Source organism: Flavobacterium terrisoli, from assembly GCF_030167905.1.
GTDB lineage: Bacteria > Bacteroidota > Bacteroidia > Flavobacteriales > Flavobacteriaceae > Flavobacterium > Flavobacterium terrisoli.
Genome location: NZ_JARGNA010000007.1, coordinates 136,202 through 251,544, shown reverse-complemented (window position 1 = coordinate 251,544; position 115,343 = coordinate 136,202). Strand labels below are relative to the sequence as shown.

114 protein-coding genes, 1 tRNA gene and 2 pseudogenes (2 of these 117 running past the window's edge) are annotated in these 115,343 nt (G+C 38.2%); 38 read left to right on the top strand and 79 right to left on the bottom strand.

Translation table 11 applies throughout. The features are described 5' to 3' along the window. The 3 genes in view from P1K33_RS11665 to P1K33_RS11655 are tightly spaced (at most 17 nt apart) and all read left to right on the top strand, a layout consistent with a single transcriptional unit that may run on beyond the window. Nucleotides 1-180, top strand: partial view of a SusC/RagA family TonB-linked outer membrane protein gene (locus tag P1K33_RS11665; protein WP_284653154.1) — the 3' end only. Its footprint begins 3,006 nt before the window's first position; the window shows 180 of its 3,186 coding nt (coding positions 3,007-3,186); its start codon lies beyond the left edge, outside the window; it ends in the stop codon at nucleotides 178-180. A gap of 17 nt (nucleotides 181-197) precedes the next feature. Next, nucleotides 198-1,592: a RagB/SusD family nutrient uptake outer membrane protein gene (locus P1K33_RS11660; RefSeq protein WP_284653153.1), complete on the top strand. Its 1,395-nt coding sequence runs from the start codon at nucleotides 198-200 to the stop codon at nucleotides 1,590-1,592. Between the two features lie 3 nt (nucleotides 1,593-1,595). Continuing rightward, a complete protein-coding gene (locus P1K33_RS11655) occupies nucleotides 1,596-4,229 on the top strand; it encodes an alpha/beta hydrolase family protein (protein ID WP_284653152.1) in 2,634 nt (877 codons plus the stop codon). A gap of 65 nt (nucleotides 4,230-4,294) precedes the next feature. On the opposite strand, the gene P1K33_RS11650 is transcribed toward P1K33_RS11655, so the two are convergent. From P1K33_RS11650 to P1K33_RS11620, 7 genes and pseudogenes are all read right to left on the bottom strand, one after another. Continuing rightward, nucleotides 4,295-4,561 (bottom strand): DUF6520 family protein, encoded by a 267-nt coding sequence (locus tag P1K33_RS11650; protein ID WP_284653151.1) that lies wholly within the window; start codon nucleotides 4,559-4,561, stop codon nucleotides 4,295-4,297. A gap of 93 nt (nucleotides 4,562-4,654) precedes the next feature. Then, nucleotides 4,655-6,142, bottom strand: coding sequence for a MauE/DoxX family redox-associated membrane protein (locus P1K33_RS11645; protein ID WP_284653150.1), 1,488 nt, complete (start codon nucleotides 6,140-6,142; stop codon nucleotides 4,655-4,657). 92 nt (nucleotides 6,143-6,234) lie between these two features. Further along, on the bottom strand, nucleotides 6,235-6,783 hold the full coding sequence (locus tag P1K33_RS11640; protein WP_284653149.1) for a helix-turn-helix domain-containing protein: 549 nt from the start codon (nucleotides 6,781-6,783) through the stop codon (nucleotides 6,235-6,237). A 196-nt stretch (nucleotides 6,784-6,979) separates the two neighbouring features. Then, nucleotides 6,980-8,239 (bottom strand): site-specific integrase, encoded by a 1,260-nt coding sequence (locus tag P1K33_RS11635; protein WP_284653148.1) that lies wholly within the window; start codon nucleotides 8,237-8,239, stop codon nucleotides 6,980-6,982. 250 nt (nucleotides 8,240-8,489) lie between these two features. Then, nucleotides 8,490-8,574 (bottom strand) — tRNA-Ser (locus P1K33_RS11630). Between the two features lie 238 nt (nucleotides 8,575-8,812). Then, nucleotides 8,813-9,055, bottom strand: a pseudogene (locus tag P1K33_RS11625) (GTP cyclohydrolase II); the annotation flags it as partial. A 93-nt stretch (nucleotides 9,056-9,148) separates the two neighbouring features. Further along, nucleotides 9,149-10,870 (bottom strand): RemA C-terminal-like gliding motility protein, encoded by a 1,722-nt coding sequence (locus P1K33_RS11620; RefSeq protein WP_284653147.1) that lies wholly within the window; start codon nucleotides 10,868-10,870, stop codon nucleotides 9,149-9,151. 447 nt (nucleotides 10,871-11,317) lie between these two features. Between P1K33_RS11620 and P1K33_RS11615 the strand changes: the two genes are divergently transcribed. From P1K33_RS11615 to P1K33_RS11575, 9 genes are all read left to right on the top strand, one after another. Beyond that, nucleotides 11,318-14,077: a PAS domain S-box protein gene (locus P1K33_RS11615; RefSeq protein WP_284653146.1), complete on the top strand. Its 2,760-nt coding sequence runs from the start codon at nucleotides 11,318-11,320 to the stop codon at nucleotides 14,075-14,077. Next, on the top strand, nucleotides 14,028-15,887 hold the full coding sequence (locus P1K33_RS11610; RefSeq protein WP_284653145.1) for a PAS domain-containing sensor histidine kinase: 1,860 nt from the start codon (nucleotides 14,028-14,030) through the stop codon (nucleotides 15,885-15,887). The genes P1K33_RS11615 and P1K33_RS11610 overlap by 50 nt, the downstream gene beginning before the upstream one ends. A gap of 11 nt (nucleotides 15,888-15,898) precedes the next feature. Further along, nucleotides 15,899-16,321, top strand: a complete 423-nt coding sequence (locus P1K33_RS11605) for a response regulator (RefSeq protein WP_284653144.1) — start codon at nucleotides 15,899-15,901, stop codon at nucleotides 16,319-16,321. A gap of 11 nt (nucleotides 16,322-16,332) precedes the next feature. Next, a complete protein-coding gene (locus P1K33_RS11600) occupies nucleotides 16,333-17,355 on the top strand; it encodes a PAS domain S-box protein (protein WP_284653143.1) in 1,023 nt (340 codons plus the stop codon). Between the two features lie 65 nt (nucleotides 17,356-17,420). Next, nucleotides 17,421-17,834, top strand: a complete 414-nt coding sequence (locus P1K33_RS11595; RefSeq protein WP_284653142.1) for a response regulator — start codon at nucleotides 17,421-17,423, stop codon at nucleotides 17,832-17,834. Between the two features lie 118 nt (nucleotides 17,835-17,952). Next, entirely contained in the window at nucleotides 17,953-20,655 is a 2,703-nt protein-coding gene (locus P1K33_RS11590; protein WP_284653141.1) for a PAS domain-containing protein, read from the top strand. Next, the gene (locus P1K33_RS11585; RefSeq protein WP_284653140.1) at nucleotides 20,642-20,959 is read left to right on the top strand and encodes an Hpt domain-containing protein; all 318 of its coding nucleotides are present in this window, start codon (nucleotides 20,642-20,644) and stop codon (nucleotides 20,957-20,959) included. Before P1K33_RS11590 ends, P1K33_RS11585 begins: the two co-directional genes overlap by 14 nt. Nucleotides 20,960-20,969: 10 nt before the next feature. Further along, a complete protein-coding gene (locus P1K33_RS11580) occupies nucleotides 20,970-21,680 on the top strand; it encodes a LytR/AlgR family response regulator transcription factor (RefSeq protein WP_284653139.1) in 711 nt (236 codons plus the stop codon). Between the two features lie 227 nt (nucleotides 21,681-21,907). Further along, a complete protein-coding gene (locus tag P1K33_RS11575; protein ID WP_284653138.1) occupies nucleotides 21,908-22,744 on the top strand; it encodes a DUF8693 domain-containing protein in 837 nt (278 codons plus the stop codon). 174 nt (nucleotides 22,745-22,918) lie between these two features. Here the strand turns inward: P1K33_RS11575 and ribB are convergent, their stop codons facing one another. From ribB to tpx, 6 genes and pseudogenes are all read right to left on the bottom strand, one after another. Continuing rightward, nucleotides 22,919-24,061 carry a 3,4-dihydroxy-2-butanone-4-phosphate synthase gene (ribB, locus tag P1K33_RS11570; RefSeq protein WP_284653136.1) on the bottom strand — a complete coding sequence of 381 codons (1,143 nt, stop codon included), beginning with the start codon at nucleotides 24,059-24,061 and terminating at the stop codon, nucleotides 22,919-22,921. A gap of 482 nt (nucleotides 24,062-24,543) precedes the next feature. Continuing rightward, a pseudogene (locus P1K33_RS11565) lies at nucleotides 24,544-25,950 on the bottom strand (LptF/LptG family permease); the annotation flags it as partial. Nucleotides 25,951-25,957: 7 nt separating this feature from the next. Then, on the bottom strand, nucleotides 25,958-26,599 hold the full coding sequence (lolA1, locus tag P1K33_RS11560; protein WP_284653135.1) for an outer membrane lipoprotein periplasmic chaperone LolA1: 642 nt from the start codon (nucleotides 26,597-26,599) through the stop codon (nucleotides 25,958-25,960). Between the two features lies 1 nt (nucleotide 26,600). Then, nucleotides 26,601-29,075, bottom strand: a complete 2,475-nt coding sequence (locus tag P1K33_RS11555) for a DNA translocase FtsK (RefSeq protein WP_284653134.1) — start codon at nucleotides 29,073-29,075, stop codon at nucleotides 26,601-26,603. 43 nt (nucleotides 29,076-29,118) lie between these two features. After that, nucleotides 29,119-29,493, bottom strand: a complete 375-nt coding sequence (locus P1K33_RS11550) for a diacylglycerol kinase (RefSeq protein WP_284653133.1) — start codon at nucleotides 29,491-29,493, stop codon at nucleotides 29,119-29,121. Between the two features lie 8 nt (nucleotides 29,494-29,501). Beyond that, on the bottom strand, nucleotides 29,502-29,999 hold the full coding sequence (gene tpx, locus P1K33_RS11545; RefSeq protein ID WP_284653132.1) for a thiol peroxidase: 498 nt from the start codon (nucleotides 29,997-29,999) through the stop codon (nucleotides 29,502-29,504). A 159-nt stretch (nucleotides 30,000-30,158) separates the two neighbouring features. Here tpx and P1K33_RS11540 point away from each other — a divergent pair, with 159 nt between their 5' ends. From P1K33_RS11540 to P1K33_RS11525, 4 genes are all read left to right on the top strand, one after another. Further along, nucleotides 30,159-30,482: an ArsR/SmtB family transcription factor gene (locus P1K33_RS11540; protein ID WP_284653131.1), complete on the top strand. Its 324-nt coding sequence runs from the start codon at nucleotides 30,159-30,161 to the stop codon at nucleotides 30,480-30,482. A 49-nt stretch (nucleotides 30,483-30,531) separates the two neighbouring features. Continuing rightward, nucleotides 30,532-30,993: a DUF6428 family protein gene (locus P1K33_RS11535; RefSeq protein WP_284653130.1), complete on the top strand. Its 462-nt coding sequence runs from the start codon at nucleotides 30,532-30,534 to the stop codon at nucleotides 30,991-30,993. A 131-nt stretch (nucleotides 30,994-31,124) separates the two neighbouring features. Beyond that, complete coding sequence (locus tag P1K33_RS11530) at nucleotides 31,125-31,736, top strand: class I SAM-dependent methyltransferase (protein WP_284653129.1); 612 nt, start codon at nucleotides 31,125-31,127, stop codon at nucleotides 31,734-31,736. A gap of 2 nt (nucleotides 31,737-31,738) precedes the next feature. Further along, nucleotides 31,739-32,161: an arsenate reductase ArsC gene (locus tag P1K33_RS11525; RefSeq protein WP_284653128.1), complete on the top strand. Its 423-nt coding sequence runs from the start codon at nucleotides 31,739-31,741 to the stop codon at nucleotides 32,159-32,161. Between the two features lie 36 nt (nucleotides 32,162-32,197). Here P1K33_RS11525 and P1K33_RS11520 read toward each other — a convergent pair whose 3' ends face one another. The 3 genes from P1K33_RS11520 to P1K33_RS11510 form a co-directional block, all read right to left on the bottom strand. Then, nucleotides 32,198-32,665, bottom strand: coding sequence for a PEGA domain-containing protein (locus P1K33_RS11520; protein ID WP_284653127.1), 468 nt, complete (start codon nucleotides 32,663-32,665; stop codon nucleotides 32,198-32,200). A gap of 20 nt (nucleotides 32,666-32,685) precedes the next feature. Beyond that, the gene (gene lpdA / locus P1K33_RS11515) at nucleotides 32,686-34,089 is read right to left on the bottom strand and encodes a dihydrolipoyl dehydrogenase (RefSeq protein ID WP_284653126.1); all 1,404 of its coding nucleotides are present in this window, start codon (nucleotides 34,087-34,089) and stop codon (nucleotides 32,686-32,688) included. A 109-nt stretch (nucleotides 34,090-34,198) separates the two neighbouring features. Further along, nucleotides 34,199-34,651 (bottom strand): Lrp/AsnC family transcriptional regulator, encoded by a 453-nt coding sequence (locus P1K33_RS11510; RefSeq protein WP_372508235.1) that lies wholly within the window; start codon nucleotides 34,649-34,651, stop codon nucleotides 34,199-34,201. A gap of 160 nt (nucleotides 34,652-34,811) precedes the next feature. Here P1K33_RS11510 and P1K33_RS11505 point away from each other — a divergent pair, with 160 nt between their 5' ends. Beyond that, nucleotides 34,812-36,035 carry an aminotransferase class I/II-fold pyridoxal phosphate-dependent enzyme gene (locus P1K33_RS11505; protein WP_284653125.1) on the top strand — a complete coding sequence of 408 codons (1,224 nt, stop codon included), beginning with the start codon at nucleotides 34,812-34,814 and terminating at the stop codon, nucleotides 36,033-36,035. Between the two features lie 60 nt (nucleotides 36,036-36,095). Here P1K33_RS11505 and P1K33_RS11500 read toward each other — a convergent pair whose 3' ends face one another. From P1K33_RS11500 to P1K33_RS11485, 4 genes are read right to left on the bottom strand one after another with little or no spacing between them, the layout of a single operon-like run. Beyond that, on the bottom strand, nucleotides 36,096-36,539 hold the full coding sequence (locus tag P1K33_RS11500; RefSeq protein ID WP_284653124.1) for an SRPBCC family protein: 444 nt from the start codon (nucleotides 36,537-36,539) through the stop codon (nucleotides 36,096-36,098). A gap of 18 nt (nucleotides 36,540-36,557) precedes the next feature. Further along, the gene (locus P1K33_RS11495; RefSeq protein ID WP_284653123.1) at nucleotides 36,558-37,007 is read right to left on the bottom strand and encodes an SRPBCC family protein; all 450 of its coding nucleotides are present in this window, start codon (nucleotides 37,005-37,007) and stop codon (nucleotides 36,558-36,560) included. A 6-nt stretch (nucleotides 37,008-37,013) separates the two neighbouring features. Further along, the gene (locus tag P1K33_RS11490; RefSeq protein ID WP_284653122.1) at nucleotides 37,014-37,472 is read right to left on the bottom strand and encodes an SRPBCC domain-containing protein; all 459 of its coding nucleotides are present in this window, start codon (nucleotides 37,470-37,472) and stop codon (nucleotides 37,014-37,016) included. Next, nucleotides 37,456-37,791, bottom strand: a complete 336-nt coding sequence (locus P1K33_RS11485) for an ArsR/SmtB family transcription factor (RefSeq protein ID WP_284653121.1) — start codon at nucleotides 37,789-37,791, stop codon at nucleotides 37,456-37,458. Before P1K33_RS11485 ends, P1K33_RS11490 begins: the two co-directional genes overlap by 17 nt. A gap of 166 nt (nucleotides 37,792-37,957) precedes the next feature. On the opposite strand from P1K33_RS11485, the gene P1K33_RS11480 reads away from it, so the two are divergent. Together P1K33_RS11480 and P1K33_RS11475 are read left to right on the top strand one after the other, a co-directional pair. Then, on the top strand, nucleotides 37,958-40,261 hold the full coding sequence (locus P1K33_RS11480) for a DUF7619 domain-containing protein (protein WP_284653120.1): 2,304 nt from the start codon (nucleotides 37,958-37,960) through the stop codon (nucleotides 40,259-40,261). An 11-nt stretch (nucleotides 40,262-40,272) separates the two neighbouring features. Continuing rightward, the gene (locus P1K33_RS11475; RefSeq protein ID WP_284653119.1) at nucleotides 40,273-42,312 is read left to right on the top strand and encodes a DUF7619 domain-containing protein; all 2,040 of its coding nucleotides are present in this window, start codon (nucleotides 40,273-40,275) and stop codon (nucleotides 42,310-42,312) included. Here P1K33_RS11475 and P1K33_RS11470 read toward each other — a convergent pair. Continuing rightward, nucleotides 42,307-43,344 carry a hypothetical protein gene (locus tag P1K33_RS11470; RefSeq protein ID WP_284653118.1) on the bottom strand — a complete coding sequence of 346 codons (1,038 nt, stop codon included), beginning with the start codon at nucleotides 43,342-43,344 and terminating at the stop codon, nucleotides 42,307-42,309. The genes P1K33_RS11475 and P1K33_RS11470 overlap by 6 nt on opposite strands. Nucleotides 43,345-43,554: 210 nt before the next feature. On the opposite strand from P1K33_RS11470, the gene P1K33_RS11465 reads away from it, so the two are divergent. From P1K33_RS11465 to P1K33_RS11450, 4 genes are all read left to right on the top strand, one after another. Further along, complete coding sequence (locus tag P1K33_RS11465; protein ID WP_284653116.1) at nucleotides 43,555-44,400, top strand: class I SAM-dependent methyltransferase; 846 nt, start codon at nucleotides 43,555-43,557, stop codon at nucleotides 44,398-44,400. Between the two features lie 86 nt (nucleotides 44,401-44,486). Then, entirely contained in the window at nucleotides 44,487-44,759 is a 273-nt protein-coding gene (locus P1K33_RS11460) for a DUF4242 domain-containing protein (protein ID WP_284653115.1), read from the top strand. 206 nt (nucleotides 44,760-44,965) lie between these two features. Then, nucleotides 44,966-46,018, top strand: coding sequence for a hypothetical protein (locus tag P1K33_RS11455; RefSeq protein ID WP_284653114.1), 1,053 nt, complete (start codon nucleotides 44,966-44,968; stop codon nucleotides 46,016-46,018). Nucleotides 46,019-46,030: 12 nt separating this feature from the next. Next, nucleotides 46,031-47,458: an MBOAT family O-acyltransferase gene (locus tag P1K33_RS11450; RefSeq protein ID WP_284653113.1), complete on the top strand. Its 1,428-nt coding sequence runs from the start codon at nucleotides 46,031-46,033 to the stop codon at nucleotides 47,456-47,458. A gap of 46 nt (nucleotides 47,459-47,504) precedes the next feature. Here P1K33_RS11450 and P1K33_RS11445 read toward each other — a convergent pair whose 3' ends face one another. The 4 genes from P1K33_RS11445 to P1K33_RS11430 all read right to left on the bottom strand — a co-directional run bounded on the left by P1K33_RS11445 (nucleotide 47,505) and on the right by P1K33_RS11430 (nucleotide 50,981). Further along, nucleotides 47,505-48,020 carry an SRPBCC family protein gene (locus P1K33_RS11445; RefSeq protein WP_284653112.1) on the bottom strand — a complete coding sequence of 172 codons (516 nt, stop codon included), beginning with the start codon at nucleotides 48,018-48,020 and terminating at the stop codon, nucleotides 47,505-47,507. Further along, nucleotides 48,010-48,336 (bottom strand): ArsR/SmtB family transcription factor, encoded by a 327-nt coding sequence (locus P1K33_RS11440; RefSeq protein WP_284653111.1) that lies wholly within the window; start codon nucleotides 48,334-48,336, stop codon nucleotides 48,010-48,012. Before P1K33_RS11440 ends, P1K33_RS11445 begins: the two co-directional genes overlap by 11 nt. 154 nt (nucleotides 48,337-48,490) lie before the next feature. Then, entirely contained in the window at nucleotides 48,491-50,212 is a 1,722-nt protein-coding gene (locus P1K33_RS11435; RefSeq protein ID WP_284653110.1) for a tetratricopeptide repeat protein, read from the bottom strand. A gap of 139 nt (nucleotides 50,213-50,351) precedes the next feature. Next, complete coding sequence (locus P1K33_RS11430; RefSeq protein WP_284653109.1) at nucleotides 50,352-50,981, bottom strand: hypothetical protein; 630 nt, start codon at nucleotides 50,979-50,981, stop codon at nucleotides 50,352-50,354. Nucleotides 50,982-51,107: 126 nt separating this feature from the next. On the opposite strand from P1K33_RS11430, the gene ygiD reads away from it, so the two are divergent. Then, nucleotides 51,108-51,938 (top strand): 4,5-DOPA-extradiol-dioxygenase, encoded by an 831-nt coding sequence (gene ygiD, locus P1K33_RS11425; RefSeq protein ID WP_284653108.1) that lies wholly within the window; start codon nucleotides 51,108-51,110, stop codon nucleotides 51,936-51,938. A 485-nt stretch (nucleotides 51,939-52,423) separates the two neighbouring features. On the opposite strand, the gene P1K33_RS11420 is transcribed toward ygiD, so the two are convergent. The 17 genes from P1K33_RS11420 to P1K33_RS11340 all read right to left on the bottom strand — a co-directional run bounded on the left by P1K33_RS11420 (nucleotide 52,424) and on the right by P1K33_RS11340 (nucleotide 67,157). Then, entirely contained in the window at nucleotides 52,424-52,834 is a 411-nt protein-coding gene (locus P1K33_RS11420; protein WP_284653107.1) for an OsmC family protein, read from the bottom strand. Between the two features lie 328 nt (nucleotides 52,835-53,162). After that, nucleotides 53,163-53,393: a 4a-hydroxytetrahydrobiopterin dehydratase gene (locus P1K33_RS11415; RefSeq protein WP_284653105.1), complete on the bottom strand. Its 231-nt coding sequence runs from the start codon at nucleotides 53,391-53,393 to the stop codon at nucleotides 53,163-53,165. An 89-nt stretch (nucleotides 53,394-53,482) separates the two neighbouring features. Continuing rightward, a complete protein-coding gene (locus P1K33_RS11410) occupies nucleotides 53,483-54,232 on the bottom strand; it encodes a maleate cis-trans isomerase family protein (RefSeq protein WP_284653104.1) in 750 nt (249 codons plus the stop codon). A gap of 37 nt (nucleotides 54,233-54,269) precedes the next feature. Further along, nucleotides 54,270-54,896 (bottom strand): class I SAM-dependent DNA methyltransferase, encoded by a 627-nt coding sequence (locus P1K33_RS11405; RefSeq protein ID WP_284653103.1) that lies wholly within the window; start codon nucleotides 54,894-54,896, stop codon nucleotides 54,270-54,272. Between the two features lie 3 nt (nucleotides 54,897-54,899). Beyond that, nucleotides 54,900-55,814 (bottom strand): fumarylacetoacetate hydrolase family protein, encoded by a 915-nt coding sequence (locus P1K33_RS11400; RefSeq protein ID WP_284653102.1) that lies wholly within the window; start codon nucleotides 55,812-55,814, stop codon nucleotides 54,900-54,902. Between the two features lie 46 nt (nucleotides 55,815-55,860). Then, nucleotides 55,861-56,973 (bottom strand): cupin domain-containing protein, encoded by a 1,113-nt coding sequence (locus P1K33_RS11395; RefSeq protein WP_284653101.1) that lies wholly within the window; start codon nucleotides 56,971-56,973, stop codon nucleotides 55,861-55,863. A 1-nt stretch (nucleotide 56,974) separates the two neighbouring features. Then, a complete protein-coding gene (locus P1K33_RS11390; protein WP_284653100.1) occupies nucleotides 56,975-57,955 on the bottom strand; it encodes a carbon-nitrogen hydrolase family protein in 981 nt (326 codons plus the stop codon). Further along, nucleotides 57,955-58,608 (bottom strand): hypothetical protein, encoded by a 654-nt coding sequence (locus P1K33_RS11385; protein WP_284653098.1) that lies wholly within the window; start codon nucleotides 58,606-58,608, stop codon nucleotides 57,955-57,957. Before P1K33_RS11385 ends, P1K33_RS11390 begins: the two co-directional genes overlap by 1 nt. A 2-nt stretch (nucleotides 58,609-58,610) precedes the next feature. Further along, nucleotides 58,611-59,036 (bottom strand): acyl-CoA thioesterase, encoded by a 426-nt coding sequence (locus P1K33_RS11380; RefSeq protein WP_284653097.1) that lies wholly within the window; start codon nucleotides 59,034-59,036, stop codon nucleotides 58,611-58,613. 2 nt (nucleotides 59,037-59,038) lie between these two features. Next, on the bottom strand, nucleotides 59,039-60,628 hold the full coding sequence (locus P1K33_RS11375; RefSeq protein ID WP_284653096.1) for an AMP-binding protein: 1,590 nt from the start codon (nucleotides 60,626-60,628) through the stop codon (nucleotides 59,039-59,041). A gap of 4 nt (nucleotides 60,629-60,632) precedes the next feature. Further along, the gene (locus P1K33_RS11370) at nucleotides 60,633-61,382 is read right to left on the bottom strand and encodes a TonB C-terminal domain-containing protein (protein ID WP_284653095.1); all 750 of its coding nucleotides are present in this window, start codon (nucleotides 61,380-61,382) and stop codon (nucleotides 60,633-60,635) included. A 120-nt stretch (nucleotides 61,383-61,502) separates the two neighbouring features. Next, nucleotides 61,503-62,408, bottom strand: a complete 906-nt coding sequence (locus tag P1K33_RS11365) for an alpha/beta fold hydrolase (RefSeq protein ID WP_284653094.1) — start codon at nucleotides 62,406-62,408, stop codon at nucleotides 61,503-61,505. Then, complete coding sequence (locus P1K33_RS11360; RefSeq protein WP_284653093.1) at nucleotides 62,409-64,697, bottom strand: oxidoreductase; 2,289 nt, start codon at nucleotides 64,695-64,697, stop codon at nucleotides 62,409-62,411. 4 nt (nucleotides 64,698-64,701) lie between these two features. Further along, the gene (locus P1K33_RS11355; protein WP_284653092.1) at nucleotides 64,702-65,307 is read right to left on the bottom strand and encodes a flavin reductase family protein; all 606 of its coding nucleotides are present in this window, start codon (nucleotides 65,305-65,307) and stop codon (nucleotides 64,702-64,704) included. Nucleotides 65,308-65,407: 100 nt separating this feature from the next. Then, nucleotides 65,408-65,905: a DUF1905 domain-containing protein gene (locus tag P1K33_RS11350; RefSeq protein ID WP_284653091.1), complete on the bottom strand. Its 498-nt coding sequence runs from the start codon at nucleotides 65,903-65,905 to the stop codon at nucleotides 65,408-65,410. Then, entirely contained in the window at nucleotides 65,892-66,542 is a 651-nt protein-coding gene (locus P1K33_RS11345; protein ID WP_284653090.1) for a DUF2238 domain-containing protein, read from the bottom strand. The genes P1K33_RS11350 and P1K33_RS11345 overlap by 14 nt, the downstream gene beginning before the upstream one ends. 51 nt (nucleotides 66,543-66,593) lie before the next feature. Beyond that, nucleotides 66,594-67,157: a DUF4256 domain-containing protein gene (locus P1K33_RS11340; protein WP_284653089.1), complete on the bottom strand. Its 564-nt coding sequence runs from the start codon at nucleotides 67,155-67,157 to the stop codon at nucleotides 66,594-66,596. A gap of 257 nt (nucleotides 67,158-67,414) precedes the next feature. Between P1K33_RS11340 and P1K33_RS11335 the strand changes: the two genes are divergently transcribed. The 9 genes from P1K33_RS11335 (at nucleotide 67,415) to acs (ending at nucleotide 78,371) form a co-directional block, all read left to right on the top strand. Further along, a complete protein-coding gene (locus P1K33_RS11335) occupies nucleotides 67,415-67,834 on the top strand; it encodes an IS1/IS1595 family N-terminal zinc-binding domain-containing protein (protein WP_284653088.1) in 420 nt (139 codons plus the stop codon). A 97-nt stretch (nucleotides 67,835-67,931) separates the two neighbouring features. Beyond that, the gene (locus P1K33_RS11330; RefSeq protein ID WP_284653087.1) at nucleotides 67,932-69,203 is read left to right on the top strand and encodes a DcaP family trimeric outer membrane transporter; all 1,272 of its coding nucleotides are present in this window, start codon (nucleotides 67,932-67,934) and stop codon (nucleotides 69,201-69,203) included. Between the two features lie 21 nt (nucleotides 69,204-69,224). Next, nucleotides 69,225-70,763: an MFS transporter gene (locus tag P1K33_RS11325; RefSeq protein WP_284653086.1), complete on the top strand. Its 1,539-nt coding sequence runs from the start codon at nucleotides 69,225-69,227 to the stop codon at nucleotides 70,761-70,763. Between the two features lie 10 nt (nucleotides 70,764-70,773). Then, entirely contained in the window at nucleotides 70,774-70,989 is a 216-nt protein-coding gene (locus P1K33_RS11320; RefSeq protein WP_284653085.1) for a DUF6814 family protein, read from the top strand. 77 nt (nucleotides 70,990-71,066) lie between these two features. Then, entirely contained in the window at nucleotides 71,067-71,261 is a 195-nt protein-coding gene (locus tag P1K33_RS11315) for a hypothetical protein (protein ID WP_284653084.1), read from the top strand. Further along, a complete protein-coding gene (locus tag P1K33_RS11310; protein WP_284653083.1) occupies nucleotides 71,254-73,947 on the top strand; it encodes an ATP-binding protein in 2,694 nt (897 codons plus the stop codon). Before P1K33_RS11315 ends, P1K33_RS11310 begins: the two co-directional genes overlap by 8 nt. Next, nucleotides 73,944-74,309, top strand: a complete 366-nt coding sequence (locus P1K33_RS11305) for a response regulator transcription factor (protein ID WP_284653082.1) — start codon at nucleotides 73,944-73,946, stop codon at nucleotides 74,307-74,309. The genes P1K33_RS11310 and P1K33_RS11305 overlap by 4 nt, the downstream gene beginning before the upstream one ends. An 80-nt stretch (nucleotides 74,310-74,389) precedes the next feature. Further along, nucleotides 74,390-76,285, top strand: a complete 1,896-nt coding sequence (locus P1K33_RS11300; protein WP_284653081.1) for an acetate--CoA ligase — start codon at nucleotides 74,390-74,392, stop codon at nucleotides 76,283-76,285. A gap of 178 nt (nucleotides 76,286-76,463) precedes the next feature. Then, nucleotides 76,464-78,371, top strand: coding sequence for an acetate--CoA ligase (acs, locus tag P1K33_RS11295; RefSeq protein WP_284653080.1), 1,908 nt, complete (start codon nucleotides 76,464-76,466; stop codon nucleotides 78,369-78,371). 37 nt (nucleotides 78,372-78,408) lie between these two features. Here acs and P1K33_RS11290 read toward each other — a convergent pair whose 3' ends face one another. From P1K33_RS11290 to P1K33_RS11210, 17 genes are all read right to left on the bottom strand, one after another. Further along, on the bottom strand, nucleotides 78,409-78,789 hold the full coding sequence (locus tag P1K33_RS11290) for a DUF1801 domain-containing protein (protein WP_284653079.1): 381 nt from the start codon (nucleotides 78,787-78,789) through the stop codon (nucleotides 78,409-78,411). Nucleotides 78,790-78,794: 5 nt separating this feature from the next. Further along, entirely contained in the window at nucleotides 78,795-79,202 is a 408-nt protein-coding gene (locus P1K33_RS11285; protein WP_284653078.1) for a VOC family protein, read from the bottom strand. Nucleotides 79,203-79,241: 39 nt separating this feature from the next. Then, the gene (locus P1K33_RS11280; RefSeq protein WP_284653077.1) at nucleotides 79,242-79,703 is read right to left on the bottom strand and encodes a DinB family protein; all 462 of its coding nucleotides are present in this window, start codon (nucleotides 79,701-79,703) and stop codon (nucleotides 79,242-79,244) included. A 2-nt stretch (nucleotides 79,704-79,705) separates the two neighbouring features. Then, the gene (locus tag P1K33_RS11275; RefSeq protein ID WP_284653076.1) at nucleotides 79,706-79,924 is read right to left on the bottom strand and encodes a DUF4287 domain-containing protein; all 219 of its coding nucleotides are present in this window, start codon (nucleotides 79,922-79,924) and stop codon (nucleotides 79,706-79,708) included. Nucleotides 79,925-79,927: 3 nt separating this feature from the next. After that, entirely contained in the window at nucleotides 79,928-80,308 is a 381-nt protein-coding gene (locus P1K33_RS11270; RefSeq protein WP_284653075.1) for a DoxX family protein, read from the bottom strand. A gap of 30 nt (nucleotides 80,309-80,338) precedes the next feature. Then, on the bottom strand, nucleotides 80,339-80,863 hold the full coding sequence (locus tag P1K33_RS11265; RefSeq protein ID WP_284653074.1) for a DUF4199 domain-containing protein: 525 nt from the start codon (nucleotides 80,861-80,863) through the stop codon (nucleotides 80,339-80,341). 81 nt (nucleotides 80,864-80,944) lie between these two features. After that, a complete protein-coding gene (locus P1K33_RS11260) occupies nucleotides 80,945-81,421 on the bottom strand; it encodes a response regulator transcription factor (protein WP_284653073.1) in 477 nt (158 codons plus the stop codon). A gap of 128 nt (nucleotides 81,422-81,549) precedes the next feature. Beyond that, a complete protein-coding gene (locus tag P1K33_RS11255) occupies nucleotides 81,550-82,398 on the bottom strand; it encodes a L,D-transpeptidase (RefSeq protein WP_284653072.1) in 849 nt (282 codons plus the stop codon). Between the two features lie 83 nt (nucleotides 82,399-82,481). Beyond that, entirely contained in the window at nucleotides 82,482-82,898 is a 417-nt protein-coding gene (locus P1K33_RS11250; RefSeq protein ID WP_284653071.1) for a DUF5004 domain-containing protein, read from the bottom strand. 128 nt (nucleotides 82,899-83,026) lie between these two features. After that, nucleotides 83,027-83,410: a hypothetical protein gene (locus tag P1K33_RS11245; protein WP_284653070.1), complete on the bottom strand. Its 384-nt coding sequence runs from the start codon at nucleotides 83,408-83,410 to the stop codon at nucleotides 83,027-83,029. Between the two features lie 42 nt (nucleotides 83,411-83,452). Continuing rightward, nucleotides 83,453-83,785, bottom strand: a complete 333-nt coding sequence (locus P1K33_RS11240; protein WP_284653069.1) for a DUF4870 domain-containing protein — start codon at nucleotides 83,783-83,785, stop codon at nucleotides 83,453-83,455. A gap of 309 nt (nucleotides 83,786-84,094) precedes the next feature. Next, the gene (locus P1K33_RS11235; protein ID WP_284653067.1) at nucleotides 84,095-84,733 is read right to left on the bottom strand and encodes a response regulator transcription factor; all 639 of its coding nucleotides are present in this window, start codon (nucleotides 84,731-84,733) and stop codon (nucleotides 84,095-84,097) included. Between the two features lie 43 nt (nucleotides 84,734-84,776). Continuing rightward, on the bottom strand, nucleotides 84,777-86,507 hold the full coding sequence (locus P1K33_RS11230; RefSeq protein ID WP_284653066.1) for a sensor histidine kinase: 1,731 nt from the start codon (nucleotides 86,505-86,507) through the stop codon (nucleotides 84,777-84,779). Between the two features lie 416 nt (nucleotides 86,508-86,923). Beyond that, nucleotides 86,924-87,208, bottom strand: a complete 285-nt coding sequence (locus tag P1K33_RS11225; protein ID WP_284653065.1) for a hypothetical protein — start codon at nucleotides 87,206-87,208, stop codon at nucleotides 86,924-86,926. Between the two features lie 196 nt (nucleotides 87,209-87,404). Further along, complete coding sequence (locus P1K33_RS11220) at nucleotides 87,405-87,980, bottom strand: hypothetical protein (protein ID WP_284653064.1); 576 nt, start codon at nucleotides 87,978-87,980, stop codon at nucleotides 87,405-87,407. 90 nt (nucleotides 87,981-88,070) lie between these two features. Further along, on the bottom strand, nucleotides 88,071-88,481 hold the full coding sequence (locus P1K33_RS11215) for a VOC family protein (protein ID WP_284653062.1): 411 nt from the start codon (nucleotides 88,479-88,481) through the stop codon (nucleotides 88,071-88,073). Nucleotides 88,482-88,514: 33 nt separating this feature from the next. Next, nucleotides 88,515-88,994, bottom strand: coding sequence for an SRPBCC family protein (locus P1K33_RS11210; protein WP_284653061.1), 480 nt, complete (start codon nucleotides 88,992-88,994; stop codon nucleotides 88,515-88,517). Nucleotides 88,995-89,293: 299 nt separating this feature from the next. Between P1K33_RS11210 and P1K33_RS11205 the strand changes: the two genes are divergently transcribed. Together P1K33_RS11205 and P1K33_RS11200 are read left to right on the top strand one after the other, a co-directional pair. Then, complete coding sequence (locus P1K33_RS11205; RefSeq protein ID WP_284653060.1) at nucleotides 89,294-91,063, top strand: ABC transporter ATP-binding protein; 1,770 nt, start codon at nucleotides 89,294-89,296, stop codon at nucleotides 91,061-91,063. Between the two features lie 505 nt (nucleotides 91,064-91,568). Further along, on the top strand, nucleotides 91,569-92,015 hold the full coding sequence (locus P1K33_RS11200) for a hypothetical protein (RefSeq protein ID WP_284653059.1): 447 nt from the start codon (nucleotides 91,569-91,571) through the stop codon (nucleotides 92,013-92,015). Nucleotides 92,016-92,165: 150 nt separating this feature from the next. Here P1K33_RS11200 and P1K33_RS11195 read toward each other — a convergent pair whose 3' ends face one another. The 13 genes from P1K33_RS11195 to clpB form a co-directional block, all read right to left on the bottom strand. Beyond that, nucleotides 92,166-93,032, bottom strand: a complete 867-nt coding sequence (locus tag P1K33_RS11195; protein ID WP_284653058.1) for a DUF2971 domain-containing protein — start codon at nucleotides 93,030-93,032, stop codon at nucleotides 92,166-92,168. Between the two features lie 168 nt (nucleotides 93,033-93,200). Then, entirely contained in the window at nucleotides 93,201-93,788 is a 588-nt protein-coding gene (locus P1K33_RS11190; protein ID WP_284653057.1) for a hypothetical protein, read from the bottom strand. A 174-nt stretch (nucleotides 93,789-93,962) separates the two neighbouring features. Next, entirely contained in the window at nucleotides 93,963-94,814 is an 852-nt protein-coding gene (locus tag P1K33_RS11185) for a hypothetical protein (RefSeq protein ID WP_284653056.1), read from the bottom strand. A 524-nt stretch (nucleotides 94,815-95,338) separates the two neighbouring features. Then, entirely contained in the window at nucleotides 95,339-96,910 is a 1,572-nt protein-coding gene (locus P1K33_RS11180; RefSeq protein WP_284653055.1) for a Na+/H+ antiporter, read from the bottom strand. Nucleotides 96,911-97,162: 252 nt separating this feature from the next. Beyond that, nucleotides 97,163-98,077 (bottom strand): YihY/virulence factor BrkB family protein, encoded by a 915-nt coding sequence (locus tag P1K33_RS11175; protein WP_284653054.1) that lies wholly within the window; start codon nucleotides 98,075-98,077, stop codon nucleotides 97,163-97,165. A gap of 24 nt (nucleotides 98,078-98,101) precedes the next feature. Continuing rightward, nucleotides 98,102-98,485 carry a hypothetical protein gene (locus P1K33_RS11170; protein WP_284653053.1) on the bottom strand — a complete coding sequence of 128 codons (384 nt, stop codon included), beginning with the start codon at nucleotides 98,483-98,485 and terminating at the stop codon, nucleotides 98,102-98,104. Continuing rightward, nucleotides 98,482-98,835 (bottom strand): hypothetical protein, encoded by a 354-nt coding sequence (locus tag P1K33_RS11165; RefSeq protein WP_284653052.1) that lies wholly within the window; start codon nucleotides 98,833-98,835, stop codon nucleotides 98,482-98,484. Before P1K33_RS11165 ends, P1K33_RS11170 begins: the two co-directional genes overlap by 4 nt. Nucleotides 98,836-98,846: 11 nt before the next feature. Then, the gene (locus tag P1K33_RS11160) at nucleotides 98,847-99,137 is read right to left on the bottom strand and encodes a YtxH domain-containing protein (protein WP_284653051.1); all 291 of its coding nucleotides are present in this window, start codon (nucleotides 99,135-99,137) and stop codon (nucleotides 98,847-98,849) included. Nucleotides 99,138-99,318: 181 nt separating this feature from the next. Further along, nucleotides 99,319-99,510, bottom strand: a complete 192-nt coding sequence (locus P1K33_RS11155) for a hypothetical protein (protein WP_284653050.1) — start codon at nucleotides 99,508-99,510, stop codon at nucleotides 99,319-99,321. A 205-nt stretch (nucleotides 99,511-99,715) separates the two neighbouring features. Then, the gene (locus P1K33_RS11150; RefSeq protein ID WP_284653049.1) at nucleotides 99,716-100,216 is read right to left on the bottom strand and encodes a YciE/YciF ferroxidase family protein; all 501 of its coding nucleotides are present in this window, start codon (nucleotides 100,214-100,216) and stop codon (nucleotides 99,716-99,718) included. Between the two features lie 168 nt (nucleotides 100,217-100,384). After that, nucleotides 100,385-100,591, bottom strand: coding sequence for a hypothetical protein (locus tag P1K33_RS11145; protein ID WP_284653048.1), 207 nt, complete (start codon nucleotides 100,589-100,591; stop codon nucleotides 100,385-100,387). Nucleotides 100,592-100,908: 317 nt separating this feature from the next. Continuing rightward, nucleotides 100,909-101,391 carry a hypothetical protein gene (locus P1K33_RS11140; protein WP_284653047.1) on the bottom strand — a complete coding sequence of 161 codons (483 nt, stop codon included), beginning with the start codon at nucleotides 101,389-101,391 and terminating at the stop codon, nucleotides 100,909-100,911. Nucleotides 101,392-101,631: 240 nt separating this feature from the next. After that, nucleotides 101,632-104,229, bottom strand: coding sequence for an ATP-dependent chaperone ClpB (gene clpB, locus P1K33_RS11135; protein ID WP_284653046.1), 2,598 nt, complete (start codon nucleotides 104,227-104,229; stop codon nucleotides 101,632-101,634). Nucleotides 104,230-104,609: 380 nt separating this feature from the next. Between clpB and P1K33_RS11130 the strand changes: the two genes are divergently transcribed. Continuing rightward, nucleotides 104,610-105,494, top strand: a complete 885-nt coding sequence (locus P1K33_RS11130) for an archaemetzincin (protein ID WP_284653045.1) — start codon at nucleotides 104,610-104,612, stop codon at nucleotides 105,492-105,494. 25 nt (nucleotides 105,495-105,519) lie between these two features. After that, the gene (ytxJ, locus tag P1K33_RS11125) at nucleotides 105,520-105,900 is read left to right on the top strand and encodes a bacillithiol system redox-active protein YtxJ (RefSeq protein ID WP_284653044.1); all 381 of its coding nucleotides are present in this window, start codon (nucleotides 105,520-105,522) and stop codon (nucleotides 105,898-105,900) included. Nucleotides 105,901-105,931: 31 nt separating this feature from the next. Here the strand turns inward: ytxJ and P1K33_RS11120 are convergent, their stop codons facing one another. From P1K33_RS11120 to thrA, 5 genes are all read right to left on the bottom strand, one after another. After that, on the bottom strand, nucleotides 105,932-107,116 hold the full coding sequence (locus P1K33_RS11120) for a hypothetical protein (protein ID WP_284653043.1): 1,185 nt from the start codon (nucleotides 107,114-107,116) through the stop codon (nucleotides 105,932-105,934). Between the two features lie 71 nt (nucleotides 107,117-107,187). After that, the gene (locus P1K33_RS11115; RefSeq protein WP_284653042.1) at nucleotides 107,188-107,952 is read right to left on the bottom strand and encodes a hypothetical protein; all 765 of its coding nucleotides are present in this window, start codon (nucleotides 107,950-107,952) and stop codon (nucleotides 107,188-107,190) included. A gap of 8 nt (nucleotides 107,953-107,960) precedes the next feature. Continuing rightward, the gene (gene thrC, locus P1K33_RS11110; RefSeq protein ID WP_284653041.1) at nucleotides 107,961-109,247 is read right to left on the bottom strand and encodes a threonine synthase; all 1,287 of its coding nucleotides are present in this window, start codon (nucleotides 109,245-109,247) and stop codon (nucleotides 107,961-107,963) included. A 1-nt stretch (nucleotide 109,248) separates the two neighbouring features. Then, on the bottom strand, nucleotides 109,249-110,172 hold the full coding sequence (locus tag P1K33_RS11105; protein WP_284653040.1) for a homoserine kinase: 924 nt from the start codon (nucleotides 110,170-110,172) through the stop codon (nucleotides 109,249-109,251). A gap of 3 nt (nucleotides 110,173-110,175) precedes the next feature. Then, the gene (gene thrA, locus P1K33_RS11100; protein ID WP_284653039.1) at nucleotides 110,176-112,623 is read right to left on the bottom strand and encodes a bifunctional aspartate kinase/homoserine dehydrogenase I; all 2,448 of its coding nucleotides are present in this window, start codon (nucleotides 112,621-112,623) and stop codon (nucleotides 110,176-110,178) included. Nucleotides 112,624-113,032: 409 nt separating this feature from the next. Here thrA and hutH point away from each other — a divergent pair, with 409 nt between their 5' ends. Next, nucleotides 113,033-114,535, top strand: coding sequence for a histidine ammonia-lyase (gene hutH, locus P1K33_RS11095; protein ID WP_284653038.1), 1,503 nt, complete (start codon nucleotides 113,033-113,035; stop codon nucleotides 114,533-114,535). A gap of 3 nt (nucleotides 114,536-114,538) precedes the next feature. Here hutH and P1K33_RS11090 read toward each other — a convergent pair whose 3' ends face one another. Next, the gene (locus P1K33_RS11090) at nucleotides 114,539-114,904 is read right to left on the bottom strand and encodes a DUF1573 domain-containing protein (protein WP_284653037.1); all 366 of its coding nucleotides are present in this window, start codon (nucleotides 114,902-114,904) and stop codon (nucleotides 114,539-114,541) included. 8 nt (nucleotides 114,905-114,912) lie between these two features. Continuing rightward, nucleotides 114,913-115,343 carry the 3' portion of a hypothetical protein gene (locus P1K33_RS11085; RefSeq protein WP_284653036.1) on the bottom strand. 868 nt of this gene lie beyond the right edge of the window, so only the last 431 of its 1,299 coding nucleotides appear in the window; its start codon lies beyond the right edge, outside the window — the gene reads right to left on this strand; it ends in the stop codon at nucleotides 114,913-114,915.

The following is a 115,343-nucleotide window of genomic DNA, read 5'->3' as shown; positions in this document are numbered from 1 at the left end:
ATTGCTTTGAGTTATGACATTCCTGAGAAGTGGCTGAACAAGGTGCGATGCCGAATCTCTATTACCGGACAAAACCTTTTGACGTTTACGAAATTTAACGGTGCCGATCCGGAATTTCAAATGTATGACCGCCTGCCGCCACTTAAAGTAATCACGGCAGGAATGCAACTATCCTTTTAATCTTTAATCATCAAATTATGAAAAATATTATTGAATATATAGCCGCTAAACTTTTGTTACCGGTTTGCTTGGTTTTCCTGCTTTTTGGCTGTGATAATTTTGTGGACGTGGAACTGCCGAATTCACAGCTTACTGCGCCAGCCGTTTTTGAGGATATGGCTACTGCGAATGCAGCCATGACGAGCATTTACTCAAAAATGCGCGATACCGGTTTACTTAGTGGTTCTCCGGCAGGGTTGTCGCATCAATTGGGAAATTACAGTGATGAGCTTGACTATTACAGCTATCCGCAAAGCAGCACTGATTATTTTTATATGAACGCTTTGACACCATCCTTGACCGACATGAAAAGTTTATGGACAGATACCTTTAACCAAATATATGCTGCCAATGCCGTGATTTATGGTGCTGAAAATTCAACTCTTCTTTCTATAGAGAACCGCAATCAGTTAAAAGGCGAAGCTTTGTTTGTTAGGGCACTTTTACATTTTTATCTGGTTAACCTTTATGGTGATGTGCCGTATATCACCACCACTGATTACACATTAAACAGCACCGTTTCGCGGATGCCGGTTTCAGCGGTTTATGATGCTGTTAAAACAGATTTATTGACTGCACTTGACTTGTTACCGGAAAGTTACTTTAGTGCCAATCGTGTTCGTCCAAATAAATATGCGGTACGTGCTTTGTTGGCAAGGGTTAATCTTTATTTAGGTAATTGGGATGAAGCTTCGAACGATGCTTCGGCAGTTATCAATGCCATTGATTTGTATGGTATAGAAACCAATATAGATTCGGTTTTTTTGAAAGGAAGTCCATCAACGATATGGCAGTTTAGTCCGGCGTTGCCTGATAATAATACGCAAGAGGGAAGCACTTTTCTTTTTACTTCGGGACCTCCGCCACTTTCTGCGCTAACAAACAATTTAGTTAATAGTTTTTCGGCAGGCGACTTGCGAAAAACTCATTGGATAGGTACTATTACCGATGGCACTACTACTTGGTATTATCCTAATAAATACAAAAATATGTTGACGGAAGGTGGCTCGATGGAGCACTCGATTGTACTACGGTTGGAAGAGCAGTATTTGATACGTGCTGAGGCAAGAGCTCACCAAGGCAACTTAACCGGTGCTAAGGATGATTTAGACATTGTTAGGAATCGTGCCGGGCTCACAGGGACAACTGCAATAACATCAACTGATATTATTGCGGCTGTATTGGAAGAGCGACGATTTGAATTGTTTACTGAATTTGGACATCGATTTTTTGACCTAAAACGAACCAATAATCTTAATACAGTTTTGGGTAGTGTAAAACCTGGTTGGAATGATACTGATAAGTTGCTGCCATTACCAGTTTCCGAACTTATATTAAACCCAAATCTCAATCCTCAAAATCCCGGATATTAAGCGATGCGTACTAATTTAATTTACAATCAGAATATCCTAAGAGCTTCATGTTTCCTATTTTTTGTTTTAGTTTCCTGCTCCGTTATGGGGCAGGTTAAACAAAAAAAGCAACTTACTCCGGCAGATTATCATTTGTGGAGTACAATGGAGTCGACAGGCATTTCAAAGACAGGTTTATGGGTAAGTTATGGGTTGCACTACAACTCGGATAGGGATACTTTATTTGTTCGCAAGAATGATGGAAAGATAACATACAGTTATCCGTTTGGTACAAGAGGGAAATTTTGTGGTGACAGTTGGTTTGCCTGTGACAATGGGAAAGCTATGAGCTTAACCAATTTGAAGAATGGTAAACTTGAGGTGTTTACAGCTGCAGGTGATTATGAATTTAGCAGTAATGGCAAGTACCTGTTTGTATTTTCGAGAGCAGTAGATAATCGCAAAATGTTGACCATTCGTAATCTGCTAAATGGTACTACAGAAGTGGTTGAAAATATCAGTTGTTGGCGTTTTAACAGTGATAAAACTATGTTGGTGTATGGCATTCAAAATGAATCAGGTGGCTCGGCTACAGTCATATCCTTTCAAAATACTATTGAGCGTATGGTGCAGTTACCTTTTACAGGCAATGTTGGAACCAATGTGGTGTGGCAAAAAAACAGCGGCTCATTTGTAATGGTATTGCAATCAGTAAGCGAATCGACCAAAATGAATGTTACCAGTGCAAAATTGGCTCACTACCGATTTAGCGACAATAAGGTCAGCTTATTAGATCCATTGGTCACTAATGGATTTTCAAAAGACAAACATATTGAGTCTCCTGATGCTGAAAGCCTAAAAATTTCAGATGATGGTAAAATGGTTTTCTTTCAGGAGGTGCCAAACATGATAAACAACCCTTATAAAAATCCATTGGTTGAAGTTTGGCATGGTGATGACAAATTACTATACAGCGAACGAGCACAGTACGATTCCTTTGATGATTGGGCAAAAGTTGCCGTTTGGTATCCGGATGCTACTGCTGTTTTTGAGTTCATGTCTAAAGAAACCCACTTAAAGTTATCGGGCGACCATCAATTTGCCGTAACCTCTAGTATGGAACCTTGCGAATTGCAGTTTAGGTATTCGCCCGATAGGGACTATTATATCACAAATCTGGTAACCAAAGAGCGTAAACTGTGGATGCAGTGCCATTCACCCGAATTGCATCATACCATTATGTCTCCTAATGGTAAATACATTGCCTATTTTAAGGATGGAAATTGGTATAGTTATGATATTGCTACTGCAGCGCATAAAAACCTAACTAGCACTATGGGAGTTCCTGTATATGATGAAGCTAACGATATTGGTGACAAGCCGGATGCGTATGGTTTTGCCGGATGGACTTTAAATGATAAGGCAATCGTCATTTACGATAAATTTGATGTTTGGGAAGTTAAGACAGATGGAACGGATGCAAAAAGGATTACCAAAGGCAGAGAGAAAAGCATTGTTTGTCGCATCACCAAGACAAAAGCAACTGAAGGGTCATTTAATGGGGTGTATGATAGCGATGTAATCGATTTGAAGAAGCCGTTGGTACTTAAAGCCTTGTCACCTGACGAGAGTATGCAGGGCTATTATGTTTGGGAAAATGGGAAAGAAAAGCCTTTAGAGTTTAGCGCGCATCGAATCTATGACCTGAAAAAGGCGGAAGCTACCAATACTTATATTTGGCTTGAGGAAGATTACGAACATCCGACCAGCCTTCAGTTTAAAAATGGTGCAATCACTAAAACGGTGTATCAATCTAACCCGCAACAGGATAATTACTTTTGGGGAAAGGTCACATCGATAAACTATATGGGTGCAACTGGTAAGCCGATTAAGGGATTACTGTATTATCCTACTGATTATGAAAAAGGGAAAAAATATCCCATGATAGTACGCGTCTATCAAAAGACATCTGATCAACTGAATTATTACAGGAATCCTTCCAATACTGTTTATGATGGATTTAGCATCGTTAATTTTGTGACCATGGGTTATTTTGTCTTATTGCCGGATATTGATTATAGTTTGGGTAATCCTGCTGACTCTGCGGTAGTTTGTACAACTGCGGCAGTCAACAAAGTACTTTCGATGGGCGATGTCGATTCACAAAGAATTGGATTGATTGGACATTCTTTTGGAGGGTATGAAACAAGCTATATTATCACAAAAAGTAATCTGTTTGCGACCGCTGTGGCAGGTGCAGCGTTTACGGACCTATTGAGTGAATATCTAACAGTAAGTGATAATTACAAAAAAGCAGAATTTTGGAGATACGAGTATTTCACTAACCGCATGATAAAACCTCTGTTTGAGGATTTTGATGGGTATATTCATAATTCATCGGTATTTGATGCACCAAACATAAAAACACCATTACTACTTTGGACGGGAGAAAAAGACGGGCATGTTGCTCCAACGCAATCTATGGAATTATATCTTGCTATGAGAAGACTGGGTAAAAAAGTAACAATGTTGAGATATCCTAACGAAGACCATAATCTCGAAAACCCTGCTAAACAAGCAGATTTGATAAATAAAGTAATGGAGTGGTTTGACTATTATCTTAACGATAAACCTAAAAAAGATTGGATGGGAAATTGAGAAGCCTTAATACAAATGAGAATGCAGTTCCGATTGGAACTGCATTACTCTTTTAAATAAAAATACTAAGGAATTTTATTTAATGGATTTGGGCAGCTTGTTGTGCTCACGAAATCGTAAAGCTGATTAGAACCCTGCTTGCAAGGAGGTCCAATTTCGGTTCTACACATAACGTTGGTAAGAACGCAGTTCTCACCATCGATATGAGTGTAACCCCATTTGTTAACCAATTTTGTGGCTTTTTTGTCCATTGCATTAGTATGCATAGCGCCAGCTAAACCAAAAGCGACAACCGCTACTGGTAGAATCAATTTAAAAAATTTGATTTTCATAATAGTAAAATTTAAAAGTTACGATTTACTCTTTTATACAGGTTTTCAATCTTATCCCTGAAACCGGCCAGTATATTTTTATATTAGAATTCTTTACTTGAAATTTTCTGTTACAGACTTTCTAAGTTTGTAAACGACAATTTTTGAACCTATGAGTGCGTATAATTTAGCCCCTTCAATATAGAAGCTGCGCATTTTTTTACCATCAGTATTGTAGATATAAAAGCTCAACAAATAGGAACGATTTTCCAGGTTGTATAAATCGACTATGGCAGCCTTTTTCCACATTTCTAAACTTTCATATTTGCCGGGTAAATTAGACGAAACAAATAAAGTGTTCTTAAAAACTGCACTGGTGTTATTGACGGTTAAAGGTGGTGCCGATAATTTTGTTTCGCCCGAACTTGAAATTGTTACCACTTTTAAATTGGCGTGCGCTGTAGTGTCGATAGTATTTCCACGATATAACAGTTTGAGATTTTTATCCGTAATACTAAATTGGTTTCGATAGGTATAGATATAAACAAGCTTTTCAAATGCTGCATCATATATTACTTGACCATCAGTATCAAAAACGCCATCAATTTGTTTTTCGATTACTTTAGGTTCAAATTTTATAGATGTAGTATCGGTCAAATCAAACAAACCCAGTGTATTTGTTTTAGTCTTTTTTAAAATTGTGCGGAATGCTATTTTAGTTGAATCGACAGGCACGAATTGTGAAAAATAGGGATCACCGCGCATAATGTAAGATGCCTTCCAATCGGTTGTTTTGCCTTTGAAAATACAGGGAACATTACCGTCAACCAGATAAAAATAGGACCCTAGAATTTTTATTTGAATAGTGGTAAACGGCAGGTTCATTTTATTGAGCTTTATTTTGTGAATTGTTTTGTTTTGCAAAGTGCTATCGATTTCCAGAATTTGAAGCGGTGCAGTATAGTTGCCAAGATAAATTTTGCCGCTATTACTTCCGGCAAAGTAGTAGGAATCAGCTTTAAGATTCATTTCTTTATCCAGAACTGCCGGAAAGTGTGGAAATCTGCGAGTGAAATTATTGTGGTGATGAATTAAATTTTCCGACATATAAAATAATGCGAAAATGAGCCCGATGCTCACAAGTCCTCCACAGCCAATCATTATGTACTTTATAGTTTTTAATCCGGGTTCAGACAATAAAACAGCAATGACAGAAAGGATAATAAATGCTATATTGAAAAGCATGTGTTGGTTCCAAGACATATCTTCTAAAATTCCGCCACAAGAACAAGGAATAAAGGAGCTATAATTTAAGATTATGTAGATGTATGCTGTGAACATTACCATTAGACTGTAAGCTGTAAATAATCCAATCATTCTACATCGCGGGATTAAAAGCAGGCAACAAATAACGAGTTCAATTGTTGGGACAGCATAAGAAACACTTTCTGCATAAGCACTTAATAATGGTGACTGACCGAGTTGCACCTGAAAGTTTTCGAAGTCGAGTATCTTGCTTATTGCAGCATAGGTAAATAAAAGGATATACAGCAAACTAATGGAGTAAATGATGTTGGTTTTTAGGTGTAGCGACAGTTTCATTTTATAGGTTTTGGTTGTGTAAAATTCTGTAAATGAAAATCTTGAAAAATGGTGATTTGGGAATTTGAATATGCAAAAAAGATGTTGGCTTGTTAATCGTCATTATTCAAACGGTTGAGGTCACTGGGTGTGTAGTTGTATTTTTTCTTAAATGCCTTAAAGAAATTAGTGTAATCGTTAAATCCACATAAAAAAGAAATTTCCTTTAGCGGAATAGCTGTTTGCTGAATTAGAAAATGCGCTTTTTTCAAACGCTCGTCATTGTAAAATTGATAAATACTTGTCTTAAGAATATTTCTAAAATTTTCCTTCAGGGTAAACTCATTTGTTCCAAACATCTTCGACAGCTCTTTTGTTGTTGGTAATGGTTCTTCTAAATTATTTAAGATGTAGTCCTGTACTTTTTGAATAATGACTGTTGCAGGATCATTTCCAGCTAAGATTGGATTGGTAAAGTTGTGAGGGTTTAAATAGTTTCCCAATTGCATTTTCTCAGCCACTTCATTTAGTGATTTGGCAAGTTCATCAAACTTTAAATCCTGCCCATCTGACTGAATACGATATGACAAGTTACCTGTCGCCATTTCTAAAAGCATCCGGTAAATAGCTTTGATTCGTTGTTGGTTTTGTTCTGTGTCCATGCAATTATATATAGTAAAGAAGTAGCAGGAATGAATGGGTGAAGTGTCGACAAAGCTATATAATGCAATTTTCCGAATCAAGAAGTATAGTGTGTGATTCGGGAATTAAACACCCTAATTTTGAAGTTTTTTTTCAATAAAAAAGCATTGCTGTTTGATTGCAATGCTTTTAATATTTTGAAAATTTATTTTGATTTTAACCGGTGTAGCTTAATAAAACTTTGCCATCTTCGGAGTTCATTATTTCCTGCAATTTATCTCGTAAAACTTGCATATCGGCACTCACTTTAATATCAAGTACTCGTGCATAAACTTGTGTGCTTTTTAAGTTCTTATGTCCAAGCATTTTACTTACGCTTTCGATTGGCACTCCGTTACTAAGTGTTACCGTGGTTGCAAAGGTATGTCGTGCTACGTGGAAGGTTAAGTCTTTGTTTATACCACAGACATCCGCAATTTCTTTTAGGTAACTGTTCATTTTTTGATTGCTTAGAATCGGCAATACGCGATTTTCATTTATACATTTAGGGTTGTTAGAATATCTATCAACGATTTCATTGGCAATTGGAAGCATAGGAATATTTGAAGGGCCATCAGTTTTTTGCCTATTTTTAAATATCCACTTGATTCCATCTATACCAAGAGAAATATGTTCTGGTGATAGTTGTTTAACATCAATATATGCCAGACCTGTATAGCAACTGAAAACAAAAATATCTCTAACCAATCTGAGGCGTTCCGAAACAAATTTTTTCTGGTAAATGGTTCTCAACTCAATTAACGTTAAATAATCTCTTTCGACTTCTCTTACTTTAGCTTCGTATTTAAGAAATGGGTCGCGGACAATCCATTCATTTTTGAGACAGATGTTGATTATCTTCTGAAAATTCTTCACATACTTTACTGCTGTGTTGTGGCAACAGTTTTTTTCTGATTTCAAGTAAAACTCATACTCAGTCACAAACTCGTAGTCAATATCGGCAATGTTCATATCGGCGACTTTATACTTCCATAGTATAAAACTTTCTGTGTGTTTTAAAGATGTATCATATCGTTCGGCAGTTCCTTCGGCATATTCATCTGGAACCAAAGCCCACATTTTTCTGTTATGCTCCTTGAAAATTGGAACTATCATATACTTTGCTTGATCAGTTCCAGTAACTTTTGATTTGACAACCGCTGCAGTAACCGGTTTTTTATCTTTTATCGCCATGTGGTGTGCATCGTAGATTTCCTGTTCAAAGGTTTTCAAATAATTGTTCATCGATTTTACTTCCTGAGTTCTGCCAGTAAGTCTTTGCAGTTTATTGTCCCAAAGTTCCGGTTGGATTGCTCTCTTGCATGAGATTTCTTTTGGAATACCGTCGATTGTGATTCGTGCATAAAGTGGCACTGTTCCGTTGGCTTTTTGTTTGTTCTTTTTGAGAAGAAAAAGAAGGCTGAAAGTTTTGTTCATAATGTGTAAATTTTAGATTTATAAAATTATCTATCAATCACACCTGACACAAGATGTACAATATTTGAACAGGTTGGTAGTCAGGTCGTTCAGCGAATTTTAGTGACCCATTTACGTTGAAATAAATAGGTCACTAAATAGGTCACTGATACGATACCATTTAATGAACTTCTTTGATACAGCTACAAAGCAAAAAACGCCGTAAAACTTTAGTTTTACAGCGTTTTGCTTCAAATTACCTTTCGGTCAGCGGAGAAAGAGGGATTCGAACCCCCGGACCTGTTACAGTCAACAGTTTTCAAGACTGCCGCAATCGACCACTCTGCCATTTCTCCAATAAGTCGGGCATTAATTTCTTAATGCGGTTGCAAATATAGCAACCTTTTTCATTTTGCAAAAAGATTTTGACTAAAATATCTACTTATTTTTCGCGAAAGTCCTATTTGTTTCACTAACTGATAGTTAGTTGCTAAAATAACTACTTCAAGCTTTTAATTTTGTACTTTCAACCTCGTACATCGTACTTCTTGCTTTTAAACTTGTACTTCTTACTTCCAACTTCGTACCTCGTACTTAATAAGGCACGTATTCCGTAATCTCCAATCCGTAGCCAATCATACCGACACGCTTGGTTTGGGTGGTGTTCGAGATGAGTTTAATCTTCGCGATACCAATATCGTGTAGAATTTGGGCACCAATACCAAAGTCTTTGATGTCCATTTTTATTTGTAGCGCTTTCAAAATACCTTCTGATTGTAATTGTTTCAATTCTATCAATCGATTCAATAAATCGGAAGAAAGTCTTTTTAAATTAATCAAAAAAAAATAATACCTTCAAGGAAACTTGAAGGTATTATTTAATAAAAATTCCAAACGTATTAACCTCAAATGATGTTTGAACTTTTTTTGTTAATTCACTATTTTCTTGGTGGCTTTTGCTCCGTCAACAGTAGTGACTTCAACCAGTAATACTTGGTTGGAAACACCCATATTGATTCGGGTTTCTGAAGCATTAATGCCTTTTCTCTCAATCAGCAATCTTCCACTGATATCATATAGGCGTGCTGTTCCCATCATAGTAGTTCCGGTATTGATAACAACATCATGCTCTTGATGATAAACGACCATAGTATTTGAGTTAAAATGGTTATTAGGTGTACCCAGTAGAGTTTGATATACTATTTCAAAGCGATTAGCAAAAGTACCTGCCGCTGAAGCAAAAGTGTAAGGGCCATTGCTTAAATTGTGATAAGCCCCATTTAAATTGTCTTTAATAAAAATAGCCTGAGTGTTTCCGGTAAACAATCCGTCAACATGATCAATAGCAATGGTATAATTGCCTGCGGTTGTTGCTTTAAAATTAAGAGGTACAATGTCACTAGCGTCAAAAGGCAATGCTCTTCCTTGAATGGCATAAGGAATGGTTCCAATTAGCGAAGTCAAGGCAATATCTCCATCATTAATATAACGACCATCAATACCAACATCAGCGCCTTGAGTTGCGTTTGTACAGTAGCCTATTAAAGCCTGAGAAAAAGCACCGGTTGCGCTGGTGGCATTCAACCAGATTCTATTGCTTTCCACAGTATTGGTCACATTAGCATTTCTAAAAAATTGATTGGCATGATTATCAACACGCATGGTATTATTGAAATTAAGAGTGGTTCCGTTGCCGGTTCCTTCTACAAAGAAGCCTTGTCCCGTTTGAATAACGCCATTCAAATCAAAAGCCTCTGCATCTCCGTTACTGGTAAATCCCAGTGAACTCCATGAGCAGTAGCTTGGACTTAAAATGTTATTGGTTTTTCGCCAAAAATAAAGTGTTCCGGTGATGTTAGCACTGTTAGCAGCAACGAAATCGGTTACATTCAAAGGCGATGGATAAGGGTTTCCAACTAGATTGAGTCGGTTGCCGGCTCCTCCATCAACCATGACATAGCTGTAGTCACCATTATTTGGAACTCCTGTAAACTGACCTTCCCAATTGGTAGCTGTAGTTGGATGGTTATTTGGCATTCTGATCAAATATCCTTTGGCAGGAGCAAAGTTGGTAGTAGCTGGGTCAACAAGGGTATATAGATTTGTATTGCTGGAAGTGGCCGGCGGAACTATCGCTTCATAAGTGGTGTAAGTATAAAAACGATTAGTCAAAGTCATCGGTGAAAAATTCAACAGTGTCTGACTTCCGGTAACCGGACTTGACCACAAAGTATAATCCAATCTTTTCAATGCCGAGCTATTGCGTTTCATAGTAATAACACCTGAATTAGAGTTGGTCGTTCCTCCCTGAATCAAATTCGCGTTATTATTAAAAGTAACTGAACTTCCCGTTTCCACCGTCAATGCTCCATTCAGCGTTACAGTGTCTCCCGAAGAAATAATCACAGTAGTATTATTTGTAACTGTCAGCGAATAAGCCGTGATCCCTGTTCCTCCCGAGGTAAAAGGGGCGGCGATAACAGCGGCAGTTGTAGCCGTTGGAACTCCATTATTCCAAGCAGGGGTTGTGGCAGGAGCTGTTATTGTCCATGTAGATGAATCGGTTGCTTGTCCGTAACCTAAAAAAGTGCATCCAAAGCAAATCACTGTAAATAGGGTTTTGATTGCTGTTGTGTGTAATGATTTTTTCATAACTGATATGTTTAAGATTAGGGTTTTGTATTTATTTTGGTTCCAATTACCTATAAATCATAATGGGTTAGTATTTTGATTATTGTTTAGGGTTTAGGATTTACCATAAGCAAACTTATTCTCAATTCGTGATGTTTTTAGAGAATTTAGACGAAATGCAACTTTGGAGTCGACGAATGGTATTTTGCCTTCGGTGAATGGAAATTATTCAGATTAAATGCAGTTGATGCAAGCATTTTTTTTTGGTTTTGAAGTTTTATAGAAAAAAGGTTAACCCTCAAGAAATGAGTGAAAAAGAAATAAATATTGATTTTAAATGATTTTTTAACAAAAAAATCGCATAAAAAATCAAAATAAAAAGTTAAATTTGAAAATAATACCACTAAGAATATTTTTTCCATTCTCTTTTAACCTCTCAAAAAAAGAATTATTTTAATATAGAAAAATATGATTGGAAAAAAGGCCTTATTTGAATTTTTCAAGATTTCACCTACGCCAAGTTTGGTTTTGACGCCAGACTCTCCAAAATTCACTATAGTAGATGTTAATGAAGCCTACCTTAAAGCAACCAATTCAAAACGGACTGATTTAATTGGGAAAGGAATTTTTGAAGCTTTCCCCGATAATGATGCCGACCCAACCGCTGACGGAGTCAAAAATTTATCCCAATCGCTGCATACTGTTATTAAAACCAACAAGAAGCACAAAATGGAGATTCAAAAATATGACATCCCTATTCGAGGTACGTCCAAATTTGAGCCTAAATACTGGGAGCCTGAAAACATTCCGTTGTTTAATGATACAGATGAATTAAAATTCATTATCCACTGTGTAAGAGATATTACTGAAAAAATAACCGCAAAAAAGCAGGCTAAAGAGTTTGAATATTTTTTCAACAACAGTAATGACTTTTCTTGTATTGCCAACACCGAAGGGTATTTCGAGATAACTAATTGCAGCTTTAATAAGGTATTAGGCTATTCCGAAAACGAATTAACTACGAAACCGTTTATTGACTATGTGCATCCTGATGATATAGCGCAAACATTACAAGCGTACAACCAATTAAAAATGGGAGCCTCTGTAATTCATTTTACAAACCGTTACCTAAAAAAAGACGGCAGTTATATCTGGTTGGATTGGAATGCTACTCCTAATCCGGTTACCGGGAAACTCTATTGTATTGCCCGAGATGTTACAGAACGCAAAAAAGCAGAAGAATCCCTTAAATTATTAAATGAAGAATTAGAGCAAAGGGTTTATCAGCGCACGGCAGAAGTTGAAAAAGCCCTTAAAGAGAACACTATTATACTGGAAAGTATTGGTGATGCTTTTTTTGCAGTGGACAAAAATTGGACCGTCACCTACTGGAATCGCATCGCTGAGCGTGATCTTAGCGTAATGAAAAATGAGATTATAGGTAAAAATCTATGGGAGGTATTTTCAGATAGTATTGATTCGGAATCCTATAAAAAATACCATCAGGCCATTAAAACCCATAAGGTAGTGCATTTTGAGGATTATTATCAGGCTTTAAACAAGTGGTATGAAATAAGCGCCTATCCTTCCGAAAATGGCCTGGCAGTTTATTTTAAGGATATAACGGAAAGTAAAAAAGCCAAAAAAATAATCGAGGAAAGCAACGAACGTTTTGAATATGTTACCAAAGCTACTTTTGATGCCATTTGGGATTGGAATATCAAAGAGGATAAAATATTTTGGGGAGACGGTTTTGAAAAAATATTCGGCTATGAGCTGTCCGAACTCAAAGACGATAGTGCCGCCTGGATACAAAACATACACCCGGAGGATATCCAAAAAATAACGGAGAGCTATTATACCATAGTTAAAAGCAAAGAGACCAATTGGATAGAAGAATACCGATACAAAAAAAGCAATGGCAAGTATTGTTATGTCATCAATAAAGGAATTGTCATTCGCGATGCTGACGGCAAGGCAATCAGGATTATTGGGGCAATGCAGGACATTACTAAGAAAAAAGAGGAAGAATTACGTTTAAAACTGTTAGAATCCGTAATCACCAATACGGCTGACTCTATTTTAATTACTGAAGCTGAGCCACTGGATGAGCCGGGACCAAGAATTGTATACGTCAACGACGCTTTCACCAAAATGACCGGTTATACTGCGGAAGAAGTTGTGGGTAAAACGCCCCGGATACTGCAAGGTCCAAAAACTGACAAGGAAGAATTAAAAAAATTAAGCGCTGCCTTGCGTCTATGGCAACCTTATGAAGTAACCTTATTAAATTATAAAAAAAACGGTGAAGAGTTCTGGGTGCATCTCTCTATAAATCCGGTTGCCGATGCTACAGGATGGTTTACCCATTGGATTGCTATTGAACGGGATGTAACACAGGAAAAAAGAGAAGAAGAAAGACTTAAATTATTGGAATCGGTAGTTACTAACACCAACGATGCCATCGTGATTAAAGAAGCATACCCTTCAGACGAATCAGGACGAAAGATTGTTTATGTCAATGAATCATTTACCCGAATGAGTGGTTATGCTCCTGAGGAAATCATAGGTAAAACACACCAATTATTGCAAGGAAAAAAAACTGATACCGAAGAGCTCGACCGTTTTTACAAATCATTGGATGAATGGAAACCCTGCGAAATTACCATCATTAATTATACTAAAAGCGGTAAAGAATATTGGGTAAACCTGTCTTTGAATCCGGTGACTAATGACAAAGGGGAATACACCCATTGGATTTCAATTGAACGGGATGTAACCGAGAAAAAGATAGTTGAAGAAGAGTTACTCAAACGATTAAAAGAAATATCCGATTATAAGTATGCCCTAGATGAATCTTCTATAGTAGCTATTACCGATCAAAAGGGTATTATAACCCACGTGAATGATAATTTTTGCAAAATATCCAAATATTCCCGCGAAGAATTATTAGGACAGGATCACCGTATTATTAACTCCGGCTATCATCCCAAAGAATTTATCAAACAACTCTGGACCACTATCGCTAATGGTAAAGTATGGAAAGGCGAATTAAAAAACAAAGCCAAAGATGGCACCCCTTATTGGGTAGATACCACTATTGTTCCTTTTCTTAACGAAAAAGGAAAACCATATCAATATGTAGCCATACGCTCTGATATAACCGAAAGAAAGGTTGGTGAAGAAGAATTATTCATTCAAACGATTAAAAGAAATATCCGATTATAAATATGCCTTAGATGAATCTTCCATTGTAGCTATTACCGATCAAAAGGGAATTATAACCCACGTAAATGATAATTTTTGTAAAATTTCCAAATATTCACGCGAAGAATTATTAGGCCAGGATCACCGTATTATTAACTCAAGCTATCATCCAAAAGAATTTATTAAAGAACTCTGGACCACTATTGCTAAGGGTAAAGTATGGAAAGGTGAGTTAAAAAATAAAGCCAAAGATGGCACACCATATTGGGTAGAGACCACCATTGTTCCTTTTTTGAATGAAAATGGGAAGCCTTACCAATATGTAGCGATACGTTCTGATATAACCGAAAGAAAGGTTGGTGAAGAAGAATTATTCAAACGATTAAAAGAAATATCCGATTATAAATATGCCTTAGATGAATCTTCCATTGTAGCTATTACCGATCAAAAGGGAATTATAACCCACGTAAATGATAATTTTTGTAAAATTTCCAAATATTCCCGCGAAGAATTATTAGGCCAGGATCACCGTATTATTAACTCAAGCTATCATCCAAAAGAATTTATCAAACAACTATGGACCACTATTGCTAAGGGTAAAGTATGGAAAGGTGAGTTAAAAAACAAAGCTAAAGACGGCACCCCTTATTGGGTTGATACCACCATTGTTCCTTTTTTGAATGAAAATGGGAAACCTTACCAGTATGTAGCGATACGTTCTGATATAACCGAAAGAAAAAACCAGGATCTCAAAATAAAAGAAGCAACCCAAACTTTGACGGATACCCTTGAGAGTATTCAGGACGGGTTTTACACGCTGGATTCTGACTGGAATGTAAGCTATTGGAATAAAGAAGCAGAAAGATTATCAGGCAGAAGTAAAGAGCAAATGATTGGTAAAAACTTTTGGGAGTTGTATGAGGGCCGACTTTCTGAAAAAATCCATGATGCTTTTTACAAAGCCAAATTTCAAAATAAGCCTGTCCGATTAGAAACCTATTCTAAATTGTTAAATTATTGGTTTGAGTTAAATGCCTTCCCATCAGAAATGGGTTTGACGGTTTATTTCAAAAACATTACCGACAGAAAACATACTGAGTCTAAACTCAAAAAAATGAACCGGGCCTTGGAGAACCATGTCAAAGAATTGGCAATTTCCAATGAGGAACTCGAACAGTTTGCCTATGTTGCCTCGCATGATTTACAGGAACCTCTAAGAATGGTTACCAGCTTTTTGACTCAAATTGAAAAGAAATACGAAAATGTGCTTGATGAAAAAGGCAAAAAATACATCTTTTTTGCGGTTGACGGTGCCAAACGAATGCGCCAGATTATATTAGATTTACTGGAATTTTCAAGAATTGGTAAAAATGAAACCAAGCTCGAAGAAGTAGATTTAAACACTATTGTTGAAGAAATCAAATTGCTGTACAAAAAGCAGATCGAAGAAAAAAATGCCGAGATAAATTATACCCAACTGCCTGTAATAAAAACCCATGCCGCTCCTATAAAGCAGGTTTTCCAAAATTTAGTAAGCAACAGTTTAAAATATTCCAAATCAAGCCAAACACCCATCATTACCATATCGTGTCATGAAAGTACTTCTTCGTGGAAATTTGAAATTAAAGACAATGGCATTGGAATCAATCAGGAGTATTTTGATAAAATATTTATTATTTTTCAGCGTTTGCACAGCAAAGAAGAATATTCGGGAACCGGCATGGGGTTAGCCATCACGAAAAAAATTATAGAAAACTTAAAAGGCCAGATTTGGTTAGAATCTAAAGCGAAAGAAGGAACTACCTTTTATTTTACCATTCCAAAAAAATAAATATTTAAGACATGAAAGCAATTCACATTTTATTGGTTGAGGATAACGAAGGGGATATTCTTTTAACTACCGAAGCTTTAGAAGAAGGCAAAATAATTAATAAAGTAAGTGTCGTCAAAGATGGCAAACAGGCCATTGATTTCCTTAACCAAAAGGAACCTTTTGAAAATGCGGTCTTGCCCAATTTAATTTTGCTCGATATTAATTTGCCTAAGAAAAATGGTCACGAAGTATTGCAGTATATTAAAGAAAGTAAACATTTGAGATATATTCCCATAATCATGCTTACCACTTCTTCCTCGGAAAAAGATATTATTAAAGCATACAACCATTACGCCAATTGCTTTATCACTAAACCGGTTGATGTAAATGAATTCATGTTGGCTGTGGCCAAAATTGAAAATTTCTGGGTTAGCATTGTTCAACTCCCTTAAATCTTAATAAAATGAAATTCATTAAAGACGATAAACCATACCAAATTGTAGTCATTGAAGACAATCAGGGAGATTATATTCTGATTGAAGACTATTTACAAGAACATTTTGTAGCTCATACGATTTCTTGGGCGAAAAATTTTAAAGAAGCGAGATCTATCCTAACGGATTCCTCATTTCATTGTGACCTGGTACTGTTAGACCTTTCTTTACCTGATAAAAGCGGTGAGGAACTCATCAGCGAAATGTCGTTACTTTGCCATGAGATTCCTTTCATCATTTTAACAGGGTATTCCGATTTCAACTTTGGCCTTAAATCCTTATCGCTTGGGGTTTCGGATTATTTGATAAAGGATGATTTAGATGCCCATATATTATACAAAAGCATTGTTTACAATATCGAAAGAAAGAAAACACTACTTCAATTAGAAACATCCGAAAAACGCTATAGCGATTTATTTCACTTAAGCCCACTGCCTATGTGGGTTTATGATATTAATACTTTACGATTTTTAGATGTTAACTTAGCTGCAGAAAAACATTATGGTTATACTTTACAGGAATTCTTAGGGATGACCATCAAAGACATAAGACCGGCTGAAGATGTACCGGAACTGATTAAAAGAATTGAATTATTAAATGAAAAACCAGGCGCCTATTCGATCGGGAATTTCAGGCATCAGAAAAAAAACGGTGAAATCATCAATGTTGAAATCCAAAGTAATGTCATTCCGTTTCAGAATACTACCGGTAGACTTATATTAGCTAATGATATTACAGAACGGGTAACTCATGTTGAGGCCATTGAAAAACAGAATGAAAAACTTAAAGAAATTGCGTGGATACAATCGCATTTAGTGAGGGCTCCTTTAGCCAAAATCATCGGCCTAGTGGATATCATTAAAAATTATGGCCTTGATGATGCTGAAAGCAAAACAATGTTAGATCATTTATTAGAATCAGCGGAAGAGCTGGATACTATTATAAAAGACATTACCGTAAAAACATCAGCTATAAATCTTAATAAAAAATAATAGCTTATAATGAAAAAACAATTACTTTAGAGTTTTTTATATCCGTAAATTAACCCTAAAATGCAATGTTGAAATCATTAAACATACTTTTCATTGAAGACGATACTATTGAGGTGATGAAATTCAATAGGGTCATTAATGGATTGGGATTAGACCATCAAATTATAGCGGCTGAAAATGGTGTAGTTGCTTTAGCAATTTTAAAGGAAAGAGATCGTCTTCCGGATATCATCATATTAGATTTAAATATGCCCAAGCTCAATGGAATTGAGTTTTTAACACTTTTAAAAAATGACCCAATATTAAAATATATTCCGGTCGTCATATTAACTACTTCCAGTAATTTTAAGGATGTAAAGGAATGTTATAATATAGGCATTGCAGGTTATGTTTTAAAGCCTTTAAAATATGAAGATTATGTATTTAAAATACAAAAATTATTGGAGTATTGGAGTTGTAATGAATTAATAACTGAATAAATTAATGTATATTCAAATTTGATTTCTTTGCAAAATACATTGTAAGTATTATTAACATTGCTATATAATGTAAATTGCGAATATTGTATTCAATGACTTCAAAAATGAACAAGTACTTATGACTGATTTACCATTTGTCTTTAATGATTCAACCCTAAACAATATTTTTCCTTTTTATATCTTCATTGATGACAAGCTGATGATTAGAAAATTTGGAAACAGTATTGCCAAGGTGATGCCCAATTTGGATAAAGACGAATTGTTTACCAATTATTTTACCATTGTAAGGCCTTTCAAAAGTAATATTACCCCAAAAAATTTCAAAACACTTCTTAACCAATTGGTAGTGCTTACCTCAAAAGGGATGAATGCTACGACCCTAAGAGGTCAGTTTGAACAACAAGCCAATGGCTTTCTCTTTATAGGGTCCCCATGGTTGGTGTCTTTGGAGGAAGTGGGTAAGAATGGCCTTGTAACCACTGATTTTGCTCATCATGATTCCTTGTTGGAAATGCTTAATTTTTTAAAAAACAGAGAAGAGAACAACAGCGAATTAAAAAATCTTATTGCGACTATCGACGAACAACGCCAACAACTTAATGTTGATAAGGAAGAACTAAACAAACTTTCGTTAGTCGCCAGTGCCAATAAAAACGGTGTGGTTTTTACACAACCCCAAGGGGAAATCGTTTGGTGTAATGAGGCATTTGTTAGTCTGACGGAGTTTTCATATAAAGAAATTATTGGAAAATCTATTATTGAAGTGGGCCGTGGTAAATTGTCTAATAAAGCTGAAATTTATAAAATGGTTGAAGCATTCTATAAAGGAGAAGCTTTTGAGGTAGAATTTGTTCACATCAAAAAGCATGGAGATACCTTCAAATCTAAAATAACCGGACAACCCATTTATGATGCAAAAGGGTATGTATCCCAATATTTTGCTATCATTGAAGATGTGACCGCTGAAAAAGACCGAGAAGAACAATTATTGCTTTTGTCCTCAATAGCTGAAAAAAACAGTAACCCGGTGCTGATTTCTGATAAAGACGGCAGAATAGAATGGGTCAACTCCAGTTTTTTGGAACTGACGGAATACTCATTGGAGGAGGTACTGCAACAAAAACCCGAAAACTTTTTACACGGTCCGGAAACCGACCAACAAACGATTAATTATCTCCGTGAACAAATTAAAAATGGTTTGCCTTTTAACTGTGAAATAGTGAACTACACCAAATCCAATCAAAAATATTGGGTGCATATTCAGGGGCAGGCACTACATGACGGATATGGTAAAGTCAAAAAGTATTTTACCATACAAGAGGACATTTCATTTGAAAAAGAATTCAGCCAACAGCTTATCGAATCACAGAATCGATTGAATTCCTTAATTGGAAATCTGCAATCCGGAATTTTGTTTGAAGATGACAATAAAAAGTTACTATTGGTCAACACCAAATTCTGTTCATTGTTTGAAATTGACGCCGAACCAGAAATCATGAAAGGGTTAGACTGTGAAATGATTGCAGTAGGAGTTAAGGATTACTTTAAATACCCGGATCATTTTTTAGACCGATTAAAAGAAACGATCGACAAAAAAGAAATTGTAATCGCAGAAATCGTAGAACTTGCAGACGGGCGAATTCTTGAGAGGACCTTTATCCCTATTTACCGGGGAGAGAAACTTGATGGATACCTTTGGAGCTATGAAGATGTTACTATAAAGAAAAGGTACCGCGAAAGTCTTGAGGCGGAAAGAGAAAAATACAGCAATATTATCGCTAACATGAATATGGGACTGCTGGAAGTCGACAATCATGACATCATTCAACTAGCCAATCAATCTTTTGCAGAGATGAGTGGTTATACTACTGATGAATTGATGGGGCATAAAGCCTCGGACTTGTTTTTAAACGAACAAAGCATAGCCATTTTTGAAGAGAAGATTAAAGAACGCTTTGACGGAGTTTCCAATTCATATGAAATCCCGGTTAACATCAAGACGGGTGAAGAAAAGCACTGGCTCATAAGTGGTGCTCCTAATTATAATGTAAATGGAGAACTTATAGGTTCTATAGGAATCCATTTAGACATAACCGAGCAAAAAAAATTGGAGCTTCAAAAGGAACAACTTTTAAAAAGATTAGAAACCCAAAATGAACGCCTTAATGAATATGCGCATATGGTATCTCATGATTTAAAATCTCCTTTGCGCAGTATTCACGCTTTGATCACTTGGATTAAAGAAGACAATAATAAAGGCTTTAGCGTGCAAACAGAGCGTTATTTCGGATTAATTGAAGACAAGGTTGAAAAAATGGATAGTCTGATACAAGGTATTTTAACTTATTCCAAACTGGATTCGAGCGAAGAATTTACCGAAAAAGTTAATCTTAATGAAATCGTCCAAAATTGCATTAAGATCATTCATATTCCTGAAAATGTAAAAGTATCCATCAAAAAAGTACTGCCAATACTCGAAACTGACCGGTTTAGGATGCAACAATTGTTTCAGAATTTAATCAGCAATGCCGTAAATTATATCGACAAAGAGGAAGGTTTTGTTGAATTATCATATACCGAAAATGCGGATCATTATATATTTTCTATTGAGGATAATGGTCAGGGTATTGAAGCGGAGTATCAAACCAAAATTTTTGAACTGTTCCAATCTTATTCAAAAGAAGAAAAAGCAACCGGAATAGGGTTATCCATCGTTAAAAGAATAGTGGATAATTATAATGGTGCCGTATCATTGAAGAGTACCATAGGAGTGGGAACAACTTTTTTTATTAAACTGCCAAAAATCCATGGAAAAGCCTAATATAGATTACATCAATAAGCTCTCAAGGAACAATGAAGATATAAAACAAAAATTTATAGCGGTCCTTAAATTCGAATTGCCCATGGAAATTGATGCCTATTATACTAGTTTTCAACTAAAAAAATGGAAGAAAACAGCAGAATGCATCCATAAATTAAAAAATAAAATTGGCATACTTGGTTTGGAAAATGGTTATCAACAAGCAGATGAATATGAAAAAAATGTGAGAAATAGTAACGTAGATTTGCGGGAAGCATTTGAAAAAACGCTAAATTTAATGCAGTGCTATGTAAATTCTTTATAAAATCAAGATTATGAATTGTATTATTATAGATGACGAAATGTTTGCAAGGGCCATAATAGCGCAAATGATTTCACTACATACTGAACTAAAAATAGTGGGAGAATTTCCCAATGCTATTGAGGCCATTAAATACTTGAACAAAGAAAAAGTTGATGTTGTTTTCCTCGATATTCACATGCCCGATTTTAATGGCTTTGATTTTATGAATACTATCAAGGATCCACCAAAAATTATACTGATTACTTCCGACAAGAATTTTGCCATTAATGCTTTTGAATACGATTGTATAGTAGATTATTTGGTAAAACCCATTACAGAAGAGCGCTTTGAAAAAGCCATGCAAAAATTGAACTGGAGAACTGAAACGGTTAAACACAACCACATAGAAAAAAGCAACTTAGTGGGTAATACCAGTGAATTTTATATTAACATCAGTAATCGTTTAATAAAAATAGATATTCCTACCATTATACTTATAAAAGCCGAAGGGGATTATATTATCATTAAGACCGATACGGTTAACTACACTGTTCACACGACCTTAAAAAAAATAGAAAATAAATTACCTGACGATTTATTCTTAAAGATACATCGGTCGTACATTATTAACACCAAAAAAATTGTTGATATTGAAGACAATAGTATTTTAATTGGAAAAGATGTTATTCCTATCAGTCGTGGCAACAAGCCGGTGTTAATGAAACGACTCAATTTGTTATAGACCCTACTTTTATTAAATTTTATCTTATTAAAATTGAGCATTACCACTTTTTTTATGCTCATGGTAGTCTAATGTAGGTTGACGATATAACCTTTTGTCGACCGAAAAAAACAATTCATCTACAGAAACAAGACATTCATCTAAATTTTAGTAGTCCACCGAATTTCCCTACGTAAGTTTGCTTCATAGTTCCCCCTAAATCTATCATGAACTTAAACTTTAAAATCATGAAAAATTTTACTTTTAATTCTAAAAACTTACTTATCGTTATCCAAAACTGTAAATTGATTTTACTATTTATAACTGTATCATCTTATCATGCTGAAGCGCGATGCCTATCAAATAAAACGGTAATCACTGTTGAATCACATCGTATCTGGTTAAATGTAACGAGTACAAGTGGCGCATACTCGCAAACCTTATATGGTTACTGCACCGGTGCAACTAATGGATATGATTCCGGCGTAGACGCTGCCTACATCAATAGTGGTGCTATAGCCCTTACTTCGTTTATTAATAATACCCGTTATGCAATTCAAATGAAAGGATTGCCTTTTGCCGGTTATGATACTGTTCCGTTATGTTTGTCTGTTGCCTATTCTGGTAAATATACCTTCTCGATTGATCATGTTGATGGTTTATTTTTAAATGTCAACCAACCCATCTACCTGCACGACATTTTAAAGAATACTTACACCAATTTAAAAACTGATAATTATATTTTCGATTGCCAGTCAGGAACCTATAACAATCGTTTTAAATTAACTTATACCGTTCCCAATAGTCCGCCGCCGCCGCCGGGAGTAGATTTATTGAAATCCAATAATTTTACGGTATTCAGCCTCGAAATAAATCATGATGATACATTTATTACCGTTAAATCCGGAAACATTCGTTTGCAAAGTATTGAAATGCATTCACTTAATGGACAATTGCTATATAAAAACAATGCTGTATTTAACAATATAGTCATGATCCCAATTCATAATGTCTGTCAACAAACAATGATCATTAGAGGCGTTTCTGAAGACGGTAGCATTACCGTCAAGAATGCCTCTTTTTAAAGCAAACTCCACTCTAATCGGACAATTTTAAGTGATGTTTATTTATTTTGAAAGGAAACTGTCCCGTTGTTCGGGACAGTTTTTTTTAGTTTGAATAAATCAGAAATAAAAATTCTTTAAAAAAACTTCAAAAAAAAAAACTGATTAGCTTTCTAATCGGTTTTTAATTTTATCTCAATAAGGCACATATTCCGTAATCTCCAATCCGTAGCCAATCATACCCACACGCTTGGTTTGCGTAGTGTTCGAGATGAGTTTAATCTTGGCGATATCAATATCGTGTAGTATTTGGGCACCGATACCAAAGTCTTTGATGTCCATTTTTATTTGTGGCGCTTTCAAAATACCTTCTGATTGTAATTGTTTCAATTCTATCAGTCTGTTCAACAAATCGGAAGAATCTTTTTCCGGATTTACAAATAAAATAGCACCTTTGCCTTCTTGGATGATTTTGTTAAAAACATCGTCTAGCTTTTTATCCATAGTATCAGTCAAACTATTCAGGATGTCGTTATTGGCTTGGGTCGATATAATACGTGTTAAGATGGGTTCTCCGGTATTCCAACTGCCTTTGGTCAAAGCCAAGTGAACTTGTTTGTTAGTCGTTTGCTGATAAGCCCTCATGCGGAACGAACCAAAACGGGTTTCTATGTCAAAGTCTTCTTTCTTTACAATCAGACTGTCGTGTTGCATTCGGTAAGCTACCAAGTCTTCTATGGAAACCAATTTCAAATCAAATTTCTTAGCTACTTCCACCAATTCGGGTAAACGTGCCATTGAACCATCTTCATTCATGATTTCGACAATTACCCCAGCCGATTTGAATCCGGCCAAACGGGCAAAATCAATGGCAGCTTCCGTATGACCGGTTCTTCTCAAAACGCCACCTTGCTTAGCCGTCAAAGGGAAAATGTGTCCCGGACGCGCTAAATCGTGTGGTTTGGTATCTTCATTGACTAAGGCCAAAATGGTTTTGGCTCTGTCTGCTGCCGAAATTCCGGTGGTTACACCATGACCTTTTAAATCCACCGAAACGGTAAACGCCGTTTCCATATGGTCGGTGTTGTTTTTGACCATAGAATGGAGCTCCAATTCGTTGCAACGACGCTCAGTTAGCGGTGCACAAATTAATCCTCTACCATGCGTCGCCATGAAATTGACCATCTCTGGTGTTACTTTTTCGGCTGCCGCCAAAAAATCGCCTTCATTCTCACGGTCTTCATCATCGACAACGATAATGACTTTACCTTGTCGAATGTCTTCAATGGCTTCTTCTATAGTATTGAGTTGTATTTTTGTTGTAGTTGCTGTGTCCATTAGACAGTAGTGTTAGATTCTGAAATAAGTTGTTTGACAAAAATCCTATTGTAAATATAAAACAGGAAGTAAAAAGGAAATCCTGCAGTTAAAATTACAAAAAGAGGAATGTCTGTATTTTTATGCGCACGAAGGCACAAGGCATGTAATGATTGTTGGGCTTTGAACAGACTGAAAAATAATAATGCACCCAATACCAGTGCTGAAATGATCAAAACCAATGTATCAGGTTTGCCAAAAGCAAAAAGCCCAATCAGCAATATATTGCTGAATAACGCAATTAAGCTGAACAGGTAGTATTGCTTGCTTATGACTTCTAAAGTTCTATTATCGGATGGTTTTGCTTTTTCTTTTACAATCGTTTTTTCAACTGGTTTGCTATCGCCAGGCAAAGTGTTCAAATACTGATGCACTTCTTCGGCATCAATCGCCAAATCAGGGGTAACGGGTTGCATTACAGGTTCCGGCGCTGTCTTGTCCGGGAACATACGGTTGAAGAAATTGGTCAGCCAATCAAAATTCAGGCTAAAGCCTTTGTCATCGGTGGCTCTTTTGGTCAATAGAATCGCAAATGGCGTCAACACAAAAGAAGACATCCAACAACCTAGGAAAGGTGTGATTTCGTCTTGTTGTGCCACTTTTTTTCCAAAAGTATTGATAAAATGGAAGATGATAAAAATAAGGATGGCGAATACAATTGGCAATCCCAAACCACCTTTGCGGATAATCGCTCCCAATGGTGCGCCGATAAAGAACATCAGTAAACAGGCATAGGCAATCACAAACTTGTCATACAACGCAATCCAGTGTTGGTTGATGTTTTTCTGTTTGTCTTCCATTTCAAATTTTGAGGCATCCAAAGAAAAATTGATACCATCAACGTTGCTGCTCGCTACTTTTAAGATATGAGTCTTGTCACTGTCTGTGAAGCTTTGCAGTAAATTATTATTAAGCGTTGGTTTGATAGAATCTTTATGCATATCAGCCGCCGTCAAAGTGGCACGCTGGTTGATGTTTTCGGCAAATGAAATGACGTCTTTTTTATAGTTTTTCTGTAACGAATCAAGCGTAAACTTCAACTCGCTAACGTTAAGCATCGTATTGGTATTGGTGATTTTTTCTTCGTCTAAATTGGAACTGTTTAGTTTAGACAAATCGATATTGATTACATATCTTTTGAATTCGCTTTTGGCAAAAGGCATCTTATTGCGTTCTTCGTATTTCTTTGGAACAATGTCTTCGTAATAATTACCGTCTTTGAGGATTAACTTCAACGTATTGGAATCTTCACTACTGACCAATTCTCCTTTTTTGGCTTTGATTACCGTATTGCTTCCCGAACCTAAGAATGATTTTTTATGAATGGTAATTTGGCTAAGGTATTTACCATTTTCCCCCGATTTTTTTTCCACCTTGATGTTATAGGCGCCAACATCGCTGAATTGTCCTTCGGCTATTGCCATCGCCGGTTTTACCTGGGCAATGTTTCGGCGGAAGTTGATGAACTTATATTCGGCAAACGGAATGACATTATTGGCAAAGAAAAAAGCGATAATACTCAGGAGAAGAATAAAAACCGTGAGGCTTCGCATGGCTCTTTGCAAAGAAATCCCCGAAGATTTCATGGCGGCAAACTCATAATTCTCGGCCAGGCTGCCAAAAGTCATGATGGAAGCCAATAAGACCGAAAGTGGTAAAACCAATGGAATGATACTCGGCATTTTGAAAAGCAGGAACTTTAGAATCATAAAGACGTCTAAGTCCTTTCCGGCCAATTCAGAAATGAAAAGCCAAACGACCTGCAAAACGAATATAAAAAACAAGATTACAAATACCGTAGTAAATGTAATCAGGAAGGATTTTAATAAGTACCTGTCAAGTATTTTCACCTCGAGCTTAATCTATTTTGTTGATGTAGTAATTTGGATATTTACTTGCTGCAAAGGTAAACTGATTTTTTGATAAAGGTTGATTGGTTTTAAAAGAATTAACAGTCAAAGTGGTTCTGGTACCATTTTTTCCCATTTCTATCACATTGTTGATGTTCTTGGTTTGGGAATCAATGCCCAATAACACTTCTTTACGTTGGTCTTTCGGATTGGTTGGGACCAATTTGATATACTGAATTTTACGGCCTTTTACGTCTTGCAGAATGTCCCAGTAGTATTTATAACCGCTGTTGAAAAAAGTAAGCATTTTGGATGGTGTAATGGCATTTTCATCTTTCTCATTGACACTCGAAATCGTTACTTCTTCATCTTCAGGAACAATCGTATAGCTTTTTTTGCCATCGTATATTTTGGTTACCCCTAAAAAATTCAACACATATTTATTGCCTTCCAGCAAAAGATTGCCTTTGCTTTCCTTGTTAATGTTTTCTTTGCTGTTATTAAGGGTGTATTTGAATTCGATGGAAATATTGTTATAGGTTTTTACCTTAGCGGTAACCTGATCTAACAAGTCTTTGGCTTTTTTATCTTGTGCATTTATAGTAAAACTCAAGAATAGGAGTAATGCAATAGATAGTACTTTGTTCATTTTAATTGTTATTTTGTTCATTACTAAAAAATTGGTCTAAAGAAGTCAAGTCGGGAATGTTCACACTACGCGCCTTACTTCCTTCAAACGGACCTACGATTCCTGCGGCTTCCAGCTGATCAATCAGCCTTCCGGCACGGTTGTAACCCAGTTTCAATTTTCTTTGCAATAATGATGCCGAACCCTGTTGGGCGGTCACAATTATTTCCGCTGCTTCTCTAAACATACTGTCTCTTTCGGAAATGTCAAACTCCAGATTCACGCCGCTTCCTTCTTCGCCCACATACTCAGGCAAAAGATATGCACTGGCATATGCTTTTTGAGAACCTATATAATCTACAATTTTTTCTACTTCAGGCGTATCGACAAATGCACACTGTACACGAACCAAATCATTACCGTTGGAATACAGTAAATCTCCACGACCGATTAACTGATCAGCACCTTGCGTGTCCAGGATTGTTCTTGAGTCAATTTTAGACGTTACCCTAAACGCGATACGCGCCGGGAAGTTGGCTTTGATGATACCGGTAATCACATTTACCGATGGTCTTTGTGTGGCAATAATCAAATGGATTCCAATCGCACGGGCCAATTGTGCCAAACGGGCAATCGGGGTTTCCACTTCTTTACCGGCGGTCATAATCAAATCGGCAAACTCATCGACTACCAAAACGATATAAGGCAGGAAACGGTGACCGTTCTCCGGGTTCAGTTTGCGTCCTTTGAATTTTTCGTTGTATTCCTTGATGTTACGCACCATCGCGTCTTTTAGCAATGAATAACGATTGTCCATTTCCAGACAAAGCGAATTCAGCGTATTGATTACTTTATTGTTATCGGTGATGATGGCATCTTCTACATCCGGTAATTTGGCCAGATAATGGCGTTCTATTTTATTGAAAAGCGTAAGTTCCACTTTTTTCGGGTCAACCAAAACAAACTTTACTTCAGCCGGATGTTTTTTGTAGAGCAACGAAGTCAGTACCGCGTTCAATCCAACCGATTTTCCCTGTCCGGTGGCACCGGCCATCAAAAGGTGAGGCATTTTAGCCAAATCGACCACAAAGGTTTCATTCGAAATGGTTTTTCCTAAAGCAATCGGTAATTCCATTTCGGCTTCCTGGAATTTTGCAGAAGAAATCACACTCTTCATTGGTACCATAGTTGGGTTCTTATTTGGAACCTCAATACCGATTGTTCCTTTTCCGGGAATAGGAGCGATGATACGAATCCCAAGTGCTGAAAGCGATAAAGCGATATCGTCTTCCAAACTTTTGATTTTCGAGATACGGATTCCGGCTTCGGGTACGATTTCATATAAAGTCACCGATGGTCCAACGGTCGCTTTGATTTGGGCGATGTCGATTTTGTAGTTTTTTAGTGTTTCTACAATACGGTTTTTATTTTCTTCCAGCTCTTCCTGGTTGATGGTAATACCTACCGAAGCGTATTCTTTTAGTAAATCAATCGTTGGAAATTTATAGTTGGATAATTCTAATGTTGGGTCAAACAAACCAAAATCAGCTACGAGTTTTGAAGCTAAATTTTCTTCCATAACATCCTCATCCGGAGCTTGTTCGATGACAAAAGCGTTATCATTGGTTTCAATGATTTGCTTGATTGGTTCAGCCTTTGGTTCAGGAGTAACGGTTTTGATAGTGGGTTCCAAATTGATTTCAGAAGCATTTTCAATCGTTGGTTTCAGCGCTTCCTTATTGATTTCAAATTGGGACGTGACCAAAGTTGGCTCTTCAATTTGTTCTTCTTCCTCAACTTCTTCTTTTACGGCAAATTCTTCCAGATTGTAATCGGTTCCTTTGTCATTGGAAACCATATTGCTCAAATCTTCCTTGATATCCTTGTGTTTCTTTTCGAAGAAAGACTTGATGGCATCTGGAGAGATTTTTATTTTGAAGATCAGGTAAACAATGATTGATAATACCAATACCAAAGCTGTTCCGGTTTTACCGATATAATCCTGAAGGAACAGATTCATTTCGAAACCAATGGTTCCGCCTAATTCAGGAATGGCGGTAAAGAAGCCAAATAGGATAGACAAAATGATTAAGGCAAACAAATCCCAAAACCAGGTGTTTTTTAATTTTTTTACAGGCAAATCCAAAACCAGGAAAGCACCGCTCAAAAAGAACAGTTTGACAAACAGGAAAGAAGCAATACCAAAACCGCGGTAGATAAATAAATCGGCTAAGTAAGCGCCAAATTTACCCAACCAGTTTTGAACTTCTTCATTTCTGTCGGTGAGCGCATCAACCGCACTTTGGTCGGCCTGGCCAAAACCAACGCTTTGTTCAGAGACAAAAAAGGAAATAAAGGAAACCAAAAAGGCAATAGACATCAACACCAGTATGAAGCCAAACAGCATTCGGTATTGTTTTTTAGTCTTTAGTATTTTGAGTTCCAGATTGGGATCTTTATCCTTTTCTTTAGTTTCTTTTTTTACTGTTTTTGCCATTGGTTATGTATAACGCTATAAAAATAGAAATTTAATCGACTATTTATAAAAATTTTGGAACATAAATGAGCAAACCGATAGCAATTGCAGCTACAGCGGCAAACAATACACCACCGGCGGCAATATCTTTGATAAAGCCAATTCGGTCGTGAAACTCGGGATGCACAAAATCGGCTATTTTTTCTATGCCGGTATTCATGCTTTCGATGCCCAAAACTAAACCAAAAGCCAATATCTGCATCATCCATTCATAGCGGTCAATGTTGAAATAAAACCCGGCGACAATCATGATGATGGCCAAGGAAAATTGCACCATAACACTGTGTTCGGTAGTGATTAATTTGAAAGCGCCTTTTACGGCATAACCAACACTTTTTATTCTGCCGGTGAGAAAGGCATTGTCTTTTTTGAATTCCATAAGCTATATTATAATGCAGCCAACGCCGCTTCGTAGTTAGGTTCGTTAGACGTATTTGGAACTTGTTCCGTATATTTTATAACCCCATTTTCATCAATAACAATTACGGCTCTCGAGTGTAAGCCAATGAAAGGACCTTCGACAAATTCAAGTCCGTAGTCTTTACCGAAATTTCCGGTATTGAAATCAGAAAGATTGATTACGTTTTCCAGACCTTCGGCACCACAAAAACGTCTTTGGGCAAACGGTAAATCCCTGGAAATACAGAATACTTTGGTGTTGGACAACTTGCTCGCATCAGCATTAAATTTTCTGACAGAGGTGGCGCAAGTTGGTGTATCAATGCTTGGGAAGATGTTCAGGACTAATTTCATTCCTGCAAAATCGCTCAAATTTACGATGGATAAATTGGTTGTTGTTAATTTAAAATCGGGAGCTTTGGTGCCCACTTTTGGCAATTCACCATTAGTGTTTACTGGATTTCCGCTCAATAGAACTGATGCCATAAATGTTATTTTTTTTGAAAGCCAAAAATAGTGAAAATATTTAAGACATCTGTTGGCATGAATTTGAATTTTAACCGTTATATGAAATTAATTTAGAAAATATTTGGTTTGTATTATTGTTTTATCGTAATATTGCAATATAATAATATATTAAACATTATGGGCGCCTCAAAATCAGAATCATTTTCTGCAGCACACAACGAAATGGCCAGCTTATTCAAAGCCCTGTCACATCCTGCCAGAATTGCCATTATCGAGTATTTGCTTAAGGTAAATGAATGTATCTGTGGTGATATTGTCAACGAATTGCCATTGGCACAACCAACAGTATCACAACATTTGAAAGAACTGAAAAATGCAGGAATCATCAAAGGAAGCATAGAAGGAACAGCGATTTGTTATTGCCTCAATCCGGAAATCATGGTCAAACTGCAAAGTTATTTTTCGGGGATTTCAACCCAGATTAACAATAAGTGTTGTTAAACGAAATCTAATACTCTAAAATGTCTAACATTCTAATAATCTAAATATTATGAAACTATCAGAAATTAAAAACGAATTAAAAAGCTTGTCAACGATAGCTTTTCAATTGCCAAACGGTGATTTGGTTCCTAATCATTTCCACGTGACCGAAGTAGGTAAGGTGACCAAACATTTTATCGATTGCGGCGGCACAATCCGCCATGAAGAAGTCGCCAATTTCCAATTGTGGGAAGCCAATGATTATGACCATCGTCTGCATCCGGAGAAATTGGTGCATATTATCGAACTTTCGGAAAAAGTATTGCAGATGCCCGATTTAGAGATTGAAGTCGAATACCAAATGCCGCACACGATTGGAAAGTTTAACCTTGATTTTGACGGAACTAATTTTTTGCTGACTTCAAAACAAACCGATTGCCTGGCCAAAAGCAATTGTGGCATTCCGGCAGAAAAAACTAAAACGAAAATAGGCGAGACATCTTGTTGTACTGCCGATTCAGCTTGTTGCTAAGATGAAAGAAAAAATCATAAAATATAAAAAACCAATAGTGATAACTTCGGCAGTTTTAGTGCTGAATATTGCTTGCGGGTTTGATATACGGTTTACTATTATTAATTTACTCTGGTTATTAGTTTAAGCTTATGGATAGAAAATCACACTGGGAAAATGTTTTTTCCACGAAAACCGAAAAAGAAGTGAGTTGGTATCAACAATATCCGCAAACTTCTGTCGACTTTATCATGGCATTGCAACTGCCATTGGACGCTAAAATCATTGATATTGGAGGAGGCGACAGTTATCTGATGGATGCTTTGCTGGATCTGGGTTATACCAATCTGACGCTTTTGGATATTTCATCCAAAGCGATTGAAAGAATCAAAAACAGGTTAGGGGAGAAAGCTTCAAATGTCACTTTTATCGTTTCCGATATTTTACATTTTCATCCTACTGAAAAGTATGATTTTTGGCATGACAGGGCGTGTTTTCATTTTTTTACCAATGCCACTCAGGTCGATCATTACGTAGAAATTGTAGACCATGCCCTGGAGGATAACGGAAGGTTTTTTATTGGTACTTTCTCTGAAAACGGACCGACAAAATGCAGCGGATTGGATATCAAACAATACAATGAGGAACGATTGAGATTGCTTTTTGAAAGGGATTTTATCCTGAAAGGTTGTTTTACCGAAGACCATGAAACGCCTTTTGGTACGACTCAGAATTTCCTTTTTTGCGCTTTTAAACGAAAATAAACATGAAGAACATTTTAGTCCTTTGTACCGGTAACAGTTGCCGAAGCCAGATGGCGCATGGTTATTTAGCTCATTTTGCCGATTCAGATAAGGTGAAAGTTTATTCAGCCGGAGTGGAAACGCATGGCGTAAATGCTTTGGCGGTGGCCATTATGAAAGAAGATGGAGTAGATATTTCGAAACATACTTCCAATAATGTCGATGAGTATTTTGATATTCCTTTTGACTATGTAATCACCGTTTGTGATAATGCTAAAGAGCGCTGTCCTTTCTTTCCGACGCAGGCTGTAAAGCTGCATCACAATTTCCCTGATCCGTCAAAAGTAAAAGGAAATACTGCGGAAGTGATTGAATCCTTTCGGGAAGTCAGACAACAGATTAAGGAATATTGCCAAGACTTTATAACAAAAAACCAACTCGACTGAGTTGGTTTTTTATAATGAAACTATAGCAATTGTAGTTTAGTTTTGAGTTAACGTTCCTATTTTCTCCCAGGTAGGATCAATTGTTAAGGCTACTCCAATATAGATATCGTTTCCGTTGTCTTTCATCGTTATCCCTTTGGCTAATTCAGCATTAACCTGATCGGGTGTTAATTTGAAGATGGCACCGGTGAGTGGATCAACAATAAGACCGATTAATCCTCCAAAAGCAAGATTACCTACATACCAGGCATTGAATTTTCTTTTCAGAGTGGTTTCAAAGGGCTTATAACCGTCCAATTGAATTACGATTTTGTGTTCTTTTGTTTTTCTTTTAAGTTTGGTTTCAAAAGGTGTTTTTCCAACATTTAGGCCGTTTATTGAAACATTGGCCTGGCTCGGATTACTGGTGAAGGTAACAGTTTGTTTGGAGCCGGAAACGATAGTGGCGCAACTTGATAATAACAGGCATGAAATAATAGATAGTGTAATAATTTTGGCTTTCATATATAAAATTAGTTTGATTTTTAAACGTGTAATGGTCTGTTGTCAGTGGCAGCCAATGCTGCTTCTTTTACCGCTTCCGCAAAGGTTGGATGTGCATGTGACATTCTTGAAATATCTTCGGCTGACGCTCTGAATTCCATGGCGGTTACAGCTTCGGCAATCAAATCGGCACAACGGGCACCAATCATGTGGATTCCCAATACTTCATCCGTTTTGGCATCTGCTAAAATCTTAACAAAACCATCATTGTCTGAACTTGCTCTGGCTCTTCCTAAGGCTCTGAACGGGAAACTTCCGGCTTTATAAGCCACGCCATCCGCTTTTAATTGCTCTTCGGTTTTACCAACTGCAGCTACTTCAGGCCAAGTGTAAACTACACCAGGAATCAAGTTGTAATCGATATGTGGTTTTTGTCCGGCTAAAATCTCAGCCACCAAAGTTCCTTCTTCTTCTGCTTTGTGGGCTAACATTGCGCCACGAACCACATCACCAATCGCATAGATATTCGGAATATTCGTTTGTAAATGGTCATTGACTTCAATCATACCTCTTTCGGTAACTTTTACACCGGCTTTATCGGCATTTAATCCGTCTGTGTAAGGACGACGACCAACAGCAACTAAACAATAATCGCCTTCAAAAGTTACGGTATTTCCTTTGGCATCATCTGCCTGAACGGTTACATTTTTGCCTTTTCGGGTTACTTCTTTTACTTTGTGGGAAGTATAGAATTTCATGCCTTGTTTTTTCAAGACTTTGGTCAATTCTTTTGACAAACCGGCATCCATACCCGGAATAATTCGGTCTAAAAACTCCACCACAGAAACCTGAGCGCCCAATCTTAAGTATACTTGTCCTAATTCGATTCCGATAACACCTCCACCAATAATGATTAAGTGTTTAGGAACTTCCGGCAATTTTAACGCTTCGGTAGAAGTGATGATTCTTTCTTTGTCTAATTTGATGAATGGCAACGAAGATGGTTTTGAACCGGTTGCGATTACGATATTTTTCCCTTCGATTACTTCTGACGAACCGTCAGCTTTGGTCACTTTTACATGCGTTGCATCTTCAAACGAACCCAATCCTTCAAAAACAGTGATTTTGTTTTTGTCCATTAAGAACTTTACGCCACCTGAAGTTTGATCCACAACTGCTTGTTTGCGCTCAATCATTTTTTCCAGATTCACTTTTACTTTCCCTGATACTTCGATACCGTGATCGGCAAAGTGCTGTAATTCTTCGTAATGGTGAGAAGAAGCCAATAAAGCTTTGGATGGAATACAACCTACGTTCAGGCAAGTTCCTCCTAAAGTACTGTATTTTTCGATGATTGCGGTTTTGAAACCTAATTGGGCACAACGAATAGCTGAAACATATCCGCCGGGACCTGAACCTATGATGACAACGTCAAATGAACTCATAATATTGTTAAAATTAGTGTGTTTTGTTTTTGCGACACAAAACTACGAATTTAATTGGAATGTTAATTTCAATAGTAATGTCAATTTTATATGAATTGATAAAGGAATTTTATAACGCAAAAACCGTGGTGTTTTTAACCTCTCCAATCATAAAAGTGCTGTGTGTACTGCCGATGTGTTGCAGTGTTGTCAATTTGGTCACCATGAATTCGCGATAGGCTTCCATGTCTTTGACACAAATTTTCAGGATGTAATCATAATCGCCACTGACGTGAAAGCATTCCAGGACCTCATCCAATTTGATAACCTGATGTTCAAAAGTGGTCAAAAACTCTTTGGTATGCTGGATGAGTTTGATGTGGCAAAACACCACAAAACTTTTATTGATTTTATTTCTGTTGAGCAGTGCTACATATTTATCGATGATACCTTCGCGCTCCAATTTCTTAATGCGTTCATAAACAGCCGTTACCGAAAGATTGAGTTTTACGGATAACTCTTTGGTAGTTTTTTTGGTGTCTTGTTGGAGTAGGGCAAGAAGTTTTTTGTCTGTAGCGTCCATTTTCAGTTTTAAAATCTATTGATTGTGGAATTCGATTTCAAATATAGTATTAAAAACTATTTTTAATTTAAAAAATAGATTTAAATTCTAAAAATATTTATTTGTATTGATTATTAATCTAAATGGTTAGAGTTTTGGGCTATTAAAATCAAATACCCAAATGAACTGCGACCAACTTACCCTAGAATCTTTTAATCCTGCCGATAAAATTCAGGATTTGCAGTATTTTGGAGAATTCGGAGGTGTAAATCCTTCCATCTCTGACAGCTCGACTTATACTTTTCTTTCGGCCAAAACCATGTTTGACACTTTTGAAGGTAATGCAGAAGGTTGCTATTTGTATTCGCGTCATTCTTCGCCTATGAATTTATATTTAGGCCAGGCTTTAGCGGCTATGGAAGGAACACAAAGTGCCAACGTATCAGCCTCCGGAATGGGTTCGATCACGCCTGTACTGCTTCAATTGTGTGCTTCAGGAGATGAGATTATTTCCAGCCGCACGATTTATGGCGGAACTTATGCCTTTATGAAAAACATGTTGCCCAAATGGAACATCAAAACCCGTTTTGTGGATATTGCCAAATTGGATTCTGTTATTGCTGCCATTACACCAAACACGAAAGTGTTGTATTGTGAAACCGTTAGCAATCCGTTATTGGAAGTGGCCGATATCGAGGCTTTGGCTGTTATTGCGAAAGAAAATAATATCAAATTGGTGGTTGATAATACTTTTTCACCCTTATCCGTTGCTCCGGCAAAATTAGGCGCCGATGTGGTCATTCACAGTCTGACCAAATTTATCAATGGGAGCAGCGATACCGTTGGTGGTGTGGTTTGTGCCTCGCAGGATTTTATCAATGATTTGAAAAATGTAAACGATGGTGCCAGCATGCTTTTGGGACCAACAATGGACAGTCTGAGGGCTTCAAGTATTCTGAAAAATTTGCGTACGCTTCATATCCGTATGAAACAGCACAGTCACAATGCGATGTACTTGGCAAAGCAATTTGAGCAGGATGGGCTGAAAGTGGTTTATCCGGGATTGCCAAGTCATCCGAGTCACGAATTGTACGCCGGTATGATTAATCCCGAATATGGTTTTGGTGGTATGATGACGATAGATGTTGGTACTTTGGAAAAAGCCAATGAATTGATGGAATTAATGCAACACCGAAATCTGGGCTATCTGGCGGTGAGTTTAGGTTTTTATAAAACATTATTCAGCGCACCGGGAACTTCGACTTCGAGCGAAATTCCTTTGGAAGAGCAAGCTAAAATGGGATTGACCGATGGCCTGATTCGTTTTTCCATCGGGTTGGATAATGATATTGAGCGCACTTATCAGATGATGAAACAGTGCATGACTGAACTGAACGTTCTCTAAGTTTTTATAATTTAGTTGTTTAAGCCCGCCGGGAAGAGACTACCGTCGGGCTTTTTTATTTTAGAGTTTGCCAAGATAATTTACGAGTAAATTATTGAGGATTTCGTTCCAGCCCATTTCAAAGTTTTCTCTTTTGAATGCCGGTTCGGTCACATCAAACGGAACGGTAAATACGTGGCTGAAATGCAGCTCGGTGTTGTTTTTGTCTATAGGATGCAATTCCCAAGTCACTACGGAAGTGCCTGAATGTCCGGGATATTCCCAACTGTGGGATAGCTTTTTGTTCGGGATGATTTCTAACATAACGCCACGATGAAGCCATTGATTGCACTCATTGTCTCCGGCAGACCAATCAAATTGTTGCCCAACTTTGAGTTCCCAGTCTTCCGCAAAATCAAAATACCATTGTTTTAGATGCTCTCTTTCGGTGATGACTTTCCATAGGGTTTCTACCGGTGCTTTATAGGTTTTAACCAGGCTAAGGCTGTTTGCTGTTTTCTCCATTTTTTTATCTTTTAGTTGTTATGATTGTTTTGCTAAATAGGCTTCCAGTTTGGTCACATTTTGTTGTAAACCTTCGGCCGCGTTGAAAGCTTTGACTACTTGTATTAGCTGTTCTTTCGTTTCGAAAAGCATCTGCCAATGGAGTTGTGTTTGGTTCCCGAGGCGCTCAAAAAGTATTGTAGAAGTGAATTTTGGTGCCGAAACATGTTCGTAAACCAATTTCTCATAATTGATGACTTCCTTAAAGACGCTTTTGTTTTTATAATCGGTGCCATCGGGTCCATACATGATTAAATTCCATTCTCCTTCGGGTTGCACATCCATTTTGGAAATGGTATTGGTAAAGCCCGTTGGTCCCCACCAGTTTTTGATATGTTCCGGATTGGTCCAGACTTCCCAAACCAATTCAATCGGTGCATTGAGCAATCGCGAAATCACTATTTCTCTGTCGGCTGTATCATTTTCCATAGATGTTTATTTTTGATTTTTTAAATAGGCTTCCAGTTTGTCCACATTTTGTTTGAGGCCTTCTGAAATGTCATAAAGGGCCATAATTCGGTTGAGCTCTTCTTTGGTTTCAAAAAGCATTTGCCAGTGGATAAAGGTTTGATTGCCTCTTTCTTCAAATTGGATAGCGGCAATAAATTCATGACCGGAAATGTGATGGTACATTATTTTTTTGTGCCATACCACTTCGGTGAAAACACTTTCGTTGTCATAATCGGTGCCGTCCGGCCCATGCATGACTAAGTTCCATAGACCATTAGGAACGACTTCCATTTTGGTAATGGTATTGGTAAAACCACTTGGTCCCCACCAATGTTTGATGTGATCAGGATTGGTCCAGACTTCCCAAACCAGTTCAATTGGCCCATTGAGCAAACGAGAAATGATAATCTCCCTGTCGGCGGTATTGTTAACTGATGCTGTCATTGTTATTGTCTTTTTGAAGTTTTTCTAAATAGGTTTCTAAATCATCGAGTTTGGTTTCCCAGAACTGTTTGTATTGTTCAATCCAAACCGAAACTTCACTGAGTTTATCGAGTTTGGCTTCGCAATAGCGTTCCCGTCCTTTATCGGTAATTTCAATTAAGCCACATTCATTAAGAATCTTAATGTGTTTGGATATGGCCGGCCGGCTGATGTCAAAGTTTTCGGCAACCGCATTCAACGTTAGAGTCTGTGCAGCCAGTAAACTTAGTATGGTTCTTCGGGTTGGATCGGCAATGGCCTGGAATACATCTCTTCTCATGGTGATTGATTTGATAGGTAACTAATCGGTTACAAATATATATGTAACTATTTGGTTACGCAAATTAATTAACGGTTATTTTATGTTTAAGTCTTTAAATTTTTATTTTGTAATCAAATACTTGTAATTATTTTAATAACTTTATAAACTCTAAATAGTTAGCAGCATGGTAAAAAAATACTCACTTTGGTTTTGTTTCTTATTCGGATTGGTCTCTCAAGCACAGGTTATCAATTTTCCGGATGCCAATTTTAAAACTAAATTGACCACCTCAAATTGCGCTATGTTGGTTAATACGGTAGCGCTGGTAAATCCGGATACCAATCAGAACGGAGAAATAGAAGTTGCCGAAGCATTAATGGTAGTGTTATTGGATGTGAGCAGTAGCAGTATTGCTTCCTTGGAAGGGATTTCGAATTTTGCAAATTTGCAGACTTTAGCCTGTAATCATAATTCGCTTACCGCTTTGGATGTAAGTATGTTAAATATTACCACATTGGAATGTACACATAACCAACTGACCAGTTTGACATTGAACAATACCTATTTGCCCGGTACCAACTTTTATGGGCTTTTTTGTTCTTATAACCAACTCACTACACTTGATTTAGGGACTAAGAATATTGACCGAATAGACTGTGATCACAACCTGTTGACCAATATCAATGCTTCTCAGATTCAGGGTTTGTACGAAGGTTATTTTCAAAATAACCAGTTGGCTTCATTAGACCTGGCTGATGTACCGGTTATTGACCAATTGGATATTTCCAATAATCCCATTACATCGTTTGCTTTTCCGGCTTCGGTATTGGGATACTTTTATTGTCATGATACTGCCGCCATATCGTTAGACTTTTCACAGGTTACGGGCTATGGGCATAAGAGTTATTTAATATATAATAATCCTCTTTTGGAATACCTAAACTTTAAGAACGGACTTTCAGAGGATTGTATGTTGTTGCCTTTTGATCCTATGGATTGTAATTTTAATTTTGCCAATAACCCAATGCTGCAATATGTGTGTGTTGATGATAATGGTTTAGAATCTAACTGGTTAGACAATTTGATTAATACTCCTGATGTGGTTTTTTCCAGTTACTGTTCTTTTACACCGGGTGGAGGCTATAATACTGTAACGGGTAACATTAGCCTCGATTTAAACGGAAACGGTTGCGATGCAAGTGATGATCCTATGGTATATTTACCAATCCAGGTGTCATTTGGCAATTCTGTTGTAGGCAGTGTTTATGTTAACACAGCAGGAAATTTTACTACTTATGTTTCTCAAAATAATAATATAACACTTACTCCTCAGTTCCAGGCCAATTACTTTACGGCTAACCCACCAAATTATACAACGGCTTTTACCGGATCAAATAATACCAGTACTGTTGATTTTTGCATTATTCCCAATGGAACTCATCCCGATTTGGAAATAGCCATTCTTCCCTTGACTGTTGCCCGTCCTGGATTTAATGCCACGTACAAAATCATTTATAAGAACAAAGGAAACCAGGTTCAATCCGGAACGGTGACTTTGACATTTGAAGATGATGTTTTGGACTTAATCACTTCCAGTCCGGCTACAGATTCGCAGACGACCAATACTTTAACTTGGAGTTTTGCCAATTTTTCACCATTTCAAACAAGAGAAATTACAATAACTCTGAATGTTAATACACCACAAGAATCACCGGCAGTGAATATAGGCGACACATTAAGTTTTAATGCTGCAATTGCGCCATCTGAAACAGATGAAACACCTAATAACAATCAGATTGATTTTAATCAAACGGTTGTCGGTTCGTATGATCCTAATGACAAAGCCGTTGTTCAGGGTTCGCAAATCAGTATTGCCAATGTTGGCGATTATTTGCATTATATAGTGCGTTTTCAAAATACCGGAACTTATCCGGCTGAAAATGTTGTAATTAAGGATATGTTGAGTAACAAGCTCAATTGGAATACTTTGGAAATGATTTCAAGCAGCCATCCTTTCAGAAGCACATTAACGCTCGGTAACCAATTGGAAGTGTTTTACGAAGGTATAAACTTGCCGCCTTCTTCAACAGACGAACCGGGAAGCCATGGTTTTATTTCTTTTAAAGTTAAGCCAAAAAATAATGTAGTCATCAACAATGTCATTTCAAATACCGCTGAGATTTATTTTGATTTTAATTTTCCGATAGTGACCAATACGGTTTCAACTACGGTAACCGCATTGGGAACCGATGATTTTAATCAGTCACTATTTGCGATTTATCCTAATCCGACAGCCGGACTTTTGAATATTACTTTGTCTAATTCTGATTTAGTAAAAGAAGTTAGTGTTTATAATACTTTAGGGCAAAAATTAATGACTGTAACCAATACTCAAACTATTGATGTAAGCCCGCTTTTACAAGGAAGTTATTTGATTACTGTAGTGACAGATAAAGGAAAAACAACACATCAATTTATAAAAATATAAAAGTCATGAAAATGAAATACGCACTGTTATTCGTTTTAATGAGCTTTATGGCTCAGGCACAAATTGTCAATATACCCGATGCGAATTTTAAGAATGCTTTGGTTAATACTTTATGTGTAGGGAATCTTGTTAATAATAATTTTGATGCTGATGTTGATACCAATGACGATGGGGAAGTTCAGTTAAGCGAAGCTTTGACAGTCACCAGGCTGAATGTTCCCAACCAAGGCATTACTGATTTGACTGGTATTGAAGCTTTTCAAAATATGCGTTCACTGAATTGTAATTCAAATCAAATTGCCACTTTAACCCTCAATAATTTTTTCAATCTGGTTAGCTTGTATTGCTCTGATAACAGCATGACTTCGATAACAATAACCAATTGTTTTAACCTTAATCAATTTCACTCTACCGATAATTTGATGACCAGTATCGATTTAAGTTTAACCGGTGTTTCCCGTTGTTCTATTCAAAGCTGCCCGAATTTGGTTAGCATCAATTTAAAGAATGGAATTATGATGGATTCCAGTTTTGCTTATAGAAATATTACCTCCACTGAAGCCATACCGCCGCCGCCGCCAAGTTTGATAGGATGGAATCCTAATTTGCTTTTTATATGTGCGGATGACTATGAAATTGACCATATAGAGACAATGAATCTTTCCAATAATAATCCAGGTTTGGTCGTGTCATCCTATTGTACTTCGGTTCCTGGTGGCAGCTATAATACAGTAACCGGTTCGGTGAACGTGAATTGTGATACGTTTAATATTCCGGCTTCACAAGTCAAAATCAGCTATTCTAACGGATTTCAGAGCGGATACACTTTTACCAGCAGTACAGGCCATTATGTTTTTTTTGTTCCTGCTGGGACTTATACTATAACGCCTGAATTTGAAGTGCCGAATTATTTTTCATTTTCACCTTCAAGTTCTACCATTGAGTTTGTTGAAGCAGGAAATACACAGGTTTTAAATTTTTGTGCTACGCCATCAGCAGTCAATGCAAACCTTGAAATCACCTTGATACCGATAGGAGTAGCACGCCCCGGCTTTGATGCTCAGTATCAAATTCAGGTTAGAAATAAAGGATACCAGGAAATGTCAGGAACCGTTACTTTTAGTTTTAATGATGCGGTTTCCGATTTTGTATCAGCCGTTCCTGTAGTTACAACACAGTCGACAGGTTCACTTACTTGGGATTTTACTGATTTGGTTCCTTTTGAAGCCCGAAATTTTTTATGCAAACTCAATATCAATTCGCCAACAGAAATCCCTGCAGTGAATATCGGAGATCAATTGAGTTATACGGCTACTGTATTTTCTTCGCTTGATGATATAACCCCAGGTGACAATATTGCCCTGTTAAAACAAACCGTTGTGGGTTCGTATGATCCAAATGATAAATTGGTTTTGGAAGGAGGACAGATTAGCACGGCGCAAACTGGAGATTATTTGCATTATGTTGTGCGTTTTCAGAATACAGGAACTTATCCTGCTGAAAATATTGTGGTAAAAGATATGCTGGATGATAATCTGGATTGGAGTACTTTGGAAATGCTTTCGAGCAGTCATCCTTACAGAAGTACATTGACCAACGGGAATCAATTGGAAATTTTTTATGATGGAATCAATTTACCGCCATCGTCTGTTGACGAACCGGGAAGTAATGGTTATATCGCTTTTAAAATCAAGCCAAAGGCGACAATCGCAATTGATGATGTGATTGAAAATACAGCCGGAATCTATTTCGATTTTAATTTTCCGATAGTAACCAATACAGTTTCAACTACGGTAACGGCATTGGGTTCCAATGATTTTGCAACATCGGTATTTACGATTTATCCGAATCCGACAAGAAATCTGTTGCATATCACCCTGGCTGATGCCAATTTTGTAAAAGAAGTTTCGGTTTGCAATGCTTTGGGGCAAAAATTAATGACGGTAACCAATACTGAAACTATTGAGGTAAGCACGCTTTCACAAGGCGCTTATTTTATTACTGTAACAACTGAAAATGGTAAAGGCACACAAAAATTTGTGAAGCTATAGTAAATCTTTGGACAAATACATTTCTAACTTTTCCCTGATATTGTTCAGCGGTGTCGCGATGGCATTGACATATTGGAAGTTTCCATCCCGTTTGTTATCAATTGATAATTGAATAGGGCAGGCTTCACTTTGGATGGCATTGACCTTAAACTCATTGTTTTTGCCATCATAAACCAGGTAGGGCGCACCCGAAGAACCAAATCGGAAATAACCTTTGATCAGATAGCGCAAACCTTCCAAAATGTAATTCCCGCCAATGCGCTCCGGAAAAATGCCAAAATGCTCCGTAAAACCATCAATCTGTGCTTTGTTGAGCAGTTTTCCAACTTCACTTGCCGGTGAACTTTGCAAACAATAATAGTGTTCCTGGTCATCACTCAAAACGGAATAATCAATCGCAGCACTTGGTATTGCCTCAATGATTTCGCTTGGTGTATTGATGATGCGATACAAAGCGATATCGTCTCCATAAAAGGCTTCAACCAGTTCCACTTCAATCAAAAAGGTATGACGGTTAATGGCCGGTTCGGCAAAAGATGTTGCTGTTGAAAAATGCTTTGAAAGCTCAGGCTTATTATAAAATTGGTCGTTTTTAAATTGTACGATTAAATGCGCCTGGCAAATCTTTTTTTCCAATAAACTAACCCAGCGTGTATCAAAATTGATTTGCTGCAACGCCTCAATGGCTGCCTGGTAATCATTTGGATTAGCACTGTTCCAATACCTTTTTTGCACGGTTGGGTCCAATAGGAAACAGTTTTGAAACAATTGCTTTTGCGGCTCATTCAGATAAGGCAAAATACCATTGGCAAAAATACTTTCAGCAATCGACTTAAAAATTCTGGCTTCTGTTTTTAGATTGTGTGCCACCGATAAAATATAACCTTTACCGATATGAAAGGCACAGATGTTATTTTCAAAATGTCTTCTGTTGGATTCATTTATGTTTTGTGTCCACATGATGCGAAACAAGGGCGAAGTCTGCTCATTGGTGAGTTCCAGTTGCTTTTGAAGGCGAATATTTTCTGTCATGATTTGCTTTGATGAGGTAAGGAAATGCTACTTTACAATTTATCAAATATAACAAAGAAAACTGATAATAATAAACCGTTGGTTTTCAAATTTTTAGTACATTTACAAGACACTAAAATTCACTTCCCCATTTCTGTTTCAAACGGTTAATCTACATTTGCTAATTTTCTGAATCATTAAATAATTCTGTTAATTAAAAATTGGAACAGCATGGAATTGGAATTAGAACAAATTAGAGAACAACAAAGAGCATCATGGAATAAGTTTTCACCAGGTTGGAAAAAATGGGATGACTTAATGATGGATTTTTTACAGCCGATGGGTGATGAAATCATCAGATCACTAAACCTTAAAGGGGATGATTATGTCTTAGATATTGCTGCCGGAACCGGAGAACCTGGTCTGACCATTGCGGCTTTGGTACGTAACGGAAGAGTTGTTATCACGGATTTATCCGAAGATATGCTCGAAATTGCTAAAGAGAATGCCGTGTTGAAAGGGATAAAGAATACTGAAACGGTAGCCTGTGATGTATGCGAACTTCCTTTTCCCGATAATACGTTTGATGCCATCAGTTGCCGATTTGGCTTTATGTTTTTCCCTGATATGCTTTTGGCCGCCAAAGAAATGGCAAGAGTTTTAAAACCCGGTGGAAGAATTTCAACTTCTGTCTGGAATGGACCCGAAAAGAATTTTTGGGTAACCGCCAGTATGGGAACCATCAATCGCAATATGGAATTACCGCCACCGCCACCAGGTTCACCGGGTATGTTTCGTTGTGCTCAAGATCGTTTTATAGCCAGTTTATTTGAACAGGCCGGATTGAAAAATGTCACCCAAAAAGAAGTCCTTGGCAAACTCAAATGTAAAACCGCCGATACTTACTGGAATATGATGACCGAAGTGGCTGCGCCTTTTGTGGCTGCGCTGAGCAAAGCCGATGATGCCATGAAAGAAAAAATCAAAGGAGAAGTGCTTCAGGCTGTCAATGCAAAATTTCCGGAGGGCAATGTACAAATCGATTCCAGCGCATTGGTCATTACCGGAGAAAAATAAAATTTCAAATGTGGAGCCAGAAACCACTATAATAAACGGGGCAAAACCGAACAGCCATAAAGTAGGAGTTTACAAAATTGAAACTTATGCCAAAATTCGTAATCGAAAGAGAAATTCCGGGAGCCGGTAATTTAAATGCCGAGCAGCTAAAAGGGATTTCACAAACATCTTGTGGAGTTCTCAATAAAATGGGACCCGACATTCAATGGGTTGAAAGCTTTGTTACCGGAGATAAAATTTATTGTGTTTATATTGCCCCTAATGAGGAAATGATTCTGGAACACGCTAATAAAGGCGGCTTTCCGGCCAACAAGATTTCACAAGTCTTTAATGTCATCAATCCGGTGACCGCAGAGTAACTACCCAACAGCAATCTTAAAAGGTTGCTGTTTTTTTATGCCCTAATCCGACTTATTAACAGGAAAATCGTTAATAAAAAAATAGTGATGTTTTGCTATGGATTGTTTAATTAGTTAAATTTGAAACAGATAGCTTTGAAATCAACAATAATCATTTTCCCCGGTGATTTGATTCTGAAGCATAATTCCCTAACCAATTTTAGCTTATGAACGAAAAATCACTTTTCAAAGCGGCTGTATTAACCTTAATCACTGTCGCGGTCGTTACTTTAAGTTTTGAATTTTACCTTAGAAATCAAGGCGCAACAATTGATTATGACGATGGCGAAAGCTTGTGGTCAAACAATAGAAGTATGGTGTATGAACCAGCTGACCAATCGTTGGTTTTCATAGGTTCTTCACGTATCAAATATGACCTTGATTTGGCAACCTGGAAAGGATTAACCAAAGTCCACGCCATACAGTTAGCGATGGAAGGAAGTTCACCAAGACCGGTTTTGACCGATCTTGCCAACGATCCTAATTTTAAAGGAAATGTGGTTATCGATGTGACCGAAGGCTTATTCTTTTCGATGGCACCGCCTTTTATGGAAACTCCGGTCAAAAACATCAAATACTATCACGACCGAACGCCGGCGCAAATCGCCAGCTTTGAACTCAATAAAATAATGGAATCCCAGTTTGTTATCCTCAACAAAGACCATTATTCGCTTAATGCGAGACTCGATAAATTGCAGTTGCAAAGCCGTCCCGGTGTATTCATGATGCCCATATTCCCGATAAACTTTGAAAAGACCACTTTTGAGAGACAGGAATACATGACGGCCAGTTTTGTAGCCAATCCTAAAGAATGCCAGCAGGTGAAAGATATTTGGACCTTTTTTGCCGGAATGGTACAGCATGCACCACCAGTGCCACCGGCAGTTTTTGATGGTATTTTTGCTTCGGTAAAAGCAGATATTGATAAGATAAAAGCTCGCGGTGGTCACGTTGTTTTTGTCAGAACGCCTTCAAGTGGACCTTATTTTCAAGGAGAAAGCATGGGATTTCCAAGAGACAAATTTTGGGATAGACTCTTAAAGGAAACCAACAGCCCGGGAATTCATTTCAAGGATTATCCTGCGATGGCCAATTTTGACTGTCCGGAATTCTCTCATTTGAAATTGCAGGATGCCGCACTTTTCACCAAATCGTTTTTGGATGAATTATCTAAACAACAGGGTTTTGCCTATTTAAAGTCTAACAATTCTTCCAATTAATCTGCTGCTATTATGATATTTAATTCTTATACGTTCGTCGCCTTTTTTATATTAATACTGTTTCTTCACAATTTGCCGTTGTCATGGAAGACCAAAAAAGTAAATCTGTTATTGGCCAGTTATATCTTTTATGCTGCCTGGAATCCGCCGTTTATTCTTTTACTTTGGCTGTCAACTGTTATTGATTTCTATGTTGGCCGGGCTTTGTATACCCAGGAAAATCCACATAAAAAGAAACTGCTGCTGGTAGTGAGTCTGATAGGTAACCTGGGAATGCTTTGCTTCTTCAAATATGGTACTTTCTTCCTGGAAAATTTTGTTTCCCTGACACATTTGTTAGGTTTTGATTTTAATCCGGCCAAGCCAAATATTATACTGCCTGCCGGAATTTCCTTCTATACTTTTACCACTTTGTGTTATACGATTGATATGTATAAAAAGGAAAGCAAACCGGTTAAATCATTACTCGATTTCTCTTTGTTTGTAACTTTCTTTCCGCACTTAGTTGCCGGACCAATCGTTCGTCCGCCACAATTGGTGCCACAATTCGAAAGTCCGAGAGTGGCTTCGCGCAAGCAAATGATGGATGGATTATTGTTGCTGACATTAGGTTTGTTTATGAAAGTGGTTTTGGCCGATAGCATGTTGGCGGTAACTGCCGATAACGTCTTTAATTCCACTGATGTGCTGCCAAGTTTGGATGCTTGGATTGGTGTGTTGGCGTTTTCGGGGCAGATATTCCTTGACTTTGCGGGTTATTCGACTTGTGCCATTGGTGTGGCTTTGTGTTTGGGTTTTGTCCTGCCTCAGAACTTTAATTATCCGTATGCCGCGATTGGTTTTTCCGATTTTTGGCGCAGATGGCATATCACTTTATCGAGTTGGTTGCGCGATTATTTATACATTCCGTTAGGTGGAAGCAAAAATGGTAAAGCGAAGATGTATTTTGCCCTAATGATGACGATGCTTTTAGGCGGATTGTGGCATGGTGCCAATTGGACTTTTGTCGTTTGGGGCGGATTGCACGGTTTGTACCTTTGGGTAGAAAAGTTCTTTAAAGACAGGCGAGGAGTGCAAAATGATGCTTCGATTTCGTCCAATACATTACCGAATTTTTTCTATGCATTGCTCACCTTTATGTTGGTTAATATTACCTGGGTATTCTTCAGGGCCGATACTTTCGGAAAGTCGTGGGGAATGCTCCAATCGATGTTTGGCATGGCCGATGGCAAACCATTGTTGACTACTTTGGCTATTCTCAAAGTTGCCATAATTATTCCGTTGATAGTATTGTGTCATTGGTTTTTGCGCAACACGAAGATACTTGATGTGGCATACAAAATGTCCTGGATTTGGTTGAGTATTTTTTGGTCGGCTATGCTTTTGATGCTCATTTGGGCGCAGGAAAGCGGTAGTTCGTTTATCTATTTCCAGTTTTAATTTTTTGTAAGCCCTAAAGGAAAGAGCCGCTTTATAGCGGCTCTTTTTATTTGTTAGCAAGTTTTGATTGTTCTTCAAAATAGTCATCCAAATTGCCCATTGCCATGGTAAATCCTTCTTTAAAGCCAAGCTCGATGATTTTTTCTATATCGGCTAAATCTTCGTAAGTGATTACTATGTTAACAAGGGTTGAATCTCCATTGACATTGAATGTATTGTGCCATAATGATCTTGGGAAATCGGTATTGATATTACCTTGTTCATCACAAAAAGCATCCAGGGCGGAATAACTTTTTCCGGTTTCGATGCTTTTATAATCGGCTCTGCACCAATGGATAAAATTATCCGGTCCCATCATAGCATACAGCCAAGTGCCGCCAACCCTAAAATCCATTGATTTGGTTTTGACCTGATATGGTTTTGGCGCCCACCACAAATCTAGCAGTTCGGGTTTGGTCCAGGCATCCCAAACCAAGTTTCTCTCTGCCGCAAATTCTCTTTTTACGGTAATGGTTTTATTTTCCTTGTTTACGGAAAAATCGAATAAAAGGTTACTGTTCATTTTGTTTGTTTTTAAGTGTTGATAATACTTTGTCTAATTCGTTAAAGCGGCTTTCCCAAATCTTGCGGAATTGTTCCAACCATTGGTCTATTTCTTTCAATTTGTCAGCTTTAAGTTGGTAATAAATTTCCCTTCCTGATTGTTCAGGTTGTATGAGTTCGCATTCGGTTAAAATGCGCAAGTGCTTTGAAACGGCCTGTCGGGTGGTTTCAAAATGCTCTGCTATGGCATTGGGCGTCATCGATTGTGTGGCAATTAAAATGACAATGGCTCTTCTCGTTGGATCGGCGATGGCCTGAAATACATCTCTTCTCATGTTTTCAAAATTAAATACGAAACTAATCAGTTGCAAATATATATGCAACTTTTCGGTTGCGCAAATTATTTAACACTTTTTTTTTAAAAGTAGAAAGGAGGAGAGAAAGCGTTTTTTGAAAAGGTAAAAGAGGCACCAATAAGCGCCTCTTTATTTATAATATTCTCGAGGTGTTGATTTTGATGTCGGCATATTTCCAGGCTGCTTCAAAACGGGTTTTGGTTTGAATGAATTTCTTTTGGTCACCCAATTTTTGATAAGCATTCATCAATCCTTTTAAAGCCCAACCGTTGTCACGATAGGTTTTTAAATCTTCTTTGTAGATTCTTACCGCTTCGGCATATTTTCCGGCATCAATTAATACAGCACCCAGATGATGGCGTACAGAGAAAAACCAATCGGGCGGTTCGTTATAATTCAGTGCATCTTCTTTGGCAATCGCTTCTTTTAAAAGGGAAATGGCTTTAGCATAATTTTTTTCCTTGCCATTGATTTCGCCTTCCAAAGTTTTGCAGGCAATCTCACCCAAATCATAAACACTATTGATGCCCCAAATGGTCAAGTCTTTTATTTTGGCATCGGTCATGATTTTTTTCATTTCGGCTAAATGTTTTTTGGCTTCAGCCAAATTATTTTGCGAAAGCAAAGCCATTCCTTGTGAATAATGCCAAATGACCAATGGGTATTTCAAATCTTTTTCAGGTGCTTTGGAAGCTTGTATGTCTTTCCAGAGGCCAAGTTTTACCTGAACATACCACGGAATGGCGTAATAATGCTGTAAAGTAGCCCAAGCCGGATCGCGCAACAATTTTTTGTGGGCATGATTCGATGTAGCAAAAGCGCCTTTTATGGCTATTTTGCTTTCACCGCTAAACGTGGCACAAGCCGCAATGAAGTGATCATTATGCGGATAATAAGCCAGCGGATAAGCGCCTTGTGCGTGACAAGCCACAACATAAAGACTGTCGACTTCCACAGCCTTTAGATTGGTCAAAACGCCATCGTGATAGCGACCGGTTCTGATATAGGTATGTGATGGCATATGAAGCAAATGTCCTGAGCCGGGGACCAAATCACGGAGCAAGTCAGCACTGGCATTGGCATCTTCGGCATGTAATGACATTTCGGTGGCGTGAATATAAAAGTGATTGGCACCAACATGTTTGGGTTCAAGTTGCAGACACTTTTTAAGTACGGCAACAATTTCGGGTGTCCAAGGCTGTATTTTACCATCTTTTTGCCATAAATTCCATGGATGCAAATCCATCAGTGACTCGGCGTAAAGTGAAGCCACGTCGGCATCCTTAGGATATTTTTTATAGACTTTCTGCATTGCCTTGGCATAAGCTGAATCGAGCTGTGGTCGGGCAATGGTAGTATCATTGGAATAACGATGGGTTAAGGCCTCAATCAAATCTTTTTCTTTTGGTGTGCAGGAATTCGATAATGATTTGGCTTTGGTCACCGCGTCATGAGCCCTGATAAAATTATCCTTTTCCATTCCGGCATTGTAATTTGGTCCTAACACATAGGCAAAACCCCACCAACCCATAGCACATTTCGGGTCTTGGCGCGTGGCTTCAAAAAAGGAACGTGCCGCTTCGGCATGGTTAAAACCATACGACAACATCAATCCCTGTTCGAAATAGCGTTGGGCTTCTTTGTTTTTGGTTGAGATTTGAAAATTGATGCCTTCCAATCCGCTGAATAAAGGTGCTTTCTTTCCCGATTTATACCATAATTCGTCGGTTACTTCGGGTGTGCCACAACTGTATTGGGAGGAAACGGTTGGTGTTGTGGTTTCTTTTTTAGCTTCAGATTTTTTACAGGAAGTAAAAAGAATAACAAATAGGAACAGGTATAGAATAGCTCGCATAGGATGAGAATATTGGTTAAACTAACTTGAAAATCTCGCGCTTTACAATCTGTGCTTTTGGGGTTTGTGTTCTGTAAAACAGTATGTTAAATGTAAAATTAATCATAATTCCTGATTTTTTTTTGGATTTCCTTTTTTATTATTTCGGGATATCCAATTCGAAATCGACTTTTACATATTCTTCTAATTTAAATAAAGGAATTTCTCCGGTGGTTGTTTTTCCTTTAGCACTAATGACAATTCCATTTTCAAACGTATTCAACTTTTCCACATCTTCATACGGATGTATACAACTTTGCCTAAAGACAGGAAAATGGTTATCATTACTATTTTTTATTTCCAGATCATAACTGCGGATCGATTTTTTCTTTTTTGAATTGCTATAGATGTTCAATGTAACTTTCTTAATACTGTCTTTGATTTCAATGGTTTTGAAATCGTATATGTATTTTTTGAATTCCCTTCTGCTACTTGATATTAAATTGGTGCTGTTGTCGTAATCAAACTTTAGCAAAAATCCCTCTTTTGATTTAGTTTCGGTTACGTTAAACCTGTGGATTCTCATGCTTTTATAATCATATAGATTGGCCATAAACGAATATTCGGTTTTTATTAGCCGCAGGACATAAGTATGATTATCGAAGTTGGTATAGCTTACAACTTCTCCACCACTATTGAAAGAGTATCTGGTCAACGTATTAAACGTATATTTTTGTGCATTCACAATTGAAACGCCAAATAAGATAAGAAGTAGAAATATTTTTTTCATTGGTTAGCGTTTGTATTTGTTTGAGTTAAATAGTTTATTCTAAAGCTAATATACAAAAACTCCTTCAAAATCGGCAGCGCCAGTTTTCTAAATTTTCCCTATCTTTATATTACAATCCCAACCGAAATGAATACCCTAAACCAATTGCACTACATTACTGAAAGCTTTCCCAATACTGAGAAAATGCCGGTTTTCTTCTTTGGTCATGGCAGTCCGATGAATGCTATTGAGGAAAATCAGTTTGTTCAGGGTTTTAGGAATAGTGTGGTATCAATCACCAAACCCAAAGCGATTCTTTGTGTTTCGGCGCATTGGTACACCCGAGGAACCAAAGTCACCGCAATGGAAATACCCAAAACCATACACGATTTTGGTGGCTTTCCCGAAGCTTTGTTTGCGGTGGAATATCCGGCGCATGGCAGTCCGATTTTGGCCAAAGAAACCAAACATTTGTTGCAGCCCATTCCAGTGGAACTTAATGAAAGCTGGGGTTTGGATCATGGAACCTGGTCTGTGGTGAAGCACTTATATCCCGAAGCCGATGTACCCGTAATTCAGTTGAGCATTGATTATACCCAGCCACCGGAATACCATTTCCAATTGGCACAAAAACTTCAGGCATTAAGGCACAAAGGTGTTCTGATCATAGGCAGTGGAAATATTGTCCATAATCTGCGCTTGGTTGATTTTTATAATTTCGACAAAGACAATTATGGCTATGATTGGGCCATTGAAGCCCATGACACCATCAACAATTATTTATTGGATGGCCATTACAAACCGCTGTTTCACTACGAAAAACAAGGCAAAGCCTTGCAATTGGCAATCCCGACTCCGGATCATTTTTTACCATTGTTATATGCTTTGGGATTACAGCAAAAAGGAGAGACCATTGAACTCTTTAATGACAAAATGGTCGCCGGAAGCCTGAGTATGACTTCGCTGAAAATAGCCTAATGCAGGACAAACAAAAAAAGGAAATTCATCTTCAGAATTTCCTTTTTTTGTTGTGATTTTGATGGATTAGTACTGCCTATGCTTTCCTGCATATCAATCGAGAAAACCGATTTCCAGAATTCTGTAATGCATCAAATTCATACTCGAATTTAAGAAATAAACACAATTTTGTCAATTGGTTTTGAGTGGTTTAACATCAATTTAACGGGCTGTTGATAAGGTGTTTATAAGTGCAAATTATAGGCGCAAAAAAAAAGGAGGTCTATTTCTGACCTCCCATTGTTATGATTTTGATTTATCATTATTGACTTACACCACTTGATGCATCCAACTATTGAATTCTCTCTTCGAGACCTTCAAGTAATTAATCAAAATCATTAAGTAAATTTACTTTTTTTTGAAATACAACGATGTTAAAATTAGCACTTTAACACTCATTTAACTTTGTATTTGTAGTGTAAATTGTAGGCGCCATTTTGCCATGCTTAGTTCAGCGTAGCAGTGACGGTGATTTTAGTATTCAGCAATCTTGAAATCGGACAGTTGGCTTCAGCATCTTTCACCAATTCGTCAAATTTATCTTTTGAAATACCATCAATTTTGGCTGCCAAAGTTAAGTTGGAAGCTACAATCGTTCCGTCTTCAAAAACAATCTCTGCATCGGTTTTTAATTCGGTAGCCGTAAAACCTGCTTCCTGTAAGTTGAAAGCCAATTTCATCGAAAAACATCCTGCATGAGCAGCACCCACTAATTCTTCGGGATTGGTACCGATGCCTTCTGCAAATCGGGAGCCAAAAGAATATTGTGTCTGATTTAAAACAGTGCTTTGCGTAGTTAAATGCCCTGATCCGTCTTTTCCTGAGCCGTTCCAAACGGCAGTTGCTCTTCTTTTCATATAGTAGTTATTTTAGTTTTAAAAAGCTCTAATTTACAAAAAATGCCATTAACAGTTGTTACTTTAAAGTTAATTGTTTTTTGATTGAATAATGGGTTATTTTTTTCTTTGGCAATGACTAACGGCAAGAAACAGCATGAGTAATTTTGGAACTAAAATAATAAAATACATTCCGAAAAACTTAATCAAAACTACAACAGTAATTAGTAATCCCAAGAAGAGTAAAATTTGATATGATCCTTTTAGAACATTATTTTCATAGTAACCATCGACTAAATAAAAAAGCAATGGCAGTACTACTATTAAAGATAATGGAATAATCATCATGCTAAAGCGCCGAGATAAAAGCCGCCAATTGATGGTCTAATTCGGTAATGTTTTTTTTGCTGTAAGTGAATAAAGTGACTTCCAATGTAAAAGCTTTGAAAACCCTATAATCCGGATGATGGTCCATAGCATCTGCTTTTTCGGCAATTTTCAATACAAATTCAGCCAATGCAGTTTGAGATATAAATTCAAAAGTGTTGACCAGTTTTCCATCTTTAGTGATCCATTCCATGATTTTAGTTTTTACTTTTTGTAATACTATAAAAGTAAGTAAGCTTACTATGAACGGGTTATACTATTCTCTTTAATTTTTTTATAATTCTAATACTTTCCGTTTAACAGTTCTCCACCGATAGCCGATTTAGGTTCGATGCCCAACTTTTTCATCATTTCGTAAGTGGTACAAACCGCAGCCGAAGTCACCGGAATGCCACATTCTGCCTGAATCGCATCAATGGCTTCGAGCGAAGGCATTTGTACACAGGCCGAAGCCACTAAAACATCGACATCAGTCAAGTCCAGTTGTTTGTAGATTTCCAATAGATTCATCGGGTTTTGTGCGGCAACTTCCAGGTTATCCGGAATTTCAAGCGCAATGCTTTCTTTTACTTTGATGCCTTGGTGTTCGATATAATCAACCACCATGTCTGTCAGCGGACGCATATAAGGCGTAATGATCGAGATTTGTTTGGCGCCTAGAACTTTCAATCCGTTAATCAAAGCTCCTGCAGAAGTCACGATAGGTGTTGGGAAATCGTTGGCTATCGTTTCCTGATGTAAATTCACCTCGGAAACACAGTGGTAACCTCGTCCCATACTCATAATCGCTACCAAACACGCATAACCCATAACGTCAACATGCGCGTCGGATAATTCCTGTGCACATTTCAAACTCATCGCATCCATGGCTTCGAGTTCTTCTTTGGTTACTTTTTTCATCCGCATGCGGCTGCTGTGAAACGTAAAACGTTCCGGTAAAATGGTTTCCCTGGCTCTGAAAATAGCCGGTATTTCGGTTTCCATCGTCACGTTGGATGACGGAACGATTTGTCCTATTCTATATTTTTTCATTTATATTATTTTTTGTCTCCCGAGCGTAGCTGAAGGGTCATTTTGTTGCAATTAGTATTAAATCTGTTGTGTCTTGTTCGTTGTGTAAATAATTTTTTCGCTGCAAATCAATAAGGGTAAAACCGTTATTTTCCAGTGCTGCAATAAGATAATCAGCCTCATGGTAATTTATAAATACCTCGTCGCCAGAACTTCCTTTTTGGAACCGGGATTTAGCATTGTCATCTTCCATGGTGCTAAGGTAAAGAACACCATCTGCGTTTAAGATTTGACCCGAATCAGCAATAAATGCAATGGCTTCCTTTTTGGAAAGATAGGGCAGTCCAAAGCCACATAGGATGGCATCAAATTTTTGTTCCAGGCTTTTGATTTTCCTGAAATCGAGCAAATCAAATTCGGCATTTGGATTGTTTATTTTGGCCAGTTCAATCATATTCGGAGCCAAATCGGTTCCGAGGATTCTAAGATCGGGTCTTTTCTCCAATAAATATTTGGTGATATTTCCCGGTCCGCAGGCCAGTTCCAGTACAGTCGCATTATCTTTTTTGATATTGTTGCAAAAGATGTCAAACGAATCGTGATACAGCGAAACATCCATAAACCTGTCCTGATAGCTATCGGCAAGCTTATTGAAAACACCCACTGCATTACTTGTCTGATCCATTTTTTATCTGCTAATTTCTTTTACAGTATTTGTGATGGTTCCAATGCCTTCAACGGTGGCTTCCAAAACATCGCCGTCATGCAGCCATTCCTGAGGATCGCGACCGGCACCAACGCCTGCCGGAGTTCCGGTAGCAATAATATCACCCGGTTCTAAGGTAAATACGATACTCAAATCTTCAATCAAATCGTTGATGTTGAACAATAAAAATTTGGTATTGGAGTTTTGTTTTTCCACACCGTTTACCTTAAGCGATAAGTTCAGGTTGTGTGGATTTTCGATTTCGTCTTTGGTTACTAGAATCGGTCCCATTGGCGCAAAAGTGTCTTGCCCTTTGGAAACAATCCATTGCCCTTCACGACGACAATCACGCGCCGAAATGTCATTGATTACCGTATAACCAAATACATAATCCATCGCGTCAGCTTTGGCTACATATTTCCCTTTTTTGCCAATCACCACTGCCAATTCCACTTCCCAGTCGAGTTGAGAAGTCAATTTGGTATTTTTGATTACTTCGGTATTTGGACCGGTAACGGTGGTTGGTGGTTTTGAAAAGATAATCGGTTTCTGCGGTAACTTTCCGGTAGTGTCCAAGGTTCTCGCACTTTCCGAAACATGTTCGGTATAATTCAAACCAATCCCGATGATGTTTTTTCTCGGTTTCTGAATAGGAGCGAGGATAGTCACTTCGTCCAGTGAATAGGCGATTTCTTCAAAGAAATTTTCCGGTGTATCGGCTACCATATCGTTTAATTCTTCCACCAATTCGATGCCCATATCAATCAATTCAAGCATGTCACTTGGTAATGGGAAATTGGAAATCTCACCAAAATCTTCCATGTCGATGACTTGGTTGTTGTGGAGAAAACCTAAACGGGGTTCGGTGTCTTGTGTCTTGTAAGTTAGTAGTTTCATTTGCTTTAAAGGTACTAAGGCTCTAAGGAGCTAAGGTTCTGAGGTTTTAGTTTGTTATTGTTTGGTATCCGTTGTTTTCATCGTATGCTCTTTCCTGATACAAGCCGAGTTTTTCGATTACCGGTAAATCATTGAACGAGAACAAGCAGGCATCTTCGGTATCCGAAGCATTGTGGTGTTCGTGCCACGCCCAGGAAGGCACACAGAAAATGTCACGTTCTTTCCAGTCAAAGCGTTTCCCATTGATAATCGAATAGCCTTTGCCTTTGGCACATTGGTACACAAAAGAACCGGTGTGTTTGTGCGCTTTGCTTTTAAAACCGGCTGGCAATAATTGTATCGAAGCGCCCATCGTTTGCATCACATGGCCACCGGTTAACGGATTGGCATAACGCATGATGATACCGTCAAACGGATTCGGTTGGTTGACTTTTGCCGCTTCCAACAAAGCCGGATAAACTTTCTTCCAGGAATATTTGAATAAAGGGGAATAAGGTTTGTTCCAAACCAAATCGGCTGGCACGATACCGTTACCATCAAACGACATTGGTAAGTGATTTACCGGTGCAATCAACGGCTGTTTGCCATCATAAACCGCATAATCATTGGCTTCTAAGGCATTCACCAGCGGAATATCTAATCCATCTTGCCAAATGCTGGTTTGGCCGCCTTCTTCCACACCGTGTTCGTGCCACGTTGAATTCGGCGTAATCACAAAGTCATTGACTTCCAACATGATTTTATTCCCATCTACAACGGTATAACCTTTATCGCCTTCCATGATGAAACGCAAGGCAGAAGCTTTGTGTCGGTGTGCCGAAGTGCTTTCGCCCGGACGCGTAACCTGAATTCCGGTGTATAGCCAACCCACAGCCGCAGAAACATCTTTTCGTTTGTCGTTGACCAAATACACTACACGTCTTCCGGCTTGTTCTGGCGTTACGAGTTCGGATGATTTCAAAACCAAACTGCGCAAGTCTTCATATTTCCAAAGCATTGGAACAGAAGAAGAACGTGGTTCCCAAGGTTCGATATCATTGGCCACAGTCCATAAAGCGCCTGCGCCAAAGCCTTCCAGTTCTTTGTAATAAGCTTCGAGTTCCGGGCTGTCCTGTACTCGTGCACGACCAATGACGTCGTCTGAATGTTTTGCTTCCATCTTATTTTTTATTAAACTCCTCGTGATTGTCTACAAAGGTAATCTTTCTCGTTGGAGCGGTATTTACTCTTAAATCAAAAATATCAAAACGGTTGTAATGTCCGAGGATATCGTGCATTTGTTTCGGCTGGATGCATTTTTCCAAATCTATATCGGCATAAATAATCCCTTCGTCATCGATCAGCGGTTTGCCAATCACAGCGCCATTTGGGCCAATAAATCCTGAGAATGCCGAGTTTTTTCTGGTCAACAATTCATCCACATTTGGCACATCTTCACGCAAAGCATCTTTAATTTCGGGTGAAATCGTCGAACACGAAACAATCGTAAACAATTTCCCTTCGAATGAATGTGCGGCCGCACGAATCTTTATCGCTTCTGCCATATTGTAATCGGGCGGTGCCACCGGTAGTGAAATGTAATTGGCAATGTGAATCAATTCGCCTTGGGATAACAATGTAAAACGGGCCAAAGTATTGGTGTTTTCACCACAAGCCAAAGTTCCGATTGGCCCAACTTCGGTATCATAAACCTTTAACGAAGAACCATCACCGCTGGTCCAGGTGAGTTTTTCTGCCCAGGTTGGTACTAATTTCCGGTGTTTACCGATTAGTTTTCCTTGGTTGTCAATGATGAGATTAGTATTGTAAATTTCGCCATAACTGTCGCCACGTTCGTTGATTCCGATTACGATGTGGATGTTATGATCTTTCGCCGCCTGAAACAAAGGTTTCATAGCATCATCTGAAACGGCTACCGAATTTTTATACAATTGTTCATACCACTTGCTGCCTTGTACCGGTGTCATAATCCAGTTCCAATAAGGATATCCGGCAACAAATACTTCAGGGAAAGCGATGAGCTGCGCGCCATTTCCGCTGGCTTCTTTGACAAAGGAAATTACTTTTTCTATCGTTTTTTCTACATTGAGAAAAACGGGTGAGGTTTGGACTGTTGCGGCTTTGAATTTGTGAAATTGCATTAGTTTAATATTTTGAAATTAATGTAAAGTAAAAAAATCACAACACCGGCAAATAACATTAAATAGCCATGTGTTCTTTCAGTGGGATTATATACGTATTCTTTCTGTCCAGATAAATTTGTTTTTTTAGCTGAAATTAAAAAAAGACCTATTCCAATTCCGATAAATCCACCCAACAGGCAAAATAGATAACCTGTGATAATCATTAGTCTATTGGATGAAGTTTGTTCCTTCACTTCGGCTGATATTTCTTTTACTTTCTGAAATGTTTCGATGTCTCGACTGTTCATCAGGATATCTTGTTTTTCCAATAAATGCTTGGCTAATTTGACATCATACGGATTCCATTCGTCATAATTTTTTACCACATCAATCAGTTCCTCACTGGTAAAAGAAAAGAATGGATGATTCTTATCAAATGCACTAATATCAAACGTTGTTTTGGATTCCAAAACCTGATTCGCCAGATCAAAATCTCTCGGGTCAAGCATGAGGAGTATGGAATGCCTGGCCTTGTCATTAGAAAAACTCGCATCAAAATCTTTAGAAGTATCCTGAACTTTAAACTGAATTTGATTTGCTTCCAAAATGGAGGCAAATTCTTCAGCTATTGCCGAATCAGTCAGGCTCATAAAGGTTTTGAAATCTCTCATTATTATCCGATTAAATACTTTGAAATCAACATTTTCATTTCTTCACTAAAAGCTTCCGCTTTGATATTGTTTCGGTCTTCGGCGATGGCAACGTTTACCAAAGTTACTTCGCCTTCCAGACAGGTTTTGCCGTTTTCATCTTCAAAGCGAAAACCACAATTGACAGAAGCTCCACCAAGGTTAATCACCCAAAGCTTCTTGGTCAGGATTTCGCCCAAACGTGCGGCTTTTTTAAACTGGACTTTCAAGTCTACTGTTGGAATCCCATTTGTTTCATGTATTCTGGAAAACGGTCGATCTAAGGCTTCTTCAAACCAATCTTCGACTAAATCGTTTAGCATTTCCAGAAAACGCGGATAGAAGACTATGCCTGCGTAATCCACGTGTTTGAAACGTATCTTTTCTGTTTTTGTAAAAGTTTGGTTCATACTTATTTAAGTTTAAATCGTTGTATTTTTCCGGTCTCTGTTTTGGGCAAAGCTTCGGTAAAATAAATCACTCTCGGATATTTATACGGCGCAGCTACTTCCTTGAACCAGTGTTGAATATGGTTTTTCATATTATCTGTCGCTTTACTTTGTTCTTTTAATACAATGTGGGCGCAAACCAACATGCCGCGTTCTTCATCGGGCAAACCAACAACCGCACATTCTAATATTTCTTCGTGGGTCAAAAGCACGCTTTCGACTTCAATTGCCGCAATATTATACCCCGAAGAAATGATCATGTCATCGCCACGTGCTACAAACCAAAAGTAGCCTTCTTCATCCCGGCGGAAAATATCTCCGGTGACATTCCAGCCGTTTTCCACGTATTCTTTTTGTTTCTCTGGCCGGTTCAGATATTTGCAACCCGTAACGCCTCGAACGACTAATCTTCCGGGTTCATTGGCTGGTAAATCATTGCCTTCCTTGTCTACAATTTTAGCTTCATAACCGGTAATCGCCACGCCTGTAGCACCGGGTTTCATATTGACCTCATTGGAAGAGATAAAGATATGCAACATTTCGGTAGCACCGATACCGTCAATAATTTTTAAGCCGGTCGCATCGTACCAATCCTGCCAGACTTTAAGCGGCAAGGTTTCTCCGGCGGAGACACATTTGCGCAAGCTGGAAATATCAAAATCTGCTACTTTGGTGGTGATGATTCGCCAAGCCGTTGGTGCCGTAAAGCAAATCGTGATTTTATAATCCTGAATGGCTTGCAAAAGCATATCAGGTGTTGGTTTTTCAATTAAAAAAGTGGAAGCGCCAAAATACATTGGAAACAAAACCAATCCGCCCAATCCAAAAGTAAACCCAAGTGGCGGACTGCCTGTAAAAATGTCTTTGGCTGTTGGTTGTAATGAATATTGAGGAAAGGCTTCGCAAATATTTAGAATGTCTTTGTGGAAATGCGAAGTCATTTTGGGCAAACCTGTCGTTCCTGAGGTAAAGCCGATTAAAGCAACGCTGTCCGATTTAGTATGATAGTTTGTGAAAGTTTTTGGCTTGTTCTCCATCAATTCTTCCAGTCGCGAATTACCATAAAAACAAACGGATTGCAAGTGCTCTGATTTAACCAAATGCATTTCGTCGGCCAAACTGTTATCACAAATAGCGTGTGAGATTTCGGCACAGTCAATAATGGTAGTTAATTCTTTGGCGCGAAGTAAAGGCATAGTAGCTACAACAATGCCGCCTGCTTTTAAAACTGCAAACCAAACCGCAACCATCAATGGGTTATTGGCAGAACGAATCAATACACGGTTACCCGATTTCAATCCCAAATCTTCCACCAGGACATGCGCAATCTGATTGGCTTTTTCGAATAAATCATTGTAGGTCCAAGTGGTTTCAAATGTGCGGATGCAGATGTTATTGCCATCACCTTGTTTGATGTGATTGTCCAACAATGCTTCGACACAATTGAGCATCTCCGGACGGTTGAACTGCGGTAAGTCTAAAAAAACATAGTCGGGCTGTAAATCCGGGCTAGGTAAGTGGTGGTGTGCAAAATTGTCGTCGTAGTGTTTCATTTTTTTACAACTGATTATAATTTACAATTATATCTAAGTAATAAGGGTCTTCGAATCCCAAGCTTTTAGCCGGTGTAAATACAATTCCTTTGAAAGTTGTCAACAAAGAATAAATCGCTTGATAATCGTATTCGAAATGCCCGCTTGAGTTTTCGATTTTATAAACGCTTAAATTTCCTTCTTCGTTAATTAGGATTTTAATTGTTGATACAGGTTTAGGTTCTATTTCCCTAAATCCGGGATTTTTGAAGTTAGGGGATAATTTGTCCATTATTTTACTTTTCAGGCACTCGACTTTATCTTTAATAGCATCGCATTTTCCTAACGATGGTGGCGTTCCGTTTAGAAAGGTAGAGACTTTGTCAGAAGTATATTCGTTATCAACAAGTGCTGAGAGATAAGCTTCAAAATAAGTATCTATAGTGCTTAATTTCGCGGCATAATATTTCCGGATTATACTCTTTTCGAGTTCAGTTTGTGGAAGATTCTGGATATCTATGGCTTTAATTTTTCGATAGGTTTCCAATAAATCCAATTTTGATGTCAACTTTAATAAAACGGAATCCTTTTTTTCGAGGACATACCCCTGAATCTTAATTGCGATTTTTTTGTCTTTTTGCTGCTTTCTGAACTTATCGACAGTTTCTTTGTTTTTCTTATCGATGTAATCCTCAACTCTCTTTGGTTTTGTTAATTCGAATAGGATATCATCAAAAAGGCGATCCTGTTTTTTTATGGAATCATATAGTTTCACATTATTTTTTAGTCCGTCAATTTGAGCATAAGAGCTATAATTAAAAGAAATTATAAAAAAGAGAATTGCAATATGTTTTTTGGTCATCATTTCTTGTTTAGGTGCTAAAGCTCTATATGGCTAAGGTTCTAAGGTTAAAAATTTCTGAATCGAATTGAAATAAATGTCTTTGGCATCAAGCCAACCGTAATGGGCACAATGGTCCATCAGAACGAGTTTTGAATTGGGGAAAGCTGTTGCGATTTCCTGCGCAGTTTCAATTGAAATGATATCATTTTTACCTTGCAAAATCAAAACGGGCTGCTTAAAATCGGCAAATGAATTAGCGCAGTCAAAACGGATTCTTTGTAGATTTTGCAAGACCAATATATTAATCGTGAGATTGGTTTGCGTCATTCGTTGAGATATGGAAGCTAATTTGGATTTGTCATAAACATAAGCTTTAGACAAAAAGTAGGTTCTTCTTCCATTCGTGTTTTCGGAAGTATCTCCAAGATCTCTTTTTCGTTGATAAAATGCCAAACTATCTCTTTCTTCTGGTGTTAAATTAGCACGAATCCGGCCGGAAACATAATTCATAAACTTCAGATTTACACCACCTGAAGAAGAGAAGATTATCTTTTCAATGGTTTCAGGATGCTTTGTAGCATAAAAGGTGGCCATGATTCCACCAAAAGAATGTCCTAAAATTACCCACTTTTCTATTTTTAGATGCTTGCGTAAGTTTTCAATATCTTCCGCCATTAAATCCATCGTAATGGTTTGGTTGTTAGGTGTTTTTACGATTGATTTTCCGGTACCTCTTTGGTCGTAAATAATGGTTTGAAAGTTCTTTTTCGCGATTTCTTTTGCTAAATAGTCAAAACCTTCACAATCCATTCCCGGTCCGCCATTGATGATCAGTATTGGTTTTCCTTTGCCAAAGGTTTTATAATGGAGTTTTGAATTACCGCTGATAATAGTTCCTTCGGTTTGGGCAAAGCCAAACGTAGTAAGGAAAACCAATATCAGTGATAATTTTTTCATCTAATCCTTTTTGTTGCTCTTTGGTTTCAAAGCGATTTTCATACTTTCCGTTTGCTTTCTTTCTGCTGCTTTCAGCGGATACAAATGAGAACTTCCGGCTTTGTATTGGTTTGGAATATCGGTTGCTTCGAATTTTTCATAAGCCTGAGCGTTGCGTACAAAATTTGCGTCGGCTAATAACGGTCGGCCCAGTGCGACCAAATCGGCTCTGCCGTTTAAAATAATCGTGTTGATTTGGTCAATATCCTGAATGTAACCGGTAGTTATGGTTGGAATATGAACTGTGTTTCTCACAGCGTCCGCAAAAGGCGTCTGCCACATTCTGCCGACTTGTGGTTTCTGATGTGCCACGGTATTTCCCGTAGAAACGTTGATGATATCGGCACCGGCAATTTTGAAAGCGGTAGCAATCGTAATCACATCTTCTTCAGAAATTCCATTTTGTGCCCAATCAGAAGCGGAGATTCTAACGGACATTGGTTTGTGTTGTGGAAACACTTTTCGCATTTCATTAAAAACCCGTAATGGGAATTTCAATCTGTTTTCGATGCTGCCGCCAAATTCATCTGTTCGAAGATTGGTCAAAGGCGATAGGAAAGAAGCCAAAAGGAATCCGTGGTGCGCCTGTAATTCAATTAAATCAAATCCGGCATGATCGGCATTCTTAGCGGCCTGAACAAATTGAGAAACGATGATGTCCATGTCTTCCGCATTCATTTCTCTTGGCACCTGAAACTTTTCATTGAAAGCAATTGGCGAAGCCGAAATCAAATCCCAAGGTAAATCTATCGGTTCGTTTTGTCCTTCCCAAGGTTTTTTGGTAGCACCTTTTCTGCCTGAATGGCCAAGTTGAATTCCTATTTTGGATTGGGTATTCTGATGAATGAAATCGGTTATTTTTTTCCAGTCAACTAATTGTTCCTGAGTATAAATACCCGCACAACCTAAAGTGATTCGTCCTGTTTCTGAAACGGCTGTCATTTCGGTAATAATCAATCCGACACCGCCAGCTGCTCTGCTTCCGTAATGGACCAAATGCCAATCGGAAACTTTCCCATCAACGGCTGAATATTGTCCCATCGGCGACATCACAATTCTATTTTGCAACTCTAAATCGCGTAGTTTGAATTTAGTGAAAGCTGCAGGTGTTTCGCTGTTGTTGCCATTAAATTCTGCTAAGACTTTATCCGTAAATGATTTGTCTCGTAATCTCAGGTTTTCAAAGGTTACTTTTTTGGCGCGTGTCATACAGCCAAAAGCAAACTGATAAAACGGGTGTTGGATATTTCGATCCATATTTTCAAACCAATCAAGCGACACTAAAGCCGCGTGTTGGATCATTTCAACGGTATTTCTTCTGGTTTTCTCGTATTGTTCGAAGGCAGCCTGTACATTGGTCGGATTGGCAATCACTGCATCGGATAAACCGATGGCAGAATCCATCGCCAATTTGGTTCCCGAACCGATAGAGTAGTGTGCCGTGGCTTTGGCATCACCCAACAAAACGATATTATTGTGAAACCATTTTTCATTGGTCACATGCGGAAACTGACGCCAGTGTGATTTATTGGTAATCAACGGATGTCCGTCAAGTTCGTCCTTGAATATTGCTGAGATTTTAGCAATCGTGTCTTCTTCGTTGGTCACTTCAAAACCGTGTTTTTGCCAAGTATCATCACTACATTCGAAAATCCAGGTGCTCATGCCTTCTTCATATTGGTAAGTATGCGCTACAAAAGCGCCATGTGGCGTGGTTCTGAAAAAATAGGTAAAGGCATCCAAAGGTTTGGTGGAACCTAACCATACAAAGCGGTTTTGCTGCAAGGTTATTTTGGTTCCAAATTCCGATTCATATTGCGTTCGCACACCGCTGGCAATACCATCGGAAGCTAAAATGATATCGGCATCCTGATAAGCATTTAAATCATCTATATTTTGTTCGAAATGAAGATTAACGCCTTCTTCGCGACAGCGTTGGTGTAACAGTTTGAGCAATGTTTTTCGGGAGCAACCGCAAAAACCGTTTCCGGCGATGCTGACTTCCTGTCCGTCACGCGCCACAATGATATCGTCCCAATAGGCAAATTTGCTTCGGATTAACTCATAGGATTGCATATCGCGTTTGAGGAATTCACCCAAGGTTTCATCAGAAAATACTACGCCAAAACCAAAACTGTCTTCGGGTTTGTTGCGTTCATATACATCGATTTGGCAATTGGGCATTGCCTTTTTGGTTAGTATGGAAAAGTACAATCCGCCCGGACCGCCGCCGATTACTGCTATTTTCATTTATTTATCCTCTTTTAATGGAAAACAATTCGCCTAATTTGGCATAATGCGAACCTGCCAATCTTGAGATTGGTTTATAGGTTTCTAAATTGATTTTATGATTGTCCAATAGCACTTCGTCATCAAAATGCATCATTACAATACGGCCAATGACTACGCAGGCGCCGCCATTTTTATGGTCTTCGAGAAAGTAATGGTGAACCAACTCACATTCGAAAGTAATTTTACTTTCTTTCACACGCATCGGTTTTACCTTTACGGACGGAATGGGCGTAACGCCGGCCAATTCAAATTCGTCCACATCATGGGGAACCGATTGTGCTGTCAGATTCATTTGTTCGGCCAATTCTTCGGTAACCATGTTTACTACAAATTGTTTGGTTGCCAAAACATTGTTTAAAGTATCCTTATTTATGTTATTTCCTCTTCCGGCGGCAAACATCACATGAGGCGGATCTTCGCCAACGGCATTGAAATAGGAAAAAGGAGCTAAGTTGTTGATTCCTTCTTCACTAACAGAAGAAATCCATCCGATGGGTCTTGGAATAACCGCACCGGTTAATAATTTATAGACAGCCGAATAATCGAGCTCGTTAGGGTCAAATAGCATGTTCTTGTTTGTTTACTACAAATTAAAGCTATTTTTTTGGTATTTTTTTTAATCAAAGTCAAATTTCTGACCCTAAAATTGATAATTCCTGAATATCGGCTTAAGGCTTGTCTCTGCCAATGAATCGTTCCTTTCCCAATAAGAAATTAATGGCTTTGGATACATTTCTGTCGACGCTTTCTTCCGTTTTCAGAAAGGAAATATACCTGACGATTTCAAGTCGGCGTGATGCTGGTAAGTTTTCAAATACTTTTTGGGCTTCCGGATTGTTTTTCAACGCAGCAACCAATTTGGGATGCATGGTTATTTCGCGTGGTTTTGAATCATAAGCGACAGTAAAAACAGCAGTGTCACCAACGTCTTTACTGGCAGCTTTCCGCATCGGTGTGTTCAGGTACAATCGCCAATGACCGCTGTATTTGATTAGGGTTTGCGTAAAAGAATGTCCATCAATAGTCATCGTTACTGGAATTTTGCCTTTGTCTTTTTTGGCTTGACCAAAAACCATTTGCAACACTTCTTCGGGCAAAAATACAAATGGGTTGATGCCGATGATTTCTATTTGGGCGCTAAATGAAATGGAATCATTTGCTTTCATGGACTTTAAAAATCTTTTTGACCAGAGAAACGATAGTCGTCGCCAGAATAGCGCCAAGAAAAGCTAAGAAAATATCTTTTTGGGCATCCCAAATATCACCTTGTGTTCCTAAGTAAGCATCGCCCTGCGCCGGGAAGAAAATATCGGCCACAGCCCATTCAATCAGTTCGTAGAATCCGCTAATGGATAAGGTGATTTCAATCGGCAATATCCACGCAACCATTGTTGGATATTTGAGCCATTTCAAGAATAATTCCCGCATTGGATAAGCCAATAAGAATCCGAAACTAAAATGCACAATTCGATCATAATGATTTCGAGACCAATGAAATTCATCTTTAAGCCAATACCCAAAAGGGTTTTCAGCATAAGTATATTTGGCTCCATACACATGCAGACACAAATAGACGCAAATCAGGAGATAAGTAAGGTCGCTGAATTTGTATTTTTTATAAGTAAAAATCAGAAACAAAAAGAAAATCACCGTCAGCGTATTTTCAAGCAGCCAGTTGTTCATGTCATTGGTGCCAATGAGTGTGCTGATCCAGATGGCAACAAAAATGGCAAGAAAACTCCATAACCATGGGTTTTTGTTAAAAGGCGTTCTTTCGGGTGAAATGGCGATGGTAAAAGGCATGGTTTTATGTTTTGTTAAAGCGAATATAGGTAAATAATTGCTTTTACAAATTTAAACTCTCAGCGAACCGCGAAACGCTCTGGCTGCATAATAAGAATCGGCACCATTGTGATACAAAAAAACACTACCATAACGATAGTCGCAAAAGACTGCGCCGCCATGTTTTCTGATCTCGTCGGGAGTTTTTATCCAGCTCGATGTTTTAGCATCAAAATTTCCAAGTTGTTGTAATGCTCTGTATTCTTCTTCAGTTAGGATTTCAATGCCCATTTCAGCAGCCACATCCATAGCGCTGTTTTTTGGTTTGTGTTCTTTTCTGGCATCCAGTGCTTTGCGATCGTAGCAATAGCTTCTGCGGCCTTTTGGGCTTTCTGCCGAACAGTCATAAAAAATATATTCGCCTGTTTTTGAATCATGGCCAACCACATCGGGTTCGCCTTCGGTTAATTCCATTTCATTGAGCGACCATAATTTTCCGGGATTGGCTTCCAGTTTTGCCTGTACTTTTGACCATTCAAGGCTTTTGTGACGGTTCATGTTTTTCTCAAAACGGGTTTTTAAGGTGTTGATTAATGTGGCTTGTTGTTCAGGTGACAACTCTTTTTTAGTTCCCATAGGTATAAAGTTTTTGATTTGTTTTTGGCTTAGCTAATTTAATACAAATTATGCAATTATGAATTTGGGTGAGTGAATTCAAATCATTCTTTCCCAAAAACTAAATTTTAGCCAAAATCATATTGTTTGTCAATAATTGAGGATTCTATAATAAAAAGCCAATAAAATTAGCGCTTGTATAATTTTTAGTTAAAAAAAATAGCAAAAACACTTTTGTATATTTGCTAAATAAGTATATTTATGCAAAATTTATATATATGGAGATTTTAGCTTGTCCCAAATGCCAAAGCGATGCTATAGTCAAAAGTGGCGTCATCAAAGATAGACAAAGGTTTTTATGTAAAAAATGCAATTATTATTTCACTGTAAATAAACTCGGCAAAAAGATCGATAGTTACTATGTTACTAAGGCTTTGCAGTTGTATCTCGAAGGGTTGAGTTATCGTGAAATTGAACGCATTATTGGGGTTTCACATGTTACCGTAAGCAACTGGGTTAAAGAATTTAAAATTTCCAAGCCCAATCATGTTGATTACCATCCTACTTATAAGATATACAACCACTTGGAACTGGTTGAATTTCTGAAAAATAAGGAAGTATTAAAAGGAGCCGGAATGATTATCACGGAACTCGGCGACAAGTTTATGCTGATTAAATGGGAGCGTTTTAAAGATTAACTATAGTGATTTACATAAATATATATCATAATTTTTTTCGTTGGTAAAATGTTTGAATTTGGTCAAACAAAATTTAACCAAAACCAACAATCAAATTATGAAAAAAAAATTATTATTAATGTTTGCAATTGGCTCTATCTCAGGGTATGCACAAACAACACCAGCGCCTGCAGCAACACCAGCGCCTGCCACAACTCCCCTAAAGGAATGGGATGTGAGCATGTATGGGTTCATCAGAACCGATTATATTTGGGATACCCGTCGCTCCGCACAAGTGCGTGAGTACAATTTAAATTTGTATCCGTTAGATGAGCAACTCGATGCTAATGGAGATGATCTGAACGATGCCGGAGCTTCCAACTTCCTTTCTGTAGTGTCTCGTTTAGGAATTAAAGCAAAAGGCCCGAATGTTTGGGGCGCCAAAACCAACGGAACATTAGAAGGCGATTTCTTCGGGAATACTGAAGCCAGCATTGGATTGCTTCGCTTGCGTCATGCTTATGTAACCCTTGATTGGGATAAAACGAGTCTTTTATTGGGCCAAACCTGGTATCCAACTTTTATTCCGGAAGTTTTTCCGGGTGTAGCTAATTTTAGCACAGGTATCATGTTCAACCCTTTCGGTTGGGTTTCTCAAGCCAGAATCAAACAAAACTTTACCAAAGAATTATCTTTTGCCTTGACGGCTTACAAAGAAAGAGAGTTCACCACGGCTACAGCTACAGGTGGGACGCAAAACTCGGCTTCTTTTAATTCCGCTTTGCCAACATTACACGGTCAATTTCAATTCAAGAATGCCAATTGGATTGCCGGTTTGGGATTTGAATACAAATCATTACAACCTTTAACCGTTAGTAATGGAGTTGCCACTTCCGAAAAAGTGAATACCACTTCGATTGTTGGTTATTTTAAATACAACAATGATAAATTCCACATCAAAGCCTACGGAATATCTGGTAAAAACTTATACAACATGGTAATGTTGGGAGGTTTTGCCGGTTATGCCGACCCCAATGGTGGCGTAGAAACCTATGAAGGAATTAAAACTACCGCTTTGTGGGTAGACATTGCCGGCAATGGGAAAAGTATAGCACCGGGATTATTCTTAGGCTATACCAAAACAGACGGTGTAAGTAAAGACAATCCGACTACTTTGTATGGTAGAGGCTTTGCCGGAACCCGTGGCGTTGATAATGTAATGAGAGTGGCTGCCAGAGTTGATTTCAAACAAAATAAGTTCAGAGTTACTCCTGAGTTAGAATATACTGGAGCTACTTGGGGCGATTTGAAACCCGATGCAACATTTTCCGGCAATGATAAGAAAGTAGGCAATTTCAGAGCCATGATTTCCTGCTGCTATAGTTTTTAATAACCAACCAATTTATATAGTATGAGCAATAAAAAAACAAAAGGAATTTGGAAAGTGATTTCCGCGTCCTCTATGGGAACCATGATTGAATGGTATGATTTTTACATCTTCGGTAGTTTGGCCGTAGTATTATCCACTAAATTTTTCCCTACAGACAATCCAACCGCAGCGTTCTTATCAACCTTAGCAACCTTTGCAGCCGGTTTTGTAGTACGTCCGTTTGGAGCACTTTTCTTTGGAAGATTGGGTGACTTAATTGGAAGAAAGTATACTTTCATGGTTACTTTGATGTTAATGGGCGGCGCGACTTTCGCCATCGGATGTATCCCGAGTTATGAATCTATCGGTTTTATGGCGCCAATCTTGGTATTAATCCTTCGTCTTTTACAAGGTCTTGCCCTTGGAGGTGAATATGGAGGAGCGGCAACTTATGTAGCAGAACACGCGCCAAAAGGAGAAAAAGGATATTGGACTTCTTGGATTCAAACCACAGCTACCGTAGGGTTGTTCATTTCACTGATGGTGATTTTGGTTACCAAAAGTGTTTTGTCTAAAGAGGCTTTTGATGAATGGGGATGGAGAGTGCCGTTTTGGGTTTCTATCCTAATGGTGTTTGTATCCTATATGATTCGTAAAAACATGGCAGAATCTCCGGTTTTTGCCAAAGCGAAAGCAGAAGGGAAAACCACAACCAATCCGCTAAAAGAAAGTTTTGGAAACAAATACAACTTAAAATTTGTCTTGCTGGCCTTATTTGGGGCAACGATGGGACAAGGAGTTGTTTGGTATACAGGGCAGTTCTATGCGATGAACTTCTTAAAAACTGTACAAAGTATAGATTCATCTCAAGTGGATATGCTTTTGGGAATCGCCTTGATATTAGGAACACCTTTCTTTGTATTCTTTGGTTGGTTGAGTGACAAATTAGGCAGAAAATCAATTATGATGACCGGTATGTTATTGGCTATTTTGCTTTACCGCCCTATATATCGCGTCATGTACCAAACCACAGATTTGGCCTTAAAAACAGAAATTGTGGCCCAAACCAAAGTAGTACCGTCAATGAAAGAAGTGGATGCCACTAAAATGGACTCAATTTATACTACTACTAAAGCTTACACAGACGGAACAACTGTGGAAGAAATCAAAACCAAACATTTTGAAGCTGGAAAATTAATGGTGGATGAAAAAGGCAAAGACAAGATTGAAACCAAAGTCACTAAAATGATTAATGATTCAGATAGAATGTGGTTGATATTTCTGGTGTTTATTCAGGTGATTTTTGTAACGATGGTCTATGGTCCGATTGCGGCGTTCTTAGTTGAAATGTTCCCGGTAAAAATCAGATATACATCCATGTCGTTGCCATATCACGTTGGAAATGGTATATTTGGTGGATTGCTCCCTGCTATTTCTACCTATTTTGTGACCACAGCCAAAGATGCCGGTGATGTCGAATTCTATCTCGAAGGATTGTGGTATCCGATTGGTATAGCTGCTGTTTGTTTCATTATTGGAATGATTTATATCGATAGAAAAATTAATACACTTCACGACTAAAACATAAATTATGAACACATTAAAGAAATTTTTAGGGATAGTCTGGATTGCGTTAGCAATAGCAGTAGCCTACTTCGCCATCGGTATCTTCGGAGGAAAATTGACCTCGGGAAAGCAAGATGACTTGGTATTCGGGATAATAATATTTTTTATCTTGTTACCTTTGATTGTAACAGGATTAACCATCTTCGGCTGGTATGCCTTAACCGATGAATATGAAGATTAATACAATAAAGTTTATTGGTTACCTCAAGCTCTTAATTCGTTAAGGGCTTTTGGCTTTTTATAGATTCAAAAAAAAAAATGAAACAAAGACACCAACAAAAATTAGTCATTATCTCAATGATATTGTTAATCGGATTAAATCTTCCGATACTGTTGTTGTTTGATAGTGCCGAAAGTTTTATGGGTTTTCCTGTCATTTACATCTATATTTTTTCTGTGTGGCTGTTTTCGCTTTTACTGTCTTTTATCATCATAAAGCGCTACCATGAATAGTCTCTTTTTATTAATCATATTAGCCCTATATCTGGGAATTCTTTTCTTCATTGCCCATTGGGCAGAGAAAAAAGGAAACTCAAAATGGACCAACAATCCCTATATTTATTCCCTTTCACTGGCTGTGTATTGTACGGCATGGACGTATTACGGCAGTATTGGTGTGGCTGCCAATTCGGGCTTGAATTATTTGCCAATTTACCTTGGGCCAATCATTATTGTTCCGGTATGGATGATTATCCTGAAGAAAATTATCCGCATTTCAAGAGTCAATAAAATATCCAGCATTGCCGATTTTATTTCGCTCCGTTATGGCAACAGCCGATTTTTGGGTGCAGTTGTTACGATAGTATGCCTGTTTGGTATTTTGCCCTACATCGCTTTGCAATTAAAATCGATTGCCGAAACTTTTCACATCGTAACCCAAACCCAATCCAATTCTAACATCTTTGACGACAGCACCACTTATGTGGCTTTTGCTCTGGCTATTTTTGCTTCCATCTACGGAACGCGCTATGTAGATGCATCCGAAAAACGGAAAGGAATTATAACCGCTGTAGCTTTGGAAAGTGTATTAAAATTGGTGTTTTTTATTATCATCGGTGTTTATGTGACTTTCTTTGTTTTTGACGGTTTTGATGATATTTATGCCAAGGCTTCACTATTGGAGCACTTTCAGGAAAAGAATACCATCGGCGGATTACCGCAAGCCATCAACTGGTTTTTCTTGTGCATTCTTTCTTTGTTTGCCATTTTTTTATTGCCGAGACAATTCCAGGTGGCAGTCATTGAAAACAACCGTGAAAATCATGTGAATACAGCCGTTTGGTTGTTTCCTTTGTACTTGTTGTTGTTTAATGTTTTTGTCTATCCAATCGCTTGGGGCGGCAATATTCTATTCGAGGGACAAACGGTGAATTCGGATACCTATTCGCTGTTGATTCCACAGTTTTTTGACAATAAAACGTTGACGGTAATGGTTTTTCTGGGCGGATTTTCAGCGGCGATTTCTATGATTGTTGTTTCTTCCATTGGTTTGTCAACCATGGTGAGTAACAACCTGATCATTCCTTATGGTTTGTTGGGAAGATTAAAAAACAACGAGCAATCCACTATCAATAAAAAGATTGTCAACATTCGTAAGATTGGGATTTTCTCGCTGATTATCATTGCTTATTTTCTCTATCGTTACTTCGCTTTAGATTACAGTTTGTTCTCTATTGGTTTAGTGGCTTTTGTGATTATTGCGCAATTGGCACCATCGTTCTTCGGCGCATTGTTTTGGCGTAGAGGCTCAAGAACCGGAGCGGTTTCGGGAATGATTGTAGGTTTTGTAATTTGTTTGTACACTTTGGTTGTGCCTTATGCCTTAGGGATAACTTCTTCCGATACGTCCTTTATTTCCGAAGGTTTATTTGGCATCAAATTATTAAAACCATTGCAACTATTCGGATTGGATTATTTACAACCGGTGCCGCATGCTTTGTTCTGGAGTTTGTTTTTTAACTTTATGATTTATATCGCAGTATCGGTGAGTTTCAAAGGCAATTACCGCGAACGCAACTATGCCGAAATGTTTTTGGATATCAATAAGTACATCAACATGCACGAAAATGCTTTTGTGTGGAAAGGAACGGCTTATAGAAATGATATCGAAAAAGTACTGACTAAATTCTTAGGGGAAGAAAGAACCAAGCGCGCCATGAATATCTTTAACCTGAAATACAATGTCGATAAAAATGAAGAGTTAGCCGATGCGCGTTTGATTAAATTCTCTGAAAATCTGTTGACCGGTCATATTGGTACGGCTTCCGCCAAAATATTAATCTCAAGCGTAATCAAAGAAGAAAAAATTACTTTGCCTGAAGTCTTAAAGATTTTGGAAGAATCCAAGGAAAATATCATCATCAACAAAAAGCTGATTGAAACCTCTAACGAACTCAAAGAAATTACGGCTAAGTTGCAAGATGCCAATGTTTCCCTGATGGTGAAAGACAAGCAAAAAGATGAATTCCTCGATACGGTTACCCATGAATTGCGAACGCCAATCACAGCCATCAGAGCTTCGAGCGAAATTTTATACGACGATGACGAAATCCCCGAAGAGTTGAGAAAACAGTTCTTGCAAAACATCATTTCAGAGTCGGACAGATTAAACCGTCTGATTGATAAAATTCTCGACTTAGAAAAGTTTGAAACCGGCCGACAAAAAGTTAACTTTGCTACACATAAGGTACTCGAAACGATTGAAAATGCCATTGAACCTTTGCAACAACTGATTAACAATAAGCACATTCATGTGCATTTGGAAGGAAGCAACAGTCTGAAAGCCGATTTTGACGAAGACCGTATTGTGCAGGTAGTAACCAATTTGGTGTCAAACGCCATTAAGTTTTGTCCCGATCATAACGGTTTAATCACTCTGGCGGTGTATGACAAACACGATTTTGTTCAGGTGGAAGTGAGTGATAATGGTAAAGGAATTGCCTCAAATGATTTTGAAAATATTTTTGACAAATTTTATCAATCGACCAATCAGAATTTTAAAAAGCCTATTGGTAGCGGATTAGGATTAGCCATTTGCAAACAAATCATCGAACACCATAAAGGAAAAATTTGGGCCACCAATAATGCAACCGGTGGTGCTTGTTTAAGTTTTACATTACCCAAAAAACAGCAGCCATGAAAAAGATTTTAATTGTAGACGACGAACCCAACATTGTAATGTCATTGGAATACACTTTCAAAAAGAACAACTTTGAAGTGTTTATTGCCCGCGACGGTCAGGAAGCTTTGGAAATTTTAAGAAACCAGTTTCCCGATATTATCATACTCGATGTCATGATGCCTTTAGTAGATGGTTTTGAAACTTTGCAGCAAATCAAAAAGAACGAACAACTCAAGCATTGTAAAGTGATTTTTCTATCCGCAAAAAACAAAGAAAGCGATATCGAAAAAGGAATGGCACTCGGTGCCGATGCCTATTTAACCAAACCTTTTTCCATTAAAAAAGTAGTCGAACAAGTCAACGAATTACTGGAAAACTAAGTATTAAGTAACTGTTTATTGAACAATATTTTGTCTTTTTCAAAAGAAAAGGATGCCATAACTACATTCAAAATCTAACCATGAAATACCAGGAATTATACAACCAAAGCATACAAAACCCGGAAAAATTCTGGGCAGAACAAGCCCATGAAATAGAATGGTTTACCAAGCCAAACGAAATACTATCAGCAGACGAAACCGGTTATCCGTTGTGGTACAAAGACGGTAGTTTGAACGCCTGTTTTTTGGCTTTAGACAAACATATTAAAGATGGTTTTGGAGACCAAATCGCCATCATTTACGACTCGCCTGTTACGCAAACCGTAAAAAAATATACCTACAACGAAGTCAAATCGGAAGTGGCAAGATTGGCCGGTGGTTTATTGTCTTTGGGATTAAAAAAAGGACATACCGCTATCATTTATATGCCGATGATTCCACAAGCGACATTTGCCATGCTGGCTTGCGCCCGAATAGGAGTAACACATTCGGTGGTTTTCGGAGGTTTTGCGCCACACGAATTGGCCATCAGGATAGACGATTGTAAACCCAGAGTTATCTTAACCGCTTCCTCCGGAATTGAAATCGACCGATTGATTGCCTACAAACCTTTAGTTGATGAAGCTATCGAATTGGCCGAACACAAACCCAAAAAAGTAGTAGTGCTTAATAGAAAACTCGGCGCCAGAATTCCGTTTAAGAAATACGATGTCGATTATGATGCGCTAGTTTACGGTTCAGAAGAAGTCGATTGCGTTCCGGTGGAAACGACACATCCGTTATATGTTTTATACACTTCAGGAACGACCGGTAAACCCAAAGGCATTGTCAGAGACACCGGTGGTTATGCTGCGGCGCTCAAATTTTCAATGCAAAAAATCTACGGTGTCAAATCCGGTGAAGTGTTTTGGGCGGCTTCCGATGTGGGTTGGGTTGTAGGTCACAGTTTCATTGTTTACGGACCGTTAATCAACAGAAATACGACCATAGTCTTCGAAGGCAAACCCATCAAAACACCTGATGCGAGTACGTTTTGGCGTGTAATTGCCGAACATAAAGTAAGTGTTATGTTTACGGCACCGACAGCCATTCGTGCCATCAAAAAAGAAGATCCGAATGGTAAATTCATTAAGCAATATGATTTATCAAGTCTGCGCACGCAATTCCTCGCCGGAGAGCGTTGTGATGTGGCTACTTTAGAATGGTACCGCGAACACATTCCGATTCCGGCTATCGATCATTGGTGGCAAACTGAATCAGGCTGGCCGATGATTTGTAACATGATCGGCGTAGAATATTTGCCCATAAAACCGGGTTCTTCAGGAAAAGCAGTTTCGGGTTATAATATTGTCATCTTAGGCGAAAACGGCCAAGAGTTAAAACCTAATGAAGAAGGTTATGTGGTCATCAAACTGCCATTACCACCGGGAACTTTGTTGGATATTTGGAATGACAACGAACGCTTTCATGCCGGTTATTTGGATAAATATCCGGGCTATTATTTCTCCGGTGACGGTGGTTACAAAGATGAAGACGGTTATATCTTCATTACAGGTCGGGTAGACGATGTGATTAATGTTGCCGGACACCGTTTGTCAACAGCTGAAATGGAAGAAATAGTAGCTTCACATCATTCCGTTGCTGAGTGCGCTGTCATTGGGATAAACGATGAATTGAAAGGACAAATTCCGTTAGCTCTGGTCGTAACCAAATCAGGAGAAGAAATTGAACATTTTCAGTTACAACATGAGATTGTAAAACTGGTCAGAGAGCAAATAGGCGCTGTCGCTTCTTTAAGAGATGTGGTTATTGTACAACGCTTGCCCAAAACCCGTTCCGGTAAAATATTACGCAAATTATTAAGAAGCATAGCCGATGGAGAAAGTTTCCAAATCCCTTCAACCATAGATGATGAAGCGATTATTGATGAAGTGAGACAAGTTCTGGATATAGGGAAGATAGGTAGTTTTAAGTAAAAGAAAATAGAGAATAGAACATAGAAAATAGAGATTTTCTCTTCAAGGCTTTCACGTCTATATTCTTATACTCTTTGTTCTATATTCTTAGCTATACTTATTTAGCAAGAAAATTGAGCGCCACACCAATAGAATATTTATATTTACATTACAAAACGATAATAAAAGAAGATTTACAATGAGTTATTACAAAATACTGAATTTGGAGCACTACTTCAAAATGTATAAAAAATCTATCCGTGAACCACGTAAGTTTTGGGATCGAATAGCCGATGAGAACTTTACCTGGTACCAAAAATGGGATAAGGTTTTTGAATTTGATTTCCAGCAGGCCAAGTTTAAATGGTTTGTAGATGCCAAAGTCAACATTACTAAAAACTGTATCGACCGACATTTGGCGCGTCGTGGTGATAAAACCGCTATCATCTTTGAACCGAATAATCCTGATGAACCGGCATTGCATATTTCGTATAACGAATTGTATGCGCGTGTGGCCAAATTGGCGAATGTGCTTCGCGAGCAAGGTGTGCAAAAAGGTGACCGTGTTTGTATTTACTTACCAATGATTCCCGAATTGGCTGTGGCAGTTTTGGCCTGTGCCCGAATCGGAGCGATTCATTCCGTGGTTTTTGCCGGATTCTCGGCTTCAGCGGTTGCAGCGCGCATCAATGACTGTGAATGTAAAATGGTCATCACTTCCGATGGCAGTTATCGCGGCAACAAATCCATTGACTTAAAAGGAATCGTAGATGAGGCTTTGGAAAAATGCCCGACGGTGGAAAGAGTATTGGTAGTCAAAAGAACCCATACCGAAGTGACCATGAAAGAAGGACGTGATTTATGGCTGCAGCCATTATTAGATGAAGCGATTCCGAATAACGTAGCCGAAATCATGGATGCTGAAGATCCGCTATTCATTCTGTATACTTCCGGCTCAACCGGAAAACCAAAAGGCATGGTGCATACTACTGCCGGTTATATGGTATATACCGCCTATACTTTTAAGAATATTTTTAACTATGAAGAAAACGATGTTTTTTGGTGCACTGCCGATATCGGCTGGATTACCGGACATTCTTATATTTTATACGGACCATTGTTAAACGGTGCAACGACGGTAATTTTTGAAGGCGTGCCTTCATATCCAAATTTCAGTCGTTTTTGGGAAGCAATTGAAAAACACAAAGTAACACAGTTCTATACAGCTCCAACCGCCATTCGTGCCTTGGCTAAAGAGAGTTTGGATTATGTTCAAAAGTATCCTTTGAGTTCATTGAAAGTTATTGGTTCCGTTGGAGAACCAATCAACGAAGAAGCCTGGCACTGGTACAATGACCATGTAGGCGGAAAGCGTTGTCCATTGGTAGATACCTGGTGGCAAACCGAAACCGGCGGCATTATGATTTCGCCTATTCCGTTTGTAACGCCAACCAAACCAACATACGCCTCATTACCATTGCCTGGTGTTCAACCGGTGTTGATGGATGAATTGCGCAACGAAATTGAAGGCAATCAGGTAACTGGCGCCTTGTGTATCAAATTCCCCTGGCCATCCATTGCGAGAACCATTTGGGGCGATCACCAACGTTATAAGGAAACTTATTTCACGGCTTTCCCGGGGAAATATTTCACAGGTGATGGTGCTTTGCGCGATGAAGTTGGGTATTACAGAATCACCGGAAGGGTAGATGATGTGATTATTGTTTCGGGTCACAATTTGGGAACCGCACCGATCGAGGATGCCATCAATGAGCACCCAGCTGTGGCAGAGAGTGCTATTGTTGGCTTCCCACATGATGTGAAAGGAAACGCGTTATATGGATTTGTAATCCTGAAAGAAATAGGTGAAAGCCGCAATCAGGATAATTTGGCCAAAGAAATCAACGAATTAATATCAAATCAAATCGGGCCGATTGCGAAGTTGGATAAAATCCAGTTTGTGGCCGGTTTACCAAAAACGCGTTCGGGTAAAATCATGCGCAGGATATTGAGAAAAATTGCAGAAGGTGATTTCTCTAACTTCGGAGATACTTCCACGCTTTTAAATCCGGAAATAGTTGATGAGATTAAAGAAGGGAAAATATAAAATTAAAGCCAATTCAAACGAATTGGCTTTTTTGTTTTTACAGTTTGCCCATCCAATTCTGAATAATGGATTTCAGGTTTTCCCGATGATTTGTAATTTCGGCCAATTGGGTAAAAGTAATTACGGCCCGGTCATTGGCAGCCCATTTGAGTAAACCACTTTGATCTTCGATTAATTTGGACGAAGGCATTTCCTGCTTTTTGGCGCCACGGTGTATAATGAGTTTAATGTCATTTGGCCTGGCCAAATTAAACGTCAGAAAGTCGATGCCGTTGTACTGATAACTTGGTGCATTCCATTTGATGATTTCGGTCAATGCCGGAAAATCGCCTTTGATAAAATCACGCAGGAGAATGATTTCGTCTTTTAGCGGATGTTCCAGTTTATCGAGATAAGAATTGACTTCGTTATTACTCATATTGGCTATGCTGTTGGAAATTTAGAAATGTCCATATAGAAAATCTCCCAGGTGTGACCGTCAAAATCTTCGATGGTTCGCTGTTGCATAAAACCATAATCTTTCATTTCGCTGGGTTCTGTTCCGCCGGCTTTAACGCCATTTGCTACAATGCTGTTTACTTCATCAACACTGTCAACCGATAATGAAAATAGTCCGGCGACTGTCGATTTAGTGTCGGCTATGGGTTTGGTCGCAAAGTTGGCGAACTTTTCATGTGACAAAAGCATTACGAATATATTTTCACTCCAAACCATGCATTTTCCGGTATCGTCCGAAAATTGCGGATTGTTTGTAAAACCCAATGCCGTATAAAAATCCATAGATTTCTGCAGGTTGGTTACTGCTAAATTGATAAAAATTTGTTTTGCCATTTTTTAAAACTTAATTGTTAAAGTTGCTATGCGATACCTCTAAGAAACCATTTTGGCTAAGATGACTATTTGCCCCAAATGGTAACAATCATGCTGGATAATTCCCTGAATATGCTCGTAATAAGTCATTTCATTGTTTGGGTAAATATTTTCAAAATCATTTTCATTGAAATCATTCAGAAAATTAATCCAGGCGGTTTGTGATACTTCCAATCGCTCTAAAGTATTTTTCCAGGCGTCGGCAGAAGTATCTTCTACCGGTTCAATATAATTGTTATTGGGTGTAGTAATTACTTCTCCCTGAACTCTCCGCAGCACATTATTCCGCCAGGAGATGATATGATTGGTGATTTCCCAAATGGTGTTGGCATTGGGCAAAGCTTTCTTCGCTGCCTGCCCGGCTGTAATATTTTCCAAAACGCCAGTGATGGTAATCTCAATCCATGGACTGCCGTTATAGAGTTTTTGATATAGACTGCAGATGCGTTTTGGTTCTTTCATCTTTAAGAGGTTTTACCTTTAAATGCGGCAAAAATAGCCATACTGTGTCCGTGGCCTAAATCATAATCTTCTTTGAGCCAAGCCACAATTTGTCCGGCTTTGACCTCGGCTTTCAGGTTTCCGTTTTCGAGAAACCCTTTCTTTTCTGCCAGTGCTTTGAAGTCTTCAGTGCTAAGACCGGTTTTGGCTTTGATATTGTCTAAATAAGCTTGGAATGACATAATTTACTGTTGGTTAGCTTTTGCTGCATTTAACTTATGATAATAAAAATAAGAAACCATCAAAACGGCTAATACAATCAGTGGGAAAACGGCCGGAAAGCCAAAACCGTCCACCACACAATAACTGATGGAAGCAAACAGGAAGTCAAATACAAAACCGGCATAAGCCCATTCCTTTAAGTTTTTTGGAACCTGCGGAATGACTAAAGCCAATACGCCTAAGATTTTAAAAACGACCAAAGCATTTCCAAAATACTCAGGATAACCCAAATGCCTGATGCCTTCTTTGGCCATTTCGGTTTGTGAAGTCAGTGCCGGCATTACACCTTCAAACAGGAAGATGAGAATCGTGGCGGTCCAAAACAGGATTTTTTCTTTTTTCATTTTTTTTATTTAAGAATGTTGCACAAAATTTTAAGCGGTTTTCACCGTTCTTTTTAGGATCAGCGCACTGATAACCGGTACCAATAAACCAATTGGGACCAATATTTCGACATACGTCCAAAGTATTACCATAATCGGATTTTTATACATTTCCTTATAACCTTCCATTTCCGCTGCTTTGACTTTTATTTCCGCTGCCGTTAATCCTGCCTTTTCATAATTTTTCATCATGATATCGGCATATTTATCCATAAAATCAGGGAAGAAACAATAATACTCAATCAGCCAGACACCAACATAGATGGTCGCTGCAATCAACGAAATCAGCATCCCGATTTTTAAACCTTTTCCAAAAGTGATTACGCCTTCATTGTGATTGTCGCGGAAACTTTTGATTCCCAAAAAAACAAAAACATAGGCAATCAGCATTCCGGCATAGCCGAGAACCATGCTTGGTTCAAAGTCACCTTTGTTCATTTGTACAGTGCCATACACCATAAAAGAAGTGACGATAACACCTGCGATAAGTCCGTAAGTAATAATAATTTTTTTCATGTTATTTTGTATTTGATTAGGTAGCAAAGGTTAGTGTTTACAGGATTTTGGCACTCATCCTTTTGGGTGATTTTTCAAAAATCATCCTAAAGTAGGAGGCAGGAGTTGCAGCTTTTTGGCTGTTTCAATGGCTTGTGTCCTGCGCTTGACTTCGAGCTTTTCAAAGAGTTTGGCGCTGTGTGTTTTTACCGTATTGAGTGACACAAACAATTGTTCGGCAATTTCCTGATTGCTTAACCCTTGGGCCATCAAGGTCAATACTTCCAGTTCGCGCTTGCTGATGTTTCGTTGTTGTAATTCGATTTTGTTTAAAACAAAGTCTTCAATCGGCACACGAATTTCTTTTTCCACGACTATGGTTTCCACTTTGGGTTTAGTAATTTTATTGGCTATCCAAATGCCAAACAACAGAAAGAAAATGGAAATAATCCCAATGTATATTTCGTATTGATGCTCTACAATCATAAAGCGAAACTCCAGCCATCGCAACAATAAAAGCAATACGGCCATTGAAACGGCATAGGAGATGATTTCTTTATATGGTTTTAGTTTGAGCAATGTTGTGATATTGGTTACCCAAAAATAGGAAATAATTATTTCAATTTGATAAACTTACAATCGGGTACTATTAAAAAAGGGCATTCCATTACAGAATGCCCTCGGAGAGTGGTATTTGATTTTGACATTTACTTTTCCTTATTGTATTCCACTCTTTTCTGTTGTTGTGTTAAGATGTTTTTTAAAAACGGTTTTACTTGTTGTGCAATTTCTTTTTCAGATATTTTTAATGCTTTAGGATTTTTCACTAATTGTGACCAAGGTTTGGGCGCGCCAAAATCATAAGCGCCAAAAATAATCACCGGTGTTCCTTTCACTTCAATCGTGTCATCATCGAGCAAAACCCATTGGTCAGCCCAATCATAAAGATAACGCGCATCTTTTTCCTGAAGACGCAGGCAGGAATGCGATGCCGGATAACCGGGTAATTCATATTGGTGCCAGCCTACGCCCAATTTATTGGCGATATTAAAATTCCATTTTAAATCCCATTCATCGTTGAAAGTACTGGTGGTTTCTTCTGCTTTCCAATTGGTGAAGAACAATCCGGTTGGTGTTTGGTCCTTTTTCCGACCCATATTCGTTGGACCGGTATGAATCAAAACGCCATTTTCATAAGCACCAAAGGTTTGTGTCGGATAGGAAAAGAAGATGATTTTATCAACGTTTTCCAATGCATTTACTTCAAAGGGAAAGGGAAGATAGTAAGCAATATCACCGGTCAAATCGATAGGAATCACCACCGAATCCATTTTGACAAAGTTGGCTTTGTCAGTTCGGTTTACCGCTAAGGCAATTTTGATGGCATTTTGGTCTGTGGTTTTGGCCAGCCATTTTTTTGCATTCTGCCATTCATAAGCGACTTTCTTGGGCTGTCGTCTTTCGGGCAAAGCCTTTTTTTTGACCAGCACAGTTTTTTCCTGTTTGCAAGCCAAAAACGCCAAACAGATCATTGCTACTATGAGAAACTTTTTCATAGTAGTAAAATTCAGCTAATCCGCTTTGTAAAGTGTTATAAAATTTGACAAAAATGTTATGAGATTTTCAGTTGGAAAGGTCTTTACTGTTTCTTCATGACCAATTCAATTTGGGCATCTTCAATGGTGAAAATGATTTTTTTCTCCTCGGTCCGAACTAAAAATATGATAGTGGTATAGCCTTCATTTTTGAGTCCGACCTTAATTTGTTTTTTCTTTTTGTCGAATATCCATTTCTTGTTCTGGAATAACTTCTCTAGCTGTTCCATCATTTTGGCGGAGCTTTTGGTTTCAAAGGCAAAACTATGGTCTTCGTTAAAAGTATAAATAGCTTTTTGAAAACCGGCTACCAGTTCTTTGGTTTCGGGTTTGTCTGCGTCTTTGAGTGCTGTGGCCTTTTTGACTTTCCATTTGCCGGTAATCAGGGTTTCGTCGATGGTTTGGCTTTGGGTAGCAGCAAAAGCAAAGAGAAAGATATGAAGGAGTAATAATTTTTTCATCTGTTGTAGGTTTAGAATAAGGCTAAGATATAAAATAAATAAAAAGCCCCAACAGTATAAACCATCAGGACTTTCGGATAGATTAGCGGTATTCCGAATCAAGGACAAAAAGGGTAATGTTTATTTGGCTAAATGCAGGATATAATCAAAATGCATAAAACCGCCATAATAAGACCAGCGATGAGTAATTCGGTAAACAGTTTTTTGCTTTTTGGTTTACCGGATTGGTGAAAAGTGTCGTGGCTTTTTAATTTTTTCAGCCTTTCTAAATAGATGAGCCAACCGCCGCTTTCGGCTATGTATTCACCTAATTCGGTTAATTGATAGCCATGTTCATCGTCAGTATAGTTTTTTATCAGTTCTTTTTGTTGCATTATTTCGGCCAACATTTTAGCACCGGGAATCGGTTTTCCCTGTTCGTCCTTAAAATCGGTCAGTCCCATGATTTTGTGTTCCGAAGCATACAGAATCATAAGGTTTAGGGCAATGAGTTTGTTAATTTGATCAATCATACAATGGTGAGACCTTTATTTGAAAAAAATGGGATGGTCAACTTATTGGATAAAACGAAATTTGTCTTTAAAATAAAATCCAATAAATGGCAATGGCAGTCTCACACCATGATAGGCACTTATTATTCCGGCAATCCAAAGTATAACCAATCCCATGTTGTTAATAATTAATAATAAAAGAAAAAATGAGTCAAAATAAATGGGTATGGCCATTACGATATTGGTCACAATCGCAATGATACCCAACCCGAATGATTGTTCCAGATGAAATTTTACCAAAGATGATTTTGACCCTTTTCGATATTCCATAAAAGCAATGATCCAACCGATAAAGGTCATGTAGCTTAATATTGAAACGGTTTTTTTATGTATCATTGGTCTTTCTGCGTCAAAATCTGTTGGATAATTTCCCTTAATCAATCCCTGTAAATCCTACCGACAAACAGAGTGAGGCTATTTATGGCCGATAGGATTTTTTTAGGATTTCCCACAATCATTATGTTAACTACTACTAACATCGACACTACTAATAACCATGATTTCGTATGGACAAATCTAAAGCAATGAAAAGTAGCTATTTGTAGAATTGACGCGACTTATTTGTAGAATTGCTACTACAGGAAAAGCAACCGTTTCAGGTTACTTTTCGTAAAAATGCATTAAGAAAATTAAATGATTTCAGGATTAGTTATACAATTGAAAAAAATCAATCAGATCGGCAAGATTGTCAATTTCAAGTTTCTCAAAAATCCTGTTCTTAAAAGTGCTGACGGTTGATTTCTTGATGTTCAAATGCTCTGCTATTTCCATGTTACCATAGCCTTTTATTAATAAGCGTGCCACTTCCACCTCACGGTTGGAAAGCAACTCCAATGGATTGACAGGTTTTTTGGATATATAGGAATCCAGTATTTTGTCTTTGATGTTTTGGGTAATGTATTTCCCTGAAACCATCATGCTTTTTAAGGCGTGTTTCATTTCTTCTTCATTGCTGCCTTTATTGAGATAACCCGATGCTCCGGCATTAAGATAACGCAGCGCATAGATATCTTCATCATAAGCGGAAAAAATCAGTATCTTAATATCGGGCTGAATGGTCTTTATATCGGCGATGATGTTAAGGCTGTTACCGTCAGGGAAATTGATGTCTAGGACTAACAAATCAATTTTGGTTTCTCTAAGTACCTTGAGTGTTTCCCTGAAACTGCCGGCCTGATGAATTTTGGCACTAAAAAACAACTCTTTGATTAATAAGGAAACGCCTTGTCTGACAATGCTGTGATCGTCGGCAATTAAAAAAGTATAATTTTGAGCGGGCTTCATGTTAGTGGTATATTAGTTATAGTAGATTAGCCGTATAATTCTTTTAAACTTTACTTAGGATTAAATTAAATATCACCGTTGTTCCTTTACCTTCTTTGCTTTTCACCTCAATGTTTCCTTCAAAAAGCTCAACGATTTCCTTGCAGAGATTGAGTCCTAAACCAGCGCCCAAATCATTTACTTTTTCGGAAATGCTTCCCTGATAATAGGATTCAAAAATATGTTGTAAATCGGTTTCGGAAATGCCAATGCCATTGTCTTCAATGGTTATTTTGAGGTTGACTTCAAAGTCAGAGGCATCGTCTTGTTCTATGTTTACTTTAATCAAACCTTTTTCGGTAAACTTGTTGGCATTGCCAATGATGTTATAGAACAACTGATGAATCTTCACGGCATCGGAATAGACTTCGAAATCGGAATCCAAATTGGTTTTAACGTCGAGCTTGTTGCCTTTGCTTTCCACCAATGAGGACATAGAATCGCTTATTTGCTGGAGTTCGTTCTTCAGGTAAAAATTTTTGTTTTTTAGGGCTGGTTGATGGTTTTCGTCTTTGGAGTATTCCAAAATCTGATTGGATAACAGCAATAATGAATTGGTTGTAAACTCTACAGACTTGAAAGTCTCCTTGATTTCCGGCTCTTTGACAGATTTGCTTATCCTTTGGCTGTAGATTGAAATAATGCTCAAAGGCGAACGTATCTCATGGCTAATTATGCCCATAATCCGGTTTTTGAAATTCAGGCTCTGACGGATTTTTTCCTGTGCTGTGGTCAGCCTGTTTTCATACTCGAAGGCCAAACGGGTGAATCCAAAAAGGATAAGTGAAATGACAAACATCAAAACGATAATCGCTAGGATAGAATAACTGCGGATGGCTTTATTGGTTTCAAATTGACCTTTTAGATTTTGCTGGCTGTTGAATTTTAAATCATTGGCCGCATTGGTAAAATCGGGTAGGGCAGTTTGACTCAGCAACAACAGTTCGCTGTTGAATTTGATGAGCTCGATGTCTTTTTTTTTCAGGTTGAGAAAGGCATATTTTAATTTGTCAAACTCAGCGGCATAATACTTATTACTGGTCAAAATTAAATATTTCATCTGCTCTTCGATGGTTCCGGTTTTAACTTTGTCCTTAAATTTCATGGTTACAACCGTACTCAGCAGCTCTTTCTGGATTTCAACTTTGCCTGAAAAAGCGGCTATCAATCGGGCTAACAATCCTTTTCTAGAGATACTGTCAATTTTGACTGAAGTAACGGTGTCATAGCTGTCGAGCACTTTGTTGAATTCAAGGCTGTCAAACTGATAGGGTTTAACTACCTCATTTGAATTGGCGTGAATCTGTCGGTTGATGATAGAATCTATCGAAGATTTTATCTGTAGAATGTCGGCTGTGGTTTTATCTTTCCTGGCCAACAAAGTTTTAAAAGCTTCACGGTCTTTGGTCTTTAGATTAAGGCTGTCAATCAGTGAACTGGTTTCTTTTAAAAACCCAATATAGTTGTCTAAGGAAATAGGATCTTTAGTAGAGATGTAATTGTTAAACGATTCCTGAGACCGGATGATAGCATTATTCAACCTACCGGTAAATTGAGAAACTTCATTGGCGTGATCAATGTCATCAAAAGCATTGGTAATCTTGTCTTCATTAGCCGTTTCGTTATACCAAATGAGTACAGCGATGAATTGTAAAAGGATGATGCAAATCAGCAACGTATAATGCACCACTTTTCGGTCCTGAAACTTTAGTGTTTTAAAATAAATAGATTTCAATAGGGCACGTTTTAATAAAAGTTAGGTTTTGGTTTAGAGCCGTTATTATGATGACAGGTTAGTTCTACTAGAGAAAGGGGTAATTTTCTCAAGCAATCTTTATACCAATGCATCATGGGTAATATTGACACACCTTGTTGTTTTTTCAAAAAAAAGATAGGTCCGCACGAACACGCTGTGGGTTTAAGGTTTTTTTACTCTCTGTTTTTTTAATTTACTATTTGTTTGCTGTAGGTTTTAAACAAATGTTAAAGAGTTGGGGCGGCAAAAATAATTGTTTTTTCAAACTATGTTACAAAAATAAGGCACTTAAGGCGTTTAGATTGTAATACATTTATGTATTGGTTGTAGAATAAGTTCGACAAATTTTCACACTTCAAACAAAAAGCGCATTCGAAAATACGCTTTAAGTAAAATTATTTCCATCGGCCTTTTACCCAACGATGTCCTCGGTTGTCATGCTTCCAGTAACCTTTTACATAAACTTTGTTGGTTCTCGGTGGTGCCCAATACCCTTCACGATATACATAAACGTTGTTTCTCCATATCCAATCGCCATCAATCCAGACATAGGTTGGCTGAGGTTGTGGCGCTCTGTAAACTGCTACATAAGTGGGTTCAGTCTCTACATAACCTGCAGAACAGGAAATGAGTAAAGAAAACAACCCAATATAAAGCATAAAAAAAACTGACTTTTTCATGATGTTTTCTTTTTAATTGACATAAAAAAAACATCAGGTTACAGTGCCGGCTAGCTTAGTTACAACGATTTATACTGCAACCTGATGCTAGTACTAAGTTCTGCATTTTAAGGTAAAATTGCATTATAGGATTTTCAGGAAATGTTATAGTATTTTAAGATGCAGTTTTGAAAGTTAATTAGGCCAAAAACTACAGCTAATAACTTTCATTAACGCAATCGATTCCTTTGACATCCTCAATCGGGATTATCTTCTGGGTTTTGGTATCGGCACGCCAGGCTTTGATAATTTGATCATAAGTTTCTACATCATCGCTACCGATGGATTTGACAATAGCAATGATTTCGTTATCATAAACTTCATTAAGCCTGCAGGTGGCGAAGGTTAAGAATTCATCCGGATTCAACTTAGGGATATTGAGCGTATCCAGAATTTTAAATTTCGATTTTGGATTCCCTGCTTCTTTGACCAATTCTTCTAAAATGATAAGGAAGTTTTTATCATTTCCATATTGGCCTATGGCGTATTTATAATTTCCGAGGCTGTCCTTCTCACTGATGATAGTACCGGCCTGATCTTCATAGTCTTTTAACTGTGGTATTTCTGAAATTTCCCTGAAAACTATACCTTTTAGTTCGTTTGGTTTTTCTGCCGAAATGGTATCGGCAGCAACGACTTCATCTATTGGTGTTTCTTGTTCTTCGGTGTTTTTACAGCTGAAAATAGTTAGTGCAATCAAAAGGGAAATGGTTAAGATTGGGAGTTTTCTCATGGTTTTTTGGCTTACAGTAAAGGTAATGAAATTAATAAATGAAAAAGCGCACCTCTCGATGCGCTTTGGTTATTTTATAAACGAAAAGTGTTATTCCACTGTTTCAAAAGGCTGCATGACGCCAGATCGATTACCTTCGGTATCGTTAAAAGCAACATACATTCCATGACCTGGAATTTCAACCGGTTCGCCAAGCACTTGACCACCGGCGTTTCTGATTTTGTTTATGGTCTCGTTGATATCTTCCACACCAATCACTACCGAAGGATGTTGTTGTTCCTTAGGAACATCATTTTTTGGATAAAATCCTCCATTGATAGCTCCAGGATTTTTAATCATTCCTTTTTCATCGATTTCAGTCGTGGTGACTAGCGTATAGTTTCCCATATCTTCACCAAGCAACTCAGTTTTCCAGCCAAAAGCATCGGCATAAAAATCGGCCATTCGTTTTCTGTCTTCTGCAGGCATTTCAAAATGCACTACTCCATTGTTATTTTTCATAATGATATTATTTAAGGTTTGTTTGTTTACAGTTTATTTTACATTCTCTTCCAGCTTATCCAGTGATTGTTCCCATCCGGCAATACATTCGGAATGCATGTCTTCCGGAATGCCTTCATGTACCAACGAGATATGGGTTCTGTCATCAACAGCCTCAAGTTCTACGGTAGCGATAAGTTCCAAAGGCCATTCTCCCGGCATTTTATAATAGGAAGCGGGCACTTTGTTTCCTTCGCTGTCGGCAAAACAATCGGTATACACTATTTTTCGATAGTCATTGATTTCAAGGAAACTACCGGTTGACCAAATTTTCTCACCGTTTTTTTTAGATTCCATGCAGGCTAAATATTTTCCGCCTATTTTAAAATCGATAGTGCATTCGGGGCAGAAGTAGTCATTTGGTCCCCACCATTTTTTAAAACTATCGGCTTCGGAAAAGGCTTTCCAAACATTTGCTAATGGTAGGTTTAAAGTTCTCTCGATAGAGATGGTTTTATTTTCTGTTGTGATCATAGCATTGTTATTTAGAAATTAATAAATGATAAAAATGAATATCAAATTTAACCCCTTCAATCCAAAAGTGTGTTACATAAATAGCGTAGTGTTTTATATAATTCGCATTAAAACATATTGATTATCAGTTAATTAACAAGTTTTAAGCTGTTAAAGCTCTTAAACGGAAAGAAATTGACCCACGACATTATTTATTTCATGTAAAAAATATTAATCCACCATAGATAAAAAGAATAATGATGCTCCAAATTGAAATGATATAGTTGTAATTTTGCATTCTTCAATTACTATTTATATTCATGAAAATATTATATACCTACATCAAGAAACACAAACTTCTTTTGTTTTTTGCTTTGTTCTTAGCCGCTATTAACCAATGTTTTTCCCTTTGCGATTCCATTATTATTGGTAAATTGTTAAACCAATGTGGTGTTGGCGTCGATAATTTTAACCACGATAAAGCTGCTTTTGTTAAGGCTGTTTTGGGTTGGTTGGCACTGTCTCTCGGCGCCGCAATGATGTCGCGCATCGCTAAGAACTTCCAGGATTACTTTACCAATATCATTATCCAGCGCACCGGTGCTAATATGTATACCGATGGAATCCAAAAAGCATTGCAGTTGCCTTATCAGGATTTTGAGGACCAACGCAGTGGCGAAACTTTGGGCAAACTCCAAAAGGTCAAAAACGACTGTGAAAAGTTCATCACGCTGTCGATTTCTATGGTGTTCCAAACGATTATCGGGATTATTTTTGTGGTGGTTTATGCCATTAACATTCATTGGCTCTTAGGACCAATCTTCTTGGCTACCGTTCCTGTTATTGCGTTTATCAGTTCGTTTTTGGGCAAAAAGATTAAAGTCGTTTCCCGTCAGATATTAGGCGAAACGACCGCATTGGCCGGTGCTACAACCGAATCTTTACGCAATATCGAATTGGTAAAAAGCCTTGGTCTTACCGAGCAGGAAGTAAATCGTTTGAACACAACAACCATCAAAATATTAGGCCTCGAATTAAAGAAAGTACGTTTCATCCGTTCGCTGAGTTTTATACAGGGAACAACGGTGCATTTTATGAGAACGACTTTGGTGTTTGCTTTGTATATGTTCATTTTTCAAGGGATTATCAAACCTGGTGATTTGATTACGCTGATGTTCTTCTCTTTCTTTTTGTTCAATCCGTTGCAGGAATTGGGGAATGTGATTGCCACTTATAACGAGACCAAAGCGTCTATGGACAATTTCAGTGATCTGATGAATGCCAAAAGCGAAGAAACGCCTTTGTTCCCAAAAACCATGGGTTCTATCACCAATTTGAAATTCTCGAATATTTCCTTCAGACACCAATCGGCTTCGACTTATGCCGTAAAAGACATTTCCTTTGAAGCCAAAGCAGGCGAGACTATTGCCTTTGTCGGACCATCTGGAAGTGGGAAAACCACTTTGGTTAAGATGTTGGTTGGGCTATACACACCCGAACAAGGGTCTATTTTCTATAATGACATCAATGCCAAAGATGTTGACCTTACCGAGTTGCGCCAACAGTTGGGCTTTGTGACCCAGGATGCGCAGTTGTTCTCGGGAACGATTAAAGACAACTTATTGTTTGTAAAACCATCGGCTACCGATGAAGAGTTGTATGATGTGTTGCAAAAAGCAGCCTGTCAGAACTTATTGGAACGCGCCGAAAATGGCATCAACACCACCATTGGCGAAGGCGGTATCAAAGTATCGGGTGGTGAAAAACAGCGATTGTCTATTGCCCGTGCGTTATTGCGCAACCCAAGATTGTTGTTGTTTGATGAAGCCACTTCGGCTTTGGATTCGATTACCGAAGAAGAGATTACCAAAACCATCCGCAGCATTTCTTCCAAACAAGACCAGATTACCGTACTGATTGCGCACCGCCTATCCACGATTATGCATGCCGACAAGATATTTGTATTGGAACAAGGCAAGATTATTGAGCAAGGCAAACACCTTGATTTAATTGAGGACAAAGGTTTGTACTACGCGATGTGGAGACAACAAATAGGGGAAAGAGCGCACCATCAGGAAGGAGTGGTTTAATTTTTCTTCGTTCATTTTAGCTACGCTCTGTTCGGCTTTCAGCCTCGGGTCTTTGCTTGTCCAAAGAAAACATTTGAAATTAAAAGGAGGACTGCCAATGGCAGTCAGGTATAAACTAAAACCGAATGTCCACCGGACATTCTCCTCTTAATATCAAATTTAACGAATTTTTAAATCTACACTGCGTAAAAGGAACTATACGAGAACTTCAGCAGTGATATAAGCCGCCCTCATAGCATTAGCGTTAAAAAACAACGAAGCTTTGAATGGCAGCGTTGCACGAGTTGAGCGAAGCGAACGGCTTGGGACGCGGAATGAAAAGCGAGGTAGTTTTTAAGCTAAGACTATGCAGGCTTGATTTTTTGGTTCGTTTTGCATCAAGGCAAAATGAACACATAAGAAATGAACATTTTAACAGCTTCAAACTGTTGATAACTAATTTTCTGCCTCCGACCATTGACCTCGAATACTTTTTATTTTTATTTCAAAGTAAACGTAAAAATTTATGAAGCCAAAAAATTTACTCCTTGTTGCCTTATTGGTATTTGCAGCGAACACTTTCGCCCAGTCAACCAAAATTGAAGCCAAAGACGGTATTCACTACCTCACTACCGATATTGATTATCCGATAGCCGGAACGTATTTGTTTAAAGGCGCAGAACCAACGGTGGAATTAAACGAAAACGGTACCGGTTTTTACCAACTCCACGAACAGCCTAAAAGAGCCGTCATTTGGGGTATAGAAAGCGACGAAGCCGGCGCACCTAAGTTTAAGAAAGGATTTGACAGTACGGCTTATACGCTTTGGTACCAATATGTAAACCCGGAAACAGAAGAAGACATGCACTGGAAAATGGTGCCGTTTACCATTCATTTCAATACCCTGAAAATGTTTATACAAGGGGAACGCAGTAAGGATTTCCCGGAGAGTGCTGCGGTTACGAGTAAGTAGTGATTCGTTTTGTTTAATCTTTGTCATGCTGACGAAGGAAGCATCACATTCTAATTATTTATCAGGATTATGCTGAAAATAATTGACTGTCCATTAGCCACACGAAAGGATTCGTGCGGTAGCGGGGGGCTAAACCACTATTAGCAGCTGTTATCCTTCAAGTTTTACCTCTATTTGATTAAACTCTAACTTCACAACCAATGGATGTGGCTTAACTTCAAATGCTTTTACGTGAGGATATTTGTTTTTTAAGATAAACATTAGTAGGTTGAATACATTACGATTTCTACTTCTCATACGATAATCAATGTATATTTCTTGTAAAGCATTTTTGTCGAATTTAAATTTTCTCTGAAACGAATTTGCACTAAAGGATAAATACCGAAATTCATTTTCATAATTCCAGTCATATTGTTTCCAACTATATTCAAATACGGTCGTTAAATGTGCATGGATTGCAGATTTTAAATCTTCACTAATCTGTGCATCCATAATCTGCTTTTTGGCTTCTCTTAAAGAGTTATTTGCAGGTTCATATTTTTTAAGATATGATACGTGGGTTTTAACGGGTAAATCTTCATTTATTTTTATGAGATTATTATCAAATCTTAAACAAAATCCGTGATAATTATTTGTGTAATGTCCCCATAATATAGGACTTTCATTCGTTAAACTAAAAGAACAAATTCCAATATTTTCTCTATGTTCAATAATTTTCTCTTTATTACTGGCAGCGTTTATAATTTGTTTTTCCCTATTATTTAGGCATTCAAATGGATCATTTAGCTTTTTTGGTTCAGAAAAATAGAAGTAACCTTCTAATAATGAATTTATACTGTTTTGGGAATCGTTGTAGTATTTGAAAATATGTTCAGGTTGTTCTAGCTTTTCTTCGTGTATATACATTTTGTAGTAGGATTGGCCGAATTCTTCCAAACTGAAACCATGCTCGTACAAGTAATTTTCCATATCCCATTTCACAACTAAAGTCAAAACTTTTCTATTTCTTTCGTTCATAGTTTATGGAGTCTAAAGAATAATTGCTATTAACGTTCCGCGGCTTGCAGCCGTGGCGGCGTTTTTAATGTTTAGTTGTAAAGATATGTAAATTTCTGGTTGAGTATTTTCCGGCTAGGAAAATCTAAACCAGCCATAGCTGCAATCCGCTGTTATGGGCTGGTTTTTTTAAAGATAACTATTAATGTCGGCTCTTATTTTTTCAATAAGGTCTTCATAAATTTTAGCTAATTCTGAGTAGTTATTTTTAAATTTTATAACATAATCTTTTAACTGAGCATCAAACTCTTCATAAGATAGTCCAAGTGATCCTAAACCATTTATTTTGCCAAGAATTTCAAAATTCTCTTGATTAATTTTCAGAGTTCTATTTTCTATTAAGTTGTAGAAAATATTAATATGATGATGTTCAAAATGAGGAAAGGTTTTTAACTTATTTGATAATTCCTGTATTTCCGCATCAATATTTCTATTTATTTGTTCATACTCTGCTTTACCAGTTGCCAACATATCTAACTGATTTCTCAGTAGATTGATAAAATTCAAATACTCAAGATAAAATTCCGAAGCCTTTTTTGCAGCATTAATCTTTTCTTTCCAAAGGAAAATCTTTAATTCTCTCTTTTGTTTGTAATTGTCTACGATTACTTGGTAAAAACTGTTGCAACCCCAGCCAATGGAAGAAAATATTGCAGCAATGATTGCAAGACTTATTGTTGGATATTCATTTACCAATTTGGATATTTCTGTAAGCATTAATTTTCTTTTTTAGCATTGTGTTAAACTTGCCCATAACGTGCCGCGGCTTGTAACTGCTGCGATGATTTATGACTGATGATTCCAAATATAAAACTCCTTTTTGAATTTTCAGAGAAAATTAGTTATAAACCCGAACCGCACAACTGTTACAAACTGCTGTTAGTGGCTGACTTATTCAATGATATCTATTTGAATTCCGGTTATTTTTGAAATTGGCTTGTATGGAAACCAGTTAATATTTAATTTAAGTTTTCCACCAGACCCAATAGTTTTTATAATACATGGAGTTCCATTTTTACCTTGTGCTTCCCAAAGTAAATTCATAAGTTCTTGTGCCTCATCCTTGTAATGTCTATAAGAAAGCTCATTAATATTTTTATTTATTTCTTCTAATAAAGTAAACTTATCGTCAATAAGCGGAATTATATCAAATTCTTCTGTTTTATTTATTAATTCTTGCTTTACGGTTATTCCCCATGAATTATAGTTAGACAATAGATTGCTTTTAATTAAAGTTAGTTTTAAAGAAGCGCCCGTTGTATTTGCGTTTGTAGATAATGAACCAGCTGGTAGACCACAATGTTGGGCATAATTTCTTAATTTATACAGAAATCTATATGAAAAGTTCTCGTCATAAGTTTTACTCGTTTCTTTTTTAAATAGCAAAAATTCTTCTGATTCTGAACCATATTCTCTTTTTATCCTTGTTTCACTATGGTCTAAATACGTCCTGATAGAAGAAAGGATGTTCAAGATCAATCTATTAATGTCTAAATAAAGATTTTCAAATTCTTTACTATTAGTACCATTATTCAGATTTTTAATTGTCTTTTCAATCTTTGTTTTAAAGTCAAAATAATTTAATTCAACAATCTTAAATAGTTTTTCATTGTTTTCTAACCTCTGTAATGAAGAGATATTTTTAGAATATTTTAAATATTCTTTCTCTGAAAGTTCCCTGACTTGCCAAATATCGGGTCGTGCAAAGGTCGAAAGAGAATATGTTATTGGTTCTGTTTTCACGGTTTACTAAAGCTTGCCACTAACTTTTACATAAGTATAACTAGCACTGTAGCCAATATACCAAAAAAATTTAAACCCCATATTAAGTATAGTCATTACATCGACCAACGAAAACAATTCCCGATTAAATGCTCAATTAACAGCCGTTTTCTCCCACCTTTGTTCACACTTTCTCCACAGTCTCTTCGCAAAATCACCCTCTTTTGCGAACAAAACCCGAACATCACCCGAACAACACCCGAAGAACCACCTCAAAAATGACGATTTGACTAGTCAGTAAACGTCAGTACTCGTCAGTACTCGTCATTACTAGTCAAGCGATTGTGGTTGAGAAAAGGAGCTTATAGTTTTGGGTTGGTTGTAAAAGCACTTTAAAAAGTTACTGCGTCGTATCAACGTCCTATTAACGTCCTATTAACGTCCTATAAGCGTGCAGTAAGGTGCAGTAATTAGTTATAAGTTAAAAGTTGGCTATCACAAGTATTAAATCTGCCTTCTGCAACTTAGCACCTCAGAACCTTAGCCTACAAAAACTTCACCTTCTCTTCCTCCATATCGAGATGATGGAGCAGTTTGCGGATGATGGCCTCATCGAGTTTGCTTTCTTTTTTGTTCTTTTCAATTAGCCATCGCCTTTGCTGGTCGAGGATGTTGATGTAGATGGTTCGGCATTCCTGAGACATGTCGGCATCTTCGGTTAGGATTTTGTGGTCTTCCCATTTGTTGGCGATGCGTTGCAGTATGGGTTGTTGCTCTAAATCTTCTCCATATTGGTCTTTTAACTGTTGTAACGCAAATTGCGCCAGTTCCCATCTCACTTGTTGGTAATGTTCCTGTTGGTTGGCTTCATGGTGCGGGTTGGTGACTTCTAACTTCCGTATGAAATAGGGCAGGGTTAGTCCTTGCACCACCAGTGTGAGCAGGATCACGACAAACGTGATAAAGAGAATCAGGTTCCTTTGCGGAAAAGGTGCCCCATTGAGGTAAACAGGTATAGACAACGCTGCAGCCAGTGACACTACACCACGCATCCCCGACCATCCTAAGATGAACGGTCCTTTTATGCCGGGATTGCGGTCGTCGGCAACCGTAATAAAATTACGCGCAATCATCGTTACGACAACAGCACCATAGGCGGCCAGTATTCTTCCGACAATTAAAACCAAAGTAATTAAAGCTCCATAGCCAATGGCCGAATAAAGACTTACGCCTTCGAGCCCGGCGGTAATAGTGGGCAGGGCAAGACCAATCATCGTAAAGACCAAGCCATTGAGGACAAAGACCAGGCTTTGCCACACATTAAAGCCTTTGATACGCGAGGCACTGGTGAGGAACGAATGCCGTTTGTGGGAAAGGAACAAACCGCCACTTACCACTGCCAACACACCCGAGCTGTGTACTTCCTCAGCCACGATATAAATGATATAGGGCGTTACCAGCGAAAGTACGATATCCATATTGGCATCTGTAGGCAGGTATTTGTGGAATTTCATAAAGATAAAACCAATCAGCAGCCCGATACCTACACCGCCAATCACCATCCAGGAGAAAGTCAGCGCCGCCTGAGACCAGATGAACTGTCCCGTGCCAATGGCAATCAGCGCAAAGCGGAAAATGATTAAGGAGGAAGCATCGTTGAGCAGGCTTTCGCCTTCTAAAATGGAAGATATGGTACGCGGTACTTTGACAAACTTTAAGATGGCACCGGCACTCACCGCATCGGGAGGTGAAACGATGCCGCCCAGCAGGAATCCTAAAGCCAGGGAGAAACCCGGTATAAAATAATTGGCCACTAAAGCCACAGACATGGCGGTTAAAAATACCACCACAAAGGCAAAACTCAGAATCACCCGGCGGTAGTGCCAAAGGTCTTTCCACGAAATGACCCAGGCCGCTTCATAGAGCAACGGCGGCAGGAAGATAAGAAATATCAAATCGGGGTCGATACTGAATAACGGGATGCCGGGGATAATGCTTATCAGTAATCCGGCGAGGATAAGCAGAATAGGGTAGGCTATTTTTATTTTATCCGCCAGCATGATGATCAGGACAATGGCGAAGATTAGGATTAAAAAGAATGGGAAGTGTTCTAACATATTTTGTGATAGTTAAAAGGTGATGGAGATAAAGATATGATTTTTTTCTGTTCATTTTCTTTGCTTGCCCAAAGAAAACGAACCAAAAGAAAGGGCACTTTTACGAAGGTGTTTCCAATAAATCGGAACCGATTTTAAAATCCTAAAATTGCTACAGGGATTCACAATTTCTTAACGGATTTTAAAATCTACACTGGCGTAAAAGAGACCTACTAAGAATGATTGTTTTAATTTAGAAACTCTGCCACTCAGTTACTCATCCTCCACCTTTATCTTCACTTCCACCACCTTCACGCCATGTTCATCTGCGGGTACTTTAGCATCGGTTTTTTCGGCGTAGGTGTGGGTGAATTCGGCACCAAAGAAAACAATCATTGAGGAATACGATGCCCAAAGCAGGATCAGAATAATTGAACCAGCGGCACCATAGCCCGAACCGGGATTGGCTTGCCCAAAGTATAATCCTAAGGCGAATTTGCCTGTTTCAAATAATAAGGCAGTAACAAAAGAACCGATCCAAACGTGTTTCCATTTGATTTGGGCATCAGGAAAGAGCTTGAACATTCCGGCAAACAATACCGATAGAATACCAAGAGAAACCATAAAGTTTAACACTTGTAATACTATGAGAAAGGCAGTAGAGAAATATTGGGTAATCCAATTACCAAATGCCGCAAGCCCGGCAGAAATGACCAAGGATATAATCAGGATAAAGGCAATGGCAATGATGATTCCGAAAGAGAAAAGTCGTGTTTTCAGATAACTGAGTATCCCTGATTTAGCCACAGTGGCTTGCACGTTCCAAATGTTGTTTAACGATTTTTGGAACTCTACAAAAACACCCGTAGCACCAACTAATATGGTAGTAATCCCAATAATAGTCGCCCAAACCGAGTTTCTGGATTGGGTAGCTTTTGCAATAATATCTTGAATTTGGAGTGCGGTGTCAGCACCCATCACAGCGGTAATCTGTCCGGAAATTTGACCATGTACAGCTTCTTCGCCAAAGAAATATCCGGCTAAAGTGATGATGACCACTAATAATCCGGGTAAGGCAAAAATGGCATAATAGGCAATGACCGCGCTTTCTTTAAACGGATCTCTTTCCCACCATCTGATGGCTGTTGTTTTTAGAATGGCAAAGAAATTTTTAATTTTAGGAGTCATTTCTTTCCGATTGCGTGAATGTTTTTATCCCTTTTTTTTGTTTAGGAATCCTTTTAACAAATTGCCAGCTATGACAGAAATACCGCCTGTATATTTGGAAACCAAATTGGCTACTGCAAATTCGGCCAAAGTGCCCAGCACTTTTCTAACGGGATTGTTTGAATCACCGGTAAGGAGTTTTTTAGACAACATTCCTGAGCCTATGCCAATGGCATTGCTCATCATATCGTCTTTGATATCGGGTGATTTGGTTAAATCGTGAAGCGCATTTTTGATAAGATTAATGGGCTTTAAGCTGTCATATGCGGCATGGAATTGTTCTTTGAGCAACTCCAATTCATGGGCTGCTTGTTGCTGGGTAGCAATGATTAATTCATCTAAAGCTTCGGTTTCACTAATTGTTTTCATACTATTTTTTCTTTCATCAATTGTTTGATAATCGAATCACTCACCGGATGTTTGATCCATTGGTAGCGAAACACATGAAGCAGTAAGGCAATAATCGCATAACCACCGCCTACGATCAAGAAACCATAGTAGATTTCGTTAAGTAATTTGCCTATCCAAAGAGATAAGCCAATGCTGATAATTATGATCGACAATACAACAGCCATAATTACAGCCAGTCGAGAAACGAGTGAGGATACAACATCGGCAGATTTGTCTATGGCGTTAAGCTTAAACAACTTTATCTTGGTTTTGCTGTAATCTTCAGCTCGCTCAAAAAGGGTTTCTATGGGCGTTGCATTGTCAGTCATAATGAATTTATTTATGATTTGTAAGTAGACATGACACTGTTAGCGTCCTTTTTTACTTCGTCATACTTAGCCTTTCCTGTTTCGGCTAATTCTTGTACATCTTGTTTGGCACTTTGGAATTTTTCCGATACTGTGTCAGCAAACTCTTTGTATTTTGACTTTAAACCATCAGCAAAGTCATTTCCTTTGTCCGCAATTTGTTTACGGGTTGTTGAACCTTTTTCAGGTGCAAATAACACTCCCAAGATTGCACCTACGGCAAGACCTGCCACTGCTCCTAATACTATTTTACCTGTACTCATAATTTTCTATATTTAATTGTTAATGTTTATTTTTTAATTCTAACTGCACTGACCTAACATATAGTAAATCACTATAAAAATTAGAATGGTGCTGATGATTCCGCCGCCTAATTTCCAGGCACCTAATCCTGCAAATAATGTTTTAAAGAAACCGTTCATCTTATTTTAATTTAGGTTAATATTATTTGTTTTTACCGACTTTGATAATTATGGCAACAACCGCAACGGCTACTGCTAAGACTATGAATATCCCGAAACCCATTCCTGCTTTAAATATGCCTTCAACCAGTTCACAAGAACTAAAGAAAAACGAAAGGCACAATACTGTTGCTACGGTACATAGGTGGCGGTATTTATTTTGATTTGTCTTCATGTTAATTAGCATTTATTACAGTTATGTAAATTTCAACATATTCTAGCCTAAACTGTTACAACAATTCTTAAAATACTTGTAAGATTTACATATTGAGGTGCACATTATCAGTTGAATATCTTTTGCAGAATTAATAGCTTACTACGCTTTCCGCTGAAAGTCTGCCGTGCAACTTATTTTATTGCTGAATGGGTGTTTTGATTTTTTACATAGATTCTAAAGCGGCTTCTACATTTACTGCACCGATGGCCACACTCGACAATTTTTCATCAGCTGCTTTTTCTTCTTGAAGCGTTGCGGCTAATAGGGCAACGACCCTAGTCAATTTCAACGTTTCACTAAACTGACGTAACGTGCCATAAGTTGCCATTTCGTAGTGCTCTACTTTTTGTGCGGCTGATATTATACCGGCATCACGCATCGGGCCTTCTTCGCAGGACTTCATTATATCACCTGCTTCTTCAATAAGACCTTGCATGGCTTTACAGGGTTTGGCTTCCGGTTTTTTGCCAATGAGTTCAAAGACTTCTCTTACTCGTTCTACATGTTTATGGGTATCTTCGAGATGTGAAGTTAAGGCCTCTATCAATTCAAAAGATGACGCATTTTCAATCATCGTTGGAATGGCTTTCGTCAGTGCTTTTTCGGCCCAATAAATATCTTTTAATTCATCTATAAACAATTCCAACAATTGTGATTGCTTCATAGGAGGATGGGTTTGTTTTTCTTTTGATATGTTTTTCATATATACTATCGTTTAAATTATAACTGATTTTTGATTTGAAAGTGAAAACCAAAACTATGGTTAAGCTTTGGTTAGATGATTTTCACTTCCTTACATTGTTTGAATCTGAATTTTAATGATCAGATTGTGTTACCTGACTTTTGCTTTTTGATCTGTGGTTTTTGCGTCAGAAGTTTTAGCAGTTGCTGCCTTATTTTTGTCTTCTGATTTGGCATGGTCACTGCCACTTTTTTTGGCATCTTGTCCCGATGAAGTTTTGTTTGAATCCGTGTTACTTTTTCCTTTTGAAGCACTATCATTTTTTTGATTGTGGCTGTCATTTTGATTTTTATTCATCTTAATTTACAGTTTATTTACAACTTATTTGTTGTCATGTAAAATTGAACATATTAGCAGTGAAAGGGTTATGAAATTCTTTTTTAAAATTATATTATTCACATATTGCGCCCTTAGAGCCAGTATTACCTGGAAAAAGGCCAATAGTTTTTGTACAATCAGGGCTTTCAATCAAACTAAAACCAACCTAAATATTTTAGTAAAAAAGGAATAGAGATAAGGGATAAGTTTAGATAAGGTATAAAAAAAGCACCAAAAGGTGCGTTTTTTATGATTTGGTTATAAGAGGTCAGATACTTATTGTAGGTAATAATATATCATAAAAACACACAAGTATAGAGCATTTCTGTATTGGTTATTGTAATTTTTCCTGAGGTTTGGGCTGTTTCAATTTCGGTCGCTGAATGAAATTGATAAGGAACGTAACCGGTATTGAACTCAATGATATGCAGCATACTATACTGGGTCAGCTCATGATCGAAAATATTATCCAATACCAATCTAAACTGATTGGGCGGTGATGGTAGCGTGTAGAAGACTTTGGCTATAGGTACTCCGCTGGATAAAATTAAAGGATAATCTGCTTTTGGAACCCTCGCCACATGGACCCTAATGAGATCTTCGCGATAGAAAATCGTTTGAGTTCCCTGAATGCTGGGGATTGTTTGAACTAATAAAAGTCGTTGTGCATCATTCTGCGCATTTTGCTGTGCAGTAGTATCGTATCCGGTTTCGGAATCACTACACGAAACCCCAACCAAAACCGCGACAAACGCGATAGTAATGGATAAAGTTTTCATTGCTAATAATATTTAAAATGAACCTTAAATTTAATCAATTTAAAAAGGCGGCGCAGTTCATAACTATTTCTTTTTTAGGTAAATAGATTGATTTTTGCTTTTTTATAGGTAATTGGTTATGGATATTTTGTTTTAGAAGAACACTTGTGAGAAAAAGATGTTTTTTTAAGCGTAAAAAGGGATAAGTTTCATTCTCGTTGATAGACAATGAACTTATCCCTAATCCCTTATTCTTATCCTTTATTCATTCGCCTGATTGCGGAACACCAGTTGTCTGTCAAAACTATCGAGCAGGATGATACTATCTGTCGTGATTTTACCGGCTAATATTTCCTTAGACAATTGGTTCAATACTTCGCGTTGTATCACACGTTTTACCGGACGGGCACCAAATTGTGGATCATATCCTTTTTCAGCCAGATAATCAATGGCTTCCGGTGTGGCATCCATGGTGATGTTTTGTTGAGCGAGCATTCGGGTTACGCTTTGTAACTGCAGACCAACAATTTGTTTGATATTGGCTGAGGTCAATGGAGTAAACATTACAATTTCATCGATACGGTTGATGAACTCAGGGCGAACGGTTTGTTTCAATAGCCCTAAGACTTCGGTTTTAGCTGCTTCAGTTGCGGCTTCAATGCCACCTTTTAAGTTTTCAAACTTCTCCTGTATGATATGGCTTCCCATATTAGAAGTCATAATGATAATTGTGTTTTTAAAGTCGGCCAAGCGTCCTTTGTTATCCGTTAGTCGGCCTTCGTCCAATACTTGTAACAGGATGTTAAACGTATCAGGATGGGCTTTTTCAATTTCATCCAACAAGATTACCGAATAGGGTTTTCTGCGAACAGCCTCAGTCAATTGACCGCCTTCATCATAACCCACATATCCCGGAGGCGCACCAACCAATCGGCTCACGCTGTGTCTTTCCTGATATTCACTCATGTCGATACGTGTCATCGCATTTTCATCATCGAATAAATATTCGGCCAAGGCTTTTGCCAATTCGGTTTTACCCACGCCGGTGGTTCCCAGGAACAGGAAAGTACCAATCGGTTTTTTCATGTCCTGTAAACCTGCACGGCTGCGGCGAACGGCATCACTCACAGCTTCAATGGCTTCTTCCTGGCCTACAACCCTGTGGTGCAGTTCTTCTTCAAGACGCAATAGCTTTTCCCTTTCGCCCTGAAGCATTTTGGTTACCGGAATGCCGGTCCATTTGGCTACTACTTCGGCGATGTCTTCGCGGGTGACTTCTTCCTTAATCAAAGAAGTTCCCGATTGATTTTCGACCAATTGAGTTTGCAAGGCATCCAGTTTTTCCTGAGCTTCCTTAATTTTTCCATAACGGATTTCGGCCACCTTACCGTAATCACCATCGCGCTCGGCACGTTCGGCTTCAAGTTTGAAATCTTCGATTTCCTGTTTTACACTTTGTATGTTATCCACCACATCTTTCTCCGATTTCCATTTGGTAAAGATTTCGTTGCGCTCTTCTTTTAAGTTGGCCAAATCCAATCCCAATCCTTTGAGTTTGGTTTCGTCATTCTCTCTCTTAATCGCCTCAATTTCGATTTCCAACTGCATAATCTTTCTGTCCAATACATCGAGATCTTCGGGTTTGGAATTGATTTCCATGCGCAGTTTAGAGGCCGATTCGTCCATTAAGTCGATGGCTTTATCCGGGAGGAAACGGTTGGTGATATAACGTTGGGATAATTCCACAGCCGCAATGATTGCATCGTCTTTGATGCGCACTTTGTGGTGTGTTTCATATTTCTCCTTGATACCGCGCAGGATGGAAATCGCACTTTCGGTATCAGGTTCATCGACCAATACCTTTTGGAAACGACGTTCCAGAGCTTTGTCTTTTTCGAAATATTTTTGGTATTCATCCAAAGTCGTGGCACCAATCGCTCTTAATTCTCCACGTGCCAAAGCAGGCTTTAAAATATTAGCAGCGTCCATTGCACCTTCGCCACCGCCGGCACCAACTAAAGTGTGGATTTCGTCAATAAACAGTACGATATCGCCTTCGGCTGAGGTTACTTCTTTCACCACCGATTTCAAACGCTCTTCAAATTCTCCTTTGTATTTCGCACCGGCAATCAGCGCACCCATATCGAGTGAATACACGATTTTATCTTTTAGGTTTTCCGGCACGTCACCGTCAACGATTCGATGGGCTAAACCTTCGGCTATCGCGGTTTTACCTACGCCGGGTTCACCCACGAGCATCGGGTTGTTCTTGGTACGACGTGTTAGGATTTGCAATACACGGCGGATTTCTTCATCACGACCGATTACCGGATCGAGTTTGCCGTCTTTGGCCAATTCGTTGAGGTTTTTGGCGTATTTGTTTAAGGCGTTATAAGTTTCTTCAGCTGAGGCAGAAGTCACGCGTTCGCCTTTTCGGATTTCGGCTATCGCGGCTTCCAATGCTTTTTCGGTTACGCCCTGGTCTTTCAGGATTTGGGCCACTTTGCTTTTTGATTTAAAGATAGCCAACAGTAAATGCTCAATGGAAACATATTCATCGTTCATCTTTTTGGCAATGATATTGGCTTCGTTTAAAGCCGTATTGGCTTCACGCGAAAGCATGATGTTGCCACCCGAAACTTTCGGAAAGCTTTGTAAAGTGCTGTCAAGTATTTTCTTGAATAAGTCAACATTCACGTTGAGCTTTTTCAATATAAACGGCGTCACATTCTCATCGACTTCGAGTATGCCTTTAACGAGATGCTCGTTTTCGATTTGCTGGTGACCGAAGCTTTGGGCAATCACTTGTGCCTGCTGAATCGCTTCTTGTGATTTGATTGTTAAATTGTTTATGTTCATAATTTTTTATCTCCTTTGTTTGTTGTGTTTTGTAGTTTATTTTTATGAATAGCAAGCTAAAGCTTGCATACCTGAGGCCCACTGGGCTTCCTCCTCTTAATATCAAATTTGTGATTTGATGGTTAAATTATTGATATTCATATGCTATATTTCTTTTTGTGTGTTGTATAAAAGTTAAAGTAAATTCATTTCCAGTATAAATTTTTTAGCTTTGAAAAGTAGTCGACAATTTATATTCCAAAACACATAACGAGACAAAATGACTGATTATTACTATTTTGCTTAGATTTTTTTGAGACAAAATGTCGGATTTAATGACGAAATGAGGAATGCTTTATACTATTTTGTCGGATATTCCGTTAGTAGTAAAAACGACTCTATTGAAAACAATTGCGACAGTATTGGTTTTATTGCTTTTTGTTTCCTGCAAAGAAGAAAAGCTGGCGGAAATAAACGTTCCTAACTATGCTGAATTAACCAATTCGGATGTAAAACTAAGCATGCCAAAAGAAGGTAGCTGGCTGAAGCAACACGAAGAAAAAGGACAGACGTTTGAGCAATATATTGCCGAGGATCCGGTTAAGATATCTGAAAAGAGAAATACCATCTATTTGCAACCAATTGGGGAATTTACACCCGATGAGAAAAAAATGGTTGATTTTACAGCCGAATATGTTGGGTATTTTTTTGGTTTGCGCACGGTTTTATTAGAGCCTGTATCGGCTGATATGATTCCCAAAGAAAAGAAAAGAATTCACTTTGATGCTGAACAATTTGACGCAAGCTATATTATTTATGACGTTCTGCCGGACGAAATTCCGAGTGATGGCATTGTAATCAGGGGTTTAACAGCCACCGATTTATATCCGAAACCGGATTGGAATTATGTTTTCGGTTTGGCCAGTTATTCAAAAGGTTCTGCGGTCACTTCGATGTTTAGATTTAAGGATAGCGTTGTGGAGGAAAATTATTCCTTATGCCTGAGCAGGCTTATCAAAACATCGACTCATGAAATAACCCATATGTTTACAGTGGCACACTGTATTAATGGGGTTTGTTTGATGAACGGTTCGAACCATATTGCAGAATTAGATGAATCTCCTAATGCATTATGTTCAGTTTGCCTGGCCAAATTGAGTTGGAATCTGGAGTTTGATAATATAAAACGAATGGAAAAAATGATTGCTTTTTGCAAGCAGCACAAATTGGATTCGGATGCCGATGTTTTGCAAAAGCAGTATGATATCCTGAAAAATAAAAACTAAAACAACACAACTAAAAACTAATGCTATGAACCTATTTAAAAGTATTTTCGGATCTGCCGATACTGAAAGCTCCAAAATAGATTGGAGGCCGTTGACCGACATCGGTCAGTTGAATGAAATAATCAACGAATCGACACAAAAACCTGTGGCTATTTTCAAGCACAGCACGCGTTGTGGCGTAAGCCGTATGTCGCTCAAAGAGTTTGAAAGCGAATTTGATCTGCACGATTTTGTGACGCCTTATTTTGTTGATTTACTCGAAAACCGACATGTTTCGGATGCAATAGAAAAGAAGTTTGGAATTGAACACCAATCACCGCAATTGATCTTAATCAAAAACGGGGAGCCTATTTATGATGCGTCGCATGGTGATATTTACGCCGATGATTTGAAGCGATATTTATAAAAAAAAGCCGAAGCATTGCTTCGGCTTTTTTTTATCTCCTGAATTTATTCTTGGTAATAATATCTTTGAGCTTGTTCTTTAAATCGTTTCCGGTATCGAAAACCATTTGTTCATTGCTTGGAAACGGAACAGCCCGGCGGTCGAAGTATTGGTAATAATCTTGTTCACAAGCACGTTTGTCACCACGGTATTTGGCATACATATAATTGAAAGTAAACTCGCTGGCCAATGGAAACGTTTGCAATAACTGATTGTTTCTGAAATCGATGTAATCTACTTTAGCCGTTACCTGACAGGCTTTGAATTGAGAAAACTCATTTATTTTGGCACGAACGGTCCTCATGTCATCCACTTTTATCGGTCGGCCCAAACTGTCTTTAACGACATTTCCGTTGGCGTCCAAAAGGTTTTTAAGTCCAACCTTAATCAGTTTCTCTTTTTGGATTTCCTTTTCCTTGATTTGTTCAGGGGAAATTTTAATGTCGCGGAAATTCACCACTAAACCATAATCATAATCAATTCCTTTTTGGCGGTTGCTGTGGTAGACGGTCCATTTGTCATTTAATCCCAAAGTACTGAAGTCAAGCAAATCGTTTTCCAAACGTTGCGGAATCACCATATTGGTCTCATTTTTGGTATAAACGCTCACAAAATCGGTGCCTTTGAATTGGGCATCCTGAATGAGCTTGTCGGTGTCTTTGAATCCCGGACTTAAAGCTTGCAAATACATCAAGTCGTCATAAGCACGGCGAACCACCATTTTATCTTTATTGGCCAAAAGCGCTTTGGAGTTGTTGTATAGATATTTGGCTAAAGCATTTTTACTGCTTACAATCTGATCGGTATAATCATCAAAAGGGAATTTGGCATCGCGTCCTTCTTTTAATAATTTTAAAGGTAATAAAGGTCTGATGCTTTCCTGACGGTTATTAAGCTGCACATAGGTTTCATAAATCTTCTCTAAGTTTTGCGGATTGGCATCTTTAAACCAAGTATCGATGTTGCGTAAATCACGCTCTTTGGCTTTGGCGAATGCTTCTTCGAGCATATAAACATAATCTTGTTTGCCTTTGGCATTTTTGTTGCCCTGCAAGCCACCCACTGCATTTTGAATGGCGGCATCATAATCGCCGGAAGTCAGTAATTCACGGGTTTGTTTAACACCGCATGCAGAAACGATAAGTAGTAGGAAAAGTAGAGAAGTAATTTTTTTCATTGTATAGATTTTGAACAAATATAAGAGAAATCACTTTGTTTTGAAACAGATTTTAAGACCCGGGAAAGAATTTACGGAATAGGTTTGATTTTGAGGTATTGCCATTGGTCATTCAGACTTCCATCGGGTTTCCAATAATGGCTTGTTGCGACAACCGGAAGATAAAATGAGCCGTCCGTACTCCAAAACATATCGGTAATTTCCCCGGCCGGCATCCAATATTTGAAACCGGTATTCATTTTTTGAACTATCTTTTTGTTGTCGATTACAAAGAAATCCATATCTGCCGTATTTTCATAAACGTTCGCTCCTAAGCAAATAATCTTTTTTTTATCTGATGAAACATTAGGAAAGTCTACGAAGGTTGTAGTTATCTCACAACTTGTTTTGTCGATTAGTTTAAAGTCATAATCTTCCCAATACATACCATAAACTACATAAGCATTAAGCCAATTGATTTGCCCAATATATTCATAAACACGATTGGTTTCTTCCTCTGAGGGAAGATCTGTAAAGGTGACAGTCTTCTTTTGACAAGGCAATGTGATAATGCCTTTACTCTTTTTATGGGCTAAAGTATCCGCTTTGAGAAGAGAAACCGCCTTTTTCTTTTTTGTGTTATAAAGCTTTTGGTCAATCAATTCAAAGCTGAAATACTTCGTTAACGATTCATCCTCATGGTAATAAGTGGTGCTGTCGTTTTCAGTGAGATAAGCAATGATAGTCAAATCCGACTGATCCAATATCTTTTTGGTTGTTCTAAGGCTATCGTTTTGTGCCTTTAGACCAAAGCTTAAAGACAGAACGAATAGGACTAAATAGGCTTTTGAGTTCATCTTATAATTTATTCCAAAAAAGTTCTCAAATCCTCATAAGTCTTAATCTTAGTCGAAACTTTTTCTTTGCCTAAAACACTTTCAATCTGTGTCGGAATCGGTAATTTCAAGTCCAGTAAAGGTTCAACGACATCTAAGAATTTAATGGGATGCGCCGTTTCAAGAAATACGCCGATGCTATCAGGTTGTTTTTCCATTTCCTTTTTGAGTCCCAAATAACCCACGGCACCATGTGGTTCGGCTATGTATTGTGTTCTGTTGTAAATGTCTTTGATGGCGATTTCGGTTTCAGTATCTGTGAATGAATAAGATGAGAAGTCTTTCTCAAATTCGTTTAAGTCATAATGATACAATTCCTGAATGCGAATAAAATTAGACGGGTTTCCCACATCCATCGCATTAGAAATCGTGGCAATGGAAGGTTTTGGTTCGTAGTTTCCTTTTTCTAAAAATCTTGGAACGGTATCATTAGCATTGGTGGATGCAACGAAATGGGCGATAGGTAAGCCCAATCTTTTGGCCATAATTCCGGCACAAATATTTCCAAAGTTACCACTCGGGCAGGAAAGGATAAGTGGTTTGTCGTATTTTTTTAATTGTCGGTACGCAAAGAAAATATAAAACATCTGTGGCAGCCAACGGGCGATGTTAATCGAATTGGCAGAAGTCAGGTTCTTGTGGTTTAAAGTATGATCCAGAAAGGCTTTTTTGACCATATCCTGGCAATCATCAAAAACACCGTCAACTTCCAATGCTTTTATGTTTTTTCCCAACGTAGTTAATTGACGCTCTTGTATTTCACTTACTTTACCTGAAGGATAGAGTATGATTACTTCAACGCCTTTTACGTCTAAAAAACCACTAGCAACAGCTCCGCCGGTATCACCGGAAGTCGCAACCAAAACGGTTACTTTTTTGTCATCATTGCGGTTGAAATAACCCAGGCATCTCGACATGAATCGGGCGCCGACATCTTTAAATGCCATAGTTGGTCCGTGGAATAATTCCAATGAAAAGACATCATTCTCTACCGGCACACAGGGAAAGTCAAAGCAAAGCGTTTCGGCTATGATGCGTTTGAGTTCGGCTTCAGGGATTTCATCGCCTACGAATTGTCTGATGGCTTCAAAAGCGATTTCTTCGTGGCCGAGGTTTTCTATGTTCTGAAAGAAAGAATAGGGAAGCGGTGTGATGCTCTCAGGAAAGTACAAACCTCTGTCGGGCGCTAACCCAAGCACTACAGCTTCTTCAAAGCTGACTCTCGGTGAATTTTTATTTAAACTAAAGTATTTCATTTTATATGGTTTTTACACCTTCGTCATTCACTTTTGAAAGATGAATGTCAAAAGGAATTCCGGTTTCAAGATAGCTGTTGCTCATGGCAAAAGCTACTTTTTCGGCAATTGCTTGTCCTTTGCACAAAGCAAAAATGGATGGTCCGGCGCCGGAAATTCCCGCACCGAGCGCACCACTTTGCAAGGCAGCATTTTTAACTTCTTCAAAATTAGGGATTAATTGTTTGCGCGCCGGTTCAATAATCACATCCTGTAACGACCGACCGATGAGTGCATAATCTTGGGTGTATAATCCGGCAATCAATCCACCAAGATTTCCCCATTGTGTTATCGCGTCTTTTAAAGCCACCGTAGGAGAAAGCACTGCTCTCGCATCCGAAGTTTTGACTTCAATCTGCGGATGCAGGACTACGGCGTAAATTTCACTCGGACTTTCAATTTTAATCACATCTAACGGATTGTAACCACGGACCAGAGTGAATCCGCCCAGAACGCAAGGCGCGACATTATCGGCATGTTCGGAACCACTGGCTAAAGCTTCACCTTTCATGGCAAAATCAACCAACTCGTGGCGTGTAAAAGGTTTGCCCAACAATTCATTGATGCCAAAAACTGCTCCGGCCGCACTGGCAGATGAGCTACCAATACCACTGCCGGCTTTTATTTTTTTATGGATTTCGATTTCGAAACCGCAATCCGGATTGGCAGCATTGACAATGGCTAAAGCGGCCACACCGGCAACATTTCTCTCAGTTTCCAAAGGCAAATCGGCTCCGGTAATTTTGGTGATTCTGATCCCTTTTTCTACAGTCTTTCTAATGATCATTTCGTCGCCAACGCCTTCAAGGCATAGCCCTAAGACGTCAAATCCACAATTGAGATTGGCGATGGTAGCCGGGCAGAATATTTTTATTTCGTTTTCCATGATTTATACATTTCCAATTCGAATCACATCGGCAAAAATCCCTGAAGCGGTTACGGCAGCTCCGGCACCGGCGCCTTTGATTAACAATGGCTGGTCAATATAACGATCGGTGTAAAACTGTACGATATTGTCCTTTCCTTCCAAATTGTAAAACGGACTGTCAGAAGGAATGAACTGCAAGCCTACGCTGGCTTTGCCGTTTTCAAAAGAAGCCACAAATTTCAATCGGCTGTCTTTGGCTTTGGCTTCCGCCAAAAGATTATCAAAATGACTGGCATGCTTTGTTAACGATTTAAAAAAATCATCGTTGTTGGTTGTGTCCATACATTCTTTTGGTAAGAACGAATTGTTGACAATGTCTTCCATTTCCATTTCGTAACCGCTTTCGCGGATGAGGATTAATATTTTTCTGGCAACATCAACACCACTTAAATCAATTTTTGGGTCAGGTTCTGTAAAGCCTTGAACGCCTGCCTCTTTTACTACATCATGGAAGTTGTAAGTATCGCTGAAATTATTAAAAATAAAGTTCAAACTTCCTGATAAAACCGCATTGATTCTATTCACTTTATCACCCGAAGCAATCAGGTGTTTTAGGGTATCAATGATCGGTAAACCGGCACCAACATTGGTTTCGAACAGGAATGGTGCGTTGTATTTTCGCGACAGGTTTTTGAGGTTTTTGTAGTTGTTGTATTCTGAAGAACAGGCAATTTTGTTGCAGGTAACCACCGCAATATTCTGACTCAGGAATTGGTCATAAATGCCGGCAATATCATAATTAGCGGTAATGTCCACAAAGATGCTGTTGCGCAGGTTCAAATCTTTGACGCGTTGGATAAACGCTTTTGGATTCGCTTTTTCTCCGTTATCTAAAGTCTCTTTCCAGTCTTTCAGGTTGATGCCTTCTTCATCAAAAACCATTTTTCGGGAATTCGATAAGGCAATCACACGCACATTGATTTTGAGGTTTTCCTTTAGGAATTTCTTTTGCTGGCTAATCTGGTCAATGAACTTTTCGCCCACATTACCCACGCCCATAACAAACAGATTCAACTGTTTGGTATTGTCTTCAAAGAAACGTTCGTGCAAGGTATTCAGTGCTTTTTTGACATCTTTCTCATTAATCACAACTGAGATGTTTCTTTCGGATGCACCTTGCGCAATGGCTCTGATATTGACATTGTTTTTGCCTAAAGTGCTGAACATTTTTCCGCTGATACCTTGGTGGTTTTTCATACTTTCGCCAACCAATGCCACGATGCACAATTCTTTCTCTACAATCGTCGGATCAACTTTGCCTTGCGCAATTTCCAATTCAAAGGCTTTGTCAATGGCTGATTTTGCCTTATTGGCATCGGTATCAAGAATGCCCACACAGATGGAATGTTCCGATGATGCCTGTGTAATGAAAATTACATTGATGTTTTCGTTAGACAATACTTCGAATAAACGTTTGGACGAACCGGCAACACCAACCATTCCTGAACCTTCTAAGGTCAGCAAGGCAATGTTGTCGATATGTGTAATTCCTTTGATAGGATTATTTGAAGCTTCCGGATTATTGGAAATTAAGGTTCCGTAAGCTTCAGGTTCAAAAGTATTTTTGATAAAAATAGGAATGCTGTCTCTCAGTACTGGCTGAATCGTTGGCGGATATAACACTTTGGCACCAAAATGCGACAGTTCCATTGCTTCCTGATAGGAAATGGTTTCTATCGGTTGGGCTTGCTTTACGCTTTTCGGATTGGCCGTAAACATACCGTTGACATCTGTCCAGATTTCCAACACATCAGCTTTAACGGCTGCAGCTATTATGGCTGCCGTATAATCGGAACCACCGCGACCCAAAGTAGTGGTGTTTCCGTCTAAAGATGAAGCGATAAAACCTGGGAACAATGTTACCTGATGATTGTTGTTTTTAAAATAATCAGCAATGAGTTTGTTGGTAATTTCAAAATCAACAGCAGCTTTTCCGAAATTGGAGTTGGTTTTGATGACTTCGCGGCTGTCTTTGAATGCCGAATTACTAACTTTTTGTTTCAGTGCTACGGCAATAATCTGAGAAGACAACAATTCGCCAAATCCAGCGACGATATCAGCCGTTCTGCTCGACAATTCGCCCAAAAGATAGCAACCGTCCAATAAAGTCTTTAAATGGTTGATATTGCTGTTTATGGTGTCGATAATCTCGCTTTGTTCGCTTAGCGAAATCAATTCGTCTATGGCATCTTTGTGTTTTCTTTCGATTTGACTAATAATATCTTTATAGCCTTTGTCTTTGGCACCGGCAGTTTTTCCGGCCAAAATCAATAAATCGGTTACACCGCTAAAGGCAGAAACGACTACGGCGAGTTGGTTGTCCTTACTTTTATTGGCTACAATAGCTATGGTTTTCGAAATATTTTCAGCATTGGCTACCGAAGTACCGCCAAATTTTAATACTATCATGACTTTTTAGTTATGAGTTATGAATGATGAGTTATGAGTGATTTGCTTTCTTGCGAAAGGACATGTCAAGTGGATTATATGTGAAAATTATACCCCAAACGGGGTTGTAGTTGTTGATGTTGTTGATGTTGTTGTAGCCAAAGTGGCAACCAAAGTATTGGTTGTAGAAGAGAATTGGTATTTGGCTAATTGTGACATCATGTTTTTCAAATGTATAACTTTTTGAGAATTAAAAAAGGTTTCCTTAAATTTTTAAGAATATCGCAATAAATCTTTACAACTGATAGGTTTTTATTTATATCAATATTCTAAAGCTGATTTTTTTAATAAATTCTCAAAAAATACTCGGCTAATTTGTTGCTTTTTAACAATCGTTTACGGAATTTTGGGCTTTTAATCCTGACTAAAAATGGAGCATTCGCATTACATCAGTACGGAAGTATTGAGCTTAGAGACTTTACAAGAGATCATTTCAGAGCATAAAACTTTAGCACTTTCTGAAGAAGCACAGTTGAACATTCAACAATGCCGCGATTATCTGGACCAAAAAATGGCCGCTAATGAAACCCCAATTTACGGCATCAACACTGGTTTTGGTTCGTTGTGTAATGTAAAAATATCGAATGAGAATTTATCTCAGCTTCAGGAAAACCTAGTAAAATCGCATGCCTGCGGCACGGGAGAAGAAGTGCCGCTGGAAATTGTAAAACTGATGTTGTTGCTCAAAATCCAATCGTTGAGCTACGGAAATTCGGGTGTGCAATTGCAAACGGTAGAGCGTTTGGTTGATTTTTATAACAATGATATTTTGCCGGTAATTTATACCCAAGGTTCATTGGGTGCGAGTGGCGATTTGGCTCCATTGGCACATTTATCTTTACCATTGTTAGGCGAAGGCGAAGTGTATTATGAAGGATTCCGTCAACCGGCGAAGAAAGTATTGGAGAAAATGGGTTGGCAACCAATCGTGTTGCAGTCTAAAGAAGGTTTGGCCTTATTGAACGGAACCCAATTCATGAGCGCTTACGGCAGTCATATTTTGTTGAAAGCGATGAAATATTCGTATTTGGCAGATGTCATTTCGGCCATTTCGTTAGAAGGATTTGACGGCAGAATAGAGCCTTTTGATGAATTGATCCATTATGTTCGTCCGCACAAAGGGCAAATCGTAACGGCTAAGAGAATGAGAGAACTGTTGGAGGACAGCCAAATCATTGCCCAACCTAAAGAACATGTTCAGGATCCATATTCTTTCCGTTGTATTCCACAGGTGCATGGTGCTTCGAAGGACACAATTGATTATGTAAAAAAAGTATTCAAAACCGAAATCAACTCGGTGACCGATAACCCGAATATATTTAAAGACGAAGACGTGATTATTTCCGGCGGGAATTTCCACGGACAGCCATTGGCTTTGGCCTTAGACTTTTTAGGCTTGGCTTTGGCCGAATTGGGCAGTATTTCAGAAAGAAGAACCTACCAATTGATTTCAGGTTTGCGAGGTTTACCGGCATTCTTAGTCGACAATCCGGGATTGAACTCGGGCTTTATGATTCCGCAATATACTGCGGCTAGCATTGCCAGTCAAAACAAACAATTGGCTACACCGGCAAGTGTGGATAGCATTGTTTCGAGCAACGGACAGGAAGACCATGTAAGCATGGGTGCAAATGCTGCGACCAAAACGCTTCGTATTATGGAAAATCTGGAACGTATCCTGGCGATTGAATTGATGAATGCTTCTCAGGCGATTGCTTTCAGAACACCTTTGAAGTCAAGTGAGTTTATTGAAAGTTTCCTGAAATCTTACCGTGAAGAAGTGCCATTGGTTAAAGAAGACCGAATCCTACACTACGACATCGAAAACTCGGTGGCGTTTTTGAACAGTTTTATGATTGATTTGGAGGAGTAGATACTATTCGATTATCTCATATTTTATCCTGAAAACGGCTGATTTACCATTAACTGAATTGGTATTGATATTGAAATACCTGTTTTGTTTTCCTATTCGGTTAGTCATAAATGTTATTTCAAAGTAACTCTTTTTATCAGGATATATGGGTTCAGTTGGTTTTAAAGCCACCATATCCGATACGCCCCATTGTATGGATTCAATGATTAATGGTTTTTTACCAACATTGGTAAAATATACTTTGACTTTATGGTTTTCGGTTGAGACTTTAATTTTGCCAAAATCATAAACTAAGCTGTCGAGTTTAATTTCCTGACTTTTTGCCGTTAAGCCAAATAGGACAAGACAGAGGAATACTAGTATTTTCATCACCAGAATTAATTTTTATAGATTTGATTTACACCAATCTGCACATATTCATATTGAGTATCGGGTGTTATTTCCAAAACATCGGCAAGCCCAAACGGACTGCAGATAAGATGCTTAAATTTGCAAAAAGTATGAGGCCAGCCTTTTTCAATTATATCTAAGTTATAACCCGAAAACAAATCTCTTTTTTCTTCTTCGGGCGTAACAAATCTATAAGTAAAACTAAAAAGTGTTTTATCATCTTTCTTAGGTTTGTTCAGTGTTTTTTGTTCGATTATATTGGAAATTGTTCTATAAGGTATGGTATTGATTCCACCATTAGGCATATTATCCCAATCATGGTTTGGATTTGTATCATATACAGTATCGTTGTGTTCTTGATAGTCATAGAATTCCTTTTGATAATATTTCTCCCTGAGTTTATATAATGAGTCTAACT

Bases quoted from the DNA above. Each gene is read 5' to 3' on its own strand.
- P1K33_RS11660 (WP_284653153.1), top strand. From the start codon at position 198: ATGAAAAATATTATTGAATATATAGCCGCTAAACTTTTGTTACCGGTT.
- P1K33_RS11655 (WP_284653152.1), top strand. From the start codon at position 1,596: ATGCGTACTAATTTAATTTACAATCAGAATATCCTAAGAGCTTCATGT.
- P1K33_RS11650 (WP_284653151.1), bottom strand. From the start codon at position 4,561: ATGAAAATCAAATTTTTTAAATTGATTCTACCAGTAGCGGTTGTCGCT.
- P1K33_RS11645 (WP_284653150.1), bottom strand. From the start codon at position 6,142: ATGAAACTGTCGCTACACCTAAAAACCAACATCATTTACTCCATTAGT.
- P1K33_RS11640 (WP_284653149.1), bottom strand. From the start codon at position 6,783: ATGGACACAGAACAAAACCAACAACGAATCAAAGCTATTTACCGGATG.
- P1K33_RS11635 (WP_284653148.1), bottom strand. From the start codon at position 8,239: ATGAACAAAACTTTCAGCCTTCTTTTTCTTCTCAAAAAGAACAAACAA.
- P1K33_RS11620 (WP_284653147.1), bottom strand. From the start codon at position 10,870: ATGAAAAAATCATTACACACAACAGCAATCAAAACCCTATTTACAGTG.
- P1K33_RS11615 (WP_284653146.1), top strand. From the start codon at position 11,318: ATGATTGGAAAAAAGGCCTTATTTGAATTTTTCAAGATTTCACCTACG.
- P1K33_RS11605 (WP_284653144.1), top strand. From the start codon at position 15,899: ATGAAAGCAATTCACATTTTATTGGTTGAGGATAACGAAGGGGATATT.
- P1K33_RS11600 (WP_284653143.1), top strand. From the start codon at position 16,333: ATGAAATTCATTAAAGACGATAAACCATACCAAATTGTAGTCATTGAA.
- P1K33_RS11595 (WP_284653142.1), top strand. From the start codon at position 17,421: ATGTTGAAATCATTAAACATACTTTTCATTGAAGACGATACTATTGAG.
- P1K33_RS11590 (WP_284653141.1), top strand. From the start codon at position 17,953: ATGACTGATTTACCATTTGTCTTTAATGATTCAACCCTAAACAATATT.
- P1K33_RS11585 (WP_284653140.1), top strand. From the start codon at position 20,642: ATGGAAAAGCCTAATATAGATTACATCAATAAGCTCTCAAGGAACAAT.
- P1K33_RS11580 (WP_284653139.1), top strand. From the start codon at position 20,970: ATGAATTGTATTATTATAGATGACGAAATGTTTGCAAGGGCCATAATA.
- P1K33_RS11575 (WP_284653138.1), top strand. From the start codon at position 21,908: ATGAAAAATTTTACTTTTAATTCTAAAAACTTACTTATCGTTATCCAA.
- ribB (WP_284653136.1), bottom strand. From the start codon at position 24,061: ATGGACACAGCAACTACAACAAAAATACAACTCAATACTATAGAAGAA.
- lolA1 (WP_284653135.1), bottom strand. From the start codon at position 26,599: ATGAACAAAGTACTATCTATTGCATTACTCCTATTCTTGAGTTTTACT.
- P1K33_RS11555 (WP_284653134.1), bottom strand. From the start codon at position 29,075: ATGGCAAAAACAGTAAAAAAAGAAACTAAAGAAAAGGATAAAGATCCC.
- P1K33_RS11550 (WP_284653133.1), bottom strand. From the start codon at position 29,493: ATGGAATTCAAAAAAGACAATGCCTTTCTCACCGGCAGAATAAAAAGT.
- tpx (WP_284653132.1), bottom strand. From the start codon at position 29,999: ATGGCATCAGTTCTATTGAGCGGAAATCCAGTAAACACTAATGGTGAA.
- P1K33_RS11540 (WP_284653131.1), top strand. From the start codon at position 30,159: ATGGGCGCCTCAAAATCAGAATCATTTTCTGCAGCACACAACGAAATG.
- P1K33_RS11535 (WP_284653130.1), top strand. From the start codon at position 30,532: ATGAAACTATCAGAAATTAAAAACGAATTAAAAAGCTTGTCAACGATA.
- P1K33_RS11530 (WP_284653129.1), top strand. From the start codon at position 31,125: ATGGATAGAAAATCACACTGGGAAAATGTTTTTTCCACGAAAACCGAA.
- P1K33_RS11525 (WP_284653128.1), top strand. From the start codon at position 31,739: ATGAAGAACATTTTAGTCCTTTGTACCGGTAACAGTTGCCGAAGCCAG.
- P1K33_RS11520 (WP_284653127.1), bottom strand. From the start codon at position 32,665: ATGAAAGCCAAAATTATTACACTATCTATTATTTCATGCCTGTTATTA.
- lpdA (WP_284653126.1), bottom strand. From the start codon at position 34,089: ATGAGTTCATTTGACGTTGTCATCATAGGTTCAGGTCCCGGCGGATAT.
- P1K33_RS11510 (WP_372508235.1), bottom strand. From the start codon at position 34,651: ATGGACGCTACAGACAAAAAACTTCTTGCCCTACTCCAACAAGACACC.
- P1K33_RS11505 (WP_284653125.1), top strand. From the start codon at position 34,812: ATGAACTGCGACCAACTTACCCTAGAATCTTTTAATCCTGCCGATAAA.
- P1K33_RS11500 (WP_284653124.1), bottom strand. From the start codon at position 36,539: ATGGAGAAAACAGCAAACAGCCTTAGCCTGGTTAAAACCTATAAAGCA.
- P1K33_RS11495 (WP_284653123.1), bottom strand. From the start codon at position 37,007: ATGGAAAATGATACAGCCGACAGAGAAATAGTGATTTCGCGATTGCTC.
- P1K33_RS11490 (WP_284653122.1), bottom strand. From the start codon at position 37,472: ATGACAGCATCAGTTAACAATACCGCCGACAGGGAGATTATCATTTCT.
- P1K33_RS11485 (WP_284653121.1), bottom strand. From the start codon at position 37,791: ATGAGAAGAGATGTATTCCAGGCCATTGCCGATCCAACCCGAAGAACC.
- P1K33_RS11480 (WP_284653120.1), top strand. From the start codon at position 37,958: ATGGTAAAAAAATACTCACTTTGGTTTTGTTTCTTATTCGGATTGGTC.
- P1K33_RS11475 (WP_284653119.1), top strand. From the start codon at position 40,273: ATGAAATACGCACTGTTATTCGTTTTAATGAGCTTTATGGCTCAGGCA.
- P1K33_RS11470 (WP_284653118.1), bottom strand. From the start codon at position 43,344: ATGACAGAAAATATTCGCCTTCAAAAGCAACTGGAACTCACCAATGAG.
- P1K33_RS11465 (WP_284653116.1), top strand. From the start codon at position 43,555: ATGGAATTGGAATTAGAACAAATTAGAGAACAACAAAGAGCATCATGG.
- P1K33_RS11460 (WP_284653115.1), top strand. From the start codon at position 44,487: ATGCCAAAATTCGTAATCGAAAGAGAAATTCCGGGAGCCGGTAATTTA.
- P1K33_RS11455 (WP_284653114.1), top strand. From the start codon at position 44,966: ATGAACGAAAAATCACTTTTCAAAGCGGCTGTATTAACCTTAATCACT.
- P1K33_RS11450 (WP_284653113.1), top strand. From the start codon at position 46,031: ATGATATTTAATTCTTATACGTTCGTCGCCTTTTTTATATTAATACTG.
- P1K33_RS11445 (WP_284653112.1), bottom strand. From the start codon at position 48,020: ATGAACAGTAACCTTTTATTCGATTTTTCCGTAAACAAGGAAAATAAA.
- P1K33_RS11440 (WP_284653111.1), bottom strand. From the start codon at position 48,336: ATGAGAAGAGATGTATTTCAGGCCATCGCCGATCCAACGAGAAGAGCC.
- P1K33_RS11435 (WP_284653110.1), bottom strand. From the start codon at position 50,212: ATGCGAGCTATTCTATACCTGTTCCTATTTGTTATTCTTTTTACTTCC.
- P1K33_RS11430 (WP_284653109.1), bottom strand. From the start codon at position 50,981: ATGAAAAAAATATTTCTACTTCTTATCTTATTTGGCGTTTCAATTGTG.
- ygiD (WP_284653108.1), top strand. From the start codon at position 51,108: ATGAATACCCTAAACCAATTGCACTACATTACTGAAAGCTTTCCCAAT.
- P1K33_RS11420 (WP_284653107.1), bottom strand. From the start codon at position 52,834: ATGAAAAGAAGAGCAACTGCCGTTTGGAACGGCTCAGGAAAAGACGGA.
- P1K33_RS11415 (WP_284653105.1), bottom strand. From the start codon at position 53,393: ATGGAATGGATCACTAAAGATGGAAAACTGGTCAACACTTTTGAATTT.
- P1K33_RS11410 (WP_284653104.1), bottom strand. From the start codon at position 54,232: ATGAAAAAATATAGAATAGGACAAATCGTTCCGTCATCCAACGTGACG.
- P1K33_RS11405 (WP_284653103.1), bottom strand. From the start codon at position 54,896: ATGGATCAGACAAGTAATGCAGTGGGTGTTTTCAATAAGCTTGCCGAT.
- P1K33_RS11400 (WP_284653102.1), bottom strand. From the start codon at position 55,814: ATGAAACTACTAACTTACAAGACACAAGACACCGAACCCCGTTTAGGT.
- P1K33_RS11395 (WP_284653101.1), bottom strand. From the start codon at position 56,973: ATGGAAGCAAAACATTCAGACGACGTCATTGGTCGTGCACGAGTACAG.
- P1K33_RS11390 (WP_284653100.1), bottom strand. From the start codon at position 57,955: ATGCAATTTCACAAATTCAAAGCCGCAACAGTCCAAACCTCACCCGTT.
- P1K33_RS11385 (WP_284653098.1), bottom strand. From the start codon at position 58,608: ATGAGAGATTTCAAAACCTTTATGAGCCTGACTGATTCGGCAATAGCT.
- P1K33_RS11380 (WP_284653097.1), bottom strand. From the start codon at position 59,036: ATGAACCAAACTTTTACAAAAACAGAAAAGATACGTTTCAAACACGTG.
- P1K33_RS11375 (WP_284653096.1), bottom strand. From the start codon at position 60,628: ATGAAACACTACGACGACAATTTTGCACACCACCACTTACCTAGCCCG.
- P1K33_RS11365 (WP_284653094.1), bottom strand. From the start codon at position 62,408: ATGAAAAAATTATCACTGATATTGGTTTTCCTTACTACGTTTGGCTTT.
- P1K33_RS11360 (WP_284653093.1), bottom strand. From the start codon at position 64,697: ATGAAAATAGCAGTAATCGGCGGCGGTCCGGGCGGATTGTACTTTTCC.
- P1K33_RS11355 (WP_284653092.1), bottom strand. From the start codon at position 65,307: ATGCTATTTGACCCTAACGAGCTCGATTATTCGGCTGTCTATAAATTA.
- P1K33_RS11350 (WP_284653091.1), bottom strand. From the start codon at position 65,905: ATGAAAGCAAATGATTCCATTTCATTTAGCGCCCAAATAGAAATCATC.
- P1K33_RS11345 (WP_284653090.1), bottom strand. From the start codon at position 66,542: ATGCCTTTTACCATCGCCATTTCACCCGAAAGAACGCCTTTTAACAAA.
- P1K33_RS11340 (WP_284653089.1), bottom strand. From the start codon at position 67,157: ATGGGAACTAAAAAAGAGTTGTCACCTGAACAACAAGCCACATTAATC.
- P1K33_RS11335 (WP_284653088.1), top strand. From the start codon at position 67,415: ATGGAGATTTTAGCTTGTCCCAAATGCCAAAGCGATGCTATAGTCAAA.
- P1K33_RS11330 (WP_284653087.1), top strand. From the start codon at position 67,932: ATGAAAAAAAAATTATTATTAATGTTTGCAATTGGCTCTATCTCAGGG.
- P1K33_RS11325 (WP_284653086.1), top strand. From the start codon at position 69,225: ATGAGCAATAAAAAAACAAAAGGAATTTGGAAAGTGATTTCCGCGTCC.
- P1K33_RS11320 (WP_284653085.1), top strand. From the start codon at position 70,774: ATGAACACATTAAAGAAATTTTTAGGGATAGTCTGGATTGCGTTAGCA.
- P1K33_RS11315 (WP_284653084.1), top strand. From the start codon at position 71,067: ATGAAACAAAGACACCAACAAAAATTAGTCATTATCTCAATGATATTG.
- P1K33_RS11310 (WP_284653083.1), top strand. From the start codon at position 71,254: ATGAATAGTCTCTTTTTATTAATCATATTAGCCCTATATCTGGGAATT.
- P1K33_RS11305 (WP_284653082.1), top strand. From the start codon at position 73,944: ATGAAAAAGATTTTAATTGTAGACGACGAACCCAACATTGTAATGTCA.
- P1K33_RS11300 (WP_284653081.1), top strand. From the start codon at position 74,390: ATGAAATACCAGGAATTATACAACCAAAGCATACAAAACCCGGAAAAA.
- acs (WP_284653080.1), top strand. From the start codon at position 76,464: ATGAGTTATTACAAAATACTGAATTTGGAGCACTACTTCAAAATGTAT.
- P1K33_RS11290 (WP_284653079.1), bottom strand. From the start codon at position 78,789: ATGAGTAATAACGAAGTCAATTCTTATCTCGATAAACTGGAACATCCG.
- P1K33_RS11285 (WP_284653078.1), bottom strand. From the start codon at position 79,202: ATGGCAAAACAAATTTTTATCAATTTAGCAGTAACCAACCTGCAGAAA.
- P1K33_RS11280 (WP_284653077.1), bottom strand. From the start codon at position 79,703: ATGAAAGAACCAAAACGCATCTGCAGTCTATATCAAAAACTCTATAAC.
- P1K33_RS11275 (WP_284653076.1), bottom strand. From the start codon at position 79,924: ATGTCATTCCAAGCTTATTTAGACAATATCAAAGCCAAAACCGGTCTT.
- P1K33_RS11270 (WP_284653075.1), bottom strand. From the start codon at position 80,308: ATGAAAAAAGAAAAAATCCTGTTTTGGACCGCCACGATTCTCATCTTC.
- P1K33_RS11265 (WP_284653074.1), bottom strand. From the start codon at position 80,863: ATGAAAAAAATTATTATTACTTACGGACTTATCGCAGGTGTTATCGTC.
- P1K33_RS11255 (WP_284653072.1), bottom strand. From the start codon at position 82,398: ATGAAAAAGTTTCTCATAGTAGCAATGATCTGTTTGGCGTTTTTGGCT.
- P1K33_RS11250 (WP_284653071.1), bottom strand. From the start codon at position 82,898: ATGAAAAAATTATTACTCCTTCATATCTTTCTCTTTGCTTTTGCTGCT.
- P1K33_RS11245 (WP_284653070.1), bottom strand. From the start codon at position 83,410: ATGATTGATCAAATTAACAAACTCATTGCCCTAAACCTTATGATTCTG.
- P1K33_RS11240 (WP_284653069.1), bottom strand. From the start codon at position 83,785: ATGATACATAAAAAAACCGTTTCAATATTAAGCTACATGACCTTTATC.
- P1K33_RS11235 (WP_284653067.1), bottom strand. From the start codon at position 84,733: ATGAAGCCCGCTCAAAATTATACTTTTTTAATTGCCGACGATCACAGC.
- P1K33_RS11225 (WP_284653065.1), bottom strand. From the start codon at position 87,208: ATGAAAAAGTCAGTTTTTTTTATGCTTTATATTGGGTTGTTTTCTTTA.
- P1K33_RS11220 (WP_284653064.1), bottom strand. From the start codon at position 87,980: ATGAGAAAACTCCCAATCTTAACCATTTCCCTTTTGATTGCACTAACT.
- P1K33_RS11215 (WP_284653062.1), bottom strand. From the start codon at position 88,481: ATGAAAAATAACAATGGAGTAGTGCATTTTGAAATGCCTGCAGAAGAC.
- P1K33_RS11210 (WP_284653061.1), bottom strand. From the start codon at position 88,994: ATGATCACAACAGAAAATAAAACCATCTCTATCGAGAGAACTTTAAAC.
- P1K33_RS11205 (WP_284653060.1), top strand. From the start codon at position 89,294: ATGAAAATATTATATACCTACATCAAGAAACACAAACTTCTTTTGTTT.
- P1K33_RS11200 (WP_284653059.1), top strand. From the start codon at position 91,569: ATGAAGCCAAAAAATTTACTCCTTGTTGCCTTATTGGTATTTGCAGCG.
- P1K33_RS11195 (WP_284653058.1), bottom strand. From the start codon at position 93,032: ATGAACGAAAGAAATAGAAAAGTTTTGACTTTAGTTGTGAAATGGGAT.
- P1K33_RS11190 (WP_284653057.1), bottom strand. From the start codon at position 93,788: ATGCTTACAGAAATATCCAAATTGGTAAATGAATATCCAACAATAAGT.
- P1K33_RS11180 (WP_284653055.1), bottom strand. From the start codon at position 96,910: ATGTTAGAACACTTCCCATTCTTTTTAATCCTAATCTTCGCCATTGTC.
- P1K33_RS11175 (WP_284653054.1), bottom strand. From the start codon at position 98,077: ATGACTCCTAAAATTAAAAATTTCTTTGCCATTCTAAAAACAACAGCC.
- P1K33_RS11170 (WP_284653053.1), bottom strand. From the start codon at position 98,485: ATGAAAACAATTAGTGAAACCGAAGCTTTAGATGAATTAATCATTGCT.
- P1K33_RS11165 (WP_284653052.1), bottom strand. From the start codon at position 98,835: ATGACTGACAATGCAACGCCCATAGAAACCCTTTTTGAGCGAGCTGAA.
- P1K33_RS11160 (WP_284653051.1), bottom strand. From the start codon at position 99,137: ATGAGTACAGGTAAAATAGTATTAGGAGCAGTGGCAGGTCTTGCCGTA.
- P1K33_RS11155 (WP_284653050.1), bottom strand. From the start codon at position 99,510: ATGAAGACAAATCAAAATAAATACCGCCACCTATGTACCGTAGCAACA.
- P1K33_RS11150 (WP_284653049.1), bottom strand. From the start codon at position 100,216: ATGAAGCAATCACAATTGTTGGAATTGTTTATAGATGAATTAAAAGAT.
- P1K33_RS11145 (WP_284653048.1), bottom strand. From the start codon at position 100,591: ATGAATAAAAATCAAAATGACAGCCACAATCAAAAAAATGATAGTGCT.
- P1K33_RS11140 (WP_284653047.1), bottom strand. From the start codon at position 101,391: ATGAAAACTTTATCCATTACTATCGCGTTTGTCGCGGTTTTGGTTGGG.
- clpB (WP_284653046.1), bottom strand. From the start codon at position 104,229: ATGAACATAAACAATTTAACAATCAAATCACAAGAAGCGATTCAGCAG.
- ytxJ (WP_284653044.1), top strand. From the start codon at position 105,520: ATGAACCTATTTAAAAGTATTTTCGGATCTGCCGATACTGAAAGCTCC.
- P1K33_RS11120 (WP_284653043.1), bottom strand. From the start codon at position 107,116: ATGAAAAAAATTACTTCTCTACTTTTCCTACTACTTATCGTTTCTGCA.
- P1K33_RS11115 (WP_284653042.1), bottom strand. From the start codon at position 107,952: ATGAACTCAAAAGCCTATTTAGTCCTATTCGTTCTGTCTTTAAGCTTT.
- thrC (WP_284653041.1), bottom strand. From the start codon at position 109,247: ATGAAATACTTTAGTTTAAATAAAAATTCACCGAGAGTCAGCTTTGAA.
- P1K33_RS11105 (WP_284653040.1), bottom strand. From the start codon at position 110,172: ATGGAAAACGAAATAAAAATATTCTGCCCGGCTACCATCGCCAATCTC.
- thrA (WP_284653039.1), bottom strand. From the start codon at position 112,623: ATGATAGTATTAAAATTTGGCGGTACTTCGGTAGCCAATGCTGAAAAT.
- hutH (WP_284653038.1), top strand. From the start codon at position 113,033: ATGGAGCATTCGCATTACATCAGTACGGAAGTATTGAGCTTAGAGACT.
- P1K33_RS11090 (WP_284653037.1), bottom strand. From the start codon at position 114,904: ATGAAAATACTAGTATTCCTCTGTCTTGTCCTATTTGGCTTAACGGCA.